This is a genomic window from Streptomyces sp. Ag109_O5-10 (genome assembly GCF_900105755.1).
In the GTDB taxonomy this organism is placed as follows: domain Bacteria; phylum Actinomycetota; class Actinomycetes; order Streptomycetales; family Streptomycetaceae; genus Streptomyces.
The window spans coordinates 1-112398 of record NZ_FNTQ01000001.1 but is presented as its reverse complement, the minus strand read 5'-3'; the positions used below and the strand labels follow the sequence as shown (position 1 = coordinate 112398).

The window sequence follows — 112398 nt, the reverse complement described above, 5'->3', positions numbered from 1 at the left end:
GGCGATGCCGTACAACGACACGCTCGGCGTGCACGAGCAGTCGGCCGGTTTCACCAGTCTCCAGCGCTGGGACTTCGAGGCGACCCCGCCGGAGAACTACCCGCTTCTGCTGCACTACCCCTACTTCGACCTGTACCGCAAGCAGGTCGTGAAGCAGGCCGATCTGGTGCTGGCGATGACGGAGTGCCCGGATGCCTTCTCCGACGACCAGAAGGCCCGGAACTTCGCCTACTACGAGGCGCTGACGGTCCGTGACTCCTCCCTGTCGGCGTGCTTCCAGGCGGTACTCGCCGCCGAGACCGGGCACCTGCGCCTGGCCTACGCCTATCTCGGCGAGGCAGCGCTGATGGACCTGGAGGATCTGGAGCACAACACCCGGGACGGGCTCCACATCGCCTCCCTCGCCGGTACGTGGATCGCGCTGGTCGCCGGTCTCGGAGGCTTGCGCCGGTACGGCGGGGACGATGGGCGGCAGGCCCCGCTGGCGTTCGCACCGCGCCTCCCGGAGGCGCTGTCCAAGGTGGCTTTCACCCTGTTGGTACGCGGACGCAGGCTGAAGGTGGACATCAGTCCGTCCCAGGTGCGGTATCGCCTGGTGGAGGGCGAACCCCTGGTTGTGCTGCATCACGGGGAGCCGATGTCCTTGACTGCCGACGCGCCGGTGGACCGCCCGATGCCGCCCGCGCCTGTGCTGCCCGAGCCGCAACAGCCCCCGGGCCGCCGCCCGGTGGGCCTGCCCATCGAGGAGGAGGACCTGGCGGCGACACCGGAGTAGCGCACAAGAGCCGCACCACTGCGACGCTGAGGCAGACCTCGTGGATGTCGTCGCGTATCTCCCGGCGGATCCGCAGACGGCAAAACCAGCGCAGGTGGGGGAACGCGGGCCCCGCGACCAGCGTCGGAGCCGACGGCGAGCCGCTCCACGAGGCCGGCGGGCAACGACGGGTCCTCGGCAAGGGCCGCCAGGTGCGTCCGCCGTGCTCCAGGTGGGGCCTTCGGGCATGCGATCCCGCCGCACCGCGCGGGATCCAGCCGACGGACGCAGCCGGTGGGACGGCAAGATGCCACCGAGGACGCTGTTGGTCGAACGGCACGAGGAAGCCGGCGCGCAGACCGGCTCCTGGATGGCAACCTGCCTGCCACCAGCCCCATCGCCGAGGTAGTGCGGTGGGCGAAGACGCGCGCGCTCGCGATCGAGCACGATGTCCACGAACTTCGGCCCCGAGCGCACCGCCGCGGGACAGATCAGCGGTCTGCGAGAGCCTGTAGACGCTCCGCTGTGCCGTCCCGCCGCGCACGCCACACCCCGTACTTGGCCAGCAGGCCGTTGGAGACCGTCAGGAGAGTGCGGTACGGAGGAGCCGCCAGACCCTTGGACGTATGGGGTGCGTAAACAGCGGTGCCGTCGTCGGTGACGTTCAGCCAGCCGGTCAGCGTGCGCATGCCCAGCCCGACACACTGCGGCTCGAAGGTGTGGGCGAGGAAACCTGCTCTGCGTCCGCCGGGTGGCAGCAGGCCGTCGGGGGCGTCGAGGTGCAGGCCCGTCGCGTCATGTCTGGTGATGTGCACCGGAACGATGACCGGAAAGGCGTCCTTGCCCCGATAGGCCAACAGCCGGTGGGGGAGCTTGTCGATCTGTCGTGCCAGGGCAGCCACGTCCACGCGGGGCCCCGTTCCGTTCCTCGGAGGCTCTTGCGCGTCCGGCATCGGCGGCCAGGCGGCCCCGGTGACATTGTGGGCTTCGCGGGCGGCCAGGTCCGCCCAGACGGTGACCCGCTCGAGCGCGACGTCGACGAAGACACGCTCCTGGTGGTACTCACGCAGCAGCCAGTCCCACACGGGTCCGCGTTTGGTCGCGCCCAGAAACGGCTCGGAGGCCCGCATCAGCTCTGCCAACCGCTGGGGGGAGGGGCTCAGTTCGACCGAGGCCCTGCCTTGGGCGAGCACGTATGCGTTGTCGGCGGCGAAGCCGTGCTCCCGTGTGTGGTAGGCGAGTGCCACGTGTGGGTCGCGCATGATGCGCTCGAGTTTCTTGGGGAATCCGAGCGAGGTGGTGAAGCCTACGGTGCCTGCCTCCCGGTCACCCAGGCCGACGGGCGAGACGCTGGTGACGACGGCGCCGCCGGCCGGTGTGACGTACGCGGCGGCAACTGTGAGGTCGCCCCTGATGGCGGCATCCGCCGCGTCCGGCCATCTGAGCGGCGCGGGCGTCATGACCCGTGCCGAAGGACACGAAGGTCCTCGGCGGCCTGGCTGCGCATGGCGGGGAGCAACGGGTGCACCGGCTCGGGCAGGCCCTTGAGGACCAGCTGGACCTCTGCAGGGGTGCCGACCTCGTCAAGGAATCCGATCATCAGGTGGCCGGCCACAGGAGGCGTGCTGGCGATGACTCGCTGGGCGAAGTCCGTCCAGGCCTCAGGGCTGATGTAGGCGCGCAGGGCTGGGAAGAGGATCGGCTCCTCGTGATCCAGGTGTTTGTGCACGACGTCCCGCACGGTGGCGGCCGCGGTGTGCAACTCGGCCCGGATCACCTCGTCCGTCCCGGGACCGTCGGCGACGGCGACGGCGACGGCGGCGAGGCGGTCAAGCGCCTCGTCCAGTTCATGGTGCTCGTCGGTGAGCGCGCCGAGCCCCTGGGCGGCGTCCGGGGCCGCGGCGAGAATCTGCGGCCACAAGTCGTGGTCCTCGGTCTCGTGGTGGTGGCGCAGGTTCACGACCAGGAAGTCGCGCAGCTGAGCGAGCGCTCGGAGCGGGACCGCGGGACGGTCGGCCGCCTCAGCCAGCAGGGTGGTGGCCGCCCGGTGCACATCGTGGGCCAGGCGGGTTTCGAGAACGGCTGCGGAGTCATTCATATCTATCGTCACGCGGGGCACTCTATTCATTAGATAGCCCTATAGTCAAAATATTGACTTATCGTAAGGATGTAGACTGTCTCCGTGACCGTTCGGAAATACACCTCACCCCGGCGTGCCGACGCGGCGGCCGCCACTCGGGAAGCCATCCTTGCCAGCGCTCACGACCTCTTCCTGAACCGCGGGTACGTGGGCGTCACCATCGGCGAGATCGCCGAGGCGGCCAAGGTCGCCGTGCCGACCGTGTACTCCAGCGTCGGGAACAAGCCGACCATCCTTGCCGCCCTGCTGGAGCCGGCTCTCACCGATCCGGCAGTCGCCGACACCCTGGCCGCGGTGGCGGCGTGCGACGACCCCCGCACCGTGATCGCACTGACAGCCAAGGGCACCCGCATCACGCATGAACGGCACTGGGACCTCGTGTACGGGCTCTTCTACCGCAACCCGCCCGGCGAGCCCGCCGTCAAGGCGGTCCTGGACAGAGGCGCCGACGACTACATCCAAGCCCTGACCCAGGTGGTCGATCGTCTGGTCGACCTCGACGCCCTCTGCGACGAGGTCACGCGCTCCGACGCCATCGACATGCTGTTCTTCCACCTCGGCCCGCACGCATGGATGACGCTGGTCGGTGAACGCAAGTGGTCTTTCGACCAGACCCAGACCTGGATCGCCCGCGCCGCCTGCCGCGCGTTGCTGAGGACGTGAAGGGACGGGCGTTCGGCGCACGGGTGTCCACGGCAGCCTGGGTACGGCAGGCGCGATCCAGGCCACCACGCGGGCATGAGTCGCCCGATGTCGGACGCAGCGGACTCTTTCCCACGGCCTCCGCGCTGAACGCGTGTGTTCGACTCAGAAACCGACCACACCGGCCTGCCCGCCACCATTCGATCGGCACGGCGCGGCGCGTCCGTTGACCGCCCTGTCAGCGAGACTGCGTCCGCGTTTCCGGGGCGACGCCACCCTGCAGACAGCACACACAATCCGCTCCGCTGTCGCGGCAGGCAGCACACGCAATTCGGTCCGCTGTCGCGCGGGCTTGCAGGAACACCAACTCCCGTGTACGAGCGCGCTGCGCGACCGGGAAGAAGGCCGTCGGGCGTCATCCGCTGCTGAGGCTCTCGACCACGCCCGACAGGCTCCGGCGAGGCGGTCGCTGGCAGGGCGACTCACGCCCGACTGCACAACGGCCTGCGGCAGCGACCAACGGGCCGTCGAGCGATCTTTGTGCCGACTACATGCTGTTGCGCACCGATTCGCCCCGAGCCACTCGGAAGAGTCCGAAGGAGGAGACACGGTCAGGGAAATCCACCCCCGATGCTGTCGTCCCCTTCACCGCCCCCTCAATTACCACATGATTTCGGGACGGCGGCACTGTGAAACCGGGGATGTCGCGCTCGATCTTCGAAATCCCCCTACCCAGCCCCTGCGCAAATGCTCCAGTCTGATCCTTACCGGCGGCCAATCCGGACTTCGGGAGGAACATCCGAGCATCACCGCTGAGTAGATCCAGAACTGCGGGATCGGCGGCGCCCATTAACCGAAGGTAGTGGGTGGCCACCTCTTCTCGCGTTTTCTTGGGATCGCTACTGTCGTTCATTTCTCCTCCCGGGATGTCGCTCGTGCAGCACTTTCCGTGGCGCGATATACGGGTGCTCGGGCACCGCACGAGTGATGGCGACTGCGGCGGCGAGCGCCACGGCTCAGGCCGGCCCATCACTGGATCGGTGGTGAGTCCGCTCGGAGACGCCTCCTCGACGAAGAGAGAGGGCAGGCGCTGGAGGGTTCGAGGGCATGGTGCTTCCCGGAGCGAAGCTGGGCACCCGGGTCGCCGGCGCGGCTTGCCGCGACGGCGAGGCTGCGTCATGCAGGGATGTCCGCCACCCCGTTGGGCAGCATCGCGCGTGCGGCTCGGACCAGATCCAAGGACTCGCGGAGGAGCTTGATCTTCCCGTTCTCCGCCACCAGGCGTCCGGCGTATGTCTGGCTGAAGAGGCGGCCGGCGGCCGTGGTTCTCTCCACCGTCCACTCACCGAAGACCTGATCCTCTGTCTCGATCATGATGTCCACCGTATCGAAACCGAGGTCAGGGATGACTTGCAGCAGTCCGGTGATGAACTCGCGGATTGCTTCCGGACCGACTGTTCGGGTTGGGAGGCCGATGGATTCGAGATATGGCAGTTCAATGGCGCCGTCCTCGGCGAAGAGGGACGCAATGAAATCGGGGTCCGAGATATTGGCGGTGTAGGCAAGGAGTAGGCTGCGGGCATTCACGTGAATTGCTCATTTCCTCTGGATGTAGCTACACAGGACTGTGACTGAAAGGAGACTGAGGGCTCACCGGAGAACCACCGTCGCGTCCATCTCCCACATGAGTACCTCCGCACCTTCAGCGCCTGCGGTGCTGCGCTGGCCCTCGGCAGCCGTGATGCGCGCCGCATCTCCTTCGGTCAGCGCGCCGGAGCCTTCCAATGAGAGCGCGTCCTTGGCGACGAGAAGCAGTTCCAGGACCGTAGGCCGGCGAGTACGGGCGAGGCTGCGGGAAGAGGCACGGCGTACGTCGATCGCAGGAGGCATCGCGGTTCCCTGGAGAGGTGTGCGCTCGGGGCCTCGGCGCGGCGGACGGGCGCTGAGTCAGCCGCCTGCCACCGGCGGCTGGGGCACAACGGCCCCTTCTCGGCCTCGGTGGAGGTGACGCGAAGGTGAGACCGTCACTCTGCGTATGCCTGAGCAACCTTCAGGGTGTCTTCGTAAAGGTACAGCTTGGTGATCTCGCCATCGGTGACCTGGAAGTGCAGGGCGACCGGCATCTGGTAGGAGCGGCCGGTACTCCTTGCCACCCGTGAGAACTCTCCGAGGAGGACGGCGCGGTCACCATCGACGACGAGCGCCTCGACATGGTCGACGTTCTTCTCCGGGACGATGTTCTCGCCCAGTACTCGGAGATAGTCGGCGACCTCGGCGGACGTCGTGCGGCGGCCGGTCCAGGGCAGTTGCGGGGACCCGGGCACGTACCAGTCGATCTCGTCTGCGAAGAGCTCAGCGACGGCGTCAGGGTCTCCGGCAGCAAGCAGCCCGAGGAACTTCTCGACGACCTCACGTGTGGTCATGGTCAGGGCACCTCTCATGGCGGGGGTTTTTGAAGGAAGCGCAGGCGGCGCGGAGCGCCAGTCGTGACGTCGACCGCCTCTGCACGGCGGGCGGACAACCCCCTGGGTACGACGCCCAGGGCCCCGCAGCATCGCTATCGAGTAGAACAGATTTGGACCGATCGGTCAAGAAGCCGCTCGAGCGCTGGTGACGCGCCATCGGCCGCCCGCTTGAGCAACTCGGCGTCGGCTACATGATCGCCGCGCCCGAGTTGCAACACATATGTCCTTGAGCGCAATCCGGCGGAGCGACCAGCGGGCATCGGTGAAGCACCGGGCGAAGCCTGGCAGCGGCTCTGCGAAGACGGAGAGCTCGTTCGCGCCATCCTGGCCGCGCTTTCCGCCCGGGCACCCCGTAACGCAGGGGTGCGGCAGAGACGGATCAGTCCTCGCTCCGATGACCGTGGCAGAGGCCAGGCGCTCCTCACGCCATGACGGACCTCTCCGCGCCCCAAAATGGTCCCCCGGCGCAGACGCCACCAAGCCGAAGCCCACCGCTACCGCCACTACCAAAGGAAAAGAGCTCAGCCCAGCAGTCTGGCTGGAGCATTAGATCTCATCTCCCCCTTCCCTGCGGCCGTTCACGCGTCGGGATGGCTGCTTCGACCAAAGCGACGAACCGCTGCAGAAGGTCCCGTGATGGGGCAAAGTGGACAGAAGGCCGAGGATCGAAGCAGCGCCGCGCCTCTTCGGGACAGGCGCTTCAAGGCGTGCATAGAAGAAATCACCAGCCACCGGACCGGCATGCGCTCCGGAAGGGCATCCGCTGCACCGAATGCCCATCAGACCAGTGGCCTGTTATCGCATGAGGAGCAGAAAGTGGAATTCGATAAGACCTACACGGCGGTTGTGTTCATCGATCCACAAAACGACGTGCTGAGCGAGGACGGAGCGAACTGGGAAGCTGTGGGGGCGAGCGTCACAGAAAACAGGACCGTCGAGAATATGGCGAGAATTTTCGAGGCGGCGAAGGGGGCCGGATATGAGGTCTTTATCTCGCCCCATTATTTCTACCCGACCGACAACGGTTGGCGAATGAACGGCCCGCTGGAGGCGAACGAACTGGAGACACATACCTTCGCACGCGCGGGACAGCTCGATCTGACGGGATTCCGGAACTCCGGGGCAGACTGGCTGGACCGCTTCAAACCCTACATCGAGGACGGGAGAACGGTGGTCGCCAGCCCACACAAAGTATTCGGGCCGGAAACCAACGACTTGGTACTGCAACTACGCAAGCGAAAAATTCAAGGAATTATCCTTGGCGGGATGCTGGCGAACATGTGTGTAGAGTCCCATATGCGCCACCTCATCGAGGAGGGATTTGAAGTCGCCATGGTCCGGGATGCAACAGCTGGCCCCCGGCACCCGGTCTGGGGCGACGGCTATCAGGCGGCGATCGTCAACTACCGATTCTTCGCCCATGCTGTGCTGTCGACAGACGAAGTAGTCGACCTGATGCACTGAGGGGCCGCAGCGGTAAAGCAGCCCTCATGTCCCCTCCGATAGGCACGCCTCAACCGGCACCCCTATTCAGCAACCAACTGCGCGAAAAGCGCTGTAGAAACACGCAACGTCCCTACGTGGTCGGCTCCCGGAACGAAGTGTCGGTGCCAACCATGGTTGCGAACTTACCGACCAGCGGGTTTAGGCCGGCACGGTTAGGGGATGTTGTGGAAATTCGAAATATCATGGAGCTCGCCGGTCGAGCCGTTGACGCCGCGGGCGTAGCCGTCATAGTCCCTGGAACGCTCTTGGTGACCGCCATCGCGGCTATTCGGATCAGTCGCCGACGCGCGGATGTGTACCACGACCATCGTCGTCGCGCCGGGCGGTCGATCTTGCTAGGACTGGAGTTCCTCGTAGCCGGCGACATCATCCGTACAGTCGCCGTCGCGCCGACGTACGCAAGCGCCGCAATGTTGGCCGTGATCGTGGGAATCCGTACGTTCCTCCGGGACGCCGGGCAGATGGGCAGCGGCGTCGACCACCTCGACTGGCCAGAGCGGGGCCCGGCTGGGCATGCACGCCCAGTATGAGCACTCGCCGCCGACCAGGCGGTCCTCCACGAGCACCGAGGACAGACCGTGTGAACTGGGTCGCGTACTGTGCGGCGTTCTCGCCCGCCGCGGCACCGCCGAGCACGATCACTTCCCACTCCGACCGATCCGGGTCCACCGCTGCTGTCCCGGGAACCGTGCGTTCATCCTTCCGCTGGGAAGGGCCGACCGCGCTGCAGCAGTTGTCAGAGATCCAGGACGACGTCCTGCGCGGGTCTGCTGCAGCAGATGAGGATGTTGCCCTCGCCCGGCGGCTCGACCGGGTCCGGGGAGTAGTCCACGGTCCCGGACATCATGGCGAGCTCACAGGTGTGGCAGACGCCGGTGCGGCACGACCACTGGACCGGGACGTCGCATGCTTCCGCGAGTTCCAGCAGGGAGTTCTGGTCGTCGTTCCACGGGACGGTCAGTCCGCTGCGGGCGAAGGAGACGGAGGGACCGGTGCCCGGGGCGCCTTCCGGCTGGTGCGGTGCCCTCGCCACGGGCGTGCCCTTGATCCCCGGAGTGAGGGAGGGGCCGCCGCTGAAGTTCTCGGTGTGCACGCGGGACGGCCACAGGCCGGCCCTGACCAGCGCGTCGGTCATGCCGTCCATGAAGGCCGCCGGCCCGCAGATGTAGGCGTCAGCATCAGTGGGCAGACCCAGAGAGAGGATCCGCTCGCCGGAGATGCGGCCCGCTTCCGCGTAGTCCTTGCCGCGCTCGTCGGCGGGGCCGGGCCTGCTGTAGTAGACGGCGGACCGTGCGTCGGCCAGGAGCGCCACCAGGTCACGCACCTCCTGGGCGAAGGGATGCTCACGACCGTTGCGGGCGGCATGGAGCCACCACACCTGCCTGCGGGAGGAGGTGTTCGCCAGTGAGTGCAGCATGGCCAGCACAGGAGTCGCCCCGATGCCGGCGGACACCAGCACGACCGGCGTGTCACCGCCGGTGAGGCAGAAGGTGCCGCGCGGTGCGGCGAACTCCAGGCTGTCACCCGCCCGTACGTGTGTACGCAAATAGGTGCTCGCCAGGCCGTGTGGTTCCACCTTCACACTGATCCGGTACGTACCCGTGCCGGGTACGCCCGACAGCGAGTAGCTGCGGATCAGGGAAGTGCCGTCCTCGGGGGTGCGCATCTTCACGGTCAGGAACTGTCCCGGCAGTGCGCCGGGCAGGGCGGAGCCGTCGGCCGCGGCCAGCCTCAGGGATATCACGTTGTCGCTCTCGGGGTGGACGTCCGTGACCGTCAGTGGACGGAAGCCGCGCCATGCCGGGGGCGGGACGCCTGCCGCGGCGGTGAGGCCGGCGCTGCCGGACGACGTGGTCGCGCCTTTGTCGGCCTGTTCGAGCAGGTCGCGCATCGAGGCCTGCCAGCCGGGACTGAGAGCGGGTATGCGCAGAGCTCGGCGCACCTGGTCAGGGGTGTGACCGGAGAGGTAGAGGACGGAGTCGATCTCCTCGACGGTCATGGCTTCCGGGCCGGTGGAGACCTTGACGATCTGCTGCCCGGCCTCCACCTCGCCCTCTTCGATGACACGCAGGTAGAAGCCGGGTCGATGGTGGGCCACCAGCAGCGCCGCCATGCGCGGTTCCGCAAGCCGGATGCCGACCCGGTAGCAGGTCACCCGTGGTTGCGAGACCTCCAGAAGGGCTTCGCCGACCCGGTACCGGTCGCCGATGCACACCTCGTCGTCGGGGAGCCCGTCGACCGTGAAGTTCTCCCCGAAGCTGCCCGGCGTCAGGTCGTCCCGGCCCAGTCTCTCGGACCAGAAGCGATAGGAATCGAGTTGGTAGACCAGTACGGCCCGCATTTCCCCGCCGTGTCCGCCCAGGTCACCCTGACCGTCACCGTCGATGTTCAGCCGCCGCACCATCCTCGGCCCCGACACGGGCTGCTTGTGCACCCCGGTGTACACGGTCCTGCCGTGCCAGGAAACGTCCTTCGGCATCCCCACGTTGACTGAGATCAAGGTGGCCACCGTTCGCCCTCCTCGTCCATCCTCAGCCGGCCACACGGCCGAGGAACCCATGGATGTAACCGCTTATGGCGTCCAGGTGCGTTTCCAGGGCGAAATGACCGGCCGGGAGCAGATGGACTTCGGCATCGGGCAGATCGTGGGAGAAGGCGAGAGCACCGGCCGGCCCGAAGATCTCGTCGCGCTCACCCCAGACGGCCAGCAATGGCACCTGGCTGCTACGGAAGTACTCGTGGAGCCGCGGGTACCCCTCGATGTTCGTCGGGTAGTCCCGGAAGAGCGCCAGCTGCACCTGATCGTTGCCCGGCCTGTCCAGCAGGGTCTGATCGTGCAGCCAGTTGTCCGGGCTGACCAGGCTCGGGTCCTCGGCCCCGTTCTCGTACTGCCAGCGCGTGGTCTCGGCGCTGAACTTCGCCCGCGCGCCCGGTTCGGTGTCGGGACCGGGTGATGTCGCGTACGAGAACAGATCGTCCCAGAAGGGTTTGACGAAGCCCTCCATGTAGGCGTTGCCGCTCTGGGAGATGATGGCGGTCACCTCGAACGCGGGATTCAGGGCGAGGCGCCAGCCGATGGGCGCGCCGTAGTCATGGACATAGACCGAGAAACGGCTGATCTCCAGTTTCTCCAGCAATCCCGCAGTGATGGCGGCCAGATGATCAAATGTGTAGGTGAACTCACCCGCCTGGGGCATGGACGACTGTCCGTATCCGACATGATCGGTGGCGATCACGTGATAGCGGTCGGCGAGGCTGGGAATGAGGTGCCGGAACATGTGCGAACTGCTGGGAAATCCATGCAGAAGCAGAACGGTCGCGGCTTCCTCGGGGCCCGCCTCACGATAGAACACCTGCTGGGCGCCGACGGTCGCGGTCCGGTGATGCGTAGGTAGCACGATGGCCTCCGGTGGTCACCCCGAGCGACGATGAGCTACTTGGTGGTAAATCTGGATGCGACGCCAGACAGAAATGCTGAATCCTGAATTCAACTACTCTGCTCCGTCGGCCGAATTTTCAGAGTAGACCCGGCCGCCGACGGGAGCCACCTCCGCACCGGCGGTCTTCCTGGACGGGGCGCAGCGTTCTTGGACCGTGTCCTACATGGTCATTTGGTCGTTGCTGAACTTGAATAGGTGATGCCGGGGACGCGGCCCGGTCAGCTGTTAGTGAGTGCCACGCCCCCGCCGGCCTGAGGTGGGCAGCTGGAAGACGGTGAGCCAGTCGGCGTTCGCGTCGATGAACTCGCGAAGCCGCTTGGTCAGGTGCAGGCGGACGTTGTCCCAGACCAGCACGATGGGACCGCCGAGCTGGATGCGGGCGCGGACGATCAGGGCTCCCGGAAGTGGCGCCAGCCGAAGCCCTTCGCCTGGTCAGCCGGGCAAGCTCCACGCCGACAAGGGATATGACGACGACCACCTGCGGCGATGGTGACTGCAGCGCGGGATCACCCACCGCATCGCCCGCAAGGGGAATCGAGTCCTCCGCAACGGCCGGGCCGCCACCGGTGGGCCGTCGAACGCACCATGTCCTGGCTCGCCGGCTGCCGCCGCCTGCATCGCCGGTAGGAACGCAAAGCCGAGCATGTCCCGGCCTTCACCAGCATCGCCTGCACCCTCAGCTGCTATCGCAGACTCACCAAATGAGATGACGTCTTAGACACCGTTTCCTTTGGTGCTGCTGGGTCGTTGGGTGATTTGTGACAGACCTGGTTGAGCGGCTGGTTCCGGATGACTTGTGGGTGCTGTTCCGGCGAGTGGTGCCACCCATGGAGATCAAGCGTCCGCAGGGCGGTGGACGGCGTCGGGCGGGTGACCGCGAAACGCTGGCCGCCATCATCTTCGTAGCCAATTCAGGCTGTACGTGGCGGCAACTGCCGCCGGTCTTCGGCCCTGCATGGCCTACCGTCTACCGTCGCTTTGCCCAATGGAGTCGGGGGCGCGTCTGGGCCCGACTGCATCGCGTCCTCCTCGACGAGCTCGGTGCCCGAGGCGACCTGGACTGGTCGCGGTGCGCGATCGACTCCGTCAGCCTGAGGGCGTCAAAAGGGGGCTACTGACTGGACCGAATCCGACCGACCGTGGCAAGAGCGGATCGAAAATCCACCTGATCACCGACCGCAACGGCCTGCCCCTGTCGCTGGGCATCTCCGCCGCCAACACCCACGACAGCCTTGGACTCAAGCCGCTCGTGTGTGGCATCCCGCCGATTCGCTCCCGGCGCGGACCACGTCGACGACGGCCGGCGAAACTGCATGCCGACAAGGGATACGACTACGACCACCTGCGCAAATGGCTCCGACAGCGGGGCATTCGTCACCGCATCGCCCGCAAAGGGATTGAGTCCTCACACAGGCTCGGTCGACACCGCTGGGTGGTCGAGCGCACGGTGTCCTGGCTGGCCGGATGCCGCCGCCTACACCGTCGCTACGAGCGCAAGGCCGAGCACTTCCTGGCCTTCGTAGGCATCGCCGCTGCCTTGATCAGCCACCGCAGGCTGGCACGCTCGCCGGCCGCCTAGGCGAGGGCTCTGGCCAGACGGCGATAGCCCAGCTCCTGCGCGCCCAGAACCTGACGAAGCCTATCAAGGCCGCCAGCCTCCAACTCTCGCTGAGCGTCGATCTGACAGGCCCGTTCGTAGGACATCAGGCTGCCGCCAGGGTCAATCTCAAGGCCGATCGAACCCGGCCACAGGGCTGCGGTGCTTCGAGCAAGGGAGTGGATCTCTGGCAAACCGTAATGCTCATCAGGTTGCTCAAGCGCCTGCAAGATTCGCCCCATCAGCATGAAGCCGGCCTGGGTGAATGGTGCGGCACGGTCCACCGAGTAGCTGCTCTGAGCAGCATCCAGGCCGGACCGAGCATGTTGCAGTACATCCTGATCGAGCGTCCGACCTGGTGCGCCCCGCAGACCGGCCCGTAGACCTGCATCGGCAAGGTAGTACGGGTCAGCGAGTCCAGCCCGCTCAGCGAGGATGTACAGGGCCCCTCCGATCCGCAGTCCAGTCGAGCATGCCAGCGCCCGCGCCGACGTGCTGTCCAAGTCTCCGTGCATGATCGGACCAACCTCGCAGACATAGTGGATCAGGGCGGCCCCACCGTACTGCCACCATGAACCCGCACCCTGGCGTGACTACGGCCAAAGGAAACGGTGTCTTAGGCCGCAGGAGCGGCCTATGGCGTACCCGCCTACACGTCGGTCGAGGAGCTCGCCGGCGACGACAACGGCGACCTGGTTGTTGCCGCCGTCAAAGTGCCCCGGCATCGCGAACTCGTGGTGCCCGCGCTGAAGGCCGCAGTGCCGGTGTTCTGCGAGTGGCCGCTCGCCGTCGACCTGCGCGAGGCCGAGGAGATGGAGCGTGCCGCCGGGACGACGCGCACCTTCGTCGGACTTCAGGGACGCTCCTCGCCCACCTTCCGCTGGCTGGCCGACCTCGTGTCCGAAGGATTCGTAGGGGAAGTGCTCTCCGCCACCGTCGTGGCGTCTTCGACCGAATGGGGCACCGCGGTGTCTGCGGACACGCTCTACACACTCGACCGCACACTCGGGGCCACGATGCTGACCATCGCGTTCGGACACGCGATCGACCTGGTGTCGATGGTCGTCGGCGAGCTTGAGGAAGTGGTCGCCACGACCGCGACCCGCCGCCGTCAGGTTCCCCTCGGGCATACCGGGCAGGTCGTTGCGATGACCGCCGAGGACCAGATCGCGATCTCGGGCACCGTGGCGGGCGGAGCGATCCTGTCCGTCCACCACCGCGGAGGAGCGGCATCGGGTGCAGGATTCTCGCTGATCATCGACGGCACGCAGGGGAGACTGGAGATCACCGCCCCCGAGTTCCCGCACATCGGTCCGGTCACGGTGCATGCCATACGCGGCGACGGCCGGCCCACGAAGGTCACGCTGCCCAGCGGCTACGACGACTATCCCGGCCTGGCCGGAACAGCGATCCACACGCTGGCGCACGCCTACGCCGCGATCCGGGACGACCTCAACCACGCAACGGCTGTCGCCCCGGACTTCACCCACGCCGTCAAGCGCCACCGACTCCTTGACGCGATCGTACGGTCCGCCGCCACAGGGCAACGACAAGCCCTCCACCCTTAGACGGTGGGGACCGTTGCGTTCAAGGCCGTCCAGGAAGGGCACACGCTCGTCGCTCTGCGCAACGTCGATGCGGCCGTCTTCTGGACACCCGACGGCACCGCGCCCGCGACCTACCGGATCGGGACCGGCTTCGGCGAAGTGAAAGCCAAGTTCGTCCAGGCCGGCGAGATCATCCCCGAGGGTGACGACTGATGGCCGGCCCCACCGGCCACGGCGACTCCCTGGGCGCCGCCCTCAACGACCTCCTGCGCTCCCAGGTCACCCCCCCGCCACCGGCTGTCGTCATATACCGCCAAGCACTGGCACGCCCAGCTCAGCCAGCTCACCGCGACCTACCGCGGGCAGCAGGCCCTGCAGCACGCCGGCTCCACGTAACGACCAAGACCCTCATCAGCCGGCTGTCCGACGCGGAGTACAACGTCCGCCGCAGTTACCGCGACCTCATCCACACCGCGTACGAGAACACGGCGATCGTCCCCGCCGACCCGATCCCCGACCACATCAAGCGGGGCCAGTACGAGATCAGCGGCGTCGTCAAAACCGGCGACGACGAGCGTACGCGCGGCACCGTGGACGCCGCGCCCCTGCGTATCGACGGCGGCCGAGGCCACTGGGACGAGATCGAGGGACTCTGGCTCACCGGCGAACTCACCGACGACGAGTTCGAGGACCACTTCATCGACGACGGCATCGTCGAGGACATCGGCGAAGGCACCGACGGATGGGAGTTCCCCGGCGCCTCGTACGCCGTCGAACTCCGGTAGCAGCGTGCGGAACGGCCCGCACACCCACAGCAGTAAGGGAATCCGGACATGGGCAACCCCACCCGGCGCCCCCTACCGCCACCGATCACCGTGCATCAGGAAGCGGCTGCGCAGGCCCAGCACCGCGTCGCCGGCCTGCTCGAAGCCGCGGGCGCCGCACCGGCAGAGACCCAGCGCCTCATCGCGGTCACCGGGGCCGGCGCCGTTGAGGCCGCCCACGCCGAGGGCATGGAACAGGAGGCGGATGTCCGGCCTGGCCGCAGTGATCCCTTTGACGGGGGCTGGCGTGGTGCCGTCGAGGCGGTGACCGGCTGGCCTGCGCACATCGCCGACCGCACCGTCCGCCGGGCCCAGGCGGTGGCGGAGCCCTCCGGATGCGCCTGTCCGCGCCAAGCCGCAGCCCGCGCCGGTCGATGACCATGGTCGACAACGTGGGGGAGGGGCAGGTACTGCGGGTTCTCGAAAGGGTCGAGCGGATCTTCGTGTCCCTGACCGGCCACACCCACTTCGACCGCGACCTGTCCGAGGAGATCCTGCCCCTCGTCCTCAAAGCGGTCAGCGCCGAGAGTGATCACCGATCAGACCAGCGAGGCCTGGTCGACGTTCCCATGGGGTGGGTGCCCCATCAGGCCGCCGGCCTGCCTGTACCCGGATGACCGCCGACTCCCCGCGCCCACGGGAAGCGGTGCCGTGCCCCAGACCAGGGGACACGGCACCGCTCCCGACGGCACTACGGTGAGGGATTCCCGCCGTGTCCTGCGATCCGGAAGTCCTCCCGGGTGACCTGGTCGTCGCGCGCCACCGCGGTGCGGGTGAGCGTCGTGTAACCGGACGCCGTGACCCGCAGGGTGTGGCGGCCGGAGTGGGGCAGGAACAGCGTGTACAGACCGTCGCCCACGGCCGGGTCATCTGGAGTGGCGGCGGTGACCGCGGCGTTGTCCGGGGAGCGGGTGTCGACGACGGTGGCGCCGACCACGCCCGCGCCGGTGGCCGTGTCTCTGACAGTGCCCACGGCGAGGCCGCCCGAGACCGGTTCGAGGCGACGGGTCTGGAGGGTCACGTCGTCCAGGGCCCAGTAGTATCCCCAGTCGGCCACGAAGTGGAAGCGCAGGCGCACGGACCGTTGCCCGGCGTACTGGCGCAGCGGAACGGCGACCGTCAGGTGATCGTCCGTGCCGCCCACCTTCGGTCCGCCCCAGACGTTCTCCCAGGTCTTTCCGCCGTCCGCGCTGGCGTCCACGGTCATGTGCTGCTGGGTGAGGTTGGCCGTATAGGCCGTCTTGAAGGTCAGCTCCGCGGACTGCGCGTCCGACAGATCGTAGGCCGACGAGGTCAGTTGGCTGTCCTGGTGCGGACCGAACGGCCCCTGGTCGCTCTCCACCACGGCGAAGGAACCGGTCCCCCCGGTGGCGTTGCCACGCTGGATGGGGTCGTCGAACTGCCACCCGTTGCCGGTGCCGGCGGCGTTCGTCACGGTCCATCCGGCGGGGGCCGAGGTGGTGGAGTCGAAGGTCTCGGTGGCGTCCGCGCGACGGGGGGTGTAGCCGATGGCGGTGGCCGCGTCCGGGTCGGCGGTCACGGCGATGTTCGCGGTCACCGACCTGGCGGCGACCGTCACGGCTCGAGTGACGGGTTCGTAGCCGGGCAGCGCGGAGCTGACGTCCAGCTTGTAACCGGCGTTCTCCGGCAGGGTGATGTCGTACGCGCCGGTCACCGGGTCGGTCCAGGCCGGGGCCTCGGGCGACCCGTCGACCGAGATGCGGGCGTAGAGCGGCCAGCCGTGTCCCGAGCCGTCCTTGACCGTGCCGCGGACGTGGACGCGCGGCAGCGGCGCCATCGCGAAGTCCTGGGTCACCGCCTGGCCGTCGGCGATGTCGAGGGCCATCGGTGCGGTGGTCCGGTAGCCGAACGCCGTCACGGTCAGGCCGTCGACCCGGCCGGCGGGGAGGTTCAGGGTGTAGGTGCCGTCCTGGAGGGTCGTGGCGACGTCGAGGCCGGTGCCCACCGTGGCTCCCGCGACGGGCCTACCGGTCTTCGCGTCCTTGACCACGCCGGACACGGTGCCGCTCGGGCCGCTGCGGAACGCCGCCAGCCCGGACGGTGTGCCGAGGCCGGTGGGACCGTCGTAACCGGCGCCCGCGGTGCACAGATACGCGGTGTCGCAGGTACCGTTCGAGCCGCCGGTGATGTCGGTCAGGCCCGTGCCGCCGGTCGCATAGGGGTAGGAGTTCGGGTACGTGCCGGGACGCGGGCTGCCCGCCAGGGCGTACACGGCCGCGATCACGGGCGTCGCGACACTCGTGCCGCCGTAGCGCTGCCAGCCCGCTCCGGTCGAGCCGAATGTGGAGTAGACGGCAACGTTGTCGGCGACGGCCGAGACATCGGCGACACTGCGGCCGGCGCAGCCGGTGTCCTTCTGGAAGGCGGGCTTCGGCTGGTGTGTGGCGCACCCGGAGCCCGGCGCGTAGGTGCCACGGTTCCAGACGGTCTCGGACCATCCGCGCGGACTGGTGGGGTCGGCAACCAGGTCCGTGCCGCCGACCGAGGTCACCGTGGACAGGGTCGCCGGGAAGGCGACCCCGTATCCGTCATCTCCGCTCGCCGCCACCACGGCGACACCGGGATGGTCGTAGGAGGCGCCGTAGGTCGCCTGGTCGGTGTCGGAGTCACCGCTTCGGCCGTAGGAGTTGGAGACGTACTTGGCGCCGAGGGCGACCGCTCTGTCGACCCCGGCCGCGAGGCTGTCGAGGCCGTCGTTGTCGGTCTCCACCAGGATGATGTGGGCCCGCGGAGCGGTGGCGGAGACCATGTCCAGGTCGAGGGCGATCTCGCCGGCCCATGAGTCGCTCGTCGTGGGGTAGTCGCTGCCGCCGCGCTGGTCCACCTTCTCGAAGCAGCCGTTCGCCGCGGTGCACGGCGGAAGCCCGTACTGGCTGCGGTAGACGGCGAGGTCGGCCTCGGCGTTCGGGTTGTCGTACGCATCGACGATCGCGATCGTCTGCCCTTCTCCGCCGTCGGCAGGCAGGTCGTAGGCGCCGCGGATGTCCTGCGGGCCGAGGCCGGCCGGAGTCTGCGCCGCACTCAGACGACCCGTCGTGCCTGGCGCGCGCAGGGCGTAGCAAGCTGCGTGCCCCTTGGCGGGGGAATCGCAGAGGGGCGTGAGATCGGTGCCGACGGTGTCGGCATCGGAGGCGGTCGTGTTCAGCCGTGTGGAGGAGGCCGTCGCGCCCGGCTCCGGGCCAGTTGTGGCACTGGCCGCGGGCTGGAAGCCCACCAGGGCCACAGCCGCGACGCCCACAACCGCGGCGCCACGCCGCAGGGCGTGAAGCGGGCGAAATCCGCTCTCCACGCGCATGGATCTCTTCATGTTCCACCTGTCATATTTGGCCCCCATAGGAGACCGGTGGCAGGAATATGCATACGCCGATGCGCAGCGCTTAATTAGCTGCCGCGCGCGGTCCGGCTGTCAATGCATGACTTGTTACGAGTTCATTTCCGCGTCACTGGAAGCCGAAAAATAGACAGCAACTGCACAATTGCTGTGGGTCGCCGTACTCCTGTGCGCGGACCGGATGGGGCGCGGAACGCCTGGACAGAGCAACTGCCCCATCGGCAACCCGGTTTGCGCGGATCAGGGCCATACGCACTCTTTGGGCGGTGGTGGCCTAACCAGGGCTTCTCATTTGCGCAGTCGCACAAATGCTCCTGGTTCCGTCATTGCCCCGACGGGCCGGTCGGTCGCAGAATGAGCAGCACGCATCTGGTGCCACGGAATTCTGACTTTCCCTTCGGAATTAGCTCCGGCTCTGCCGGGAAAGTGCGACATAATTCAGCGGGACCGTGAGCGCGCGCCTGCCGATGCTTTCCGGCCGGGCCTTTTCCACTGCCGCACGCCACCGGTCGGCGACGCCGGCAACCCAGGCGCCCGGCCCGGAGCGGCCCGTCGTGGCCGCAGGGGTGGTCGGACCGGCTGCTGATGAGCCCGTACGCGCGATATCGGACAGGGCGGACATCGCCCTCGTTCGGTCAGCAGCGGTGGACATAGCGTCGGCAGACGGGCGTGTGGATCACGACCAGGCTCCCGTGCCCTTTGCGCGGGGCCCGCTCATCAAGGGTTGTCCGATCCCCCCTACAACTACCGCCCCGTTCCCGAGGACGTGCTCAACGGGCCCTGCGGCTCAAGGAAATCTGCGGCCGCCACCAGGTGCCGCTACGGGCCGCGGCACTCCACTTCCCCCTCACCCACCCCGCCGTGGCCACGATCCTGGTCGGAGCGGCATCCCCCACCGAGATCACGGACAACATCACCTTGGCCCACCCGCACTCTGGTCGGGCTTCCGCGACGCGGGCCTCATCGACCCGGCGGTACCACTTCGATGACGAGCGGCCGCCGGAGCGCAACGTGACCCGGTCCTGCGCCGGGTGGCCTCAGCCTGGAGTTGCACGTGTGGTCGCCACCGACAACACGCTCCGACGGACGGAGGGCGCGCGGGCGGCCGGGGTCACTCCGGCTCGACGCTCGGGCGCAGGACGACATCGATCACGCCGTCGTCCTGGAAGAGCTCTGTGGTCAGGCCGTGGGTGTCGGTGCTTCCGTCGAGTTCGAGCAGGACATGGGCGGCGGGATCCGCGCCCCCCGGCAGCCGCTCGACCTTGACCTGGAGAATGCGGAATCCGCGCCGGGTGCAGGTCTGCATCAGCCGGGGCAGCAGGGCGGTCCCGGTGCGGTACGTCATGTGCAGTTCGACCGCGGACGGTGCCGGTCCGGCTTTCACCCTGCCGAGGAGCAGGGGATAGCCGCGGACGACGAGGAAGTGCAGGACGGTGACGGCCAGGGCCAGTACCGGCAGGCCGCCGCCGCAGGCCATGCCGACGGCACAGGTGAGCCACACCGTGGCGGCGGTGGTCAGCCCGCGGACGGCGTCGCGCCGCACGAATATGATGCCGCCGCCTATGAAGCCGATCCCGGAGACGATCTGGGACGCCACCCTCGAGGGGTCGAAGGAGACGTTGTCCAGGCCCAGCACATTGGAGAAACCGTGCTGGGAGACCTCCATCATCAGAGCACTCGCTATCCCGACCAGGGTGTGCGTGCGCAGGCCCGCGCTCTTCTGCTGAGCTGCTCTCTCCCATCCGATCAGACTCGACAGCAGCAGGGCGAGGCCGAGCTCTGCCAGCTGCCGCACACCCTGCCCGTTGCCCAGGTCCCACAAGGGAACCGCGAGTTCGCCCATGCCTGCCTCCCACCCGCCACCACGCCTGTTCACTCGCCAAGCCCCGCCGGTGACTCAATCGGGCCATATGCCGACACGTACGGTAACGGGAGGCGTGTCCCGGCGTGCAAGGCTGCAGGGCGGGGAGCAACCGCGCACACCACGGAGCAGACAGGCGCACGCTCCGGACGTGCTGCACGATCGAGGTCGCGGCTCTACTCGGTGCGCGGCGCAACGGTCAGGCCCGTGCTCCGATGGTGTCGTTGGTAGTGCCGTGCGGAGCGGGCCCGGTTGCCGCAGCTCGTGGAGCACCATTCCCGGCGGGGGTGATTCTTCAGGAAGTACAGGACGCAGCCCGGTGCCAGGCAGGCGCGGAGCTGGTGACGGGAGTTCTGGCTGAAGAAAATGACCCCCTCTTGGGCGATGGCGGACAGGGCTGCCCATGCCGCCTTTCCGCCGGTGTGCCCGTGGCGTGCGGGCTCGGCACCCGGGGCCCAGCGCAACACCGGCCAGTGAGGTGTCTCGCCGGCAGCCTCGTTGAGCACGTGAACGGCCGTGGACAGTTCAAGGATCTCGGACGAGGCTTCCGGCCGTGGCTCCTGGGTGACCTCCGCGGCCAGTCGGCGGAGGGCATCACGCAGGCTGATCAACCGGTCGCCCAGCCGGTGGAGGTCCGGTGCGGTGAGTCCGTCGATGTCGTCCGCCGTCATCAGGTCTGTTCGGGAGCAGACGGAGGACAGCCATGCTTCGACGCCCCCCGGGTCACGCAGCGCGTCGTACCGGCCGTGGCGATCGGCCCAGATGGTGTTCATCAGCTCCACGGGGAGCGGCTCGCCCATGAGGGGTGCCTTGGTGTCCATCTGCCCAGGCTACAGCACTTCTAACGGTTACATATGGCTCCAACCGTTTGACACGGGCGTCGGGCCGCGCCAAGATGTACCTAACGCTTCACTTGGCTTGCAAGCGTTAGATCGTGCGACGGGAAAGGGGTGGCGGCCGTTCCGGCGCATGGGGAAGGAAGACTGATGATCGACTCGATGCGCGACGTGCATGAGGGTTTTCACGAAGGCGAGCTGTCCGTACAGCGCCGTGCGGGGGTAGCCGGAGAGGCTGCCCGGCTCAGAGGCATGCTGGCTCCCGCGCAGCTGCGCAGCGGGGTCTCGCAGTTCTTGGCGGATCGCACCTTCGCGGCGATCACCGGCCGTGACGTTGACGGCCGACTGTGGATCACCCCGCTCGTCGGTCCTCCCGGATTCCTGCGCGCCGTCTCACCGGATGTCCTGCATGTGCAGGCGCTGCCCACGGAGGGTGCACCGCTGCGGCGTCTTCCCGAGCATCAGCCGGTCGGGCTGATCGTCGTCGAGTTCACCACGCGTCGGCGACTGCGCATCAACGGCACTCTCATCCGCGCCGACGCGAGCGGCCTGTACGTCGGTGTGGAGCAGCTGTACGGAAACTGCCCTCAGTACATCCAGGGCCGGCACCTGCACACCGCGCCCGATTCGGCTGTCAGCGCGGGGCCGGCACGGCGAGGAAGCGCTTTGACGCACGACGACATCGCCTTGGTCCGACGGTCCGACACCTTTCTGATCGGCACCACCCATCCCACCCGGGGCAACGACGCCTCGCACCGCGGCGGGTCGCCGGGATTCGTCCGGGCTGAGAACGGGCAGCTGTGGTGGCCCGACTACTCGGGCAACAACATGTTCAACACCCTCGGCAACCTCAGCACGGACCCCACCGCGACGCTCGTCTTCTTGGACTTCGCCACCGGACGCAGCCTCCACCTGTCCGGACACGCCGAGCTGGAATGGACGCGCCCGGGCGTCACCGGCGACGACGACGGCACCGGCCGACGAGTGCGCTTCTACCCCCAGCGCCTGGTGGCCGACCTCGAACTGCCCCTGAGAGCGGATGCCGTCGCCGCGGCTCCCGGCAACCCTCCGCTGACCGACTAGTTCCGCATGCTCGAGCGCCACGGTCAGGACGTCCGGCCCCTCTCCGTCATGCGCGGACGAGTGTCAGGACCTCGTCTCGTATGCGGTTCAGGGTCGACGACTCCGTCGCTTCCACGTTGAGCCGTAGGAGCGGTTCGGTGTTGGAGGGACGGAGGTTGAACCACCATGTGGGGGCGGAGACGGTGAGGCCGTCGAGGTCGTCGGTGGCGACGCCGGGACGCGCGGTGAAGTGCTCGCGGACTGCCGCGAGAGTGGACTGCGTGTCACGGACGGTGGAGTTGATCTCACCGGATGCGGGCATGCGCTGATAGCGGCGCACCAGGCCGGACAGCGCCTCCGGCTGTGAACCGAGAGCCGCGATCACATGGAGGGCGGCGAGCATGCCGGTGTCCGCGTTGTAGAAGTCCCGGAAGTAGTAGTGCGCGGAGTGTTCGCCGCCGAACACCGCGTTCGTCCGGTTCATCTCGGCCTTGATGAACGAGTGACCCACCCGGGTGCGGACGGGCGTGCCGCCGTGCTCGCGGACCACCTCGGGCACTGTCCTCGACGTGATCAGGTTGTGCAGCACCGTGCTCCCCGGATGCTCGGCGAGCAGCCGGACGGCGATCAGTGCGGTCACCGCCGACGGCGTCACCGCCTCGCCGCGCTCGTCGACGACGAAACAGCGGTCGGCGTCACCGTCGAAGGCGAGCCCCAGGTCGGCTGCGTTCTCCCGTACCGCGTTCTGCAGGTCGACGATATTGGCCGGGTTGAGCGGATTGGCCTCGTGGTGCGGAAACGTCCCGTCGAGCTCGAAGTAGAGGGGGACGACCTCGACCGGAACCTTGCCGAGGACGGCCGGCGCGGTGAGTCCGCTCATTCCGTTGCCGGCGTCCACCACGATTCTGAGCGGGCGGATGCCGGAGAGGTCGACGAGCGAGAGCAGGTGGGCCGCGTACTCCTCCAGCATGTCGCGGCGGACGACGGAACCCTCGGGCCGTCGCGGTTCGGGCAGGCCCTCACCCGCGGCCCAGCGTTCCACGAGGGCGCGGATCTCGCGCAGTCCGGTGTCCTGACCGATCGGAGCCGCGCCCGGACGGCACATCTTGATGCCGTTGTAGCGGGCGGGATTGTGGCTGGCCGTGAACATCGCGCCGGCCAGCCCCAGGGTGCCGCTGGCGTAGTACAGCTCGTCCGTGGAACACAGGCCGATCTCGGTGACGTCGGCTCCCTGCGCGGCGGCACCGCGCGCGAAGGCCGCGGCGAGACCGGGCGAACTGGACCGCATATCGTGGCCCGTCACGATGGCCTCGGCACCCGTCGTCTCGACGAAGGCCGCGCCGAACAACAGGGCAAGATCTTCGTTGAGTTGTTCGGGTACGACGCCTCGGACGTCGTAGGCCTTCACCACTGCGGACAGGTCGATGCCTGACAGGTCACTCACTGCGGGTACTCCTCGAGAACGATCCAGACGGTGGTGTCCTGCGGGACATCCCTGCCGTCGAGCGGTGCGCTGGACAGCAGCACCCGGGCACGGTCGTCCAGCCTGACGGGGCGCGCACCGAAGTTGACCAGGCACCGCAGGCCTGCCGACCGGTCGAAGGCGAACCATTCGCCGCTCGCGGGGCCCTGCAGGTGCAGTCCGGTGCGCATGGGCGGGTGGGCGCGCCGCAGGTGCAGCGCCGCGCGGTACAGCGTGAACATGGAGGAGGCGTCGTCCCGCTGAGCCGCCACGGTGAGAGCGGCCCAGCCCGGCGGCTGCGGAAGCCAGCAGCTGTCGGGGTCGGCGTCGCTGAAGCCGTACGGCGGGACACCGCCCGCCCAGGGCAGGGGCACCCGGCTGCCGTCACGTCCTCGGACGCGGTGCCCGGAACGTTCCCACAAGGGGTCTCGGATCCGGTCGTCCGGAACGTGGGCCTGCGGCAGGCCGAGTTCCTCGCCCTGGTACACGTAGGCCGCCCCGGGAAGGGCCAGCATCAGCAGCGCCGCCGCACGAGCGCGCCGCTCGCCCAGTGGGCCCCCTCCGTAGCGGGTGACCGGACGCACCGCATCGTGACTGGACAGCACCCAGGTCACGGGAGCGCCCACCGCGGACATGGCCTGCACGGACCGGTCGATCACGTCACGCATCGCCGGTCCGTCCCAAGCGCTCTCCAGAAAGGCGAAGTTGAAGATCTGCTGCATCTCGCCGGGCGCGACGTAGCGTGCCAGGCGTTCGCGGTCGAAGACGCCGGCCTCGGCGACCATCACCCGCTCGTGCGGCGGCACCGCTCCCGCTGGGGCGGGGTGGTTGTCCAGGAGGGCCCGCCACCTCCGGAACTGCGGGTGCAGCTCTTCCTGGTCGTAGTAGGGCATCAGATGGTTGCGGTGCACGTCCTGGTGCTGGCCGGGACCCGCGTCGGGCAGACCCTCCGCCTTGAACAGGGTGTGCGCGACGTCTACGCGGAACCCGTCGACGCCCTGGTCCAGCCAGTGCCGGAGTATCCGCTCGAACTCGGCGGGCACCTCGGTGTTGCGCCAGTTCAGGTCGGGTTGCTCCGGGGCGTGCAGGTGCAGGTACCACTGGCCGGGGAGGCCGTCCGCCTCGTCGATCCGGGTCCAGGCGGGACCGCCGAAGGCGGACTGCCAGTCGTTGGGCGGCAGTTCACCCTTCTCCCCGCGGCCGTCCCGGAAGAGGTAGCGCTCCCTGGCCGCAGACCGCGGACCGGCGGCGAGCGCCGCGCGGAACCAGGGGTGCCGGTGCGAGGTGTGGTTGGGGACCACGTCCACGAGGACCTTGAGGCCGAGCGTGTGCGCCTTCGTCACCAGGGCGGCGAAATCGGCGGCCGTTCCGAGGTCGGCCGCCACGCCGGTGTGATCGGCGATGTCGTAACCACCGTCCGCCAACGGCGAGGGGTAGAAGGGAGTGATCCACACCGCGTCCACGCCCAGTCCCGCCAGATGCTCCAGCCGGGCGGTGGCACCGGGGAGGTCGCCGACGCCGTCCGCGTTGCCGTCGGCGAAGGCCCTCGGGTGTATCTCGTAACAGACCGCCTCCCGCCACCAGCAGGAGGGCGGGACGGGTGCGGGCGTCACGGTCATCGTGCGGCTCCGTCGACGGCGGGCGCGGTGAGGGTGACGGTGCGGCCGCTCCGTGCGGAACGGGTGGCCGCGTCGGCCACGGCCACGGCGGCCAGGCCGGCCGCGGCGTCGGCCTGCGGGGTGCCACCGTGTTCCGCGCAGTGCAATAGGTCCGTCATGGCGGCCCGCACGCTCTCGGTGTACACGTACTGCTTGCGGTCCTCCCCGCCGAGGTCGACGACGCACTCCACCCGGTGCGGCACGCTGCGTGACACACCCCGGCCGCGGGCCGGTTCGGCCGACCCGGCGTCGCGCGTCACGGACACCGTCACCCGCTCCTGCCCGTGCGGCCGCAGACCGTCGACGGCGAGGAGTTCGGCGGCCCGTGCGGGCAGCGCCTCCCAACGGACCGCACCCGCCTCGTCGGTCCACGCGCTGATCGTCGCCCGAGTCGGGATCCAGCCGGTGACACGGGCCTCCGCGAAGCCGTAGTCGAGCCGCATCAACTGGCGCTCCGCACGGTGGGCGTGGGTGAAGGAGTGGGTGTGGGTGGCGACGGCGCCCCCGGGGTGGACGGCGGTGGCCACCACGATGTCCACGGGGCCCTCGGCGCGCCGCACCTCGGTGCCCTGCACCTGGAACGGGACGCTGCCCATCAGGGCGTTGGCCGCGTCGAAGAAGTGCACGCCGTGCTCGACCTGGATGCCTCCGCTGCGCGCCGGGTCCCAGAACCAGTGCCCGGGCCCGAGGTCCTCGTCGGAGGCGTCGTTCTCGAAGGCGAACCGCCGCAGCGGGTCCAGCAGTTGCTCCTCCCCGAGCCGCTTCAGCAGCCGCAGGAGAGGGTTGTAGCGCAGGACGTGGTCGATCACGAACACCCCGCGCGAGCCGCGGGTCTCCGCCTCGACCCGCGCCGCGTCCGCCACGCCGAGGGCCATCGGCTTCTCGCAGAAGACGTGCTTGCCCGCCCGTAGTGCGGTGACCGCGGCGTCCGCGTGCGCGGCCGGCGGGGTGGCCAGCACGACCACGTCGACGTCCGGCGCCGCGGCGACGTCCGCCACGCTCGTGTGGACGGCCGCGCCGTACCGGTCGGCGAGCACCTGGGCCCGCCGCCGGTCGGCGTCGGCGCACGCGACGATCCGCAGTGCCGGGATGTCGTGTATCGCGTCCAGCACGAACGTGCCGAAGGCCCCGCAGCCGACCAGAGCGACGCGGCGCCCGGTACGGCCGGAGGTCACGCGGACCGGTCCAGACGGGCGACGCCGATGTGCGCGTCGGCCATGCCGTAGAAGACGTACCGCACGCCGTCGATCTCCTCCACGGCGGTGGGGAAGACCACGTTGGGCACGGTGCCCGAGCGCTCCTCCTCGGTCTCCGGGGCCATGAGCGGCTCGGCGGTGCGGGCGATGACACGGGAGGGGTCCGCGGGGTCGAGGATCATCGCACCGGCCGCGTAGTTGACCGTCTGGACCTGCGCGAAGGGGTCCTCGATGGTGCCCGAGACACCGTGGTGGATGAGCAGCCAACCCTCGTCGACCCGGATCGGAGCCGGGCCGGCGCCGATCTTGAGCTCTTCCCAGGCGTACTCGGACAGCGCCACCAGGCGGTGGTGGCGCGGCCGGGTCAGGGCGCCGAGGTCCTGCTTGACCTCGTCGACCGGGACGTAGGAGATCCAGATTCCGGGGCGCTCGTCGGTCACCCCGGCCGGCAGGTGGACGCCCTCACCGGGCCGGAACCACCCGAGGTCCCACATCGGCCGGTGCAGCATGGCGTAGTACATCGCGCCGTCCGGGCCCGGCACGGGCTCGGGGAAGTGCACGACGTCCTTGTTCGGGAAGAGGTTGAGATCGGTGTCGAGATCGGGCTGGTAGGCGAACTGGATCGGGCCCAGACGCTCCCAGTGGACCAGGTCCTCGGAGACGGCGAGGGCCGGCTTGGGGCCGAGCGGACCGTAGGCCACGTACGACATGACGTAGCGGCCGAGGTCCTCGATCCAGGTGGTGCGGGGGTCCTCGACGCCGGCGTTGTTCTTGCCGCGCTCCCAGCCGGCGTCGGGTGCGAGGACCACACCGCGTCGCTCGACGCCGGTGGGTACGCCGTCGTCCAGGACGACCTCGGCGAGGCCGACACGGGAAACGTTGCCGTCGGCGACCAGCCGCGGCAGCAGGTGCAGCGTGCCGTCGGGGGTGCGGCCGGAGGCCGGGTTGAGCACGCCCTCGACCTCGTTGGCCTCGCCGGGCAGGGGGGACATCACGACGCCGACCCGGGTCAGGGTGTAGGGGACAGGGTTGGTGGTGCTGTGGGACACGGAAGGTCAGCCCTTCGTTGCTGAGTCGATGTCGGTGGAGTTGAACCGGCGCTGGAAGACGAGATAGAGCGCCACAGCGGGCGCGGCCAGGACGCAGGCTCCGGCGAGTATGGTGCCGAAGGGGTTGGCGGCCGCGGACGCGACGGTGCTGATGTAGTTGGCCAGGGAGACGGCCAGCGGCTGCATGTCCTGCCGCTTGGTGACGAGGAACGGCCAGAGGAACTCGTTCCAGGGGCCGGTGAAGCTGAGCAGTACGACCGAGAAGAGGGCCGGCTTGCACAGCGGAACCGCGATGCGGAACAGGATCTGCAGTTCGTTCGCGCCGTCGATGCGGGCGGCCTCGAACATGGCGGCCGGCAACTGGAGGAAGAACTGGCGGAAGATGAACACGGCGCTCGTGTTGATCGCGAAAGGCAGGATCATGCCGAGGTAGGAGTCGGCCAGTCCGTAGTCGCGGACGATCAGCACGTACAGCGGGATCAGCAGCAGCTGGAACGGTACGACCTGGACCAGCAGCACCAGGGCGAACGTCGAACCGCGGCCGCGGAACTGCAACCGGGCCAGGGCGTACCCGGCGAGCAGACCGAACACGGTGGTGCAGATGATCACACCGCCGGTGAAGATGCCGGAGTTGACCAGCGAACGGCCCAGGGAGATCGCCGAGTCGATCGCCGCGTAGTTGTGCAGGGTCAGGTTGGACGGACTGGGGAACGCCCCGGTGGGACTGGAGTCCGGCTCCTTCTGCAGCGATCCGATGATCATGTAGTAGAAGGGGAAGAGGAAGGCGAACGCGCCGATGAGCAGGGCGATCCGCGAGCCGATCGCCCGAGTGCGGGTGCGTGAGGGCCGCTCGTTTCCGGAGCGCTCGCCGGAGGGGCGGGCTGCGACGTCGGTGGTCATCTCAGTCCCTTTCCACGAGGCGTCGGTAGACGAGTGAGATGGCGGTGATCAGCACGACGAGGATCACGCCGATGGCCGCTGCCTCGTCCGGGTGTCCCTGCTGCAGACCCCGCTGGTACATCAGCAGCACGGGCGAGGTCGTCGCGCCGTCTGGTCCGCCGCCGCTGGTGAGCAGATAGGGCTCGGTGAAGAGGTTGGCGCCGGTGATCGTCGCGAGGATCAGGACCAGCAGGGTGGCGGGCCGCACCGCGGGCACCGTGACCGAGCGGAAGATGCGCAGCCGCCCGGCGCCGTCGATTTCCGCCGCCTCGTAGAGCTCGTTCGGCACGTTCTGCAGCGCCGACAGGTACAGCACCACGAAGAAGCCCAGTTGCTTCCACGCCACGAAGATCGCCACGACCGGCATCGCCAGGTGTGAGTTGACCAGCCAGGACGGGCTAGGGGCCAGCGGGCCCAGCGCCTGGTTGACCAGGCCGTCGCTGTTGAACAGGAACAGCCACACACCGACGACCGCGACGCTGGCGGTGATGTAGGGGATGTAGTAGGCCGTGCGGAAGAAGGACCGCAGGGGGAGTTTCTTGTTGAGCGCGTTGGCCAGGACCAGTGAACCGACCACGGTCAGCGGCACGTTGATGACCAGGAAGACGGCGATGTTGAGGAAGGAGCGCCAGACGTCCGGGTCGGTGAGCACCGTCGTGTAGTTGTCCAGGCCCACGAAGGGCCGGTCGACCTGCACGCCGGGAGCGGCGAAGTAGTAGTCGTGGAAGGACATCCACACGGCGAAGCCGAGCGGGTACACGAAGATCGCCGCGAGGTAGATCAGGTACGGGGAGACGAAGAGCATGCCGATGGGCTGGTGGCCGCCCAGCCGCAGCCGCCACGGCGAGCGTGGCGTCGGCGGCTTCGCCGTCCCCCCGCCGGCGCGTCGGCGCCGGCGGGCGTCAGAGGTGGTGGTGGACATGGGGCGTGCTCACTTGTCCTGTGCCAGTTCGTCCACCTTGGCCGCGGCGGCCTTGAGGGTCGCGGCGACGTCGCCCTTGCCGAAGATCACGGACTTGCTGTAGGCGTCACGGAAGGTCTGCCAGACCTCGACGGAGTTGGGGACGTTGGGCGCCTCGATGGTGTGATCCGCCTGCTGCGCGAAGGCCGTGTAGTCCTTGTGCGAGGCGAAGTAGTCCGGGTAGGCGCTGGTCAGGCCGGCGCGCATGGGCATCTGGCCGGTCGCCTCCAGCAGCTGACCGTCCTGGTCCTTGCTGGTGGCGAACTTCATGACGTCCCAGGCCGTCGCACGGTTCTTGCAGGCCGTGAACATGCCGATGGACTTCTCGTCACTGAAGGTGCCCTTGCCCGGGGTGCCGTCCGAGGTCGGCACCGGCACCGCACCCCACTTGACCTTGTCGCCGTAGACGGAGACCGCCCAGGGGCCCACGGTGGCCATGGCGGCCTTGCCGTCGGCGAAGGCGTCGCCGTTGTACGTCTCGTTCGGCGCCAGGTGCTCGGAGTACATGGTCTTCCACAGCTCGGCGGCCTTAATGCCGTCGGCCGAGGCGAACTGGGCCTTGCCGTTCTCGACCAGCTGCTTGCCGGTCTGGGCCGTGAACATGGGGTAGTAGTCGAACCACGACTGGTAGAACTCCGACGACGGAGTCGGCCAGATCGCGGCCTTGGCCGCCTTGGCGGCGACCAGCTTGCGGGAGGTGTCGAGGAAGTCCTGGTAGGTGGAGAGCTTGGGGTGCTCCGGGTCCAGTCCCGCCTTCTTGAACAGGTCCTTGTTGTAGAAGATCATCACGGGGTTGCTCTTCCACGGCATCTGGTAGTACTTGCCGTCCGGCGAGGCGTACTGCGACAGCTTGCCGCCGACGCGGTCCTGCAGGTACTTCTTGCCGTCGGGGAAGTCGTCCAGCGGGACGAGGCCGCCCTGCTTCTGGAAGCCGGGCACGGCAGCCGGAGCGGTGTTGAGGACCAGGCAGGGAGCGTTGCCGGCGGTGATCGCCGCGCCGATGACCTCTTCGGAGCTCTTGCCCGCCGGAATCTCCTGGGCGGTCACCTTCTCCTTGGGGTGCGTCGCGTTCCAGGACGCCACCATCTTCTTGCCCCACGCGACTTCCTGCGCGTTGTTGGAGTACCAGACGGTGATCGGTCCGTGCGCGTCGTCGGAGGCGCTCGAGTCGGAGCCGCCGCTGCCGCACGCGGAGAGCGTCAGCGCCGCCACGGGCAGCATGACGAGGAGAGCCTTCTTCATTGGAGGTTCCGTTTCTTGCTGGATGAATGTCTTGCGGTACGGCCCGCCTGCTGTGGGTCTCCCGCCCCGTCCCGGGGGCTCGGGCGCAACAGGCGTGCCGCGGGTCGATTTGCTCAGCGCACCGGCGCCGGGCCGGTGGAGCCGCGCACCACGAGAGTGGCCGGCTCGAGTTCCCGGTCGGCTGTGCTGCCGGTCTCGATCAGCTCCACCAGGGCCTGGGCGGATGCCCTGCCCCAGGAGACCGGATTGGATCGGCAGGTGGTCAGCGACGGGTTGGTGTAGGACGCGAGGGGTACGTCGTCGAAGCCGACGACGGACAGGTCCTCGGGCATCCGCAGTCCGGCGTCCTGGGCTACCGCCATCCCGGCCGTGGCCGAGAGGTCGTTGCCGTAGACGATCGCCGTCGGGGGAGACGGCTGCCGCAGCAGTTCGCGGGTGGCGCGTGCTCCGCCCTCGGCCGTGAAGCCGCCCTGCAGTAACGTTCCGGCAGGCAGGCCCGCGTCGGCGAGGGCGTCGCTCCAGGCCTGACCGCGGCGGCGGGCGTGGACGAACTCGTCGGGACCGGCGACGTAGGCGATGTCGCGATGTCCCAGCGCGATGAGATGGCGCACGGCCTCCCGTACGGCCGGACGGTCGTCCAGACCGACCGAGGGCAGGCCGGTCCCGGTGTCCGGAGTCCCCACGGCCACGGCCGGCAGCCCGAGCTCGGCGACCAGGGCCGGACGGGGGTCGTCGGTGCGCAGGTCGGTGAGGAACACGCCGTCCACCCGTCGGTCGGCCGCGAGCCTGCGGTAGGTGTCCACCTCGTTCTCGGGCCGGCTCATCTGCAGCATCAGACCGTCACCGGTCTCCGAGATCACTGTCTCGATCCCCGCCATGAACGCGGGGAAGAACGGGTCGGTGCCGATGAGCTCGGGTTCGCGCGCCAGGACCAGTCCGACGGCTCGGACGCGGCCCGTGGAAAGCGCGCGGGCGCTGGAGCTCGGGGTCCATCCGAGTTCTTCGGCCGCGGACCGTACCCGGCGCTGGGTGTCCGCCGCGACGCCCGGTCGGTTGTTGAGCACGAAGGAGACCGTCGCGCGGGAGACGCCGGCCAGTCTGGCCACGTCACCGATGGTGGGACGACGGGACATACGCACCGCTTTCGTTCGACGGCAGGCGCCTCACGGCACCCCAGGAAGGTGCCGTGACGGCTCGGCGGCGCGAGGCCGCCTCGGCGTTTAAACCGGTTTGAATGACAAGTCCGTAGCCTCCGCGCAAAGAACGCGAGAAGTCAAGGGGTGGAGAGAAACTCGTTGAATGTTTTACATATAGACCGTAATGTCCGCCGGGTGCCGAGCGCGAGGGTCGACTCTCGTGGGCTTCGACACGTGCCGCCTCGATCCTTGTGAATGTTTGCTGACGCGAAGATCGCTCTCTGTCTGATGGGTGGACGTGTCCCTCGCCGCAGACCGCCGAGCTGCGCCGAAGCACCTGATCGCGATCGCTCTGGGGCTCCGGGAAGGACATCGCCGGAGGAGGGCGCTGCCGTGGACGAGGGCCGACGGCGCGCGGACCGGCCACCGGTCCGCCGGCCGTGCGGACGGGGCCGGCGCAGGGGCGCGCCGCGGGAGACCTGAATCCGAGCCGCACCACATCCAGGGCTGCGGGCCCAGACACCGAGACTCCCGGGCGCCCGGCTCAACGGCATCGGCCACCCGGCCCACGACCACTGACCGTGCGCTCCGGTCGCGAACTGCGCCCTGTCGGTGTGACCGAGTGCCTCAACCGGCCGTTCCACGGATCAGGCGTCGTGCCGACTGTGCCGTCCAGCCAGGGCGATGGGCTCGGCGCATGACTGGCTCGATGCCGGAAGCGATTCCGGCCGTACTGTCGGCTTCCCGGCCCGAAACCCCCTCGGCCGGCGTGCTGCCCGAACGTACGTGGTCCCGGAGCGGCAGCCAACGACTGTCGGTTCGCCGGTGACCGCAGCGCATCGAGGACCAGGACGATGCCGGCACCGATCGCACCGCCTCCGCCGAGCAGCACCTGGCTCGGCGTCAGCGGCGGCCACGAGGCAGTGGCGGCCACGAGGCAGTGGAGATCCCGGACTGCTCGATCGGCAGCAATGGAAGGAAGTTCGGCATCCGGCGCTCCTGGAAAGTCCCTTCCGACTGCCCCGCAATGGCCCTGCAGGTCTTGCCTGTTGGTGCCGCCGCTGTCATGACGGGCCCATTCCGTTGCCTGGCGCGTGGGGCCGCGGGCGGGAGTGCCCACGGTGGTGCAACGGCAGCCCGGACCCGTCCGGCAGACGGCGTTTGCATCCGGCAACGCGCGCTGCTGCCTGCCCCGACGAGGTGCGGGGTGACACGAACGGCCGTGACCTCGGGCGGGCGTGGGTGCCCCGGGGCGCCAGGCGGAGACGACGGTGGGGAGCCAGTGATCTGGCACGTCGTTCTCCGGGGCGGCGAAGAAGCGGTGGGTGCCGCAGGTGAGATCGTCGAGGGCGAGGAACCCGTCGCTGTCACGGTCGAGGCGCGCCCCCTCGTCCACGGCGCCCGGGTCGGTGACGTTCTGAACTTTGAGGTACCTCTCGAACTCGCCCTCGCCGATCCTGCCGCTTCCGTCGGAGTCCATCAGCGCGAAGACTCCGGCCGTGGTCTCGCGGATGTAGCCGGGGAGGTCGGAGGCCGACGTCCCGACCATCGTCCTCTCCGCGCACGAGATCATTTCCATCTTGGTCACCCGGGTGTCCATGTTGGAGTCGGCGGCCTTGGCGACTCCCGTGATGAACGTCTTGAGGATGCGGGCCCTCTGGGCGTCCGTACTCCCCGGATCGTCGGCGGCGCGCGGCAGATCTTCGTAGTCGGCGTAACCGTTCTTGCTGGTGTCGATGAGGTCGAAAAGGCGGAGAGCCCTCGTCTGGCACGCGCCCACGGTGGTGTCGTCCTTCCGTGAGAAGCTGCTCTCCAGGTGATCATCAGGAAAGCTCGGCGGCGAGGAACGGACCGCTGCCGCGACGCCAGCGGTGATCACCCGAAGGTGTGCCGCCCGCGCGTTGTTCCTTTGTCGTCAGCCAGGGCTGTGCTGGCCCACCCGCGCAGCGAATCCGCTACCCCTGCGGCGGCACGGCAGACCGCGCCCCAGAGGCCCGGAGGATCCGCTCCGGCCGGGAGGGTCGTCATTCGGATGATCGGGGGCAGGGCGGTCCGCTGCCGATCCGGGGCAGGGCCGTCCGCTGCCGTCCTCCGAGTCGGACCGCGGACGCCGGCTGGGCTCTCCGTAGCGAAGACGCGTGCGAACAAAGCGGAGCCGTCCGGCCACGTTCCACCGCGGCCAGACCTGCGGGTCACCGTACGTCGGACGGCGCCGCGTCGGCGGGGGAGCACACTGCCATCGCGACACCCGGCCGGGCCGCCAACCCGCCTGTAGAGCACGGTGGCAACTCCCCGGCCGTTGATGGGGCAAAGCCGCAATAGGTCAGGCGCCCCGGTGCATTGCGGCTTGGCGGTCCAGGGTCGCAAGGGTTGTGTTGGCCACGGCCAGGACCGCGAAAGGGGTGGCCCAAGCGGCGTGGTCCATGGCATACAACGCGGCCGATGCCGCGCCGAAAACGAGTGCCTTGACAGCGAGAACTGCAGGCAGCGGTACGGGTATTCGAGCCTTCGGGGCGGCGAACATGCCCCACAGGACGGTTGCGGCGGCCGGAGCGGCGACGGCAACAAGGAAACCGAGTGCCCTGCTCTCCACGCTCTGCCACCCCCACCAGGCCAAGACGGCGAGGGCTGCGATCTCCAGAAGGAACGCCAGCCCCTCATTGACCACGTGCAGGCGAGGAGGAAGCGTCATCTGGCGTCGCCCTTCGACGTAACAGCGGGCCGGCAGAGAACGGAGCCCGCCGCTGCTCGCAGCCCCGCCAGACTTGAGCGTAAGACATCGAATCGCCGCACCAGGCTCTCCTTTTACAGGGGGCTGCGCGGTATTCCGTCTCGGTGTCTCGCCGCAGCCCTCCGATGCCCCGCAACCTCACGTGCAGCAACGGCCCGACCGAGCTGCACACGCGCCCGACAGCCAGGCCTGACATGGGCTGCCGAGATGTCTGGCTGCGTCAGGAGACCACGGCGTCCGGGTGGTTCCGGCGGCGTTGCCGCAGGACTCGGACGGGAAACGCCCACAGCCAGGCGATGCTGGCCAGCCCAGCAGCGATCACCCCGATGAGATCGTGCCACCAGGCATCGCCCCCGCCCGGCGGGTATACCTCGTCACCACCCGTGTCGACGGCGGGAACGGCTTGACCGATCGCAAGGTCCGGGCTTCCGAACATGCTGATCCGCGTACGCCTGTCGCTGCCGTCGGCAGACAGGAAGGTGCCGACCTCGCCGCATCCGCTGCGGCTGCACGGGATGTTGGTCGCCGTCCAGCGACCACGTTGCCCGTGACCGTCGTGCGCAGACAGGGCCGGAATCATCAGGGCAATCAGGGCCACGAAGACCACTACTGCGCCTGGCCCGGCGATGTAACGCCACCAGAAGCTCCGCCAGCCCGGAAAGTACACGCCGCGAACTGTACGCGTTGGCCTGGGACGTGTGCCGCCCCGTCACAGGTGCCCAAGGGCGTCGCGAGGGCGGCGGCAGCGGGCGGCGGGATCGCCTGGTGCGACGATCAGCAGCTGGGGGTGGTGCATGTGACCCGGACATCCATCTGCGAGGGCCAGGTTGTCGATATGAAGCTGATCGACACAGAAAGCGGGGAACTCATCGGTGAGGCCTTTCTGACTCAAGCAGCAGGTCGACACCAGAACACCGACGTCAGCTTCAGGGAAGACTTCTTCCCGCGTGTGCAGGGTGTCTCGGGAGCTCTGATCAGCAGCTTCAACGTTGCGGTCAAGGCCGAATGTGTTTCCGCGTGCCAGCGGGGCCCGGGCCCCTGGGCAGGCCCGGCACCCGTCTCTCTGCTCTCGGAGAAAGAGGGCACCTGGCAGCGGAACTGGACCAAGAACACGCTGCACGACAGCCTGATGCTCGCATACACGCTGACAACGACGTACGCCAACACGAAAGCCACCTATACCTGGGGCGTGAACCAGAGCGCGGGCTGGGAAGTGCGCTGTGGCAATGAGGTCGGTGCCCTCCCCGGCTGCGTGGTCCCCTCCTTCACGCCGACCCTGGAAATCCCCACCAAGTAGAGCGAGGCACTTCAGTTCATCGGCATGGCCCAGGCCAGCATCAACAGCCACCCTGGCTGGGAGGGCAAGGGGCAGCCTCTGCACCGGGAGGCGAACGAAACAGTCGCCCGTAAGAACCGTGACAAGGTCTGCGACAGCACCTTCACGGCCAACGAGAGCACGCCCAGGCCCGTCCAGTGCGACGGGTTCCCGTTCGCCAAGTCCAAGGAGAGCGGCGCCCAGCAAGGGGTCACTTCGGGCACGGTACGCCAGCAGTACTCGGTCGTCTCCATGACCATCGACGGCAAGCAGTACCTCTCGTTGACCTGGCCCGGCCTCAACCAGGGCAAGATGCCCCCCTGCGAACGCGCTGTGCGCCCGCGCCAGCATGCCGAAGGACCAGAACGAGGGCGTCGGCGGCGAACTCGGACGCAAGACCAAACAGTGGCGCCTCATTGGCGGAGACGCATACTGGGTCGACGCCGGGAACAAGAAGTAACCGCCACTGACCACCGCTGCCCGGCCCTTGGGGCCGGGCAGCCGGCAGACAGCTGACCGACCCCCTCGCCGAGGCCATGATGAGAACCGAGACCTTCCCGAACGTGCGCCTGTACCAGTTCGGGTACAGCACGATCTTCGCCAAGGACTTGTCCCCTGCCGAACTCCTGAGCCGAGCAGCCGGCATCCTCGTCCAGCCGGTCGCAGTGAGCCGGGCGGAAGCCGAGACCATTACGGTGCTCGGAGAAGGCATCACCGCTGACGACCTGCCCCACCTGGACCCTGACGCCCTCCACGAAGCAGGACTCCTCGGGGGAGACGTGACACTGCTCCGCGCCGGCACACACGCCGGCTGGTCCTTCGCGGTCGAGACCGAGGGCACCTACCTGGCCGCCGACGAGATCCTCGCCAGGGTCTCCCGCGGCACGGCCGCCCTGTCCCTGCGGGAGAGCGAGTCGGGATCGTCTTGGATCGCCTACGCCGAAGACGGCGACATCCTCTCCTCCTTCGACCCGCTCTACCCCAACAACGATTTCGGCAAAGGCCCCGCCCGGCTGGAACAACTCACCGGGCACCGGGAGGCCATCGCCAGCGGCGAACGTGCCGATGCCTTCGCCAACGCCACGCGAGCCGTCCAGCAAGAGCTGGGGTGCTCTGTTCCCGCCGAGGTAGACGCCGACCAGATGCTGGCGATCGGCATCTCCTACGGCGGTTGACCGCCGCAGCAGGAAACAGACGGGACTGAGGGAGCGGGCCAGGCGGTGAATGGGCTGCGGGCGATGGAGGCGGAGCCGCGCGGCACTGGGGAAGGGACGGCCAAGCTGATCGAGGCGGGTGACGCTCACCGTGCCGAGGTGGGTTACGACTACTGGGACGAGTCCTACGTCGCGGGTGCCTTCGAGGCCCCGGGTGAGAGAGGTGACTGGACCGTTGTCCTAGGCTTCGACGGTGGCCTTGGGATGCCGTGCGCGGAGACGCTGTCGGAGCGACACCCCCCTGCGCTCGCGGCCGGGGCTGAACTCCGACGACGCGATTACCGCCGCCGGGTCGCCCACTCCTTTCGGCCGCTTCGACACCGCCGAGGAAGCCGCCGCCTCGGCCTTTACAACGGAGCGTCCGTCTGCTGGCGTGCCGGGGTCGAGAAGGCGGCGAATGCAGCGTCCAGCAGTTTGCCGAGGTCCTCTTGGCCGTCGCTCGCACTCCATTGCCCAAGGACGATCCACAAGACTGCGAGCGCCGCCGCTACGAGAACGTTGGCGATGACCGATGACCCGTCGGTCGAGGAGGCTGTCTTCTGCAGTCGGGCGACGATCTCTGGTCGCCATGCAGCCTGCGAAGGCTGCGGTCGACGCGGTCGCGCAGCCGATTCCGCGTGCGGCACCCCACCGTTCCTGCACCGGTCGCGTGCACCACTGGTACAGCGGGGAGCCGCCACTTCCGTATCTGTGCGTCCTGCGCTGGCATCCGGCGCACAGGCCGACCCGGTCGCCGGGGCAGACCAGCGCGGAGTCAGGCTCCGAGATCGGGGGCGGGGGAGTGGTCATGGTGGCGTTCCTGTTCTGGGTGACGCCTTCCGGCCGCCCAAGCCGCAGGATATCGGCCACTATGACACGGATGTTCGATCCGTCCCGGAGCGGCTTTGCCTGGCGCTGCGAGATGTCAGGGCGGAGTTCCGGCAGGGGCATCGGGGCGCCGACGAAATGCGGCATTCGAAGTGACGGAATGCGAAGCGTGGGCGGGCCTTCTCAGTCGCCCGCCCGGCTGGGAATACGGGATCTTCTCAAAGGTCCCGGGCCGCATTTGCGGCGCGTCGGCTCTCGAGACCAGCAGGCTGACGCCGCGATGGACCTGTGAATGCGGTCCCCGCCGGATTGCTCGGCGGGGGCCACTGTGGGTGCGTCTACCGGCTGGTCACAGCACTGTCACCGGGCGGGTTTCGGGGTTGTCGCTATTGCCCTGGTAGACCGTGTCGCCGCTGTAGACGGCGGTGATGGTGTGGGTGCCTCTGGTGCGGAAGGTGGTGATGAGGCCTGCGGCGGCGCAGTGTCCGAGGGTGGGCAGCAGGCGGTGTGTGCCCAGGGCGGTGTGGGTGGTGGTGTCGGTGAACGTCACGGTGCCGGTGGGTCTGGTCGTGGAGCCGGCACCAGGGCAGACCTGGTCCCTGAGCACGACCGGCAGGCCGATCAGGGTGCGTTGCGGGATCGCGGTCAGGAGGGTGGTGACCGGCTTGCCCGGGGTGTAGGTGATGGTCACCTGCGCCGCCCCCGACGCAGGTCCGGAGGTACCGCCCGCCGGGACGAGGTTCGACCCGCCACCGCCACCGCCGGGGCCTCTGGTGCCGTCCCCGGCGAGAAAGTTGCAGCCTCCTCCTCCGCCCCCGCCGAACCAGCCGCCTCCACCGCCACCACCGCCGATGGTGCCGCCGGCCCGGCCGCCGGCACCGGCCTGGCCTGTGGTACCGGCTGTACCGGAGCTGTCGGGGCAGAGGGCTCCCCCGGCGCCGCCGGCTGTTTGGGTCCCGCCACCACCGCCCTGGCCGCCGTCCGGTCGCTCGCCGCCGGGCTGTCCGGTGTCTCCGGCTGCTCCGCCGGTGGCCTCGAGGACAGGGATCGTAGCGACTCCGGCACCTCCTCCTCCGCCGCCCCCGCCGACGATGAGGCGTGGGTCGGTGCCGGGGACGCCGGTCAGGACACAGCCGGCGTTGGCCGAACTGCACGTGCGGATGTCACTCGAACCGCCGCCGGCACCGCCTGGAATGAACGGGACCGGACCGTTGCTGATGCCGCCCCCAGTGCCGACGTTGACGTACAGGGTGCTGTTGGGCGTCACGTTGAGGGTGCCGCTGACGGTGGCGCCGCTTCCGCCCGCGCCGCCGCTGGGTCCGTTCTGGCCTGCGGCACCGGTGGCAGTGACGGACAGTTGGATGATACCGGCAGGGACGGTGAAGGACTGGTCGGCGCCGGCGTTGAAGGTGGTGGTGACGGGCGCCGCCGCGGCGGGCGTCGCCGTGGGCAGCACCAGCGCCGCGGCCGGAAGCACGGCAGTGGCGAGCAGGACAGCGCCGCGGTGGGTCACGCGCCCCGGCCGCCCGCCGCCGGTTGTGCCACCGCGCCGTCCGGACACCGCAGCCCTCGGGATCGATCTCATGAAGGGGACTCCTCGACAGGGGCACGGCATCACAGCGCGCCACGGACTTCGGTCGATGTACCGGCCCCGCATTCAGGGGACCGCCTGGTGATCTAGCCACATCCGTTCGCTGCGGCACCCCGAACACACCGTCGTACCGCGTTGCGATCAACCGACCAGCGCACATCGCAATCCGAACCAATGCCCGCGCCCGCTACTCCCCGCCGTCCTCCGGCCAGTGCACCCGGCAACCTGCACTTCTCATGGTGGGCTGGAGGGTTGGCCCCACCCTTGGACCGAGGGGTGCACCGAGGGTTGCAGCACTCCCGGCAAGCCTGGTCCGCTCTCGTAGCTCAACCCGCCGGGCAAGCCTGTCAAGCCCGGCGAGACCTCTTCTGCGGCAGCCAGGAGAGGTCCACAGAGGCACCGCCGGCCCGGCGCGACATCTCCTGCGCCTACTCCTGCGCCTACTCCTGCGTCATCTCTTGCGCGAGCCCGGACGATCACACCGGGCTCACGCAGGTCACCGCGCGTCCTGGGGCGTGGTCGGGGGTCTGACACCCCTCCACCGGCTTCGCTCTCCACCTGCTCCGAGACCTCGACGCTGTGACAGCCGGGCTCACTCTCAGCGGGAGCTCCGGCAACATCGAGGGTGCCGTCAACCGCCTCAAGAAGATCAAGCGGCAGCTCTACGGCCGAGCCGGATTCGAACTACTCCGCAAGGTGATCCTGCTCCAGTAGCACTCCAAGCCTCCGAACCCTGCGCCAAGGCCGAGGACTGACCGCACCCAGAGAGCTTGGCTGGGACGTGTCGGCACCGACGGACATAATGCGGCCGTGGACCTGAGACCGGAGCTGTTGCCCCCGCCCGTGAGCCAGCAGCGGCTGGACGAGCTGTGCGCGGAGGTTGAGCAGATCGCTGAGCTGCTGGTCGCCCGCCCAGAGGCGGCGGGCGAGGCCATCGAGGCGTTCAACGCGATGACCGGTCACGACTACGTGGCACTCGACTTCGCTGAGTACGACGGAAGCAGGAGCCTGGAGGAGTTCGCGAGGGAGGCGGCCCGGCCGGCTCGCCCCGTGGTTGCGGACATCACCCGGGACGAGCTCGTTGAGATCGTTCGCAGACTCCTGACTGCCTCTGCGGAGAGCGGCTACTATCTGCGGCTCCTGGAAGCGAACGTGTCGCATCCCCGGGTGAGTGACCTGGTCTTCCATCCCTCGGGCATCCTTCAGGACCCGTCTGCGGAGCAGACTGTCGACGAGGCTCTGAAATACCGGCCGATCGCGCTCTGAGCGAATCGAACGCCACCGCAACTCTCCGCGATCGCTCTCCAAGATCTGTGCCAGAACCGAGTTTCGGTTCTGACTCAACTTCTGTGCTGCGGACACTGGGAGTGACGGCTGAGCGTCCAAAGGTGGCTCCCGAAGTCGCCCGAAAATGAGCTGTGGTAGGCGCGGTTGGGTCGAAAGTCCCGGCCGTGAAAGAGGTTGTGCTCCGGCTGGAGGAGCTGTTGTTCCCGTCGGTCGCGGACGTCGCGGTGCTGTCGGTGGACGTGAATATCGAGATAGTGCGCGTTGACGCGCAATGCACCGCGGCTGGCGCCGCCTGCCCGGGATGCGGAGCCTGGTCGGCCCGGGTGCACAGCTCTTACCTGCGGTTTCCCGCCGATGTACCGAGTGCCGGACGAAGAGTCGTAGTCCACCTCCGGGTTCGGCGGTTCCGGTGCCGGAACACCGTGTGTCCGCGCCTGACCTTCGTGGAGCAGATACCCGGCCTGACACGCAGGCATGGCCAGCGTACCGAGCGGCTGCGCTCGACTCTGGCCGCAGTTGGACTCGCCCTGGCCGGTCGCGCCGGCGCCCGGCTGGCTACCGTCCTCGGCGCGTCCGTGAGCCGGAGCACCGTCTTGCGCCTGGTCGGCGCGCTGCCCGAGCCGGAAGTGCCCGCGCCGCGTGTGGTCGGTGTCGATGAGTACGCCACCCGCAAGGGCCGCCACTACGGCAGCGTCCTCGTGGACGTCGAAACCCGCCGCCCGATCGATCTGCTTCCAGACAGGGAGGCAACGAGTCTGGCTGCCTGGCTCGCCCAGCGGCCCAGCGGCCCGGCGTCGAGGTCGTCTGCCGGGACCGCGCTCCGTTCTTCGCCGAGGGCGCTGCAGCCGGAGCCCCACAGGCTGTCCAGGTCGCGGACCGGTGGCAGCTCTGGCACAACCTGAGCGAGGCCGCCGAGCGAAGCGTCTCCCAGCACAGCGGCTGCCTCCATGCCTTGGCGCCCGCAGCACCTCAACCCGAACTTGAGGCCGTCCCGGCCGCGGACTCGGCCGCTCCGCCTTGGCTGCGAGGACACCGGTTCGCCGACCGGACCCGGGCCCGGCACGCCGCCATTCATTCCCTGCTGGAGGCAGGACACAGCCGACGCTCGGTCCAGCGGCAACTCGGGATGACGTATCGCACCGTCAAGCAGTTCGCCGACGCCACGAGCCCGGAGGCACTGTTCACCGGGCAGTGGCAGAGCCGGCCCTCCGTCCTCGACGACTTCAAGCCCTACTTGGATGACCGCTGGAACGAGGGCTGCACCAACGCGTGGAAGCTGTGGGAGGAGATCGTGCCGCTCGGTTACTAGGGCAGCTACCAGCGCGTTCGAGCCTACCTGCACGATAAGCGCACCTCACCAAGACCGGTGACAGCCCGGCTGCCCTCGCCTCGGGCCGTCGCCGGATTGATCCTGCGGCACCCGGAAACCCTCACCGAGTCCGAGCAGCTCCAGCTCAAGACTGTCCGGACTCACTGCCCCGAACTCGACGCTCTGACCCGCCACGTCCGGTCTTTCGCGGTCATGCTCACCGAGCGTCGGGGCGAGCGCCTGCCTGAATGGCTCGACGCTGTCCGGCAGGACGACCTGCCCAGTCTTCACACCCTCGCCGCTGGCATCGACCGCGACCGGGATGACGTGATCGCCGGACTCACCCTGCCCTGGAGCTCCGGAGCCGTCGAAGGCCATGTCAACCGGATCAAGATGCTCAAACGCCAGATGGTCGGCCGCGCAGGCTTCGACCTCCTACGCAAACGAGTCCTGCTATCCCAGTAGTCGTGTTGTCGGTGCCTGATGGGAGGATCCCGGGGTGTTGGAAGCTACGCGAGGAGATCAGCATGGGAACCTGGGCTACCGGCCCTTTCGACAACGACACAGCTGCGGACTTCGCCAACGCTCTCGACGACGCCGAGCCCGAGGCACGCGAAGCCATGATCCGAGGCGTCCTCATCCGGACGATCGACGCCACGGGCTTCCTCGCGGAAGCGGACGAGGCGGTGGCCGCCGCCGCACTGATCGCGGCGCAATGCCCCGGGGGCGAACCAGTCGACACGCCCTACGGCCCGAAAACACCCATGCCCGCGTTTCCTGCAGACCTTCGGGCACTCGCTGACGAAGGCCTGGCCCGCATTGCCAGCGACGAGGCTGGGCCAGCCTCAAATTGGGTCGACCCGGAGGACCGGAAGCAATGGCGCACGATGCTCACACGCCTTCGCGCAGTGCTTGCCCCGGCGCCACCTTCCATCGCTCTCTTCGATGTCCGGCCATAACGGAGTGTCACTCGGCGCAGAAGTTGAGCCAGAATCCATTCTCCTGAACAAAGCCAGGTGCCAGTTGCCTGCATGCCCGGCGTTCCTCGAGGAGGTGCGGGGCGGCGCCTGTTTACCGCAGTTTCGGTTCTGGATCGTCCCGGCATACTCACAGGGATGAGTTCCTGAACGACGACGAGAGCCGGCCGGACCCGACCACCTCTCTTGCTGCGGCGCTGCCCCACCTGACCGAGTACGAGCAGGAGGGGGTGCGGGTGGTGGCCGTCCACGGCGCTTTCGGCTACGACTCCGCGCCCCTCCTGGCGGCAGCGCTGCAGGACGCGGCCATCACGCACAAGCCGGTCGTCGTGGACGCGGCCGGGATGACCTTTGCGGATTCCACGCTCTTGAACGTGCTGCTGAAGTACCACCGGGGCCACCAGCTGCGTATGGCCGGGCCCGCGTACCAGTTCCGGCGGGTGCTGGAGCTGACCGGCGCGGACCAGGTCCTGGACATCCGGCATCCCGTGGAGGACGCCGTCGCGCCGTGAAGCGGGGCCCGGCCGGGAGGCGCGACGACCACCGTCGTGGAGCTGGCCGTGCAGGTCAGGACGAGGCGGAGGTCGTGCCGTGCAGCGGGGAAGACCATAGGCTGAGAGAACTGTGGGATCTCAACGGCCGTGTCTCGTAGCGATGCTGTGACCTGCGGCTTCAGGCTGTGTCTTACTCCGTGTCCCAGCGGATCAGTCTCACGAACGTGGCCCTTCTCGGGCCTGGGGCTGCGCGCCAGAGTTCACCACTCAGGTGATCACGAGCTGGCGTCTTGTCGCGTGATGGCCCGCGCCGTACGGGCGGCCTTCTCCTCGGTGTCCGAGAGGGCCGCGTCTCCCGCACCGAACAGGCCCTGCCGCAGGAAAACCCCTAGGCCGTGCGCGGCAGCGGCGATCCTGAGCAGCAGGTCGAATGCGGCGTCCGGGGTGGAGGCGAGTTGTCGGGCCACCGGCAGCAGGAGGCGGGCCACCTCGTCGCCCGCCGTGGCCAGTTCGGCGAACCTGGACTTGTCGAGGCCAGCATTGAAGGTCACATCGAACAGAGCAGGTTCCTCGGCGGCGAATCTGACGTACGCCGCCGCGAAGGACGCCAGCTGTTCAGCAGGGTCCTCGATGCCGCTCACGGCCGTGGCGAAGCGATGACGTTGCTCGCGGTAGCCCTGTGTGGCGAGTTCCGCCAGCAGTGCGTCCCGGTCGGCGAAGTGCTTGTACGGCGCCGCGACGCTCACTCCGGCCCGGCGGCTCGCTTCGGCGAGGGTGAAGCCGTGCGGACCTCGCTCGCCGACCAGCTCCAATGATGCCCGCAGGAGGGAGTTGCGCAGATCGCCGTGATGGTGGCCGACGGGACGTCGAGAAGCGGGAGGGGCCATGCCGGGTAGGTTAACATCGCTTACCAGGTAAATGCCATTAACCATGGGAGTCGTCATGTCCGCTGCTCGCTTTCACCACGTCAGCCTCTCGGTCGCGGACCTTGCCGCGCAGGAAGCCTGGTACGCCGACGCGTTCGGGCTCACGCAGGTGGAAGAGCGTCTGGAGATGCCTGAGGCGGGAGTCCGTACCGTCGTTCTGAGTGATGCGGCGGGGCTGCGGGTGGAGTTCGTCGAGCGGTCCGGCTCGCGGCCCGTCTCGCACACCGACGCTTTTGCCGCCACCGCCGCGCAGACCTTCACCCACCTGGCGCTTCAAGTCCTGGATCTCGACGGCGCGTTCGCCCGCCTGACGCAGGACTGCGGCGCCGCTGCGGTGTCACGCCCTGCGCCCGGCGCCAGTGAAGGTATGCGCTACGCGTACATCGCCGATCCGGAGGGCAATCTGCTAGAGCTGATCGAGACGTCATGAGCAGTGCTGGTCCGGGCTGGCGCATCGCCGCACTCATGCGGAGGGATGGGGCACGTGGACGTCGAGGGCCATCGCGCGGAGGACGGCTGCCACACGTGTCACGGCTTGGGTCGGTGGGGCGGGCAGCCGGGCCAGGAGCAGGCGCCGCTGTTCTTGCGGGCCGCCCCGGACGGGGAGGACCCGCACTCCGGGAGGTACCGCGGAGAAGAGCGAGGCGGGAAGGGTGGTCAGTCCGCACCCTGCGGCGACGAGGTGGAGTTTGGCCAGCCAGTCGCGGGCGGTGTGGGCGATCGGCGGGCGCTCGTCCAGGCCGGGCCACACACCCATCAGGCGGTCCTCCCCGGAAGAGGACCCGGCGATCCAGTGCTGCCCCCGCAGATCGGCCACGTCCACGTATGTGCCACGGGCGAGAGGATGTGCGGCGGGCACCGCGAGACACAGAGGGCGTTCGGTGAGTGTCTGCAGGGCCAGCGGGGGCGACTCGGTGTCCGGCGCACGGAACGGTGGCGCCGAGGCGAGCAGGGCCAGATCCAGGCTGCCCGCCCGCAGCGCGCGGACCAGCGCCGGGGTGCCGCCCTCGCGGTCGACGACTTCAAGTCCAGGATCGCTCTCACGCAGTGCGGCAAGGGCTCGGGGCACCAGCACGGCACCGGCGCTGGGCACCCAGCCCAGACGCACCGTCCCGGTCTGCTCCGGCAGGCCCGACAGTTCCCTGGCGGTCGCGGCGATCTCGTCGAGCACGACCGTCGCGCGGCGCACGACGACGCGGCCGGCGGGCGTGAGCCGCGCCCCGTCGCGCCGCCGCTCCAGCAGTTCCGTGCCTGCGGCGCGCTCGATCGCGGCGATCTGCCGGGAGACCGCGGACTGCGTGTAGCCGAGCGACGCCGCGGCCGCAGTGAAGGTTCCCTGTTCGGCCACGGCCCGCAGGACGCGCAACGCAGTCAGTGACACATCCGTGAAGTCCATGATGTTTACGCATGCTGGCTGTTCCAAACTTTCGTTGGACTCATGGATGGCAGGTTCCTAGCGTGGACGCATGACCACTTCACGCATCGCCCTCGTCACGGGCGCCAACCAGGGACTCGGCCGGGCCTTCGCCGAGGGGCTGGCGGCCCGCATGGATCCGCAGGACCTGGTCCTGCTCACCGGTCGCAGTCAACAGCGCGTGGCGGACGCCGCCCGGGAAGTCGCCCAGCTGTCCGCCACCCGTGCCCGGATCGAGGGCCGGGTCCTGGACGTCACGGACTCCGACGCCATCGCCCGTATCGCCGAGGACTTGCGGGTCCACCACGGAGGGGTGGACGTCGTCATCTCCAACGCGGTCGCCCGACTGCTCCCCGAGGAGTCGCAGTCGGAGCGGGCCGATGAGTTCATCGACGTCTCCAACACCGCCACCCACGCGATGCTGCGCTCCTTCGGCCCGGTGCTGCGTCCCGGTGGGCGCCTGCTCGTCGTGGCCAGCAGCCTGGGGACGCTCGGTCACCTCGACGGTCGGCTGCACCACTTGTTCGACGGCGCGAGCCTGGACCAGGTCGAGTACGCCGTGGAGTCGTGGCGTAGCGCCATCCACCATAAGACCGCGCAGGAGGCCGGCTGGCCGCTGTGGCTGAACGTGCCCTCGAAGGTGGCCCAGGTCGCCGCCGTTCGTGCCGTCGCCGCCGAACGCCGCGCCCGGGACCTGGCCGATGGCACGCTCGTCGCCGCCGTCTGCCCCGGCATGGTCGACACAGCGACCTCGCGCCCGTGGTTCAGCGACTACAGCCAGGCACAGTCGCCCGCCCGGGCCGCTGAGGCTGTCCTCGATTTGGTCTTCGCCGAGCGCGTCGACCCCACGCTCTACGGCGAACTAGTGCGCTTCGGCAAGGTCCTGCCCTGGCACGACGGCACGCCCCCGGTCGAGCAGGACGCGATCCTCGTCCCCTGACCGCACCGGACCTCACCGGCCGCCGCCCGGCCGCAACACCCGTGGCCACTTCACCATCCAGCCTCTTTGCAAGGAGCCCCTCATGAGCACCCTCGCCACCCCGTTCGGCTTCGCCAGCACCGCAGGTGAGGTCGTGTCAGGAATCGATCTCTCCGGCCGCCACGCGGTCGTCACCGGCGCCTCCTCCGGCATCGGGGCGGAGACGGCCCGCGCTCTGGCGGCCACCGGCGCGGCCGTCACCCTCGCCGTGCGGGACGTGGCGGCGGGCGAACGCGTCGCCAAGGACATCACCGAATCGACCGGCAACCAGGACGTACGGGCCGCGCACCTCGACCTGACCGACCCCGCGTCCATCACGGCCTTCACCAACGCCTGGCAGGGCCCGCTGCACGTCCTGGTGAACAACGCGGGCGTCATGGCCTGCCCCGAGCAGTACACGGAACAGGGCTGGGAGTGGCAGTTCGCCACCAACCACCTCGGCCACTTTGCCCTCGTCACCGGCCTGCACAGCGCGCTGGCCGCCGACGGCAACGCCCGCATCGTCGTGGTGAGTTCCACCGGCCACCAGCAGTCACCGATCGTGTGGGACGACGTCAACTTCGCCTTCCGCCCCTATGACCCGTGGCTCGCCTACGGACAGTCCAAGACGGCCAACGTCCTGTTCGCGGTGGAGGTGACCCGCCGCTGGGCCGGCGACAACATCACCGCCAACGCCCTGATGCCGGGCGCCATCTACACGAATCTGCAGCGGCACACCGGCGGCCGGGGCAGCGGCCGCGTCCCCGCCGAGCTGATCAAGACCGTCGACCAGGGCGCCGCCACGTCAGTGCTCCTGGCCACCTCGCCGCTGCTCGAAGGCGTCGGCGGCCGCTACTTCGTCGACTGCAACGAGACCGAGATCGTCGACCGGCGCTCCGGCACGCTGCACGGCGTGGCCCGCTACGCCGTCGACCCGGCGGGCGCGCGGCGCCTGTGGGACCTGTCGCAGGACCTGATCACCCGCGCCGCGTGACCGGGACGCGTCTCGGCTAGACCAGCTGCACCTGCCGGTCCAGGACCGCCGAATGGATACCGGTGGACGCTTCCCGCATATAGGCCCCGCGCAGCTCGTGTGCCCGCTGGTACTCCGGTGTCGTGAGCGCCTCGCGCATCGCCGACTGCGAGTCGAAGCTGATCCGCACGATGGCGTCGATGGGCTCCTCCACGCCGTCGCTCACCGTGTCGGTGAGGTAGTACTGCACGTACTCCCGCACCTGGGGCAGTGCTGCGTAGGTCGGTCCGTATTCGTGCTCCATGAAGCGGCGGAAGTCCTCTGTGGAGACCCCGGGCCGTTTCCGGATCACTGTCATCAGCGTGAGCATTGCCGTACCATCTTCCTGAACACCTGTTCATTGAAGCCTACAATGAACAGGTGTTCAATGGAGTGGTGAGCAGATCCCGAGAAGCAGCCACCGCCACCGACCGCCGCGACCTGCGCGGCGAGCTCGTCGCCGCCGCGGTGGAGATGCTGGCGCAGCCGCAACCCGTCGCCGTGCCGTCCCTGCGCTCGATCGCGCGGGCCTGCCACGTCGCCCCGTCCGCGGTCTACTGGCACTTCCCCTCGGAGGCCGACCTGCGCTCCGCCGTGCTCGACGCCGAGTACACGTCCTTGATCAGTGCGGTCGAAGCGGCACTGGACGGTGCGCCCGACGGCGCCGACCGGCTCATCGTCGCGGGCGACGCGTACATCGCCTGGGCGCTGGAACACTCCGGCGCCTACCAGCTGCTCTTCGAGAGTGACGACGAACTCCCGGCCACCCGCGCCGAACACGGGCCCCGCCTGCAGCAGCGCATCGTGGAACTCTCCCGCCGCGTCGCCCCACAGGCCCCCTTCGCCGCGGCGCTCCTGCTGTGGTCAGCCTGGCACGGCGTCGTCTCCCTGCGCCTGCACAAGACCGAGTGGGACTGGGGCATGACACCCCAGGAGGCCAACCGGCAGCTGGTGTCCGCCCTGACGACTGTCCACTCCTCACAGGAAGCCTCTACCGAGAACGGTTCCCAGCACCATGAACCCTGACTCCCACCCCGCCGACCCGCCGGCCTCGGCGTGCTCCATCAGCCGTGTCGAGCACACCCTGGAGATCCTGCGCGGCCGATGGAAACTGCTGATCATCCATCACCTGCTGATCCGCCGGCCGCGCCGCTTCTCCGAACTCGAGCGGGCCATCCCGGAGGTGACGCAGAAGATGCTCGTCCAGCAGCTGCGCGCGCTGGAGAGCGACGGCGTAGTGCGCCGCATCGTCTACGACGAGGTGCCGCCCCATGTGGAGTACGAACTGACCCCGGCCGGCGCGGAGTTGGCGACGGCGCTCTACGCCCTGCACGACTGGGCGGAACGGTCGTGCAGCGCCGCCTCCGGGGCTGGAGAGGCGGCCTGACGCGCCCCGTCACACCGTGGCGAAGGTGTCCATCCAGATGATCTCCAAGGTGCGGTGGACGATGCGCCACCCCTCCGCACGCCGCTCCAGCCGGTCGACGAAGAAGCCCGTCTGGATGAGGTTCCAGCCCTGCCCGTCGGTGTCGCCCTTGTGGGTGTGCAGGTGCTGGGTACGGGCGACCGCGCGGTCGCCATCGATGTCGACAGTGGAAAACCCCTGGAAATGCTGCCACTTGAGCAGCCCGCTCATCGATCCGTCGGGCGCGCGCATCACCTCGACGAGGTCCTTGAAGGGGATGTCCTTCAGCTGCGGGCCGCCGGCCACCGAGTAGTCGACGCGGGCCTCGGGTGCGAACACCGAGTCCCACTGCTCCAGGACGTCGTTGTCGCCGTCTTCGTGCAGGTCCTGACCGAGGCCGTAGCGCACCATCAGGTCCTGGATCTCGATGCGGTCCTCCAGGTACTGAAGGCGCTGCTCAAGAGAGTGTCCGGTGTTCTGCCGCGTTGCGTTGGTCGTCATGACCGCACCGTACGGCGGCATGACTTGTCGCCGGAAGTACTGACAAAAAAGTGCGTATAGGGATGAGAGGCCCCTCGCGTGTCGGGTCACTGCCGATCCGGAGCGCCGGCCCGCAGCAGGGACAGCGTCGTGTCGAGAGCCGCTTCGAGGTGGGCGATGCCGCCGGTAGCCATCAGGATGGTCACCCCGCCCTGCACCGCGGCGACGAGTGCGGCCGCCGTCCGGTCGGCGTCCACCCGGCGGTCGATCTCGCCGGCCTCCTGCATGGCCAGGACGCCCTCGCGCAGGGCCGCCTGCCACGTGCTGATCAACTGGCCCGTCAGCTGTTGCGCGGCCGGAGTGGTGCGGCCCAGCTCGGTGATCAGCACCCCCAGCGGGCAGTTGACGCCCTGCTGCTCATAGCGCCGCAGCACCGCGTCGCGCCAGCCCCGCCAGGCCGACCACGTGCGCAAGTCGGAGAGGTGGGGCTCCTGGTCCTCCAGGACCCGGTCGGCCTCGCGGGCGGCCACCGCGAGCAGCAACTCCTCCTTCCCGCCGGGGAAGTAGTGAAAGATCTGGCTCTTGCTGGTCGCGGTGCGGGCACGGATGTCGTCGAGGGTCGCACCGGCGGCACCCCGCTCTCGGATCTCCTCGGCCGCGCCCTCGACGATGCGCCGCCGGGTCTCCCTGCCCTTGCGGGTCAACCGATCCGCTCCGTCTGTGCCGGTGGTCACGGATGCCTCCCGAGGCTCCAGAATTGGACTTGCCGGTCCATTTTATGCGAGGGACAGTGGACGGCATCCGAAAGAAGGAAGGGTGCCTGACATGCGCGCCATCGTTGTGGAAGAACTCGGCGGACCCGAACAGCTGCACGTCTCCGACCTCCCCACCCCCGAACCAGGACCGGGCGAGATCCGCGTGGACATCACCGCGGCCGGGGTGAACTTCATGGACACCGGGGCCCGCCGACTCGGCGCGGCCACCGGCGACCTCCCCTTCGTACCCGGAGTGGAGGGCGCCGGCCGCGTCAGCGCGCTGGGCCCGGACGTGACCGAGTTCGCCGTCGGCGACCGCGTCGCCTGGGTGTATGCCTACGGGTCCTACGCCGAGCAGATCGTGCTGCCCGCTGCCGACGCCGTGCCGGTGCCCGACGACATCCCCGACGACGTGGCTGCGAGCCTGATGATGCAGGGCATCACCGCTCACCACTTCGTCACCGAGGCCGCCGACATCCAGCCCGGCCAGATCGCCGTGGTGCACGCCGCGGCCGGCGGCCTCGGGCAGAAACTGACCCAACTCATCAAGGCCCGCAGCGGCACCGTCATCGGGATCGTGTCGGGCGCCCAGAAGGCCGACACCGCCCGCCAGGCCGGCGCCGACCACGTCGTGCTGTCCACCGGCGCCGCGTTCGTGGAGCCGGTGCTGGACCTGACCGGCGGCGAGGGCGTCCACGTCGTCTTCGACGGCGGCGGCGAAACCACCTTCCGCGCGTCCATGAGCGTGCTGCGCAGGCACGGACTGCTGCTGTACTACGGGGCCGTCCTGGGCGCGGCCCCGGTGGTCAACCTGCGGGAACTGCCCCGCAGCATCAAGATCTCCTATCCGGTCTTCCGGGACCACATCCCCACCCGCGAAGCACTCCTGCGCCACAGCGCCGACCTCTTCGACCTGGTACGGAACAAGAACCTCGACCCGGGAATCGGCCACCGCTACCCACTCCACGCCGCAGCCCAGGCCCACCGCGACATCGAGTCCCGTGCAACCACCGGCAAACTCCTGCTGCTTCCCTGAACCAGGAACAGCATCGAGGCGCCGGCCGGCGGGACACGCAAGGCGGCGGGACGCGCGCGCCGGTAGTCGCTTCTTTCCTCAACTGTGCTGACCTCACTTGCCGTTCGATACGGCGGTGTCTGCCCCTCGGCCACAGCCTCCACCAAGAAAGCCTGACCCAGCAGGGCTGTCCCGATGGGACTGTAAATCGTTCGGCCCTGTCTCGCATTCGGTGGTGGCGGAGCGTGCTGTTATCCGAGGAGGATGCGGTGCCGGAGCAGGGTGAAGCTTGCTCGTCCGTGCATCTGGCGCGCGATCCGTTTGGTCTTGGTGTTGACGCCCTCGGTGGGGCCGTTGCTGTAGGGAAGCGTGAGGGCGGCGATCACGGCGTCGATGTCCCGGTCCAGGCCCCGGGTGAAGGCGTGAAGGTGGGGCAGATCAGCTGTTCGGACCTGGGTGATCCAGCGCGTGAGCGCATCGGGGTTGTCGGTGTGTGGCGTAAGAAGCGGGGCGAAGCCCCTGATGCCCGCGCTCAGTTGGGTCATCTCGGCGCAGGCCGCGGTGAGTTTGGCCAGGAGATCGTGCTGCTCGGCTGTGAGGTTGTCGGGCCTGGTCAGCAGCATCCGGGCGAGCCGGCGCGGCGAGATGTGGCTGCGGTCGGCGTCCGCGCGGCCCTGGTTGATGTACTTGTGCAGGAGGTTCAGACAGCCCGTGAAGCCGAGAGCCTTGATCTCTTCGAAGAGGTGCTGGACCGGGACGCCGGGGTCTTCAGCTCGGCGTTTGCGCAGGTACTCGCGGTAGGGATCGACCAGGCTGGCACGGTACTTGGGGACGCGGAACATGCGCTCGGGCCGGTCTGCTCGGGCGTAGCGTTTGACGGTGTTCAGGGCCAGTTGCAGGCGGCGGGCGCATTCGAGCAGGCCCACGCCCTTCTCGAGCAGGCCATGAACCTGATGCCAGCGTTCGAGGGTGGTCTGGGCGCGGGGGCCGTCGTAGATCGGCGCGTCCAGTACGGTGGCCCAGCAAGCGCTGTGCGCCTTCACCTCACTCAGGGCGGCTTCGCACAGGTTCTTCCATAAATGCCAGCGATCACCGACTTGCACCGCGTCAGGCAGGGCACGGCGGATGGCCTCGGCATAGGTCGCCGAGCCGTCACGGCACACGGCCGCGACGCCCGGATGTGCGTGTAGCCACGCTTCCAGGGTGTCGGCCGTGCGGTCGCGCAACACGTCGATGCGCTCATGGGTCTCGGCATCGATGATCACGGTGGCGTAGCGGTGGCGCCGGCGCAGAGCGAAGTCGTCGACGCCGATCACACGGGGCACCCGCCCGGTGGGCAACGGGATGCGCAGCAGAGTGCGCAGGGCTGTGTGGCGAGACAGACCCACCGCGAGTAGCGCCAGCAGACGTGATCCCGCTCGGCCCGCTAACTCCTTGACCACGGCCTTGACCTGCATGGTCAGGCGGGCCGTGCGTCGCTGGTATCGCTCCAGGACACCGGGCACCTGTTCCCGGAAGGTATGGCAGCAACCGCGCGTGGGACACACCAGACGCCGCACCCGCACAAGGACCACCACCCGCCGGTCATCGATCGGCACGTCGGCCACCGTGCGCCAGTGATAGCCGTGCACCCGCCCTGATAACGCCCCGCACACCGGACAGACCGCAGCGTTCTGCGGAGTACGTGCCCGCACCACGACCCGCTCGCCCTCATCGACCACATCACCGATGACCAGCGGGGACAGCCCCGAAAACACCGTCTGCACAGTCTCGTTGACGTCCTTCACACGGATACCAACGATGCATCAGGACTCTCCGTCACCACCGAATGTGAGACAGGGCCGTTCGTTTGACAGACCCACCCAACGCCTCACTGACCGCGGTGCAACTCCCAGTTCAGCTGCCTTCGCCGCACACCTGGCCTCCAACGAGGTGCCGGGTGCGTACGTGGGGCACGGCTCGCCCTCGCGTGGCAGCTCCGGGCTCCCGGAGCGGTATCCGGTGAGCACTTCGCGGACGTGCTCGGCCCGTTCCAAGATCCGTCGGCGTTCGTCCGGATGCAGCTGGCTCAGGACCACGGAAGCGATCTGCTCGACGTCGGTGGCCGTCGGCCCTGCTTGCTCTAGGATCAGCTGCGCTCGGTCGGAGAACAGCAGTTCCTTCAACGCCAGGCGCCGAACCTGCCCCCGATCGTTCCGGAGGATCACCTCGTTGCCCGCTGCCGTAGCCGTCATCTCGACGACCTCGACAACATCTCCGTCGTACTGGAAACGCGAGCCCGCCCCGACCCGGCCGTGAGCACTGCTCATCCCGTCCTCCTCAACACCGAAGAGGGACGCAGAGGATCAGCAAGGTCCGTTGCCAACTCGTGCCTCCACAGCAGGTGATGGATTGCGGCACGTACGTACGGCTGTGGGCGTCCGGGGAGGTGAACCGGCGCCTGACTGATCGGGACCCCCTCAAGATCGGTGTCGCGGAGCTCGTCCAGAAGGTCAGATGCAAATAGCCGTTCGCGTCGGAACCCCGCAAGGAAGCGGATGTTATCCAGCTCGATCGCGGGAGGCTCGCTCCATACCTCGTAGTGCCACTGCCGTTCTGCCATCGCTTGCCGAGTCCACGCCATGGTCGACGCGACCTCCGGGTTCGCCAACCGGCGCCGCGGCTTGACGTCCACAACCACAGGACCGTGCTCAGTGATCAAGAAGTAGTCCGGGATGTGCTTACGGATCCTCCCGTCGATCACGGCCTTCAGCAGAAACGGCTGCGCCACCATGCCGTGCACGGAGGAGTCGAAGTCGGCGAAGAGCAGGCAGGCAAGTTCGAGCCGAGATTCGTAGAGCACGTGGCTCTGCGTCGTTGCCGACCAGTACGTGCCCGAGTAGTGCCCCTGCCCCCTGTACCAGCGGAACGTCCGCCACGGGGCGGCCGAGCGCATCAGATCGAGCGACGCTGACGACCGGTCCCGGATCTCGTCGACGGCACCGTCCTCACGGCGAATACTGAGAGTGATCTCGGCACTGTCCATGGCGTCCCCCAGGGCGGGCCGGATGCCGACCGGCCTTCCTGACAGGAGACTGTCCAAAGAAGGTCTCAGTCACGTCTGACCCACTCCAAAGAGTGAACAGGCTGACCAGGCCGTCTCACGTCCGAGGCCGTTCGGCCACGGATTGTCCATTTCCCCTGAGATTCGGCCATGGGATCTGAGATCCCACAAGAACTCGGGGCCCGCTGTGACGGAGGTCTGCGATGCCCCGGAGTATCTGGTCCGGCGCGATCAGCTTCGGTCTGGTCACGGTGCCGGTACACGTGGTCAGCGCGACCGAGGATCACTCGGTGCGCTTTCACCAGTACCACGTGGACGACATGGGTTCTCTGGGGCAGCACCCGTAGCGCGAGGCAGACTCGTCCGGTCTTGCGCAGCTCAGCGTCTGTTTCGTGGACGCTAGCAGGTGCAACACATGTAGTGGTAACACCAGGACCCTGCCGGGCCGCCCGTGTCTGCGGGCGGCCCGGCAGGATCCTCGGTCGAACACGTTATGCCGTGTGCCCACCAGGATCGGCGGCGGCCGGGCTCGGGGAACGGTCCGGTGCGGGTACGGCCGGGGCGCCGTCGCCGTGTGCCGTGGCTGTCCGGGGCTGCGGTCGTACCAGGATCAGGACGATCAGTCCGCCGACCGTCGCCGCCGTCGCCGACAGCAGGAACACCCGGTCCAGGCCTGCCGCGAAGGCCTGGTGCACCAGGTGGCGTGCCGCGTCGCGGTGTGCGGGCGGTGCCGCCTGGATCAGGTGCAGCTTGGCGCCGGCGTCCGGCGCGCGATCCACGTACGCCTGCTGAGCTTGCGGGGCCACGTTCTGCTGCGGCCCCGCAAGCGAACGGGCACGGGATCTTGTGTACCGGCCGGGTCACTCGATGAAACGCAGGACTTCGCCGCCGAAGTCCTCGGGGTGCTGGAAGAGGAAGGCGTGACCGGCGTCTCCGTAGATGACGGTCTTGGAGTTGGGGACGGCCTGGGCCATGGCGTACGTCTGGTACACGTGTTCCATCGCGTCGTGGGCGCCGTTGGCGAACAGGGCCGGCACCGCGAGGTCGTCGAGGCGGCTCCAGGCGGAGTCGATGCCGCTGTTCCACCGGACGATGGCGTTCATCTGGGCCTCGCGCACAGGCGCCGGCACGTCCTGCCCGGAGCGGGCTAGGCGCCGGTCGATGCGGCGCAGGGAGTCCAGTCCCGCGCTCCGGCCGGTCTCGGTCTCGGGGTAGAAGAGGAAGAGGAAGTCTTCGTAGTCGTTCTTCTCACGCAGGGCGTGCTCGGGGACCCTCGGGTCCGGGCCCGGGTTGCCGGGCACGCCGCCGGGGCCGCTGCCCGCGACGACGAGTCGGCGTACCCGCTCAGGGCGTTCAAGGGCCAGGTCGAGTGCGACGAAACCGCCCATGGACCAGCCCAGCAGGTCCACCTTCTGCAGTCCGAGGGCGTCCAGGAAGGCCACTGCGACCTCGGTCATGCCGCGAACGGTGTCGGTCGGCTCTCCGCCGGAGTATCCGACACCGGCGCTGTCGAAGACGATCACGCGACGGTGGGCCGCGAGCACATCGAGCAGGGCGGGGTCCCAGTGGTCGAGTGTGCCGCGAAAGCGGTTCAGGAGCAGCAGGGGCGCTGCGGTGGCCGGCCCGACCTCGCGGTAGGCGAGCGCTCCGTGCGGGGCGTCGACGTGCCGCGTCTCGGCCGAGTCGAACAGGTGGCTTGGCATGGATTTTTCCTTCAGGTACAGGGGAGTTGCCCGTCCAGGGGGTGGCAGAGTCGAAAGGTGGCGTTCTAGTCGTGGTCGGTGGCGAGGGCGACGTGCCGCCAGGCGTCCATGTCCTTGCGGAAGGCGTCCAGCTTGGCGTCGAAGGCTTGCAGGGTGTCGCCTCCGAGCGGGAGGCGTTGGGGCGGCTCGGGGGTGTCGGCCATCTCGACGATGGCGCGCGCGGCCTTGGCCGGGTCGCCGGGCTGGGTGTGGTTGAGGCTCGCGGCGGCTGTGCGCATGGCGCCGACGGTGGGCGCGTAGTCGTTGATGGTGTCGGGGCCGGTGTGCAGGTTGGCGGGGTCGAGGAAGTCGGTGCGGAAGAAGCCGGGTTCCACGAGGGTGACGTGGATGCCGAGGGGGGCCAGTTCGGTGTGGAGGGTCTCGGTGAAGCCTTCGACGGCGAACTTCGTGGAGGCGTAGATGCCCCAGCCCGGCGCGGTGGCGAAGCCGGCGATGGAGCTGATGTTGATCACGTGGCCGGAGCGCTGACGCCGCAGTACCGGCAGTACGGCGCGTTGGACGGCGAGCGGGCCGAACACGTTGGTCTCGTACACCGCGCGGACGGCGGCGTCGTCGGACTCTTCGACGGCGGCGAGCAGTCCGGTGCCGGCGTTGTTGACCAGGACGTCGATCCGGCCGAACTTCTCGACCGCCGCGTCGACGGCCGCTTCGATGCTCTGTGGGTCGGTCACGTCCAGCGCCACGGTGAGCAGCGTGTCGCCGGCGTCGGGGAACTGCTCGCGGACGGTGTCGGGCTTCCGCGCGGTGGCGACCACCTGGTGGCCGGCCGCGAGGGCGGCACGGGTGATCTCCAGGCCGAAGCCCCGGGACGATCCGGTGACGAACCAGATACTCATTGTCTTCTCCAGCGTTCAGATGGTGGTGGGCAGGTCGAAGGCCGCGCGGTTCTGCGCGATGAAGCCCTCGACGTCGAGGGGGGCGCTGCCGCCGATCGTCTTCACGAGGTCGTTGGTGCCGGCGAAGACGCCGTTGCGGTAGTCGACGGCCACGGCGAGCAGGTGCTGGATCAGGTGGTCGGGCGCGCCACGGCCGTGCAGGATGGCGGCGAACTCGTCGAGTTCGATGGGCACGTAGGTGACCTCGCGGTCCAGCGCCCGTGACATCTTCTCGGCGATCTCGTAGTGGTTGAGCTCCTCGGCTCCGTACAGCGGGTAGATCTGGCCGGCGTGCGGGGCGGGGTCTTCCAGGATGGCCGCGATCACCTTGGCCTGGTCGCTCTCGGCGATGGGGGCGTGGCGTCCGTCGGCGAACGGCAGGCGCAGTTCACCGGTTCCGTCGGCCCAGGTGTCGATCAGCCACTGGGCGAAGAAGGTCGGGCGGATGTGGGTGACGGGGACCGGGGAGCGGTCCAGGACGCGTTCGGCGACCCAGTGCTGGCGTGCTGCGTTGCTGGCGGTGTCGCGGCGGGCGGAGATCTGCGACATGTTCACGATGGCCTGGACCCCGTTCTCCTCCGCCGCCTGGGCCACGTTCGCGGTGGCGTCCATCAGGCCGGGGCGGATCGGATAGGTGAAGTACAGGGCGTCGATCCCCTTGGTCGCGCGGGCCAGGGAGTCCAGGTCGAGGACGTCGCCTTCCGCGATGTCCGCTCCGAGGGCGGCGAGCCGCTCGGCGCGCGAGTCGAGGCCGCGGACGAGTGCGCGGACGTGGTGCCCGCGCTGGAGCAGGAGTTCGGTGGTGTGGCCGCCGGTCTTGCCGGTGGCCCCGATCACGAGGAGGTTGCGTTCCATGATGATGATCTCCGTTTCTTGAGAGGGGAGCTGGCGGGAACTCCAGCGTCAGACCTTCGAGCGGGTGTCGCAGAAGATGAGTGAGTCCGTGCGATGCCCGCGCAGGAGGCTGTGATTGCGGCCCCGATCCGGGTGGCCGCGGTCCTGTGGTCAGGGGGTGTGGCGGGGCCGGAGGGCGAGCAGCGCGGTGGCCGCGGCGAGTCCGGCGCCGGCCTGGACCCACCAGGCGTGGTCGAAGGCGGTGGTCGTGGCCTGGGGGGTGAGGGCGACGAGCAGGGCCACCCCCACGGCGCTGCCGATCTGCCGGCTCATGTTGAGTACGGCGCTGCCGGTGGTGGCGCGTTCGGGTGCGAGGGTGCCGGCGGCGGCGAACAGCGGTGCCTGGGCCAGACCGCCGGCGAGGCCGACCAGGATCAGGCCCGGGAACATGCCGCCCCAGTAGTCGGGGGCGGTGTGCACGGCCGCGAGCCAGTAGCCGGCGGCGAGTGCCATGGCCAGCGTGCCGGTCACGGCGGGGACGGTGCGTCCGAAGCGGTGCTGGATGGGTCCGGCGTTCATCGCGAAGGCGATCGAGGCCAGGGGCGCCGGGGCGATCGAGACGCCTGCGCGCAGCGGGCTGAAGTGCCAGACCTCCTGCATGAACAGCGCGGTGCTGAGCAGGACGATCGCGAAGCCGGCGGAGAACAGGAACAGGGCCACGGTGGCCGTGGTGAACGGCCGGACGGCGAACAGCTGCCTCTCGATCACGGGCGCCTTGGCGCGCAGCGTGCGTTCGACGGTCGCGGCCCCGGCCAGGGCGGCTGCGACGAACAAGGCCAGGGTGCGGATGTCCGTCCAGCCCCACCCCGGTCCCTGGACGGTGGCGAGCACCAGCAGACTCACGGCCAGCAGCAGTGCGAGGGCGGAGACCGCATCCGGCAGGGCAGCACCCCTGGGCTGGCGCACCTCGGGCAGCAGCAGCGCACCGGCGACGAGGGTGGCGATGCCGACGGGAACGTTGATCAGGAAGATCCACCGCCAGTCGAGGGTGACAAGCAGACCGCCGACGGGCGGGCCCGCCGAGGCCGCGATCGCGCCCACGCCCGCCCACAGGCCGACCACCAGAGTGTGCTGGCGCCTGGGAAAGCTCGGGTAGAGCAGACCCAGCGAGGTCGGCACGATCATCGCCGCGCCGACAGCCTGGAAGGCGCGGGCGGCCACCAGCACGCCGAGACTCGGTGCGGCGGCCGCGACGGCGGAGGTGAGGGTGAACAGCGCCACTCCGGACAACAGCATCTTCTTGCGCCCCCACTGGTCCGCGATGCGGCCCGCGGGCACGAGCACGGCGGCGAAGACGATCGCGTAGGCCGACAGCACCCACGACACGCTCGCGACGCCCGCGCCCGGGAACGACCGGTCGATCCCGTCGAGGGCGACGTTGACGACGAAGAAGTCGAGCTGCGCCATGAAGGCGACGGCACCCAGCACCGCCATGATGCTCCAGCGGCGCGGGTGACCCGCCTCGGTACCGGCCGTAGCCGTGGCCGAGGCCGGAGCCGGGCCCGTGTGCGGCGTCGTCGCGGGCGCCTGCGGTGCAGCCTGTGTGGACATCCCGTCCGCCTCCCCATTAAATGGGCTTGTCAGCCCTTTTTTGTCTGCAGCCAGAAAACACCTCAGAGAATGGGCTGTCAAGCCCTTTCTTGCGGTATGATGGTCGCCATGACCACCACCAGCGAAGCGCCGGGTCGCAAGCTGACCGCCAAGGGCCTGGCCACGCGCGAACGCATCGTCAGGGCGGCCGCGGAGCTGATCTACGAACACGGTGCGCAGAACACCAACAACGAGCAGATTCGCGAGGCCGCCGGAGTCAGCGGCTCGCAGCTGACGCGCCACTTCCCCACCAAGGAGTCCCTGGTGCGCGCGGTGCTCGCCTGGCAGGCCGACACCATCGTCGCCCGCCACCAGGCGCCCGAGCTGGGCGAACTGGACAGCTTCGCGGCCCTGTACCGGTGGGCCGATTCCTACATCGCCTCGCAGGCCATGGTGCGCGGCGGCTGCACGTTCGGCTCCCTGGCCGCCGAGGTCGTCAAGGCCGAGCCCTCCCACCGGGACGCGGTGGCCGACGGCTTCGAGCGGTGGCAGGAGCTGTTCGCGCGCGGCCTGAGCAAGATGCGTGAGCGCGGCGAGCTGCGGCCGGAGGCCGACCCGGCCGCGCTCGCCCACCTGCTCGCCGCCGCGTTCCAGGGCGGCGCCCTGCTGGACCAGGCGGCCGGCGACTCCACGCCTCTGCGTGACGCCCTGTACGGAGCGCTGGCCTACATCGAGTCGTTCGCCGTGCAGCGCGGACCGGACGACGGCCCAGCCGGTGGCCGGTGACTCCTGGCAGGTCCGGGCCGGTCTGCGATGGCGCCGTCTCGGGGCGGTGCTCATCCACGACGGCTGCTCGTCCCGGGATCCTGAGCGGCCGGACCTGCCATCGAGAGCCGGGCGTCGGGCCGGCTCAGCCTGGGTGTCCCGGTCAGTCACAACGGCCGGTGAAGAGGCGGGAGTTCGGCGCCGTCCCTGGTCAGTTCCTGTACGTTTCCGGCGGGAGGGTCGAAAGGTCGGCGTGATGCCCGTCATTCTGAACACCGATGAGGTCGAAGAGCGTGATCGTGCCGAGTTCGTCCACGAGGCGCTCGGCGCGACGATGGTGCCGATCGAACTGCACTGGCCCGGGCACCGACGGTCGGTGGCCGCGCATGGCGTCGTCACGGACCTGGGCGACCTGACCGTCTGCGCGGGACGTACCACCGCCCTGCGGGTGGAACGCACTACCGCCTTGGCCCGTGACTCGATGGAACCGAGCATTTTCATCAACGTGCAGCTCTCCGGGTCGAGCATGGTCCTCCAACACGACCGGGAAGCGGTGCTCCGGCCCGGCGAACTGGTCATGTACGACTCCACGTCCCCCTACACACTGCTGAACGACACCGGCATGACCGGCAACTTCTTCCGAATACCGCATTCGGCGCTGGCGATGCCGCACGACATGATCCGCGCGGCGTGCGCGGTCAAGCTGGGCCCGGGGCACCCGGTGACCTCGCTGACCCACGACTATCTGCGCCGACTGGCCGCCGATCCCGCCCTGACCACCGCGGTCAACGCCGACCTCGTCGGTCACCCGAGCATCGAACTCATCCGCGCCGTGATCGCGACCCATCTGCGGGCCGACGAGTTAGCGGCCGAGCCCATGGCCGCCACCCTGCAGATGCGCATCCTTGAATACGCCCGCCGGCACCTCCACGACCCTGGCCTGTCCGCCGAGCAGATCGCAGCCGCGCACCACATCTCGGTGCGCTATCTGTACAAGGTGCTTGCCGCAAGCGGCATCAGTCTCGCCGACTGGATCCGCACCCGCCGCCTCGAAGCGTGCAGGCAGGCCCTCGCCGCCGACGCCGCCGTGGCCGTCGGTGCTGTCGCACGACGCCACGGCTTCTCCGACCTGTCCAGCTTCAGCCGCGCATTCCGAGCCGAATACGGCATGTCCCCCAGCGAATGGCGAAAGCACTGAACGGACCGTCAGCGGACCCAGGGGCCGTCGTGCGCGACACCGCAAAGCCGGAGCCCAGGCGTCAGATCAGGTTCAGCTCGTCGAGGAAAGCGGCGGCGACAGCGGTATCCCCGGTCACCTCGGTCCCCTCACGCCAGGGGATACGGGTGGTCGACCAGGCGAGGAAATCGAACGTGGACGACGTCACCTGAGCCGCCGGGGCCGGTGCGGTGGCGGGGTCCTCGACGAGGATCATGTCCCCGACGCGGTGAAGGACGACACGGGTCGACGCCGGGCCCGTCAGATCGAGTGCCAACGGCGCGAGGAGCGAGCGGTGCAGGTTGCGCTGCATCTTCGGGATGCCGCCCAGCAGCCAGTGGACGGAGGGCTCCATCCGGTCCTCGTCCATGGGCGGCACATCGGCGTCCAGCGGCCCGCGGGGACCGAGCAGGTCGAAGCGCAGGTGGGTCGCGAAGTCGAAACAGAACATGTCCGGGATGGCGTGCAGCTCGTATACGCCGAGGTCGAGCAACTGCGCGGTGGACGATGCCGCCGGCTCGTCCTGGAGACTGTCGAACACGGGGAAGGCGAGCTCCGACTGGACTCGGAGGAAGTCGACGGTTGCGGCGGGCGACTGCTCCCTGACGGCGTCGACCAGCACCTCGTTGAGCCGCTCGATCCCGAGCGGCGGATCCGGATACCGCAACGTCCCCTGCACGGCAGACACCAGCAGCGAGATGAGCTGTCCGGCGTGCGTGAACACGTCCTTGACCCGCCAGCCCGCGGCACCGCTGGGCAGGTTCCAGCTGGCGTCGTCGAGAGTGCTGGCGACGAGGAGCAGATCCTGCGTCGCCAGGTGAAAGCCTTTCATTCCCGCAACAGTCATGAGGGGCATCACTCCTTGGTGGGGGCGGAGCGCAGCGCGCACCGGCAGGGAATCCCGATCTGCGGCGGTTCGTCGACATGGGAGGTGCCGTCTCGTACACCCCGCACTCCTCGTGGCGTGGACGGCTGCCACGTCGGCACATCCCGATGGGGCACAACACCGTGTGCCCGGCCGGGTCTTCGAGGCCGACGGTCACTGCGGTGTCCCATGCGGATCACATGGTAGGTGCCGGCCGGCGCAGCGCAGTGTGCGAGAAGTGAACCCTGTTGTGCGTGCCGTGCACAGCGGGGGGCGCTGGTTCCCTCCGAGCCGTACGGGACTGACAAGGTGTTCGAAAGCGCTTGTCGCGGTGAACCGCAATGCGGCGAACCGCGCGAGCGCACTCAATGACAGAGCGGATCGACGGCGTCTGTCATGTCATCGCTGCGAACGGACAGGGAGAAGCGGGCATGCCCTCCATCACCACCTCCGACGGCCTCGACATCCACTACAAGGACTGGGGCTCGGGCCGGCCCATCGTCTTCTGCCACGGTTGGCCGCTCTCGTCGGACGACTGGGACCCTCAGCTGCTGTTCTTCCTCAACCAGGGATTCCGCGTGGTCGCCGCCGACCGCCGCGGCCACGGCCGCTCCACCCAGACCGACAGCGGGCACGACATGGACCACTACGCCGACGACCTGGCCGCGGTGGTCGACCATCTCGACCTGCGCGACGCCGTGTTCGTCGGCCACTCCACCGGCGGTGGTGAGGTCGCACACTACTTGGCCCGACACGGCCAGGACCGGGCGGCCAAGGCCGCGCTGATCGCAGCCGTTCCGCCGCTGATGGTCCAGACCGACGCCAACCCCGGCGGACTGCCCAAGGCGGTCTTCGACGACCTGCAGGCGCAGCTGGCGGCGAACCGCTCGGTGTTCTACCGCGCGCTGGCGGCCGGCCCGTTCTACGGGTTCAACCGTCCGGGACGCGAATTCGACGAGGCGATCGTCGACAACTGGTGGCGACAGGGCATGACGGGCAGCGCCAAGGCCCACTATGACGGCATCGTGGCGTTCTCCCAGACCGACTTCACCGACGACCTCACGAAGATCACGGTGCCGGTCCTGGTCATGCACGGCGACGACGACCAGATCGTGCCCATCGACGACTCGGCGCTGCTCTCGTCCAAGCTGCTGCCCAACGGCGAGCTGAAGGTCTACCCGGGCTTCCCGCACGGCATGCCGACGACCGAGGCGTCAACGATCAACGCGGATCTGCTGGAATTCATCCGCTCCTGACCTTCGTGGTCGGACCCAGCGAGTGCGCGGTGGCACACGTCTGCTCGGCCCGCAGGGCCGCGTTGTTCGGTTGTTCGGGGGACGTGTCCCGGTTGATCACAAGATGCCGAGGGTGATCAGTGGACGGCTGGCGTCGCGGGTGTGGTGGCGGAGTCGAGCGGCGCGATGTTCGTCTGGTCGGAGAGTACCGATGGCCAGGTTGCGCAGGGATGCCATGGCACGTGGAGCGGTGCCGGTGCGTACGCGAGCGGTGTCCTCGGCATACGCGATGTCCCTGACGTGGTGAACCATACGGCCCACGGTGGCCTCGGCCGGGGCGACGGGGCCGCGCTCCGGCTTCCGGCATGGGCCACCGATCGGGACAGTACGTGTGGCGGGGCGTCGGCAGCCCGCTCCGCGATCGCGGCCAAGGACTTCGCTCCGGCCAGCACCGCGCACGCTGCCAGGGACAAGACGAAGGCGAGCGGATGGCTTCGGCCCTGGTCCCGCCGGTCATTAGGCACCTGAGCCAGGCAGTTCAACAGGCCGGAGAAGTCGTCTGGGATGGGCAGCGCGGCGTCGGTGAGTTGGCCCACAGGCCCGGGATGAGCACGGATGAACGGGCAGGCACGCTCTTCCGTCGTGGTGATCAGGGACTCGACACCTCATGATCACCCAAAGCCCTGCCTGCCTCCGCGTCAGCCACCGGCGACGATCTCGTGTTCTGCCCCAACTCCTGAAGCCCCATCAACCCGGACACACCGACTGAACGACGCCGCCTTGGGTCCAGGGACGGGACGGACTGTCCAGGGTGGGCGAAGCCCAGCGCAGCGCCGCCGCAGGCACCTTTGACCGGCCGGCATGGCCCGCACACTCCGCGAGCGGTCGGCTCCAGTCGGCAACGTGCGCGACGCTCGCTGCAACTCCCCACTCCGTTGAACGCCGGAGCGAGTGGGGCAACGAATGCCCCGGCCGAATTCAGAGATCCTCATCAGCGGCCGGAGGACATCACCGTCTTCGACAGAGCAGCGCTGACGGGTCAGGTTCCGAGAACGGCGGCGGAGGCGCGGCAGTGGTCATCGCAGATCCTTCCGGGGTGGCACATTTCGGGCACACCACCCACATGATATCGGCACTTATGGCACGAACGTTCGAGCGGCGCCCGCCCAGACCGCTCCTTCATGGTGACGCCGCGGTGTCACGCCGCACCCCAGGGGCCACGTCCGGTCCCGGGGCACCTCACGCCCTCCGGCGAGGTAAAGAACAACGCGCGCTGAGGGGCTGGAACGATCGGTCTGCCAAGTGCCCATTGCAACCAGTGGAAGGCCGAAGCAGTCCTGACGTGCATGAGCCGCCGTTTGTCTCGTCCTCGGTATCGGGGTCCCCGGAACGGACTACGCATGTGGCCGGTCGGGACCGCTCTCGCCGTCATCTTCGCCGCCGCGATCGTGGTCGCTGTCGGCGCCTTCCTCACCGGCTGGAACTTGCTTGGCGCCCACGGCCTCAAGCCCGAGCATCAGCTGACCACCTCGACCTTGTTCGACCTGGTCAAACTGTCCTTCGGGGTGGTCGCTGGATCCGGCGCGCTGGTAGCCCTGGTCGTGGCCTACCGGCGTCAGCGCGTCGATGAAGACGGCGCCTTACGCGAGGCGACCCGACTGCACACGGAGGGGTTCACCACCGCCGTCTCCCAACTCGGTGAGGACTCCCCAGCCGTCCGGCTCGGTGGGGTGCACGCCCTGTTCGGCCTCGCCAACGACGCACCCACACAAGACCTGCGCCAGACCTGCATTGACGTACTGTGCGCCTACTTGCGGCTGCCCTCCCCCTCCGATCCGGGCAACCTGCCCGACGGAACCTCGCCCAGCGAGGAGCAGCGCGCTGCCCACCGGGACAAAAAAGACCTCTACCTCGGAATGCGCGAGGTCAGGCATACGATCCTGCGCCTGATCGGAGATCACTACCGCATACCCGAAGGCATGCACCGCTCCTGGCAGGGCTGCAATCTCGACCTCACCGGCGTCACCATCGACGGTGTCATGGACTTTCACGGCGCCGTGTTTTCCAAAGGCACCGTCTCCTTCGAAGGCGCGTCAATCTCCGGCCGCGTGTTGTTCTTCATCTGCGCGGGGTTTTTCGGCGGCGAGGTGTCCTTCCGCGACGCAACGTTCGACAGCGACATGGTGGCCTTCGACGGTGCCATCTTCTCCGGCGGCGTGGTGGCCTTCGACCGTGCGACGTTCGACGGCGGCTCGGTGAGCTTCGCCGGAGCGACGTTCTCCGGCAGCGAGGTGTCCTTCCGCAACGTGAAGTTTTCCGGCGGCCAGGTTCCCTTCGATAACGCGACGGGTCCAGTTCCTATCGGGCTTCTCGACGCCGTCAGCGCCACCAGCGCTACTGAGACGGTCACCCTTCCACCTTCTTGGCAAAACCCAAATCCATAGCACGAAGGGGCCGGAAAGGGTCGTTTTCCCCTCCTCTAGCCTCGATCTTTCGTGACGGCCCGACGGTTTCTTCGGTGGTCCGTTTCGGTCGTTCGGGCTGGTGGCGGCCAGGCTGATGGTCCGGCCTTCGCGTCGGATGGGCGCCGGGTTCCACGGCTCCGGTCGGGTGGTGCTGCTCGCAGGGACGGGAATGTACTGGTCAGCCGGGGTTCGGGATGGCTTCGAGCCGTGCCAGGGCGTCGGTGATCACGCCGGTCCAGGGCCAGTGGCGTGCGAACCGTAGACGCCGGCGGCGGGCGGTGGTGACGATCTGGGCGGCGGCGGAGAAGAGGCGGAGCCGGAGGTGGAGGGGCTCCCACCTGAGGGTTTCGCTGGTCAGTGCAAGCATGGGCATCCATGCGAGGAGGTCGAGGGCGATCTGGACGATCTCCAGCCAGATCTGGTTCTGCGCGGTGTCGTGCAGGGGCAGGTTGCGCAGGCCGGTGGCGCGGGCCTCGCGCGTCGGCGGTGCCGCAGTTCGAGCGCGGCGATCGGAACGTCCACCGAGTTGGTGGCGAAGCAGGTGAGCCGTAGGCCGTCGGCGTCGGTGATTCGCAACTGGGCACCGGGGTGGGGCCGTTCCTTCCGCACGATCAGTTGCATCCCTTCAGGTCAGCCGGTCAGCACGTCACCGGCGATCTCGGCGATGCAGGCGCCGTCATGGATGTCTCCGCTGGGTTTAACGGCAGGCGTCCAGGCCGATACCGGTGCATCGAGTACGGCTTGGTGGATGGCGTCGGTGATGGTCATGCCGACGGAGTACGACAGCCACCGCCCGCGCTGGGCCAGCCAGCCCACGAACTCATGAGTGCCCCGCCGTAATCGGTGCGGATCAGCGTCCGCCTGCCGCGCCGGTAAGCCTTCGGCAGTTGAGCCAGGGCCAGTTGGGCGGTGATGATGTGGTCGGCGGCTGTGTTGCTGCCTGCGTTTCCAGCTCGCAGCACCCCGGCTCACCGGACCCACCGGTGCCGTGGTCGACGAATTCCATCAGCGGGTGATGCCCGAAGGTCTTCTTCCAGGTGGCGGCCGCGTCCTGCTTGTCGGAGTGGGAGATCACCAGGACACTGCCCAGGTCCACGGTCACCTGCCCGCTGGCGTCCGGAGCCGTGTCGCCGGCCAGTTTCCGGACGTGTTCGCGGGCCTGGCGAATCGCGGTCAGCACACGGTTCCCGCCAGCGGCGAGGGTGTCGACGAGCCGGGAGACCGTCGGGTCGGAGGCCACCGGCCCGAACATGCCGGGCTCGGCCCGCAACATGGCGACATCGGCGAGACAGTCACCGCCGAGCGCGACCGCGAGCGCCACGTCCAACAGGACTTTGCCCGGATCGTGTACCGCGCGGGACTTCCGCCAGGGTGCCAGTGCCGTCGATATCGCCTGATCCAGGCCGGACTTGCGGACCGTCTCCACCAGCAGCACGGCCCCGGCCTGCGAGACCAACCCACGACCGCCGCCCTCAGCGCGGACACGCTGGTACGACCCGATACGCTTCTTCACCTGGAGTGCCTCCGACAGGATCGGGAAAAAGGGCCTGGACAATCCTATTCTCGCTGGTCAGAGGAACTTTCTGCTGTCTTGGTCACCTACTGGACAGCCCGCGTCGTGAAGGCGCGAGGCTAGTGCTAAGCCGCTGACATCGACATGACGGCTCTCCACTGACACTCCTGTGCGGACCATCACACCGCCACCGGTGAACCAGGGCACCTGTGGGACTGGGCTCGCTGCTGCAGGTACCCGACCTGTGGTGTTGTCCCCTTTGCTGTGGCTCGGGGCCAGTAGCGTTCAGAGAACTGGTCGGCGCTGCGTTGGGTGTGGGGCAGCAGGAGGTTTCCTGCTGCCCCACGCGCCGACGCTGCGTCGACGTATTGCTTGCTCAGTTGGCGGTGAAGGCGGGGTAGTCGGTGTAGCCCTCGGCGTGACCGGCGTAGTAGGTGGCACGGTCGCCGTCGGCCAGCGGGTGGCCCTGCGCGAAGCGCTCGACCAGGTCAGGGTTGGCGATGAAAGGTTCAGCGAAGGAGACCGCGTTGACGATCTTGTGGTCGAGGATTTCGTTGCCGAGGGCCTGGGTGAAGCCGAGGTTGGCGATGATGTTGCCCTGGTAGTGGGCGCGGTAGCGGGAGAAGAGGGCGATTCGCTCCTCGATGGTGCCGGGGGTGCCCAGGAGGTGCAGGTAGGCCAGGTTGCTGTCGTTGAGCTTCTTGAACAGCTGGTCGTAGTCGGCGAGTGCTTCCTCGTCCGCGGTGAACGTGGTCCCGTTGTTCCAGCCCGGGGACATCTTCACGCTGACGCGGTCGCTGCCGAACACGTCACTGACGGCGTCGAGGATGTCGAGGAGGAGCCGGGCCCGCTTCTCGCTGCTGCCTCCGTAGGCGTCGGTGCGCTGGTTGAGACGCGGGTTGAGGAACTGCGGGATCAAGTGGGACTGCTGGGCGTGGATTTCCACGCCGTCGAAGCCGGCGCGGCGGGCGTTCTCGGCCGCGTGGCGGTAGTCGGCGATGGTGGCGGCGATCTCAGCGCTGGTGTAGGCGCGCGGGGTGACGGTGTCCTTGGGGCCGGAGGGGGTGAAGGACTTTTCGCCGGGGTTGATGGCCGAGGGTCCGGCGGGCAGGCGGCCGCCGAGGTGGTCGGGGTGGGAGGCCGCGCCGAGGTGGCCGAGCTGGGAGACGATCCGGCCGCCGGCCTCGTGGACGGCTTCGGTGACCTTCACCCAGCCGGCGGTCTGCGTCTCGGTGTAGATGCCGGGCGCGTGGATGAAACCGATCGCGTCGGCGTTTACCCAGGTTCCCTCAGTGACGATCAGGCCGGCGCCGGCACGCTGCGCGTAGTAGGTCGCGTGGAGGTCGGTGGGGGCCAGCTCGGCGTTCTGAGCACGGGCGCGGGTCATGGGGGCCATGACGACGCTGTTGGGGAGTTCCAGGGCGCCGAGGCGGACGGGCTGGAGCAGGGGCTGGGTGGTCATGAGCAACTTCCTTGTGGGGGGTTGATAGGGGGAGAGCGAGGAATGGGCGGGGCGCCTCAGTCCTGTTTGAGGGCGTGGAGGCCGGAGAGCGGGCCGCCGAGCTGCATGAGGCGTCCGCCCTCGCGCAAGGAGCCGAGGTCGACGGGGGCGAAGCCGAAGGCGGCGGTGAGGTCCTTGACGGTGGTCTTGGCGTCGGCGTCGTCACCGGCGAGGAACAGCACCTGGCGTCCGGACCGGTGGCGCGGGTCGGCGGCGATGTACTGGCCGTAGAGGGTGTTGAACGCCTTGACGACGCGGGCTCCGGGAAGCAGGGAGGCGACGTGTTCGCTGCCGGTCAGCTCGCCCAGGTCGGCGATCTTCATGGGCGGGGGCGGGGAGGCGAACTGGTTGGTGGCGTCGATGACGATGCGCCCGTCGAAGGGAGGCAGGCCGGCTACCGCGTCCGGGATCTGGGGCCAGCCGACTGCGAGCACGACGAGTTCCGCCGCGGCGGCTTCCTGCGGGGTGCCGGCCTGGGCGAGCGGTCCGATTTCGTCGGCGAGGCGGGCCAGGGAGGCGGGGCCGCGGCTGTTGCTCAGGACGACCTGGTGGCCGTGGGCCACGGCGTGGCGGGCGATGGCCTGGGCGACGGTTCCGGCGCCGAGGGTTCCGATCTTCATGGCGGTGCCCTTCGTGGGGTTCAGGGTGCGGGGCTGGTGAGCAGGACGGTTCCGTTCCTGCCGGGGCGGCGGACGTGGTCGATGGCCTTCGCGAAGTCGGCGAGGTCGTAGCGGGCGGCGACCTCGAAGAGTTCCGGGGCGGTCGCGGCCAGCCGGGCGGCGAAGGCGACGTCCTCGGCCCGCTCCTCGGGCGTGCGGGCGGCCATCCACTGGAAGACGGACGTCCCCCGCACGGTCAGGGCCCGCGGGGTCAGCGCGAGCGACTCCAGCGACGTGCTGCCGGAACCGAGCCCTCCGTAGGTGATCAGCGTGCCGCCGTCGGCGAGCAGCCCGGCCAGCTCACCGGTCAGGGATCCGCCCACCGCGTCCAGTACGACCTGGACGCCCCGGCCGCCGGTCGCGTCCTGGACCTGAGTGCGCCAGTCGGCGTCGGCCGTCGAGATGACCGGCAGTGCGGGGAAGCGCTGCCGCAATGTCTGCGCCCCCGTGGCGCTGCGCACCAGGTTGACCAGCGGGATGCCGTGCTTGAGGGCTGCGGCGCTGACCAGCTTTCCCACCGACGAACCGGCGGCCGTCTGCACCACCGGACCGGCCCGGCCGCGCTGGGCGTGCTGGACCGCCCGCAGCAAGGAGAGCAGGGTCAGCGGGTTGGCCAGCATCAACGCCGCGGTGTCGTCGCCGAGGTCCTCGGGCACCGACACCACAAGATCGGCCGGCGCCGTGACGACTTCGCTCCACGCGCCCGGCACCGGGAAGAACGCCACCCGCTGGCCGGGCCGCAGATCCTGCACACCCTCGCCGACGGCCTCGATGACGCCCATTGCCTCCACGCCGGGAATCCGGGGCGTGGCGAACCGCTGCCGCGGCCAACCCGGAAGGCCCTCCACTCCCGCCAGGTCGCCGGGGTGGATCGGCCTGGACAGCACCCGCACCTGAACCTGCCCGGTTGCGGGCGCAGCAGGGGCCGGCCGCTTGCTCAGGCGTAGTACCTGCCCGGCTTCACCGTGCTGGTCGTAGGCGATGGCGCGCATGGTGCTCTCCTTCCACGAACTATTAATGATGACCCTCATCATTGCAACTCCTGCTATGATGAGGGTCATCATTAAAGATGTCAAACAGAGAGCGACGCGAGGGGACGGCCATGCCGCGGATCACCAAGGAAGACAAGGCCCGCAACCGGCAGAACATCCTCGAAGCGGCGAGCCGCATGTTCCGCTCGCAGGGCATCGACGCGGTCGGCATCGCCGAGCTGATGAAGGAAGCCGGACTCACCCACGGCGGCTTCTACAACCACTTCGCCTCCAAGAACGAGCTGGCCGTGGAGGTGTGCGGCGCCTCCTACGCCGCCTCGCTCGCGGTCCTGGCCCAGGCGATCGAGGACGGCCCGGACCAGGCCGGCTCACCGCTGGAGCGGGTCGTGGCCGACTATCTGTCCACCGCACACCGTGACGCCCCGGACGGCGGCTGCCCCTCCGCCTCCATGGCCACCGACGCCGGACGGCACAGCGAAACCGTGCAGAGCGCGTACGCCGAAGGCGTCGAGGGATACCTCACCGGCTTCACCGCCGAGTTCCTGCGCGAAGCCGAGGAGAAAAACCACGGGCTCGACCCGGCCGAAGCCCGCCACAGGGCCATCCGCCTGCTCAGCGAAATGGTCGGCGCACTGATGCTCGCCCGCGCCGTATGCCACGTCGAGCCCGGACTTTCCGACGAGATCCTGCAGACCGGCCGCAGCCACGCCCTCAACTGATGCGACTCGGAGCCGCTGCGGGACCTGGAGCCGAGGCGTTCGCGACAGACGGCCCGGCCCCGACGGGCGCAGGAATGGACACGCCCCCTGAAAGGCTGACCGGCCTGACCTGGCTGGGGGCTCTACTCCTGCGCGCCGTCTTCGTCACGCTCGATCGCACGCCGCGTCGGCTGCTGCCAGGACCGGACAGAGCACCTCAGTAGTTGCCACACGCCCTCCATGGTGTCCGAGACGTGGAACAGCCGACCGATCATCGTCTTCGCCCGTGCCGGCACCAAAAGTTGCCGGTGGCGCCGCGGCCTCGCCGCGTGGTCCGCTGGATCATGACCGACCCGGACCGCCTCCCCGCCGACGACGCCCACGAGCTCAAGGAGATCCGGGCAGCCTGCCCGCACCTCGACGCCACGGCTCGGTACGTTCGCGACCTCGCCGCCATACTCCACGAACGTCGCGGCGACCTGCTGCCCGACTGGATGGAGCGCGTCCTCGCTGAGTACCTACCCGCACTGCCCTCGCTGGTCACCGGCCTGCGCCGGGACCAGGACGCCGTCGTCGCCGGCCTATCGAGCTCCTGGAGCTCGGGCCAGGTCGAAGGCCACGTCACGCGGATCAAGCTCCTCAAGCGGAAAGGTTATGGCCGTGACTGCGTCCGGGCTCGGGTGTTCGGCCTGCTCCTCAGCTGCCGCGACTCAGGCCACGGACGCTCGCTGGGGATCGACTGGGTCGATCCCCAGCTCCTGGAATCGGTTCTCCAAGGCTTCCAGCCCGGCGTCAGCTGAACAAGGAGTAGGTGGATGTCACCAACACGAGCCGTCGTGCGGTGGACCTGGACGGCTGGACGCTCTCCGACGAGGACGGCCACACCTACACCTTCCGCCTGGAGGGACGCTCCACGGTCCGCATCCACACCGGTGAGGGCCGCGACCGCTACGCCGGCGTCTACCAGGACCGCCGCAATTACGTGTGGACCAACGGCTCCGACACGGCGACTCCGCGCAACACCACCGCCGCATCATCGACGAGGTCTCCTGGGGCCGCCACCGCGGCGATGACCGCGACCACGGCGATGACCACCGCGAGCCGCGAGCACGGTGACCGCCGTCGCTGACCCACCCGCTGGTGCCGAAGGCCGGTGACCGTCCCCGGCCTCGGCGCACCACCTCCGCCTGGCGACATCCCTTGGAGCCCGGCCGGGGGTGCGCGGTTCAAGGAGACCGCGAACGATACCTCACCGCCCGTACGCGAAAATCTATCTTAGTCAGAGTAGACATTGGGTGGTGTCGTAGTTATGGTTTCTCTCGTAGCCCGTAGAGATAGCAGGGCCTGGCGGACACGAACTGCCGGGCAGTAGCACATAGTTGCAGTGCGCAGGACGGTGCGGTGGTGGAGTTCCGGAGCCAGGGTTGTAGGACGGTGACGGGACTGACGACCGGACCGGGTGGCCCGCAGTGATCAGGGGCCGCCGTGAGCAGTACCGCAATGGCAGTACCCAGCAGTGAAGTCAGTGAGCGGTACCTCGGTGAAGGCGTCGGCTGCGGGCGCGCGCACCGGGAGGTTCGGCAGTGGGGTTCTAAAGCCAGAGCAGATGCAGGACGGGCGACGGGGCTGGCTGTCGAAGAGTGGCGCTGTGACAGGCCACGGAGCAGGTCGCATCACCAGCAGTACGCAGTAGAGCTGTACCAGCGTTGAGGGAATGAACGGAGGAATTGGGCGCCATCAGGATCGCCCGGGCGGCTTGTTGAGTCCGGGTACCGCAGGACATCGATAGTGAGGTGGTCTCCGGTCGAGCAACCGCGATCCCAGTATCCCCGGCAGCAGTGCGGTCGGGTGTGCGCAGACAGAAGGCCGGCGCAGTAACAGGGCCGGCGGATGGTGTAGCAGTTTCTCCGGGCCCTGGCGCCGCACGGCGCCAGGGCCCTCCGTGCGTTCAACAGAAGGTCAGATGACAGCAGACGACACCTTCAGCCGTCTCGACGACGTCTACCGCGCCTGCACCATGGGTCGGGCCGCCGAGATGCTCGGCACCACCCAGGGCTTCCTGCGCGCCGTCGGCGGCGCCCGCCTCATCGCCCCGCTGCGCTCCCGGGGCGGACACCGCCGCTATTCCCGCTACCAGCTGCGCATCGCCGCCCGCGCCCGGGAACTCGTCGACGAGGGAACCCCTGTCGAGGCCGTGTGCCGCATCATCGCCCTCGAGGACCAGCTCGAGGAAGCCCAGCGCATCAATGCCGAACACCGCCGCAGTGCAGCCCTGCACACAGCCGCCACCTGATACGCGGTCCGCGGTGCCCCGCCCGACCGCACCCTTCCGCCCTTTCAAGAATATGAGCGCATGATCGCCGAAGACACTGAGCCGCCGTCCCACGGACGGGAGCCCCGGCCCCGGCCCGCCGGCCCGGGCAACCCGCCCGACACCTTGCGTATCCGGGCGATGGATGCGTCTGCCGTCGCAACAGGCCGGCTGACTGCCGCCACCGGCCCGGAGTGCGGGGTGGAGCGGGCGGCGGCTGCGTTGAAGCCGAGGATGCGCGGTTGGCTGCACGCCGGTGTGTTCCCCCTGGCGCTCGTCGGGGGCGTCGTCCTGATCGCCGTCTCGCGCACGGGCGCGGCAGTGGCGGCCTGCTCGGTGTACGCACTGTCGGCGTGCTTGTTGTTCGGTACCAGCGCCGTCTACCACCGCGGAACGTGGGGGCCGCGCGGGGAGGCGGTCCTGCGGCGGCTGGACCACGCGAACATCTTTCTGATCATCGCCGGCACCTACACCCCGCTGGCGGTACTGCTGCTGCCCGAAGGACGGCAGCAGGTGCTGCTGGCGGTGGTGTGGGCTGGCGCGCTGGCCGGCATCGCCTTCCGCATCCTGTGGATCGCAGCTCCCCGCTGGCTGTACACCCCGTGCTACATCGCGCTGGGCTGGGTGGCCGTCTTCAATCTGCCCGACTTCGCGCGCACCGGCGGTGCCGCGGTCGTCGTGCTCGTCATCGCCGGCGGTCTGCTCTACACCGCGGGAGCCATCGTCTACGGGCTCAAGCGCCCCGACCCCTCACCGGCCTGGTTCGGCTTCCACGAGGTCTTCCACACCCTGACCATCGCCGCCTTCACCGCGCACTACACCGCCATCCTCCTCGCAGCCACATGACGGTGTTGCGCAGCGGGCACAAGCCGGGCCCGGTGGTGAAGTGTGACCTGTCCGGGTACCGGGCCCGCAACAGGTCTTCCGTGTCCTTCGGGGCGATGTCCTGAGCGTCATCGAGTAGTGAGGAGCCGACGTGACCGCAGCAGGGCCGGACGGCGGGCGGGCCGCCCATCTTTCCCGGGACGCGAGTGGCCGGGGCAGGGCGATGACGTTGGAGGCGGCTGAGGCTGCTGCGCCCGTGGAGTCGCTCGACTGGTCGCGCGCACGCTCCAGGAACACCTCGGGGCGGCGTCGGTGTCGTTCCTGATCACCGATTTCACCGGCAGTTCGGTCGTGCGGCTGGGGGGCGGGCAGCGTCGACACCGATGAACCCGCCCGGCGCAACCCGCTGAGGGGCACCCTGTACGACGATGTGATCCGCACCCAGCGGCTTGGCGCGGAGGACAAGGGGCGGAGGACAAGGGTGAGGGCGCGCCGGTGCGGATCGTCGCCCCGGTGACCAACCGCCGGGACGCCCTCGGACTCCTCGAACCGTTCCTGCCCACGGCGCCGGATGCGGCGGCAATGCGGGAGATCAGTGAGCCCGCGCACGCGCTGGCGTACCTCGTCGCCGCGAACCGGTCTTTCGGACGCCGGACCAAGCCGCTGAGTCTGGCCGCGGAGATCCAGCACCGGCTGCTGCCGGCGTCGCTGGCGTGCGAGGCGGCGCAGTTTGTGGTGGCCGGGGCGCTGGAGCCGGCCGACCACGTCGGCGGTGACACCTTCGACTACACGATCGGCCGGGACACCGTGCAGCTCTCCGTCATCGATGCCATGGGGCACGATGTCGAGGCCGCACTGCTGGCCACCCTCGCGGTCGGCGTCCTGCGCCGGGCCCGACGGACCGGTGCCGATCTCGCCGAGCAGGCCCGTCAGGCGGACCAGGCGATGCGCGAGCACAGTCACAAGGGTTACGTCACCGGCCGGCTCCTGCGTATCAGCCTGCTCGACGGCAGGACGGAGTTCGTCAACCCCGGGCACCCCTGGCCGCTGCGGATGCGGGACGGCCGGGTGCGGGAGATCACTCCGGAGGTCGATATGCCGTTGGCTTCAACGCCCCTCTTACCTACCGGGTCCAGTCGCTGGACCTGCGTCCGGACGACCGGCTGGTGATGCTGACCGACGGCATGCTGGAGCACCACGCAGGCAGCCCCAACCTGTCCGACCTGATCGTGCGGCCCCGCGATCTGCACCCCCGTGAGGCCGCCCGCACCCTCATCGCGGCCGTCGTCGACGCCAACGACGGCCACTTGCAGGACGACGCGACCGTCAGTGCCTGGACTGGCACGGCACCGACCACTTCCAGCGGGACGCCACCACCGGCGCCGACCTCACCGACGCCTCACAACCGTCGGGGACGAGACGGACCACTTCCGGGCGATGACTCTGTGCGAAAGGATGATCTTGACGTTGGACTGGACCGACGACGAATGGCGCCTGGCGGAGTTCACTCAGAAGGAGGGGCCGGAGCCCACCGACGCCGGCGTCGACTTCGGCGCCGCACCTCAGATGTGGCCCGACCCGTTCGCGCCGAGGACATCGCCGAGCCCATCACTACAGTGGCGGGCCTCTTCGTGCCCCCCAAAGCGAACCGGCTTGGTCGTCGTCGACGTTGCGGCCGCCGACGAGGAGACCGCGCTCGCCTTCCAGCAGCTGCTCGCCGACCGGGACCACGGCGACCGCGCAGAGGACGACACGGGACGCGGGCGAGCCTGACGTACGGCTGCTCTGCACTACCTGGACCTGTGCCCGCCGAACAGCCCGGCCGCGCTGGACAAACCCCTAGAGCCCGTAACGCGATCATGATCGGGTCTTCTTGAAACGTTCCGTGACGAGGCTCCGGCCCCCAGACCTGTCGACGCCGATAACTCCCTGCCCGTGCGGGAGTCTGTCTTTCGACAGCGATTTCGCGGGTCACCGTGCAGCCGCTGCCGGAGTTCCTGACGGAGCGGGTCTTCGGGCCGCTGGGCATGGTGGACACCGGTTTCGAGGTGCCGGTTGCCAAGCGGGGCAGTTCACCAGCTTCTACCGGCCGGGCGACGACGGCAGTCTGGAGCTCGCCGACGTCCCGGACGGCGAGTGGAGTAGCCTGCCCCCGCTACCGCTCGGCAATGGCGGGCTGGCCTCGACCGCCGACGACCGGCTGGCCTTTTGCCGGATGTTGCTGGCTGGCGCCGGGGGGTGCCTCTATGTCTTTCGTCAAGCGGTCCGTGGGGTTCTGGGTTTGTAGAAGGTTCCGTCGCGGAGCATCGCGAACAGCACGTTGATCCGTTGGCGGGCCAGGCGAAGGAGAGCCTGGGTGTGGGTCTTCCCGCGGGCTCGGCAGCGGTCGTAGTAGGTGCGGGAGGCGGGATCGTGCAGTGCGGCGAACGCGGACAGGAACATCGCGCGTTTGAGCTGCCGGTTCCCGCCTCGCGGAGCATGTTCGCCGTGGATCGAGGATCCCGACTGCCTGGTGGCGGGGGCGAGGCCGGCGTAGGAGGCGAGGTGGGCGGCGCTCGGAAACGAGCTGCCGTCGCCGACGGTGGTCAGAAGGACTGCGGCGGTCCTGACGCCGATGCCGGGCATCGAGGTCAGGACCTGGGAAAGAGGGTGGGCCTCCAGCAGGGCCTCGATCTGGGTTTGCAGTGCCCGGCGTTGTTCGTGGACGGCGGTCAGCGACTTGGCCAGTGACGGCACGATCACGTCCAGGGTGTTGGTCCCGGGAACGACGACGGTCTGTTCGTCGAGGGCGTCGAAGACGTCGTCGACGAGCCGGGTGGCCATGCGCGGGGCCTTCGGCCGTATGACCTCGACGAGTTTGCGGCGGCCTGCCTTGCGCAGTGCGGCCGGGGATCCGTAGCGCTCCAGCAGCCAGGTGATGGCGGGGTGGTCCAGGCGCGGGCCGAGGACGCGTTCGAGGCTGGGGTGGAACTGGGTGAGCAGGCCGCGGATGCGGTTGGAGGTGCGGTTGGCCTCGCCGGCCAGGTCCTGGTCGAAGCCGACCAGCATGGTCAGTTCGGCGGTGATCTCGTCGGCCAGTTCGAGGGAGCGCAGGGTGTGAGGCATGGTGCGGGCGGCGTCGGCGATGACAGCGGCGTCGCGGGCGTCGGTCTTGGCCTCCCCCGGGTAGAGGTCGGCGATCCGGCGCATCGCCAAGCCGGGCAGGTAGGCGACCTGGCAGCCGGCGTCGCGGGCGACGGTCAACGGCAGGGCGCCGATGGAGGCGGGCTGGTCCACGATCACCAGGACGGTGCCGAACTTGGCCTTGAGCTTGTCGAAGACGGCCCGCAGCTGGGGTTCGCCGTTCGGCAGGCCTTTGTCGAAGACCTTCTTCCCGGCCGGGGTGAGTCCGTGGCCGTGATGGTTGCTTTTGCCGACGTCCAGGCCGAGGAAGACGCCCGTTGCGTCGATGTCGATCACCGTGCCCCCACATGTGTCGATGCTGTGCCGGCCTCGGCGGCGGGGCCGTTCGCGCGCATCCACGTTATGCAGACCTGCCGCCCGCGAGCTGCCCGGCATTGCGCCGGGCCGGGCGGGGGCCGGACCTCTGATCAGCGTCTCCGACGGCACCCCTCGGGCCCGGTGACACCACCCCCCAGGTCATCCGATCGACAGGGGGCAACAGTCATGCCGGGCCCGGAGGCCAGCGGCCCTCTTGCAGGACCGCGAAGAAGATAACGGGGCGGCCGACGGCCGCCGGGTACTGTCGGCCGACCCCGTGCGCATGATGACCACCGACCATACGAATCCGGCGCAGTGCGACATCGGCCAGCTGTTCCTGGAGGGCCGGGGCTGGGGCTTCGGCGGCTCGGTTGACATCGAACCGACCAACCCGTGGAATGCGGCCGGCCGTTATGGCTGGGTCGGCGGCACGCGGACAGCGGCGTACGTCATCCCGGCCACGGGTGCGGTCACCATCCTGCTGACTCAGGTGGCAGCGATGGGCCCCGTGCCGGCACCGGTGATCAGGGAGTTCTGGTGGTACGCGGCGGACGCCTGACACACGCTGCTCACGCCCGTAGCCTCACGGTGGGCCCAGCTGACGGGGTGGCGAAATCGGACCACGTGGACTTGAGGACTGCATCCTGCCCGGGGGTCGACATGCCGCACATGGCGTAATCCGCCGCTCCCGGCGGCTGCCCAGGTCACCGTGTGCGCAGACGCCGATCGGCGTGCGGAGGGAAAGGGGGGTGGCGGAGCAGGTCATGGGCGAGGAGAGCATGGACCGGTCGGAGGGTTTCGGGGAAAGGCTGCTCGGCCTGCTGCTGGACCGGGCGCGGGTGATGCCGCCCCAGCTGATCGCCCCGCTGGTCGCGGAGGAGGTGGCAAGGATCGGCGGTCGTGACGTGTCCATCCTCCTCCAGGACTACGCGCAGGAGGTGCTCGTGCCGCTTCCGGGCAGGAAGCTGCACGTGGGCCAGCCGCAGCCGGTTGCCGGCTCTCCCGCCGGCCGGGCCTTCCTGAGTGCGGACGTCGTCGAGGTGGTGCAGGCCGACGGCCGCGTGCGGATGTATCTGCCGTTGCTGGACGGCAGCGACCAGGTAGGGGTGATGTCCCTGACCCTGGACACGGTAGGTGAAGACGACCGGCGCCTGCTGCGCCGGCTCGCGGGCCTGGTCGCCGACATGCTGGTCACCAAGAATGCCTACACCGACCTGTTCTTCCAGGCCCGTCGCCGGGAGCCTATGAGCGTGTCCGCTGAGATCCAGTGGAGCCTGCTGCCACCACTGACGATGACTGTGCCGCAGGTCGAGGTGGCCGGCATCCTGGAGCCTGCCTACCGCGTCGCCGGCGACAGTTTCGACTACGCCCTCAACGACAGCATCCTGCACGCAGCCGTGATCGATGCCATAGGCCACGGCCTGGACGCCGCCGCGATGGCGACCATCGCCATCGGTGCCTACCGGCACGCCCGGCGCGTGTTCGTCAGCCTGGCCGAGAAGTACGCGTACATGGACGAGGCCATCTCCCAGCAGTTCGGACCCGACCACTTCGCCACCGCGCAGCTCATGCACCTCAATATCGCCACCGGAGAGCTGGAACTGGTCAACGCCGGCCACCCCGCGCCCCTGCTGATCCGTGACGGCCGGGTCGTGCGGCAGCTGGAGAGCGCGACGACACTGCCCGTCGGCTTCGGCGGCGAGGAGCCCCGCATCAGGCGGCACATGCTCCAGCCAGGCGACCGGGTGCTGTGCTACACCGACGGCATCATTGAGGAGCACCTCACCGGCGGGGAGCTGTTCGGCGAGGAACGCCTCATCCGTTGCGTCAACCGCCTGGGACAGGAGCCGTCACAGGGGGTGCGGGCGGATCTGCGCAAGCTCTCCCACACGCTGAAAGAGGAACGGGGCGGGTGTACCAGCGACGACGCCACGCTCTTCATGATCGAGTGGCACGGTGGCGCCGCCGACCACCTCGCGGCCCTTGACTGAGCACCTCGATGGCTCAGCTGTGAGGACTGCTGGTGTGTCCAGGGCGGGCTGTGGCGTTGCCGGGGGAAGGGCGTGGCCGAGGACGCGATGTGTCGGTGTCGGTGTGGGCGTCGGTGTTGCCCGGTCGCGGCAAGCCGGGCCGGTCGGCACCGGTGCTGTCCAGGCAATCAGGCATCAGTCGCGCCGTGAGGGCGGCCTTGTGGTCCGGGTCGTCGGGGCAGCCGGATCGTGCTCGGTGTCGTTGTCCTGGCTGGCGGCCCAGGAGGCGAGCAGGGTCAGGTTGTCGTGGGAGACCGTTCCCGGCTCGGCGGTGTAGGTGATCATGGTGAGGCCGGGTTCGGCGTTCGGTTGGAGGAGGTCGTAGCGCAGGTCGAGCATGCCCACGACCGGGTGCTGGAACCTTTTCGTGCCTCTGACGCAGGCACGCACGTCGTGTCGGGCCCACAGCTGGCGGAAGGCGTCGCTGCGGGTGGACAGCTCGCCCACGAGATGGGTGAGCGGCTGTTCATGCGGAGTGGGGCCGGCGGCGGCGCGCAAGTGGGCGATGAAGTCGTCGGCGACCTCGTCCCAGTCGCGCCAGAACTGGCGGGCCTGAGGGTTGAGGAACGTGAACCGGGCGATGTTCGGCGCCTGGCGCGCGTCGGTGTGGAGCACGCTGTACAGAGCCCGGCCGAGGGGGTTGGTGGCGATCACATCGAGGGTGGGACTGCGCACCAGCGCTGCGACGCCGACGAGGGAGTCGAGGACGGTCTGCAGCTGCGGGGCGATCGCTGCAGGCGTGGTGCGACGGGAACGGGGTGCGGGGGACGGCCGGCCGGCGCGTGCCAGGTCGATGAGATGGGCCTGCTCGGCGGCATCCAGACGCAGCGCGCGGGCGATGGCCTGTAGGACGCTGTCGGAGGCACGGGTGAGCGCGCCGCGCTCCAGGCGGATGTAGTAGTCGATGCTGAGCCCGGCCAAGGCGGCGACCTCCTCGCGGCGCAGCCCGGGTACCCGCCGCTTCCTTCCGGTGACGGGCAGGCCGACTGACCTGGGGCTGATCCGTGCCCGGCGGGAGACCAGGAACTCCTGAATGTCACGGCGATGGTCCATGCACTCGACAATAGGTACGAGTAATGCGGATAGGGAGGGTTTGTCAGTACCCCCTATGGCAGGTCCTCCCGCAACGGCGTCGGCGGCGGCAACCTCGAAGCAGTGATCGGCAGACCACCGCAGCCCCTGACGACATCGAGCTCCTGGGCACCGATTTCGCAGCTAACTCGCGCGACGCGTCAAAGAGAGTCGACGCCCAGGACCGCTGAGTGCGGTGGCAGGCCTCCGACCCCACCTAGGAAAGGATTGTCATGACCCTCGGAACCGCAGTGATCGTCGGCGTAGGTCCAGGCATCGGCCTTGAGCTGACCCGGGCATTCGCCAATGCCGGACACCCGGTCGCCATGCTCGCCCGCAACAAGACGAAGATGGACACCTACGCTGCCGAGCTTGCCTCCACCGGCCAGGACGTTCGCGGCTACGCCACGGATGTCGCGGACGCCGGCAACCTGCGCTCCGCGATCCACTCCGCGATCACGGACTTGGGTGCGCCCGACGTGCTCATCTACAGCGTGGCGGTGCTCGACAGCGACTCGCCCCTCGGCGGTGACGACCAGAAGTGGGTCGCCAATATGGCCATCGATGTCCTGGGCGCCAGGGTCGCGGCCGACGCCGTGCTGCCGGAACTGCGCGACGGCCGCGGCACCCTGCTGTTCGCGGGCGGCGGGTACGCTCTGCATCCCTCGAAGAAGTATTCGTCCTTGTCCGTTGGTAAGGCCGCGCTGCGCGCGTACGTGCAGTTGCTCCATGAGGAGCTGGCCGGGACGGGCGTGCACGCAACCAGTATCACGATCACGAAGACGATCGGCAGCGAACCGCGCTTTGAGCCGGCGACGCTGGCACAGGCCTATCTCGCGCTGACCAAGCAGCCCGAGAGCGAATGGCAGCACGAACTGGTCTACTGAGCCGTCCCAAGCCCCGCGACGGCGAGGTCGAGTTGTCCGGTCAGGATGATGTCGCACCCGAACGCCGGCGAGACCGGGAACGGCGTACCTGGCTCCAACCCGACCTTGCGCAACGACTCCGGGTGTCCGTCCGTGGCCACGCGCCCGGCGGCGCGATCGGCGATCTCCAGAGTGGTGTCGGAGACCAGGCGCACCCGCCGGTACCAGGCCCTGATGCGTCCCGTTTCTTCGCCGGAGCGGAAGTGGGGAGCGCCAGTGGCCTCACCGGCTGATCCGGGCCAGGCGGACAGGCCACGACGTGTGGGCATGCGCTCCTCCAGGCTGAGCTGGGAAAGGTGGGAGATCACCTTATGGCCTACAACTCTCGTAACACGCAGGCCGGTTGGCCGGACAAGAGCTGGTGAATCCGGAGCAGCCAAGGCGAAAGCGAAGAAGCGCCGCAGCGGGACCGCGAACACTCCGCCGCACCGGCCCGGCGACCGGCCGCGCCGCTAACCCGGCGAGCCGGGGTTCGCGAGCTTGCTGACAGCCTTCGGGACCGTCAGGAGTCTTCGTATGGGCTGAGTAGGTCCATATAGGAGTTGTCGGCGTTCGCCACCCTCCTTGCCGAGCCGACTCCGCCGCAGGTCAGGCGACGGGTGCGCGCCCGTCGACGAAGGTGCTGAGGCAACCTCAGAGGCAACCCCAGGGACAACCCGAGAAGCAACCCCAGAAGCAACCTCTGGCGAGGCTATGCCGCGCTGCGCAGCGGCCGGTCCGGCCGCACACCTGGCACGCCGCGGCCTCGGCGCGCTCGGGGACGGCGCGGGCTTGTTCGGTGGTGACAGGTCGGGTGTGGTCGCGGTTGGCGTGGCAGTGGACGCGGTGCACGAAGCGGGCGGCGCCGACGTCGTCGGTGAAGTAGACCCATTCCTCGATCTTCCATGCCGGGGCGACGCCGACGCGCTCGGTGGGCACTTGGTCGTACGCCTCGCCCTCGATCGCGGTGCGCGGAAGTCGAGGGGTGCGGGCTCGTCTCGCAGCGTGCCCCAGGTCGGCTGTTCCGGGTGACGGCCTGGCGCCGACTTCGGGAGTTGATGTCCTTATTGCCCAGTCAGTTGGGATGGGTGGGCTGGTCGGGGTCCGCGGGGCGGCTGCGGCCGTGGTTGGGTGAACAATCCCTGCACGGTCTCGACCGGGATGCCGCGCTCGGCCAGCCGCCTGAGTTGCAGGCGGGTGTCGTTGATGTCGTTGGGCGCGATTTGCATGTCTATCGCCTCGCACGGCGCAGCACAGCGTCTGTGTGCTGTACGTCAGGACAGGGGGGGCACGAACATCCGTGCCGCTGCCGCTGAGGTGTGCCTGTCGGTGCTTATGCGCACACCTCTGCGTTACTCCAATGGGCTTAAAGCGGCGAGCCATCCGTGTACAGCTGCCCGCGAATCTTCCATGGAGGGCGAGCCGGTGAAATTTCCGGCGACTTCGAAGGGGGAACCTACCGTCAAATGCAGTTCATCAACGGAGCATGAGACTGACAAGTGGAGGCACCAGATGGCCGATCTCCCGCCACCGCCAGAGGGAATTGTCCTGGCCCATTTCATCGTCTCGGACGATGTCGAACGTTCTCGACGCTTCTACACCGAAGTGCTCGGCGGCCGGCTGGCCTACTCCGGCCCTGGAGGCCTGACCTATGTCGCACTGGCCAACAGCTGGATCATCATCAACGGCGGCGGAGGCCCGACGGACGACAAGCCCTCGGTCACCCTGGAGGCGCCGCGCGATTCCAGCCGGGTCAGCAGTTTCCTCAATATCCGCGTCAAGGACATCTACCCCTTGTACGAGGAGTGGAGCGCCCGAGGTGCCCAGTTCCTGACGCCGCCAAAACAACACGAGTACGAGATCCGCTGCTACATCCGCGACCCTGACGGCCATCTGATCGAAGTCGGCCAGACCACCGACCCGGAGGGAGACTGGACACCGGCTCACTGGCCCCCGAGTTCCCGCACCGGTGATTCCGAGTGAGCCTGGCTCGGCGCACGAGAGCACTACTGGACAACAGACCCTTGCGCCTGGCGCAGAGCGGGCGGTGAACTCTGCGCCGTCTCGATCGGCCGGAGCGGGCCGGTCCTCCTAGGTGATCAATCTGGAGGACGCGGGGAAACGGCAGGCTGGCGACACGGCTGGGTGGCACGCTGCTGTTCATGGGCGACGCCGAGCGGCGCGTCGTCCCGGGCCTCGGCATCGCTTCTGCCGCCAGCGCCCCGTTACGTCGGTTCGCCGTGGCGCTCGCGCTCGAGATCGCGCCCGTTCGCGCTGCGCGGCCCCGCACATAGCCCACCCGCTCGGGCTCTCAGCTCCCGCGAGCGCCTCACCCACGCACGCGCGTCACGGAAGCATTCCCCCGTCGATCCACGCGCGAAGCAGGGCGACCTGCTCCTCGGACCACGTCGCGTTCTCATCCGGCGGCGGCATACGCTTCGTCGCAACTGTGTTGTAGACGCGCTCGGCGTTCTCCCGGACCGACATGTACACATACTGGTCCAGCTGGACACCGCCCTTCGCCATGTGCTCGATGTCGATAGACCGGAACAGGGGGAGGATGTCGTGCGCGAATCCGGGTGCCGCGGTTGATTCCGCCATGAGTCGTCCTCTTGATTAGTGGTCTCTGGGCCAGGTGACGGGCAAAACCATATTTAGCTCATGCCCTGGAGATATTCCTGCCAGGCATCGGCCGCGCGAGTGCCATCCGCCATTCAGGCCCGCCGAAGGCGCGCGGAGTGCCGGTCGGGCCCATCGACTCAAGGGTCGAGTCTTTCCAAAACTGCGGCGGTCACCACCCCGTAAGCCAGATGGGGCACGATGTCGGCAATCCGGTCCTTGGCGGACCACGTGCGCGGGTCGGTCACTTTGAGCACGGTCATGGGGGCGTCGGTGCCCAGACGGGCGCCGAATCCAGTGGTCGCGTAAGCGATCAACCTGGTCGGACGCCAGCCCTTGGCCCGCGCCAGGCCCAGAAGGGCACCCAGACCGATCCCCGCAGCGATGCCGGTCAGTGGCGCGAGGCCCGCGATTCGATTTTCCTTCTCAGCGCCGTCACCGGGAATGGTCAGGTGCATCGCCTGCGACAGCTTCTCGACGGTGGCTCGCGGAGTGCCACTCGCGGGCCGCGCCCGCCATGCCATGTCCAGATAGCCGACGGTGTTGAGAGCAGTGGTACCGGCGGCACCGGCAGCGGCGCCGTACAGCAGTCCGGTGACGGGTCTGGTCATCGTGTATCCCTCGGTCCTCTGGCGTGCAGTGCGCCTCGGGCCAGTCAACGCCAGAGCCAGTTCGCCCGCCACCGTAAGTTGCGTTGTGTCACCGGCGAACACGTTCCGATGGGCTGGTCATTCAACCTTGCCTCTGCCGGAATGATCATCCACCCAGGTCACGCACCACTGGTGCTCCTGGAGGATGCCGCCGAGTCGTTGGCGTCGTCGTAGGTGCAGGCGGCGGGACATGGACGGTCGTCCATCCCTGCACCGACGCCACGTTCTTCCGCCCGGGTAACCGGGTCTCGCCGATCTCCAGGGTGGCTTCCGTCGGCTGGGGCAGTTCAGTCATGAACTCAGCGTCGCTTCGGTTCGTGTCCGGGGGGAGGTGCCGGCCGGGTGTCTCGAGCGGGTGTGAGCGTGGTGGTCAGGAGGCGGGCCGGTAGGTGGCGGCCGGGCCGATCGCGCCGGGCCCGAACTTCTCCCGGATTCGGTCGGCCGCCTGCTCGGCGGTGAGGCGGGCCTGGCGGGCGGCATCGAGGCTGAGCTGCTCGGCGGCCTGGTCGGCGTCGGCGAGGTCCTCGGCGCGCAGCGCGAGTGCGGTCAGACGGCCGCGCTGGAGGCCTGCGGAGTCCATGAGCTGGTAGGTGAGCCGGCGCAGGTCGTCCTCGTGCCCGGACGGTTCGGGCAGGCGGCGGGTCTTCTCCCATGCCGGTCCGCCGGCGAACGTCAGCGTGAGCGTGAGAGCGTGCGCGGCCTGCCCGCGGCGGCGCAGCTCCGCACCGAGTTGCACGACCAGGCCCAGGAGGGCCGAACGTACGGCGGCGCCGTCAAGCACGTCGTGGGGGAGGCGGTGCCGGACGCCGACGGAAGTCGGCAGGCGGCGCGGGGTGACGGTGCGGGGGTCGATGCCGCGGGCCCGGTCGACGGCCGTCCGGCCCGCTTTGCCGAGCAGGCGCTGCACGGTCGCGGCCGGCAGCGTGGCGAGCAGGCCGACCCGGTCGACGCCGTAGCGCTTCAGGACGGCGGCCTGGCGGGGACCGATGCCGTGCAGATCCTCCACGGGGAGCAGGGCGAGCCAGTCGGCAGCGTCGGCGGCCTCGACGGCCAGCACACCGCCCGGCCGCTCTACCTGCGCCGAGGCGGTCGCGGCAACGGTGACGGTCGGGCCGATACCGACACGGATGTCGACGCCGTACCGGGAGACCGTCCGCAACCGCAGGACCTCCCCGAGATGCGCGGCGGCAGCCCCGTGGTAGCGCAGCGCGCCCCGCAGATCGACCAGAGCCGCCGTGGGCGGCCGGGCCTCCACCACCGGCGACAGCTCATGCAGCTGCTCCAGGACCTGCCGGTAGGTCTCCTCCGGCAGCCGGTCCGGGCAGCGCACATGCATCACCACACCCGGCCGACGCTCCATCGACTCCGCACCCACCCGGCGCTCACCTCCCCCACCACGCTATCGAACAAATAATCGAACACGCGAGGTGAAGGTGTGCTGGCGTGCCTAGAATGAAAAATGTGTTCGATAACTCGCGGGATCTTCCGGACGACCTGGACCGGCTCCAGACGCTCACCGACGTCCGGGCGGGCGAGTGCCCTGGGTAAGGGGGCGGCCGGTGACCGGACTGCTGCTGTCTCCTTGGCCGCGGTTCCCCAGTGGATATTATCTGGAATGAAGAGTCAATAAAGATGCAGTCGGGGCCGAGTGGGTGGCTGATCGCCTGATGTGCGAGGCGGTGGTAGGCGGTTCGCAGTATTAATTGACTGATCATTCCTGATTGGGATATCATGGTCAACATGGCCAGGATCAGAGAGTTCGACACCGACTTGGCGGTGGAGGCGGCGATGGACGCCTTTCGCGCCAGGGGCTACGAGGGCACGTCCGTGCAGGACCTGGTGGCGGCCACCGGAGTGGGGCGGGGGTCGCTCTATGCCGCCTTCGGCAGCAAGGAGGGGCTGTATCTCGCCGCCATGGATCGCTACCGCGAGATGTACGCCGTGCCCCTGGTCGACGTCCTGCGCGCCGGTGCCCCGGCGCGCGAGCTGATCCGTGAGGTCCTGCTCGGCACCGTCGACACGATCGTGGAGGACGGCAACCGCAGGGCCTGCCTCATCGTGGGTGCCGCGATGGAGCGCATCGCCCATGATCCCAGGGTCGCCGCCCATGTGCGCGTCACGACCACCTCAATCGAGGACGCGCTGTACGAGGTCATCGTGGAGGCCCGGTCGAAGGGCGAACTGCCCGCTGGTCGCAGCCCCCGCGACCTCGCGCGGTATCTCGTCGCGACGCTCCATGGGCTGCGGGTGCTGGGTGCCATCAACCCCGACCGGGCCGCGCTTGCCGCGGTCGCCGAGGTCGCCCTCGACGCTCTCGGCTGACATTGCCCGTACCGGACAGGCGTGGCACCCCGCGGCTCAGCCGCGGGGTGCCACGCCTGTCCGGTGTCTGGTGGGCGGGGCGCAGGCCAAGCGCGGCGGGGTCGTCGGCCGCCACTGCTTTCTGAGTGGAGGGTTTGCCTGCGTTGACCGCGAAGAAGGCGATGAACGCGGCTGCGGCGACCGGTGCAGCCTGGTCCACGGAACCGTCGCTGTGGCGGGTGGCGAGGTAGTCGGCCGTCGCTCGGGCGGCGATGGTGTTGCGCAGCGCGGTGCTCATGGAGCCGTCGGTCTGCTGGGCCGCCGGTCACGGCGGAGGCGACGCCGGCGTCGCGGGTTTCGACGCCGTGGACGCCCAAGCCGAAGGCAGGCCAACGGCACCATCATCGAGACCGGCACCGACTCCTACCGGCTCGCGTCGCCCCGAGCCCAAGCGGAGCGAGCAGCCGGCTGAGAGACCGCGGAGCCGCGTCATGAGACGCTGACGGGGTTCCAGCTTCGATCTCCCGCAGCAGTTTTCCGTCATCGTCATAGAGCTCAAGACCGAACCGCAGACCGAACCGGGTCAGCAGCGCAGCCAGATCCTCGAACCGTTGAGGATCGACAACACCGTTCAGGAGCGTGTTCCCGTCGGTCGGGTCGACCTCGATGCGGCACCAGCTGGTCTCGACCTCATACGACTCCCACGACGAGCCTGATCTGGAACTCCAGCCGGCTCCGATGAACCGCTCGGCCACCCACGATGCACCCGGGGCTCCTGCCAGGCCACCACACACGTTGTTGTTGATCTTAAGCCAGACGGGATCGAGCGACTGTCCCTCATCGGATATGTCCACAGCTGGATTATGAAGCAGACCACGCAGCCTGTGATCGCACACGCTATCGCCATCAAAACTTGTCGAATGTCGATCACTGCAGCCCGGGTCACACGCCTCCCGAACTCCTCGACAAACGACTCCCAAAGAAGTCGTCATAGCCACCGTGGCGATGGCTCCGCAGATGCCGAGCGCCTTGGCCCGTTCCTTCGCGTCGGTGAATCCCAGTGAGATCAGCGCGAGTGCGGCGGGGCGAGCAGCGCGCCGAAAACGCCCCGGAGCGCGTGTGCCGTCAGCAGCGTGGGGAGGTTGGGCGACAGCCCGCTGGCGGCCGAGGCCGCCGCGGACCCGACAAGGCCGACGACGGAGATCTTCTTGTGCCCCGCAGGTCCGCCGGTTGTCCGCCGAGGACGAGCAGGTTGCCGAGGGCGAGGCCGTGGGCGAGGCCGTAGGCGGTGATGACCCTCTGCCGGCCGCCGTCAGAGAAGCCCAGGTCGTAGGGCGCGGACGGCAGGGCGATGTTCATGATCGCCGCGTCCAGGAAGACCATCACCTGCGCGACGCCGTGAAGATCGGCGCTCTCCGGAACGTCGGAAGTTATGGAATGAGAGTCCCAGAAAATGAGGATGCGGTCCGATGTCCCGGTCTGCGTCGAGGCCCACTTCTGTGTCGAAGGACGCGCCATTCCGCTGGTGAGGGCGTCGTCGCTGTCGCGGTGACGTGTGACGGCCGATCGGTGATCGCCACTCCATTTAAGTTGACCGAACGTTCCAGTATCTGTAGAGTCTGTTCAACCGGGCACGTTGTGAACCTGCCGACCTGGCCCCCTGTCCAGGGACGGAGTCAGCGGCGAACGCCGGGACCTCTACATCGCATTGACCTTGGGGGCCGCCGAACGGGCGCTACCCGAACGCGGCACTTGCAAGCCGCACCAGAAAGGGACAGCAATGACTTCCGACCGCAGCAAGACTCCCTCCGGCCGACGGTTCTCCAAGCGGGCGGGCATGGTGACGGCCGCCGCCCTTCTCCTGGCCGGAGGAGTGGCGACCGGTACCGCGACGGCCAGTTCGCACCACTCGCACGACGACAAGGCCAGCAGCGCTTCCACCGCCTCGACCGTCCGCACCCTCGCGGACATCCAGGACATCGAGAAGCTGAAGGCCCGCTACTTCCAGGACATCGACACCAAGCAGTGGGCCGATCTCCAGGCGCTGTTCACGCCCGACGCGCACATCAACACCGGCCAGGAATTCAACAGCCCGGCGGAACTGGTCAAGGCCACCAAGACCCTGATCGCCGACGCCCCCACCGCACACCAGGGCCTCCTTCCGAACATCACGGTCAAGGGGGACACGGCAACCGGCACCTGGGTCATGGAGGACTACGTCAACCTGAAGGCAGGCGGCGGGTTCCACGGCTACGGCCAGTACCACGACACCTACCAGCGCATCGACGGACGTTGGTACATCACTGGATCGGTGCTGGAGCGGTACCGCATGGACACCCTCCCCGACACGGGCCCCTACCAGGCCCCGCAGAAGACCGACTGACCCGCTGCCAGACCTCTGGGGCGCTGCCGCACCCCGGGAAGGAGAACCATGAAAGCCGTCGGAGTGTCCCGCTTCGGAGGACCGGAAGCCTTGGAGATCTTCGAGATTCCCGAGCCGCACGCCGGTCCCGGCCAGGTCCGCATTCGGGTCCACGCCGCGACCGTCAACCCGGGGGACCGCTACCTGCGCAACGGAGCGGTCGCCCACCTGGCGCCGGGACCGCCTTACATCCCCGGCATGGAGACGGCCGGCGTACTGGACGAGATCGGTCCAGAGTCGGTGACCGGCCTGCGCGTCGGTGACCGGGTGACGGTCATGACCATGCCGCTCATGGAACACGCCGGCGGCTACGCCGAATACGTGGTCCTCCCCGCCAGCTGGGTCGTCCGTGCACCGGCCGGCGTCACATACGCCCAGGCCGCGACCCTCCCCATGAACGGCCTCACCGCCAGGCAGGCCCTCGACCTGCTCGCCCTGACCCCGGGACAGACCCTCGCCGTCATCGGCGCGGCCGGCGTCGTCGGTGGATACGCCGTCCAGCTTGCCAAGGCCGACGGCCTCACCGTCATCGCCGACGCCTCACCCGCCGACCGGGAGCTCGTGCACGCGCTCGGCGCCGACACCGTGATACCCCGCGGCGATGCCGTCACCGACCACATCCTGCGGGAGGCCCCCGGCGGCGTGCACGGCCTCCTGGACGCAGCCGTCCTCGGCTCGGCCACCCTCGCACCCGCGGTCCGGCCCGGCGGAGGGATCGCCGTACTGCTCGGCGAAGGCGCCAAAGCCATGCCGCCCGGCGAACTCGGCCGCCGTTCCGTCCGCCTGCACCCGGTCAACGTCCCCGACTCTCTCGGCGACCACGTCCGGCTCGACCGCCTGCGCGCCCAGGCGGAGGACGGCGTCCTCACCTTGCGGGTCGCCGGGACCTTTCCTCCGGAACAGGCTTCCGACGCCCATCGCCTCCTCGAGGCCGGGGGCGTTCGCGGCCGCCTCGTCCTGCGGTTCCGGGAGGAGGACGCGGACGGGTGATCGCGCCAGAGACCGGGCGGCCGGCCGGGAGCGGTCACCAAGAACTGGCAGCTCGACCTGTCGGCTCGACGGTGTCAGAGCCATGGTGCAGCTCAGGTGCCTCGCCGACGGCCTTGTTCACGGCCTCGGGCTCTGGTCCAACATTTGTGGAGTGGTGACGCTCGGTGTTGCTGAAGGCTGCTGTGCATGGTGATGTGCCACCACGGCCGACAGGGTGTCGGTGGGACGGTCGATAATGCCGGTCATGGCAGATCGCAGTCCGGTCGTCCGCTGAAACCGGCACGGCCACACCACCGTGGGTCGCGTGTGGGCAGCAGCGGACATCCTCCACAAAGCCCCCACGGCCGCTACGGCAGAAGGAAAAGCTGAAACCGAACGCGCGAGCTCAAGGGTGTGATCGCTCACCTAGAACAAAAATACGTTCGATCCACTCGCGGGATCTTCCGGACGACCGGGACCGGCTCCAGACCCGAGTGCTCGGCGAGTGCGTTGTGCTGGGCGGTCGCGGCCGGCAGGTCTCGAGGTGTCGGGCTGATTCGTTCAGTGCTCTCCGTGCTTGGAGTGCTTCCAGAGGCAGGCCGTCGCGTCGGACCAGTCGAGTTGCCAGTCGGGACGGATTCCGGTGGCCGTCCAGCCGCTCGGTCGGCGGGTTCTCCGGGGAGGCCCGGCCTGTCGGGCGGTGGCTGCCGCGTCGTACGCCTTGTGGGCGGCGTGGACCGCGTCGGCGGGACAGTCGGCGTGGCCGGTGAATACATGCACTCCCTGGCGGCCGTTGCTGAGCCGCGCAGGAACGCTGACCTGGTAGACCTGCGAAGGCATCGTGGTTTCCTTTGGCCTCGTACACAGAAGGATGATCGGTGAGGGCAGGCGGGCGGTCGGTTCACGTCGTCGTCCTGCCTGTCGTGTCGTCATGTCCGCCGTCGGTGAGGTGATCGACAGCTTGTGGACTGTTCTCCTGTCGCCGCTGAAGGGCTCCGGTAGGTCCAACAACGGAGAAGCCCGATGACTTCCACTATGCGGATAAATCTTTCCTAAATGTGGAATCGGTAAGGACGTGCCGATCGGTCCGCGCCGCCCGTTCGGACGGACCTCGGTGACGGGCCGGACCGCCGTTTCAGTGGGCGTAGGCGACGGTGACGGGCTGGTCGGGGCAGGCGGCGAGGCGCTCGGCGAGCGCGTTGTGCTCGGCGGGGTCGACGCTCAGCTGGTAACGGGTCTTGTCGGCGACCCAGTTGGTGACGTACTCGCACCGGTAGGGGGCGTACGGGGGCGGCCACCCGGTGGGGTCCTTGTCGGCCTTGGACCGGTTGGAGGCTGCGGAGACCGCGATCAGCGCGCGGGGGGTCGTCGAGGTCGTTGGCGTAGGCCTCGCGTTTCCTTGGCTGCCCAGGCGGAGGCGCCGGAGTCCCTGGCCTCGGCGAGCGGGACCAGGTGGTCGGCGTCCGGCTTGCTCGCGCTGTGGAGGTGGCGGTCGTCGTACGGCGAGTACCGGCTGCCGTCGGCCAGGGCGCACTTCGGGCCGACCTCGGGGGCGGTGACGGCTTCCTCCGGGAGGACCTCGGCCGGCCGGACATAGTCGAGGGCTGCCTCGCCGGCACTGGCCTTGCCACCCACGAGTAACGAATCCAGCGAACGTCAGCCGGCTCGTGGCCCTACGATCGCGGCACCTGGCCGAACACGTGTGCCCGACGAATTGAGTGACCCGTGAGCGACGACGTCCTGTCGATCATTCCGACCGGTCCCCAGTGGCAGCCCGACCGGGCGGCGGCCGAGCGGACTGCCTCGCTCGCCGCGGACCTGGCTCCCGGCCTGCGTGACGGCGTGGAAGTCGAGATCGACGTCACCTGGCACGACACCCTCACCCCCGTCGACTGCGGCGGCAACCTGCAACGGATCATCTGCCCGCACTGCGGCGCCTCGATCGACACCGAGTGGTACGCCGGCCTGCTGGAAAGCCACTGCGGGGACGGCTTCGCCACCTTGGCCGTGGAAGTGCCCTGCTGCGGCGCCACCACGTCGCTTGCCGTGTTGGACTACGACTGGCCGTGCGGCTTCGCCCGCTTCGAGATCGCCATCTGGAACCCCGAACGTGACTGGTTCGGCGACGAGGAACTGGCCACTATCGGCGACACACTCGGGCACCCCGTGAAGCAGATCAGAGCCCACATCTGACTCGGGTCTCAGCAGGAGCCAAGTGCGGCCGTCCAGCCCGACATCACCCATTCAAGTTAGGTGGTCGGGCCTTGCCCCCTGATCTTGGACACACGAGACACTGGATCCTGAGGATCTGAGGACGGACATCTCGTGGTCATGAAGAACTATCCGCCGCAGTTCAAGGCGGACGCGGTCGCGCTGTACCAGTCGCGGCCCCAGGCGACGATCCGGCAGGTTGCCGCCGATCTGGGGATCAACCCCGAGACCTTGCGGAACTGGGTGCGGGCAGCCGGCGCGAGCCGGCCGCGGGGACGCCGGGCAGAGGTACCCGCCGAGCCGCCCACTCCGCTGGAGGCGGAGAACGCCGCTCTGCGCCAGAAGGTCCGCGAGCTGGAGGAAGAACGCGAGATCCTGCGCAAGGCGGCGAAGTATTTCGCCGGGGAGACGCGCTGGTGAACCGCTTCCAGTTCGTTGCCGACCACCACCGCCGCTACGGCGTGAAGCGGCTGTGCACCATCCTCGGCATCGCCCGCTCCAGCTTCTACTACTGGCGCCGGACGGCCGCTGACCGGGCCGCCCGGCAGGCGGCCGACGCCCACCTCGCCACCCGGATACGAGCCGTGCACCACGAATCGGGCGGCACCTACGGCGTTCCCAGGATCACCGCCGAACTCCGCGACCGCGGCGAGCGAGTCAACCACAAGCGCATCGCTCGGGTAATGCGCGGCATCGGCCTGGCAGGACTGCGGCTGCGGCGCAGGCACCGCACCACGATCGCCGACCCGGCCGCGGCGAAGGCCCCGGACCTGATCGGCCGCGACTTCACCGCGAGCGAGCCGAACACGAAGTACGTCGGCGACATCACCTATCTCCCGCTGGACGGCGGGAAGTTCCTGTATCTGGCCACCGTCATCGACCTCGCCTCACGTCGCCTGGCCGGCTGGGCCATCGCAGACCACATGCGCACCGGCCTCGTCACCGACGCCCTGGCCGCCGCCGAACACACCCGCGGCAACCTCGCTGGAGCGGTCATACACACCGACCACGGAGCCCAGGGCGGATTCAACTGGTCGTCGCAACACCTCTGTGAGCTGGAGGTTTGCGAATGGGTGTGGGGAATCGGCAGCGGGCGGCGCGGGAGTATCGCGGGCAGATGCCTTCGCCGGGTCGTCCGAGTGTCGCCTGGCGTGAGGACCGGGTCAGGTTCTGGCAGGCGATCGCGCGGGGGTTGAGCTCGGTGGACGCGGCGGCCGCGATCGAGGTCTCCCCGGCAGTGGGATCACGGTGGTTTCGGCATGCTGGCGGGGTGAATCCGTGTCTTGCCCCGACAGTCTCGGGCCGATACCTGTCGTTCGCCGAGCGGGAGGAGATCGCTCTGCTACGTGCACGAGACGTCGGCGTCCGTGCGATCGCGCGGCGTCTGGGGCGTTCGCCCTCGACGATCTCGCGGGAGCTGCGGCGCAACGCCTCGACTCGGACCTACCACCTGGAGTACCGGGCCTCGCTGGCGCAGTGGCATGCCGAGCGGCGTGCGCAGCGGCCGAAGACCGCGAAGCTGGTGGCCAACCAGCGCCTGCACGACTACGTCCAGGACCGGCTGGCCGGAACCCTCGTCCATGCCGTGGGCGGGAGGACCATTGCGGGTCCGCAGGTGGCGCCGTGGAAAGGCCGGAACAAGCCGAGGCGGCAGGACCGCCTCTGGGCCACAGCGTGGAGCCCGGAGCAGATATCGCAGCGGCTGAAGGCGGACTTCCCCGATGATGAGTCCATGCGCATCTCCCCGGAGGCGATCTACCAGGCTCTTTACGTCCAGGGGCGCGGGGCGCTCAAGCGAGAGCTGGTCGCCTGCCTGCGTACTGGACGGTCACTACGCGTCCCGCGGGAACGCTCCAGGCAGAGCATCCGCGGGCATGTGACCGCCGACGTGCTGATCAGCGAGCGGCCCGCTGAGGCCGAGGACCGGGCCGTCCCGGGCCACTGGGAAGGCGATCTCATCATCGGCACTGGCCGGTCCGCGATCGGCACGCTCGTGGAGCGCAGCACCAGGTTCACGATGCTGCTGCACCTGCCCCGGATGGAAGGCTTCGGCACCGAACCGCGCACCAAGAACGGGCCCGCATTGGCCGGCCGGGGCGCCGAGGCCGTGAAGGACGCGATCACCGCCACGATCACCACGCTGCCCGAACAGCTGCGCAGGTCACTGACCTGGGATCGCGGCACGGAACTGGCCCAGCATGCCCAACTCCGCATCGACAGCGGGCTGCAGGTCTACTTCGCCGACCCCCACAGCCCCTGGCAGCGCGGCACCAATGAGAATACGAATGGCCTGTTGCGCCAGTATTTTCCCAAGGGCACGGACCTGTCCCGCTGGGACGCCGACGAGCTCCAGGCCGTCGCCTTCACCGTCAACAACAGACCCCGCAAAACTCTCGGATGGAAGACACCCGCCGAGGCCCTCAATGAGCACCTACTATCTCTTCAGGTAGCTGGTGTTGCGACGACCGATTGAGTCCAACCAGTACACCAGCCGGGCCTTCGCCGACGCCTGCCGTCAGGCCGGCGTCCGCCAGTCCATGAGCGCGATCGGCTCCAGCGCGGACAATGCACTCGCCGAGTCCTTCAACGCGACCTTCAAACGCGAGACGCTCCAGGGCCGCAAGACCTGGCCCAGCGAACGCGAGGCCCGACTCGACGCGTTCGGCTGGCTCAACCGCTACAACACCCGACGCCGTCACTCCCGCCTCGGACAACGCAGTCCCATCGCCTACGAGACGGCACTCGCCACGACAGCAACTACCCTGGCCCAAGCCGCATAGCCCGTGTCCAAGAATCCGGGTTAAGGCCCAAGGCCGGGTAGTTAGCCTGTTTGTGCTGGTGGCAAGGGGGTTGAGGTCCAGGCTGTGGCTGCGTAGAGGCCCGGTCCGAGCTTGTGTATGAGTCCGGTGTTGGCCCATCGGGACAGCTGCCGATACATGGTGTGCAGGGTGATGTCGCCGAAGTGGGCGGCGATCTCCGCGGGTCTCCATAGGCGAGTCGGGTCGTCCTGCAGCAGGGCGAGGACGCGATGACGTCGGCGCTGAACTGGGGCGATGTAGCGGTCGTCTCGGGAGGCCGTGGGCAGAGGTGGCTGTTCGGGGCCGGGTTCGAGGACGGTGACGGCGAGGTCGGTGATGGCGCGGCTGCGATCTGGGCGGCCGTCGTCGCGTCGCTCGCTGTAGCGGGACATCGGCGACTTGACCTTGCGGGTGCTGGTCCGGTGGCGGCGGGGCGCAAGGAGGCGGGCCAGTACCCGGCGGCCGATCAGTCCGAGGCATCCGCGCTCGTCGGGAACGATCCCGACGGCTTGGACGACCTGGTCGCGGGCGGTCTGGAGTGCCACGGTGAAGCAGCAGCGATCGGGGTCGGTGCCGGGGACGGACTCGGCGGCCTCGACCATCACGGCCCGTAGGGCCTGGTAGAGCGTGAGCAGAGCCCACATCTCCTGCTCGAGGCCGGCGGGGTCGCCCGAGCGGAGGTTCCGGCCTGCCATGATCGTGTGGCGGAGCGCGTAGTACGCGCTCTCCTGTTCCCAGCGCTCGTGGTAGAGGTTGATCAGCACTGTCGCGGGGTGTCGGCGGGCGTTGGTCAAGGTGGTGACCAGCCGGTAGGAGCCGGCGAAGACGGTGCCGTCGGCACAGGTCACCGTGACCTCGGCATCAATGACCCGGACGTTGACGGTGCCGATCACCGACAGATAGGAGCCGTCGTCGAGACGGGCCAGGACCGGGGTGCGCCGGTTGCTGCGGAGTCGGCCCAGTACCTTCGCGCCGGTCGCGGTCGCCTGGGCGAGGAAGGCGTTGGCGTCGAAGCCCTTGTCCCACAGCACCAGCATGTCCGGCCTCAGCAGGTGCAGCAGTCGGCAGGCGTAGGCGGTCTCGCCCTCGTCGGTAGGGCCGAACACCGCGCCGATCAGGGACCTCGTCCCGGTCTCGACCAGCGTCATCAGCTCCAGCGTGGGATAACCGTGATGGGCCGTCCGCCCCAGCCAGGCCCGGTTGCGGGGTGAATCGGGCACTCGCAGCGAGCTGCAGCCGTCGAAGGACACGGTCCGGTAGGCGCCGAGACGCACACCCGGCGTGGTCGGGCGGGCCAGCGGCCCGGCAAGCACCTCGAACAGCGACCGCACCGGCGCGGCCCCCAGCCGCCGGCGAAGGTCCCGCAGGGCCTTCGAACTCGGTGAGGCCACCGGTATCCCGGCCAGGCCGCTGGTGAGCTTGTCCCAGACCAGCCGGTAGCCGACCTCGGGGAACAGACACATTGCAAGCAGGAAGTACATCCCGACCCGGGACGGCAGATCACGCAGCCGCCGCTGCACCGTCCGCGTCTCCGTCAGCACCGAGTCCACGAGCTCGAACGGCACCAAGGCGGTCAGCTCTCCCAAGTGCCCCGGAGCGAACCGGCCCGCGGCCACGGTCACCGTACGAGTGATGGCCGTCACCGCGGACGGCAGGGCAGAATGAACCCGCAACGGAGCTCCTCACGTACAAGCTGTCTTGGTCGACTGCCTGTACCAACGAGCTCCGTTGTGTTTTCGCCTCGAACCCTCAACGTGGTTGCAGGACCTGCGGAAACGCTAACTACCCGGCCTTGGGTTAAGGCCCGGTGGCGGCCGGTGCCGGCTTTGCCTGCCTCCGGGGAATGGGCGGGCGCCTGCCCGCGTTACAGAGAGCGTGGTTGTGGAGGGGACAGTGTCCCCGGGCCTCACCTATTGCCCATGAGGACGATCGTTCGGCTGAAGCCTCATGGAGCCTTTCGCCGCGTAGGCGACCGCCCTTCACGACCACGCACACGTCGGTGGCCCGCCCTGGATCTTTCGGGGCGGGCCGCTGTCATGTCCGGTCGTGCCGGCTACCAGCGCATGCCGAGCGCGTCCAGCGCCGTACGCCGCTGGGGGCTGAGCTTGGCGGCTCTGCGGCGGGTGTTGTCGAGCCATGCCCCGAGCTTGTACTCCTCGCCGTCCACGATCTCTACCGCCTTGCGGGGTACCTGGAGATGTCCCTCCCGGGCGTGGAACTGGCGGGCGGCGGTGAGGTTGGCGTTCCATCGGGCGTCCTGCGGCCGGGGCGCCCCGCCCTCGGCGGCGGGCTCGATGCCGACCGATTCCAGGAGCCACTGCTGCGCGGGCATGAGCCGTTCCCACCCGGCCCGCTGCCCGGTCACCCACACCCCCAGGTCCTCGCCCTGGACGATGAGTTCACCGGGTCCGCCCGGGAGCGTGCCGCCGGCCTTCACGTGAGCGAGCACGAGCCGGTAGCTGCGCTGCCATCCGATCTCCCATGCCGGGCACCATCCGGGGTCCAGGTCGGCCAGAGCCGCCGTACGAGCCTGTGGCAGCTCTCCGGCGTAGGAGACGCCTGTTTCCCCGGCGGCGCGTCGTTCGGTGTTCTCGGCCGCCTTGCGGGCCGCTGCGCGCTGGTTCTTCAGCCAGACACCGACGGGGAAGTTGTCGCCGCCCCACACCGCCCCGGTGGGCGGGAGGAGATGCCCGTGCACTGCGGCGTACGACCGGGCGACGGCGAGGCCGGCGTCCCACGCGGACGCCTGCACCGACCACACCATCCCCAGTGCCTCCAGCTCGGCGACGCGGGCCGCCTCCAGGGTCCCGGCCGCGTAGTAGCGGCGTTGGTCGGCCACCCACACCCCGAGCGGATGCCCGCCGATCGCCGGCCAGTCCTGCGGCGTGACGTACGTGTACGGCACCCGCAGTTCGGTGTTGCCGGTCTCCCGCCGCCACCGGGTGGCGGCCTCGATGCCGCGCCGCCAGTACGCGGCCTCGGGGTCGATGACCCGGAGCCGGACGAACTGGGCGAGGGCGGCCGGGTCGCGTTCCTCGCTGAACCTGAGGACCCCGGCCGCCGCGGCACCGACCCGGACGACGTCCTGCTCCTGGCCGCCGTCCTCGCCGTCCTCGTCGTCGTGGTCGTCGCCCTGGTCCTGGCCGCCGCCGTCCTCACTCGTCGCCGGACGGGCGTTGCGGACCCGGGGATCGGCGAGCGCCTCGATCGTCTCCGTGTCGTGCGCGCGGAGCGCCCCGAGGATCTTCGCGAGGGTCCCGTACGCATCCGAGGTGAGCAGTTCGTCCGCGTCCTCATCCTCGCCGAGGAATACCGGAACGATCAGAGTGGCGAGTTTCCCGACCCCAGGACGCATCCGCAGAGCACGCCCGACCATCTGCACGATATCCACCATCGAGCCGCGCGCATCCGCGAAAAGCACCGCGTCACACTCGGCCGTGTCGACGCCTTCACCCAGAACACGCACCGACGAAAGGACACGCAGTTCCGCGCGCACATTCCGGCCCTCAAAACCGGCACCCCCGAGGAAGTCGGACGCGAATTCCTCCAGGACGCGGTGGCGGTGGGCGGGGGCGTGCTCGCCGTACAGCCACTGCGCCCACACCTGCTCGGCCGGCGGGAACGTCTGCGGGTCGTCCTCGGCGAGGCGGCCTGCGGTCACCGGCACGGCGGCCGCCATCGCCTCCGCCTCGCCGACCCGGCTGTGGAAGGACAGCACCCGCCTGAACCGCTCCTCAACGGCCGCCCGCATCAGCCCGGTCTGCACGGCCGCCAGCCGGGCCCCGCGGACCGCGTCGGAGCCGGTCGCCTCGGTCGTCATCGCGGCGTAGAGGTGGGGGTCGCGGATGTCCAGGCACAGCACCTGATAGGGCGCCACCAAACCGAGCCGGATCGCCTCGGACAGCTTCAGCTTGTAGGCGACCGGCCCGAACACCTCGGAGTCCTCATCCATCGAGGCGACCAGCCGCGGCCGCTCCCCGCCGCCACCTGCTTCCCACACGCGTGCCGTGGCGGTCATGTACAGCCGCCGCACAGCGGGGACTTGGGCCTGGTCGTGCACGGCCGCCCACGGCTTCCCGGCGTCACCGCTGACCCGGTGGGCCTCGTCCACGACCATCAGGTCCCACACCGGCAGACCCGCAGCATGAGCCTGCTGAAGCGTCCCCACACCCACTGACGCGTACGTCGCGAACACGGTCACGGCCTCATCGCCAGCGGTCCACGCGATCAGTTCGTCCGGGTCCGTCGTGCATGGCACGCCCTGACTGTCGGCACCCCGCAGCGAGCACACCCCGATCATCGCCCCGCGTCGCCCGCCCGCCTGCCAGACGGCGGCCGTCTGCAGCAGCAGGTCCAGGGTCGGGACCAGGACCAGGACCCGGCGTGCGGACAGGCGGCCGGCTGCCGTCACGCCGATCAGGGTCTTGCCGGAACCGGTGGCGGCGATGACCTGGGTGCGCAAGCCCTCGGGCGGGATGCCCCGGCCGGGCTGTTCGCAGAGGTGCCGCAGGGCCGCGTCGACGGCCTCGGCCTGATGCGGGCGCAGCGTGACGGTCACGAGAGGGGGTCCTCCAGGTCTGATCTGCTCCGGTGAGTGGGTGGGCGGCCGTGCGACGGCCGCCCTTGTGCGTGTCGGGGGGCGGTGGGGTTGTAGGGGCGCTGCCGAACCAGCCCCTCGGAATGCCGCGGCAGGCCGTCCGCCGGCCCCGGCACGGCCGTGGCCGGTCGCGCAGTTCCCCGCGCTCCTGAAGGGGCGCTGTCCGGCTCAGGCGGACTCCGCGCGGGAGCCGCCCGTCCCGCCGAAGCCGCCTTGGCCGTCGGCCTCCCCGGCCCCGCCCTGCGCCGCCGCGAGCGGTCCCAGATGCTGTGCGGCGCTGTCCAGGAGTCCGAGGTCGGCCTTGGTGTGGGCGATGGCGGCGTCGATCAGGACGGCGACCAGCGGCTCGTCGGCGTGGGCCCGGCGCCGGCGGGCCAGGCCCGCCAGTTCGGACAGGTACGTCTGCCGTTGCGCCTCGATCAGCGTGGTCAGGGCCTGCGGGCCCAGGGCGGAGGCGCCGAGGAGCTTCAGGAACAGTTCGTCGCGGAAGCCGCCGACGCGCACCCAGGCGGTGGTCGCCCAGGAGCGCAGTTCGGCCTCGCCCGCCTCGGTGAGCGTGTAGAGGTTCTTGTCGGGCCGGTCGGTCTGCGCGACCTGCGAGCGCGAGACATAGCCGTCCCGGACCAGCCGTTCGAGGATCTGGTAGAGGTGACCGATGTTCAGGCCACCCCACTGCGGGCCGATGGCCTCCTCGAAGCGGGCCTTGAGTTCGTATCCGTGATTCGGCCGCCGGGTCAGCAGCGCGAGCACGGCGTGGTGGAGCGGCATATACGTCCCTTCTACATTGTGACAACATACCCCTGAATTGCCGCAATGTATGTGCGGTGGTGGTACGTGCCGCGATGTGCGAGGGCGAGGCTGCATCTATGGCTGTGAGCGTGGCGTTGCGCGGGGTGAGCCGCCGGTATCCCGGGCTGACCGCGCTGGACGGGGTCGACCTGGAGGTTGCGGCCGGCGAGGCGGTGATGCTGACCGGCCCTTCCGGGGCCGGCAAGTCCACCGTGCTGCACGTGACGGGTGGCATGGACCGGCCCGACGAGGGGCACGTCGAGATCGACGGCACGGAGCTGGTGCGCCGGGACCTGGACCGGCACCGCCGGCGGATCGGCTTCGTCTTCCAGCGCTTCCACCTGCTGCCCGCGCTGACCGCGCTGGACAACGTGCTCGCCCCGGTCCTGCCGCGCAGGGTGGACTTCGACCGGCGTGCGCGCGGCATGGAACTGCTCGAAGCGGTCGGCCTGGACCACCGCGCCGACGCCCTGCCCGCGCAGTTGTCGGGCGGTCAGCAGCAACGCGTCGCCGTCGCCCGCGCGTTGGTCAACCGGCCGGGACTGCTGCTGGCCGACGAGCCCACCGGCAACCTGGACAGCGTCATCGGGCGGGAGATCATCGACCTGCTGATGTCGCTGCGCGAGCGGTACGGGATGACGATGCTGATCGCCACCCATGACGCGGAGGTCGCCGCCAACGGGGACCGGGTGGTGCGGCTGCAGGACGGCAGGATCACCTCGGACCAGCGGGTCACGCCGGCCGGCGACGTGCTGCACCGGCTGGGGGGGCTGCGTCCGTGATGGCGATGATCCTCGATCAGCTCCGGCGGCGGCGCGGGCGCGCGCTGGCCCTGGCCGCCGGAATCCTGGTGGCGGCGACCAGCTTCACCCTGCTGACCGCGACGGTGAGCACGAGCCGGGCGACCACCGTGGGCACCGTACGGAAGAACGCCCGGTCCGCGTACGACGTGCTGGTGCGCCCGCCCGACTCGCAGACGGCCGTGGAGCGGCAGAGCGCTCTGGTCACGCCGAACTTCCTGTCCGGCACGTTCGGCGGCATCACCATGGACCAGTACCGGCGCATCGGCGGGATGGCCGGGGTCGACGTGGCCGCGCCGGTCGCCAACATCGGCTACCTCATGGTGTCGAGCACCGTCACCGTGGACGTGTCCCGCTTCCTGGACGGCAGGGCGTCCCGGCAGATCCTGCGCATCAGCCCGACGCTCACCTCCGGACTGGGCACCTACCGCACCTCCGACGAGTACGTCTACCTCACCCGCACCCCCCTGACGACGGCGTCGGAGTCGGACGGCCTCTTCGAGTCCGACACGCTGGAAGCGGGCACGGCCGACAAGAGCACCCGGCGGTACCGGATCAAGGGGAAGTACGACGTCTGCTTCTACTTCAACTGGGACAAGACCGAGCAGACCGAGTTCAACCTTCGACTGCCGTTGAAGCCGAACATCATCGCCGAGGACCTCAGGGACAAGTCACCGTTCGACCCGGACCTGAGTTCGCGGATGAACTGCCAGTCCGGCCGGGACAGGGCCACCATCGACGTCCCGGTCAGCTACCCCGTGCTGCTGTCCGCCGTCGACCCGGCGGCCGAGGACAAGCTGGTGGGCCTCGGCTCCACCGTCACCTCGGGCCGGATGCTCACCGAGCGGGACAGGCCGTGGACGGTGTCGTCCGCCAAGAGCGTCCACGGGCAGCACGACTCCTACATCCCGGCGCTGCTCAGCGACAGCCCGCTGACCACCGGCACACTCGACGCCACCGTCCAGCGACTCGACACCGGCGACCCGGCCGAACTGCCCTCGAAACTGGGCAACCCGACCGCCGACAGCTTCGTCCGAGGCCTGCACGGCACCACGGTGGGCACGACCCGGGTCGATGTGAGCAAGGGCTACCGGAAGGCGCTGACCGAGGACTCCTTCGACACCGGGGACTACTGGACGGTCGGCCCGGTCGCCTACCGCCGGACGGGCGACGGCGACCTCGCCGCACAGACCCAGCCGCCGCAGCAGCGCAGCCTGTGGATCACCAACTCGAACGAGCAGCCGTTCGCCGGCGTCCCCGAGGAGAACCACCAGGGCACCCAGTACCGGAAGGTGACCAGCCACGCCGCCACGGACTGCATCGGGCTGGGTTCCTGTGACGGCGTCGACTCCGGGCGCCTGCCCAACCCCTTCGTCCGTCTGGTCGGCCGTTACGACACCGCCCGGCTGCGCGGCTTCTCGGCACTGTCCGACACCCCGCTGGAGACCTACCAGACCCCGCAGGTCACCGGCGCGGACGGCGCGACCCGGGCGAAGCTCCACGGCAAACCGCTGCAGCCCGACCGCAACCTGGGCGGCTACGTCAGCCCGCTGCCCACCATGCTGACGACGATGGACTCCATCACCGCGCTCACCGGGAGCCGCCGCGTCCCGGGCCTGCAGGACAAGGCGCCGGTGAGCGCGATCAGGATCCGGGTGGCCGGGGTGACCGGCGTCGACACCGCCTCCCGGGCGCGGGTGAACGCCGTGGCCGGGGCGATCCGGGCCGCCTACCCCCGGCTCCAGGCCGACGTCACCGTCGGCAGCTCGCCCGCCCCGCAGACGGTCGCGCTGAGCGGCTCGGCGCGGGTGACGGAGCGCTGGGTCGCCAAGGGCGTGGCGCTGCGCATCCTGCGGGCGGTGGACACCAAGAGCGCGGTGCTCTTCGCGCTGGTCCTCGTGGTGTGCGCGCTCTTCCTGGGCCAGGCGGCGCTGGCCTCGGTGCGCTCCCGCCGCACCGAGATCGGCACGCTGCGCTGCCTGGGCTGGAGCGGCGGCGAGGTGCTGCGCCTGGTCCTCGGCGAACTGGCGGTGATCGGCCTCGCCGCCGGAGCCGCGGGCGCGGTGCTCGCCTACGTGCTGGGCCGGGTGCTGGGACAGCCCGAAGCCGGCGTCAAGTCACTCCTCGTGCTCCCGGTGGCGCTCCTCCTCGCCACGGCGGCGGGCCTGGTCCCCGCCTGGCTGGCCACCCGGCTGGGGCCGATGGAAGCCGTCCGGCCCCCGGTGACGGCGGCCCGCCGCGCCCGCCCGGTGCGTTCGGTGGCCGGGCTGGCCGTGCTCAACCTGCTGCGGGTGCGGGGCCGCACGCTGCTGGGCGCGGCGGGGCTGGCACTGGGCGTGGCCGCCTTCACGGTGCTGCTGGCGCTGACGCTGGCCTTCCGGGGCGAGGTGGCCGGGTCGCTGCTCGGCAGCGCCGTGGTGGCGCAGGCACGCGAGGCCGACTACCTGAGCGTCGCCCTGTCCCTGCTGCTGGGCGCCGCAGGCGCCGTCGACGTCCTGGTCATCTCGCAGCGCGAGCGCGCCGCCGACCTCGCGGTGCTGCGGGCGACCGGCTGGACCAACCGCGAGCTGGCGAGGCTGACCCTCTACGAGGGGATCGGGCTGGCTCTGCTGGGCGGCCTGTCCGGCGCGGCCGCCGGCCTGGCCGGGGTGCTGGCCCTCGGCCGGGGCGTGCTGCACGGACACCTGTTCACGGTCGCCGGCGCCGCGCTGCTGGCCACGCTCGCGGCGACCGCGCTGGTGGGTGCGGCGCTGACGGTGCCGATCCGGGGACTGTCCCGGATCGCCCCCGCCCACCTGCTCGCCGCCGAGTGAGCCGGCCCCGGCCCCGGGGGCTGTCCGGCGGACCGTGCTGCAGACACGGGGTCTGGCACGCCCACCTCCGGCGCTGTCGTCACTCGCCGACGTCCCCCAGCCGCCGGCCGGGAGATGCCCCCACCGCGTCGACTCCCGCCTCCGCCCTGCAGCCGGACGCACCAGACCCCGCTCACCTCGGCTGATCAGTCACCGCGGCTTTCCTGCGACGTGACCGGCCGGACAGCCCCTACGTGTCCGAGGACGTCGTGAAGCGCCCGCCCTCGTTCCTGCGGGCCCCGTGCCGACCGCGCCCGGGGCGCGCCAGGTGCGCCGCACGGACCTGCGCCGCCCGATACAGCGACTGACCGCTGCGCCCAGGCTCCCGTCCCACCGCGGCGATGCCCCACCGCGACAGCTGCCTGCGGGCGGAACCGGTCGCCGATGCCCCTGTGAACCCCAGGTATTCGGCCACCGTGGAGACGGTCCACAGCTCCTGCGCCGCGGGCGCGGAGAGAGCGGGGGGAGGGTCCGTGGTCATCGGTAGGCGCCCTTCGGCGAGCTGGAGAAGACGTCTGGCAGACACCATAATGCCTCACGGTAAGTTATTGTGGCGATGCTCCCGGAAGAGCCACCGGGCTTTCCCCCTCCGTCTGCTGCCGGACAGGATGCACAGCGGCCCGCACAGCACCACACAGACGACCAAGGAAGGAAGTCCCGATGGACCGGGACACGAACGACACCGCCGGCTTCACGGCCATCGACGCACTCCTGGCCGGCGCCGGGCAGCAGGTCCCGCTGCCGAGCCCGGACGTCCGCCGCCAGGTGCGCGAAGGCGTGGGCCTGTCGAAGGCCCAGGTGGCCCGCGCAGTCGGCGTGAGCGCGTCGACGCTCAGCGGCTGGGAAGCCGGCCGTGAGCCCGGCGGCAAGCCCCGCGAGCGCTACGCGTACTTCCTGCAACAGGCACAGGCCAAGCTCGACAGCCCAACGGCCACCGGCCCCGCGGCCACCGGCCCCGCGGCCGCCGGTAGCGCCGGCCCTGCCGAGACGGCACCGGCCACCGCCGACGACGGCCAGGAACACGACGACAGCGGCGAGGACCTGCTTGCCGTACCACGGCCGTGTGTGCTGTGCGGGCAGCCGGCCCGCCACCAGGTCGCCGGGTTCCCCCAGCACCTGGACCCAGCCGAATGCACCACCATGGCCATGCAGCCGGCCCCGGCACCCGAAGCGGCCCCCGCACCCTCGCCTCCGCCTGCTCCGGCCCCCGTGCAGAGCCGTACTGGCCGGCCGGGGCAGGGTTCGCGCTGGGTGAAGGTTGTGGCGGCCGGCCGCCGGGTGCAGCCCGCCGACGCTCCGGACCCGCTCACGGGCCGGATCTCCTCGGCGGTCGCGGCCGCCCTCGCCGAGCACGGCGGCGACGTCACGGCCGCCACCGAGGCCCTGGTCAAGCGGGCGATCCCGGACGCGATGGCCCTGCTCGACCAGGCCCGCCTCGGCGGCCGCTACGACATCGTCGCGCACCCGTGGCTGCCCGACGTCCTGCGCAAGCAGACCGCGCGCGGCGCCGACCAGATCTGGGAAGCCCGCCCGAAGTGGACCCGCCCCGAACTCCCCACCGGCGCCCACGAGGTGACCGCCCTGGACATCAACGGCGCCTACCTGTCGGCGCTGAAGACGCACCTGCCGCTGGGGCAGCTGGAGCACTCCACCGGCGGCCGGCACGACCGCCGCCGGGCCGGTATCCACCTGATCACCCCACCCGACTGGGACCACGACGCGGTACTGCCCAACCCCATCGGCAGCCGCGACGAACCGGGCCCGCTGTGGGTGACCGAGCCGACCCTGCGCCTGCTCCTGCGGATCTCCGGCCCGAAGTACGCCCTGTGCGACCCGCCCGTCATCCACGAGTCGTGGACGTCCGGGGCCACCGAGGGCCTCCTGGAGAAGTTCCGCATCACCCTCAAGGACGCCCGCGACACCGCGATCGCCGACGGCGACGACGTGACACTGGAGTACGTCAAGGCCATGTACTCCAAGTTCGTCTCCACCATGGGCGAGTCGAACTACAACCGCGAGCTCTACCGCACCGACTGGATGCACCTCATCCGCTCCCAGGCCTTCGCCAACCTCTGGTGGAAAGCCCACCGCGCCTGGGACGAAGGCCTCATGGTCGTCCGCGCCATGGGCACCGACGAACTCCACGTCACCGGCGACTGGCAAGCTGTCTTCCCCGAAGGGCGCGGCGTGACCGAGGTCAAGGTCAAGGACGTCTACACCGTCGGCGACGCCACCCCTACGACCCCGGAAGAGGCCTGACATGCCCGAACGCAACATCGACTTCGGCAAGTACGGCGCCCGCGGCATCAAGGGCCATGAGGCTGTGGCCCGGCAGCTGGACGCCCTCGCCGGGTACATCGCCACCCCGGTTACCGCCCGGCGAGGCCTGCTCGCCCGCCTGCACTACCTCACCCGCAGCGACCACGCCCGCACCGCCGCCCGCGCGGCCGGCCTCACCGTCACACCCCGCACCATCCGGGCCTGGCTCGCCGGCACCCGCCGGCCCTCCCGCGCCAGCCTCGCCGCGATCGAGCAGGCCTACCGCACGGTCAGGCGTGAGAACGTCGCCCGCTACCTCCTCGCCCGCCTCAACCGCGACGGCCGCGGCACCCGCGTGGAGATCCACCCCCTCGACCAGTCCCGCGTCTCCCCACCCCACCAGCGCGTGGTCGCCCTCCGGACCATGAACGTCCGCCGCTGGGACCGGATCGTCGCGGCATGGGCCGCCGACGACGACTCCGCGCTCGACGAGGCCTGGGTGGACCAGGTCGTCGACCTCGGCTCCCAGTGGGGCCAGTACGAGTACGTCACCAACATCGGATTCGCCGCCTGACCGTTGAACCGCAAAATCCGCGCTCGAAAACGTCGCCCTGCGACCGGAAATGAAAAATGCCGCTGCCGAGGACGCCTCCACCGTCCACACCGGCACCGCCCCCCGCGCCATGGCCGCCTTCCGCAATCTCGCCATCGGCGCGCTGAAGATCCTCGGAGCCGACAACATCGCCAAGATCACCCGAGCCATCTACCACAAACCCGAACACGGACTCCGAAACCTGAACATCACAGCCGACTCGGACGCTCCAGGAACTTGATCAAGCCCTGGGGCTGCCTGTCGACCACCGGCCTGGACCTCAACGGCCTGATCAACAAGCCGCACGTCGCGGATTCAACCTGAGTAAGCGGTTTCCTCGTTTGGGGATTTCCGATTTCGCTACACGAGGGGGCAGGGGGCGTGGATAGCCTGCCGGAGTGAGTGAAGATCAACAGGCCCGATCAGCTAGCGGCGACGCGGCTGCGCAAGGGCAGCCCTCCGACCCCGCAACACAGCCGGACGGTGGCGACGCGGCTGCGCAAGGGCAGCCCTCCGACCCCGCAACACAGCCGGAGCCCTCCGGCCCCGCAACACAGCAGCGGCGCATTGACTGGATGCAGATCAGCACAGTGGTTGCGGCGCTTGCAGCAGCCGGAGGTCTGATCTTCTCTGGCTGGACCAGCTACTACAGCGTGCGGACAGCTCAGGATCAGCTCGCTCAATCACGTGAGGATGCCGACCGCGAAATCCGTCAACAGGCTGTGCTGGTTTCTACCTGGACTCAGATGGGGGAGAAGGCGCAGACCACCGGTTTCATAACGAATCGCTCACTGGATCCGGTCCATCACGTCGTGGTCGGCTTCTCCACGAAACTCGAAGGGCAAACTTCCGTGCCGATGGATTACAAGGAATCCATGGCGCTGGTGTACGTGGGATCGATTCCCCCGTGCTCCCGGGTGACCATCCCGCCGACTGCTGCGGAGCACCAACTCGGCCCAGGGACCACCCCGGACGTTATCTACACGATTCCCGGTGTGTCCTTCATCGACATCTATGGCAAGCAATGGGCTCGGCCCTCGACCGGTCCTCTACAACCGTTGAAAGGCTCGTGGGCGGTCAGCGAAAGGAACCTCTCCTCAATCTCAAAGGCGCTGTTTGGGAAAGTAATTCGCCCATTGGGAATGATGAACCAGCCCTCCGGGGCGCCCTACTCTGAAATACCTGCACCGGAGCCGCTCAAAGACTGTGGAGCGGACAAGTAGGTCCCCCCCGGCGCTCTGGCTGCCCAGCAGAGCGCCGGAGACCATGCCGCGGGGTGTACTGAGCCCGGATCCAGCCTGCTGTACGCGGTACGGAAAAGACTCCGTAAATGGCGTGAGGACGATCCGACCGTTTCCCGGTACTGGGACGACGCCGATGACGCCGTACTCACCGCGGCCTGGCGGGACGGCCTGCCCGCCAGGCCGCTGCGCAGTAGCTGTTCCCATCCGGGCGCAGACAGCAGCACAGTGCCGGCGGCACACTGAGGGAAGCCGCTCGACCTGGAGGAGGTGGAGTCGATGAGCGTTGCTACCGACCACACCGGGCCCTGGACCGTCCCTGACGTCCTGGCGCTGCCCGAGGACCGTACGACCCGATACGAGCTGCTCGGAGAGTCCCTGGTGATGTCGCCCGCGCCTGGAGTCCGTCACCAGCGGGCATCCTTCCGGCTGCACGTAATCCTCGACGCCGCCGCCCGCGCGGCCGGCGCCCCGGTAGAGGTCCTGGAAGCCGTCAACGTCGTGCTGCCGTCCGGTCTGGTCGTACCCGACCTGGTGGTCACCGACGCGGGCGCCACCGCCGAAGACACCGTCAGCGTGGACGCCGACGCCGTCCAGCTCGTCGTCGAACTCGTCTCCCCAGGCAACAAGACCATGGACCGCAAGTTCAAGCCCCTCCTCTACGCCGAAGCCGCGATCCCGCACTTCTGGCGCCTGGAGTTCGAACCGGCCCCACGCCTGATCGTCAGCGAACTCCACGGCGGCCGGTACGTCGAAACGATCACCGCACTCGCCGGTACCACCACACAGATCCACACCCCGTTCGCCTTGGACATCGACCCGGCCGGACTCGCCCGCCAGTAGCCAGGCGAGCACGAGACTCCACCAGACGCACGAGGATCCCTGTCCTCGCAGAGCTCCGAGGGCGGCCTCGCCGCCCCAGCGACGGGTGGATGTGCGTCGATGAGCAGCCGAACCAACTCGCAAGCACGTTGCTCAGGTGTCTCCGCGTTTATTTCCAGGGCAACACTCTGTCGAGTGGCGAGACAATTCGACTGGCGGTGTCCTGCCCTGCCACGAAAGTCAACACACCCGTGACAATTAAAGTAAGCCTGAGGCTATCAGCAAGAACTGGCTGTTCGGCAATTGAAGGTATGAACGGCAGTGCAACTCCGGCAAGTATGAAAAGAGTTGAAGGCCACAGACGAGTCAAGATGCGCTGGAATAGCTTGCGCTCCGCAACGCTTTCTGGCGCATTAACGAGCAAGCCTGAAAAGTCTTTCGCGGCTAGCGCGGCGCACGCATTCATCAGTGAGGCAACGATCAAGTCCGCTTCCGCGCGCGTGTCAGCCCGGACAACGGACAAACGGTGTGACCGATATACCGCAGCGGTACGCAGTGCGTCCTGCCGTAACTCGACTCTTACCCGGCGAGGTCCACGGCCTGACCACATGAGGTCTTTTTCAGCGAGAAGAGCCAGCCCGTCAAGCTGCCGACATGCCTTGTACCGGACATCGTTTCTCATACGCCGTCGACTATGTGTGTGGATAAAGGCAGCCACACCAGCCGTGGCCAGCAGCAACCTGTCACCCGGATTGGCTGCATCCCCTCCGCGCCCGTCAAGGCTGAAGATGAAATACCAGAAAAACGTGCTGGCCGCGACCCATCCTCCCAGATAGGCGTACACAAGTACAGATTGAGAGCCGTCAGTGTATTTAACCAGGGGAGACGTCGCGAAAAACATTGCAGGTAGCGAAATTCTCCAGGACAGAACTCGCCAGGGCGTTAATGTGTAGCGCGACCTGCGACATACTATATAAATGACGATATTCAACAGGGCGACCAGGGTGAAGCTAGCTATAAAACTTGAGGACGGGTCGAAATGTTCGCCCACCCACCTGCCGTCGTCGAGATAGTGCCCATCATAGAAAGAGCGCCTCTCCTCGTATGCTTTATATCCTTGATGTGCCCCTGCGAGAAACATAATAAATCCGGTAACACCAGCCGTCAATGCCGCGAAAATTTGCCCCCCTCTCCTCTTGGCGTCGTAATGACTAATGCGCAGGGAAGCGAAAACAACCCCCATACGAACAGGGAGAGCGACACCGGGAAGCCCGGCCAATTGGGCAAGATCTTTATACAGGCTCTCGCGCAAATACGCCGACGGAGGGCTGACCGCCCAATGTTCAACCGACCGGATACCCCTGTCGAGAACACGCGCCCACTCATCAAGCCTGCCTGTGACCGTCATGGATCAAGCCTGTCGCAACCTCGGCCCGCAAGATGCCGCCTTGAAAGAAAAAACCTTGAGCCTACCCGCTCTGCGAGCACGCCAGCGACGCCCAGATGGTTGCAAGAGCCGCCACCGCGCCAGGTGCTTCTCTCGTAGCTCCGAGACAGGACTACCTACCCGGTAGCCAGGTAGCCCCGCGCCGCTACGTTCAAGACACACGTCCGTCCCGCCCAGAGGCCCCGATGACCGACCAGCCGGCCCCCGCTGACCAAGCCGTCCGCCAGCAGCAGGAGCCCGCGGCCGCCCTGCGCATTGCGGTCGTCATCGCCTACAACAAGATCTGCCCCCCAACCACCTTTCAGGATGGGGGTCCTGGCGCGGCCCCACGGTGCTACACGCCGCCCCGGGACCACCCTCCGGGCGCCGGACCCCACTCCTCCGGCGCGGCCCCCGGTCGGGCCGCCTCCGGCGTCCCAGAGCCCTGAGCTACTGCGCGGCCTCGCGTGCCTCACCAGGACACCTCACCCTGAAAGGGGCACCCCCATGCACACACTCACCTGCGCTGATTGCTCCACCGGTCCCGGAACCGAGTTCCGCGCCCTGGCCGACGGCCTGTTCGAGCTCCCCACCGGTCACCGCCTTGCCACGCAGATGCCCTCGCCTACCCTCGTTGCGTTCCGCGCGCCGTCCAGTCGCCTCCGCGTCGGCCGGGTCCCGGTCCGGTCTCGGTAGGGGGGATGAGCCGACGGACTTCCTGATTCCGGGGGACGCTGCCGCGGTGAACGATAGAGGCAGGCAGTACGCGAAGTGGGCTGGAGATGTGTTAGCGGCTGTGGGCCTGGTCGTGTTCGAAGCAGTCGCGCTGCTCGGGGTGGTCCTTGGGGCGCTGCCCTTCGCGCTGGGGGGAGTGGTGGACGCGTGGATCGTGCCCGCGGGCTTGGCAGCCCTCACCGTGTGCGCTGGGATTTTCACAGCGGTGGCGTGGAGCGTGAGCATGCGTGTTACGGCGACGGTGCAAGGCCTGCTCGCCGGCTGCTGTCTGGTCATGCTACTGATCGGCCTCGGCGGCGGGTTCACATGACGTCGGCTCC

At 68.9% G+C, this 112398-nt stretch carries 109 protein-coding genes and 10 pseudogenes (1 of these 119 only partly in view); 61 read left to right on the top strand and 58 right to left on the bottom strand.

The features are described from left to right. On the top strand, positions 1-775 hold the 3' portion of the coding sequence (locus BLW82_RS00580; RefSeq protein ID WP_093496949.1) for a glycoside hydrolase family 65 protein. The gene continues 1622 nt to the left of window position 1, outside the view; only the last 775 of its 2397 coding nucleotides appear in the window; the start codon falls outside the window, past its left edge; its stop codon occupies positions 773-775. Positions 776-1245: 470 nt separating this feature from the next. On the opposite strand, the gene BLW82_RS00575 is transcribed toward BLW82_RS00580, so the two are convergent. Next, entirely contained in the window at positions 1246-2214 is a 969-nt protein-coding gene (locus BLW82_RS00575) for a hypothetical protein (RefSeq protein ID WP_093496948.1), read from the bottom strand. Next, positions 2211-2864, bottom strand: a complete 654-nt coding sequence (locus BLW82_RS00570) for a hemerythrin domain-containing protein (RefSeq protein WP_256215565.1) — start codon at positions 2862-2864, stop codon at positions 2211-2213. The genes BLW82_RS00575 and BLW82_RS00570 overlap by 4 nt, the downstream gene beginning before the upstream one ends. Positions 2865-2936: 72 nt before the next feature. On the opposite strand from BLW82_RS00570, the gene BLW82_RS00565 reads away from it, so the two are divergent. Further along, the gene (locus BLW82_RS00565) at positions 2937-3557 is read left to right on the top strand and encodes a TetR/AcrR family transcriptional regulator (protein WP_093496947.1); all 621 of its coding nucleotides are present in this window, start codon (positions 2937-2939) and stop codon (positions 3555-3557) included. A gap of 526 nt (positions 3558-4083) precedes the next feature. Here the strand turns inward: BLW82_RS00565 and BLW82_RS43785 are convergent. The 4 genes from BLW82_RS43785 to BLW82_RS00550 all read right to left on the bottom strand — a co-directional run bounded on the left by BLW82_RS43785 (position 4084) and on the right by BLW82_RS00550 (position 5959). After that, positions 4084-4449 carry a hypothetical protein gene (locus BLW82_RS43785; RefSeq protein WP_143063621.1) on the bottom strand — a complete coding sequence of 122 codons (366 nt, stop codon included), beginning with the start codon at positions 4447-4449 and terminating at the stop codon, positions 4084-4086. A 263-nt stretch (positions 4450-4712) separates the two neighbouring features. After that, entirely contained in the window at positions 4713-5123 is a 411-nt protein-coding gene (locus BLW82_RS00560; RefSeq protein ID WP_093496946.1) for a nuclear transport factor 2 family protein, read from the bottom strand. A 63-nt stretch (positions 5124-5186) separates the two neighbouring features. Continuing rightward, a complete protein-coding gene (locus BLW82_RS00555) occupies positions 5187-5426 on the bottom strand; it encodes a hypothetical protein (protein WP_177232786.1) in 240 nt (79 codons plus the stop codon). A 134-nt stretch (positions 5427-5560) separates the two neighbouring features. Then, the gene (locus tag BLW82_RS00550; RefSeq protein ID WP_093496945.1) at positions 5561-5959 is read right to left on the bottom strand and encodes a nuclear transport factor 2 family protein; all 399 of its coding nucleotides are present in this window, start codon (positions 5957-5959) and stop codon (positions 5561-5563) included. Between the two features lie 678 nt (positions 5960-6637). Between BLW82_RS00550 and BLW82_RS00545 the strand changes: the two genes are divergently transcribed. Further along, positions 6638-7465, top strand: coding sequence for a cysteine hydrolase family protein (locus BLW82_RS00545; RefSeq protein WP_256216166.1), 828 nt, complete (start codon positions 6638-6640; stop codon positions 7463-7465). A 224-nt stretch (positions 7466-7689) separates the two neighbouring features. After that, the gene (locus BLW82_RS00540) at positions 7690-8037 is read left to right on the top strand and encodes a DUF1622 domain-containing protein (RefSeq protein ID WP_218162336.1); all 348 of its coding nucleotides are present in this window, start codon (positions 7690-7692) and stop codon (positions 8035-8037) included. A gap of 206 nt (positions 8038-8243) precedes the next feature. Here the strand turns inward: BLW82_RS00540 and BLW82_RS00535 are convergent, their stop codons facing one another. From BLW82_RS00535 to BLW82_RS44820, 3 genes are all read right to left on the bottom strand, one after another. Continuing rightward, on the bottom strand, positions 8244-10016 hold the full coding sequence (locus BLW82_RS00535; protein ID WP_177232785.1) for an MOSC and FAD-binding oxidoreductase domain-containing protein: 1773 nt from the start codon (positions 10014-10016) through the stop codon (positions 8244-8246). 22 nt (positions 10017-10038) lie between these two features. Further along, the gene (locus tag BLW82_RS00530) at positions 10039-10905 is read right to left on the bottom strand and encodes an alpha/beta fold hydrolase (protein WP_218162335.1); all 867 of its coding nucleotides are present in this window, start codon (positions 10903-10905) and stop codon (positions 10039-10041) included. A 267-nt stretch (positions 10906-11172) separates the two neighbouring features. Further along, on the bottom strand, positions 11173-11301 hold the full coding sequence (locus BLW82_RS44820) for a transposase (RefSeq protein ID WP_218162334.1): 129 nt from the start codon (positions 11299-11301) through the stop codon (positions 11173-11175). 79 nt (positions 11302-11380) lie between these two features. Between BLW82_RS44820 and BLW82_RS44955 the strand changes: the two are divergent. Next, positions 11381-11562: pseudogene (locus tag BLW82_RS44955) on the top strand (IS5/IS1182 family transposase); the annotation flags it as partial. 212 nt (positions 11563-11774) lie between these two features. Continuing rightward, positions 11775-12526 (top strand): IS5 family transposase gene (locus BLW82_RS00515; RefSeq protein WP_371131269.1). Its coding sequence is split into 2 segments (ribosomal slippage): positions 11775-12063 and positions 12063-12526, totalling 753 coding nucleotides; the frame shifts between segments, so codons are not numbered across the junction. On the opposite strand, the gene BLW82_RS43780 is transcribed toward BLW82_RS00515, so the two are convergent. Beyond that, a complete protein-coding gene (locus tag BLW82_RS43780; protein ID WP_143063620.1) occupies positions 12523-13047 on the bottom strand; it encodes a hypothetical protein in 525 nt (174 codons plus the stop codon). The two genes, BLW82_RS00515 and BLW82_RS43780, sit on opposite strands and share 4 nt — an antisense overlap. A 138-nt stretch (positions 13048-13185) precedes the next feature. Between BLW82_RS43780 and BLW82_RS46010 the strand changes: the two are divergent. The 6 genes and pseudogenes from BLW82_RS46010 to BLW82_RS00490 form a co-directional block, all read left to right on the top strand. After that, positions 13186-13365, top strand: a pseudogene (locus BLW82_RS46010) (Gfo/Idh/MocA family oxidoreductase); the annotation flags it as partial. Then, positions 13357-14112 carry a Gfo/Idh/MocA family protein gene (locus BLW82_RS00505; protein WP_256216165.1) on the top strand — a complete coding sequence of 252 codons (756 nt, stop codon included), beginning with the start codon at positions 13357-13359 and terminating at the stop codon, positions 14110-14112. The pseudogene BLW82_RS46010 and the gene BLW82_RS00505, both read left to right, overlap by 9 nt. A gap of 3 nt (positions 14113-14115) precedes the next feature. After that, positions 14116-14304, top strand: a complete 189-nt coding sequence (locus BLW82_RS00500; protein WP_256215564.1) for a hypothetical protein — start codon at positions 14116-14118, stop codon at positions 14302-14304. Further along, on the top strand, positions 14304-14876 hold the full coding sequence (locus BLW82_RS00495) for a hypothetical protein (RefSeq protein WP_256215563.1): 573 nt from the start codon (positions 14304-14306) through the stop codon (positions 14874-14876). The genes BLW82_RS00500 and BLW82_RS00495 overlap by 1 nt, the downstream gene beginning before the upstream one ends. A 48-nt stretch (positions 14877-14924) precedes the next feature. Continuing rightward, positions 14925-15293: a hypothetical protein gene (locus BLW82_RS43775; protein ID WP_143063619.1), complete on the top strand. Its 369-nt coding sequence runs from the start codon at positions 14925-14927 to the stop codon at positions 15291-15293. Continuing rightward, positions 15290-15532, top strand: coding sequence for a hypothetical protein (locus tag BLW82_RS00490; RefSeq protein WP_218162333.1), 243 nt, complete (start codon positions 15290-15292; stop codon positions 15530-15532). Before BLW82_RS43775 ends, BLW82_RS00490 begins: the two co-directional genes overlap by 4 nt. Before the next feature lie 74 nt (positions 15533-15606). Here BLW82_RS00490 and BLW82_RS00485 read toward each other — a convergent pair whose 3' ends face one another. The 3 genes from BLW82_RS00485 to BLW82_RS00475 form a co-directional block, all read right to left on the bottom strand. Next, a complete protein-coding gene (locus BLW82_RS00485; protein ID WP_256215562.1) occupies positions 15607-18243 on the bottom strand; it encodes a carboxypeptidase regulatory-like domain-containing protein in 2637 nt (878 codons plus the stop codon). 1135 nt (positions 18244-19378) lie between these two features. After that, the gene (locus BLW82_RS00480) at positions 19379-20110 is read right to left on the bottom strand and encodes an MgtC/SapB family protein (protein WP_093496938.1); all 732 of its coding nucleotides are present in this window, start codon (positions 20108-20110) and stop codon (positions 19379-19381) included. A gap of 194 nt (positions 20111-20304) precedes the next feature. Then, complete coding sequence (locus BLW82_RS00475; RefSeq protein ID WP_093496937.1) at positions 20305-20949, bottom strand: CGNR zinc finger domain-containing protein; 645 nt, start codon at positions 20947-20949, stop codon at positions 20305-20307. 267 nt (positions 20950-21216) lie between these two features. Between BLW82_RS00475 and BLW82_RS00470 the strand changes: the two genes are divergently transcribed. Further along, the gene (locus tag BLW82_RS00470; RefSeq protein ID WP_256215561.1) at positions 21217-22047 is read left to right on the top strand and encodes a pyridoxamine 5'-phosphate oxidase family protein; all 831 of its coding nucleotides are present in this window, start codon (positions 21217-21219) and stop codon (positions 22045-22047) included. A 46-nt stretch (positions 22048-22093) separates the two neighbouring features. Here BLW82_RS00470 and BLW82_RS00465 read toward each other — a convergent pair whose 3' ends face one another. From BLW82_RS00465 to BLW82_RS00415, 11 genes are all read right to left on the bottom strand, one after another. Continuing rightward, positions 22094-23470 carry a phosphomannomutase/phosphoglucomutase gene (locus BLW82_RS00465; RefSeq protein ID WP_093496936.1) on the bottom strand — a complete coding sequence of 459 codons (1377 nt, stop codon included), beginning with the start codon at positions 23468-23470 and terminating at the stop codon, positions 22094-22096. Beyond that, positions 23467-25107 carry a glycoside hydrolase family 13 protein gene (locus tag BLW82_RS00460; protein ID WP_093496935.1) on the bottom strand — a complete coding sequence of 547 codons (1641 nt, stop codon included), beginning with the start codon at positions 25105-25107 and terminating at the stop codon, positions 23467-23469. Before BLW82_RS00460 ends, BLW82_RS00465 begins: the two co-directional genes overlap by 4 nt. Beyond that, the gene (locus BLW82_RS00455; protein ID WP_093496934.1) at positions 25104-26321 is read right to left on the bottom strand and encodes a Gfo/Idh/MocA family protein; all 1218 of its coding nucleotides are present in this window, start codon (positions 26319-26321) and stop codon (positions 25104-25106) included. The genes BLW82_RS00460 and BLW82_RS00455 overlap by 4 nt, the downstream gene beginning before the upstream one ends. Then, positions 26318-27334, bottom strand: coding sequence for a glycoside hydrolase family 130 protein (locus BLW82_RS00450; RefSeq protein ID WP_371131468.1), 1017 nt, complete (start codon positions 27332-27334; stop codon positions 26318-26320). Before BLW82_RS00450 ends, BLW82_RS00455 begins: the two co-directional genes overlap by 4 nt. Before the next feature lie 63 nt (positions 27335-27397). Then, positions 27398-28291, bottom strand: a complete 894-nt coding sequence (locus BLW82_RS00445) for a carbohydrate ABC transporter permease (RefSeq protein ID WP_218162332.1) — start codon at positions 28289-28291, stop codon at positions 27398-27400. A gap of 1 nt (position 28292) precedes the next feature. Further along, the gene (locus BLW82_RS00440; protein WP_093496932.1) at positions 28293-29252 is read right to left on the bottom strand and encodes a carbohydrate ABC transporter permease; all 960 of its coding nucleotides are present in this window, start codon (positions 29250-29252) and stop codon (positions 28293-28295) included. A 9-nt stretch (positions 29253-29261) separates the two neighbouring features. After that, a complete protein-coding gene (locus BLW82_RS00435; protein ID WP_093496931.1) occupies positions 29262-30533 on the bottom strand; it encodes an extracellular solute-binding protein in 1272 nt (423 codons plus the stop codon). Between the two features lie 113 nt (positions 30534-30646). Then, positions 30647-31639 carry a LacI family DNA-binding transcriptional regulator gene (locus BLW82_RS00430; protein ID WP_256215560.1) on the bottom strand — a complete coding sequence of 331 codons (993 nt, stop codon included), beginning with the start codon at positions 31637-31639 and terminating at the stop codon, positions 30647-30649. Between the two features lie 574 nt (positions 31640-32213). Next, positions 32214-33548: an EF-hand domain-containing protein gene (locus tag BLW82_RS00425; RefSeq protein WP_093496929.1), complete on the bottom strand. Its 1335-nt coding sequence runs from the start codon at positions 33546-33548 to the stop codon at positions 32214-32216. A gap of 444 nt (positions 33549-33992) precedes the next feature. After that, on the bottom strand, positions 33993-34361 hold the full coding sequence (locus BLW82_RS00420; protein ID WP_093496928.1) for a YrdB family protein: 369 nt from the start codon (positions 34359-34361) through the stop codon (positions 33993-33995). Between the two features lie 259 nt (positions 34362-34620). Next, positions 34621-35067, bottom strand: coding sequence for a hypothetical protein (locus tag BLW82_RS00415; protein ID WP_143063618.1), 447 nt, complete (start codon positions 35065-35067; stop codon positions 34621-34623). Positions 35068-35115: 48 nt separating this feature from the next. Between BLW82_RS00415 and BLW82_RS00410 the strand changes: the two genes are divergently transcribed. The 3 genes from BLW82_RS00410 to BLW82_RS44940 all read left to right on the top strand — a co-directional run bounded on the left by BLW82_RS00410 (position 35116) and on the right by BLW82_RS44940 (position 37892). Continuing rightward, a complete protein-coding gene (locus BLW82_RS00410) occupies positions 35116-35697 on the top strand; it encodes a hypothetical protein (RefSeq protein WP_093496926.1) in 582 nt (193 codons plus the stop codon). Between the two features lie 554 nt (positions 35698-36251). Further along, positions 36252-36890, top strand: a complete 639-nt coding sequence (locus BLW82_RS00400; protein ID WP_218162331.1) for a DUF6461 domain-containing protein — start codon at positions 36252-36254, stop codon at positions 36888-36890. A 63-nt stretch (positions 36891-36953) separates the two neighbouring features. Further along, the gene (locus BLW82_RS44940; RefSeq protein WP_256215559.1) at positions 36954-37892 is read left to right on the top strand and encodes a DUF6461 domain-containing protein; all 939 of its coding nucleotides are present in this window, start codon (positions 36954-36956) and stop codon (positions 37890-37892) included. A 193-nt stretch (positions 37893-38085) separates the two neighbouring features. Here the strand turns inward: BLW82_RS44940 and BLW82_RS46005 are convergent, their stop codons facing one another. Next, positions 38086-39321, bottom strand: a complete 1236-nt coding sequence (locus BLW82_RS46005) for an Ig-like domain repeat protein (RefSeq protein WP_143063616.1) — start codon at positions 39319-39321, stop codon at positions 38086-38088. 585 nt (positions 39322-39906) lie between these two features. Here BLW82_RS46005 and BLW82_RS42980 point away from each other — a divergent pair. From BLW82_RS42980 to BLW82_RS00360, 7 genes are all read left to right on the top strand, one after another. Beyond that, the gene (locus tag BLW82_RS42980; RefSeq protein ID WP_256216268.1) at positions 39907-40041 is read left to right on the top strand and encodes a hypothetical protein; all 135 of its coding nucleotides are present in this window, start codon (positions 39907-39909) and stop codon (positions 40039-40041) included. Between the two features lie 96 nt (positions 40042-40137). Then, on the top strand, positions 40138-40593 hold the full coding sequence (locus BLW82_RS00380; protein ID WP_093496922.1) for a hypothetical protein: 456 nt from the start codon (positions 40138-40140) through the stop codon (positions 40591-40593). Between the two features lie 185 nt (positions 40594-40778). Next, on the top strand, positions 40779-41516 hold the full coding sequence (locus BLW82_RS44930; protein WP_256215558.1) for a transposase family protein: 738 nt from the start codon (positions 40779-40781) through the stop codon (positions 41514-41516). Positions 41517-41740: 224 nt separating this feature from the next. Beyond that, complete coding sequence (locus tag BLW82_RS44925; RefSeq protein WP_256215556.1) at positions 41741-41923, top strand: hypothetical protein; 183 nt, start codon at positions 41741-41743, stop codon at positions 41921-41923. A gap of 57 nt (positions 41924-41980) precedes the next feature. Next, positions 41981-42388, top strand: coding sequence for a transposase (locus tag BLW82_RS44920; protein WP_256215554.1), 408 nt, complete (start codon positions 41981-41983; stop codon positions 42386-42388). 62 nt (positions 42389-42450) lie between these two features. Then, on the top strand, positions 42451-42882 hold the full coding sequence (locus BLW82_RS00365) for a DUF4259 domain-containing protein (protein WP_093507758.1): 432 nt from the start codon (positions 42451-42453) through the stop codon (positions 42880-42882). 164 nt (positions 42883-43046) lie between these two features. Further along, positions 43047-43412, top strand: coding sequence for an STAS domain-containing protein (locus BLW82_RS00360; RefSeq protein ID WP_093496921.1), 366 nt, complete (start codon positions 43047-43049; stop codon positions 43410-43412). 257 nt (positions 43413-43669) lie between these two features. Here BLW82_RS00360 and BLW82_RS00355 read toward each other — a convergent pair whose 3' ends face one another. Continuing rightward, positions 43670-44281: a TetR/AcrR family transcriptional regulator gene (locus tag BLW82_RS00355; RefSeq protein WP_093507757.1), complete on the bottom strand. Its 612-nt coding sequence runs from the start codon at positions 44279-44281 to the stop codon at positions 43670-43672. 55 nt (positions 44282-44336) lie between these two features. Between BLW82_RS00355 and BLW82_RS00350 the strand changes: the two genes are divergently transcribed. Beyond that, positions 44337-44750 (top strand): VOC family protein, encoded by a 414-nt coding sequence (locus BLW82_RS00350; protein WP_256215552.1) that lies wholly within the window; start codon positions 44337-44339, stop codon positions 44748-44750. Positions 44751-44783: 33 nt separating this feature from the next. Here BLW82_RS00350 and BLW82_RS00345 read toward each other — a convergent pair whose 3' ends face one another. Further along, positions 44784-45716: a LysR family transcriptional regulator gene (locus BLW82_RS00345; protein ID WP_093496919.1), complete on the bottom strand. Its 933-nt coding sequence runs from the start codon at positions 45714-45716 to the stop codon at positions 44784-44786. Positions 45717-45786: 70 nt separating this feature from the next. Between BLW82_RS00345 and BLW82_RS00340 the strand changes: the two genes are divergently transcribed. Together BLW82_RS00340 and BLW82_RS00335 are read left to right on the top strand one after the other, a co-directional pair. Continuing rightward, the gene (locus BLW82_RS00340; RefSeq protein ID WP_093496918.1) at positions 45787-46674 is read left to right on the top strand and encodes an SDR family NAD(P)-dependent oxidoreductase; all 888 of its coding nucleotides are present in this window, start codon (positions 45787-45789) and stop codon (positions 46672-46674) included. Positions 46675-46756: 82 nt separating this feature from the next. Next, a complete protein-coding gene (locus BLW82_RS00335; RefSeq protein WP_093496917.1) occupies positions 46757-47686 on the top strand; it encodes an SDR family NAD(P)-dependent oxidoreductase in 930 nt (309 codons plus the stop codon). 16 nt (positions 47687-47702) lie between these two features. Here BLW82_RS00335 and BLW82_RS00330 read toward each other — a convergent pair whose 3' ends face one another. Next, entirely contained in the window at positions 47703-48023 is a 321-nt protein-coding gene (locus tag BLW82_RS00330; protein ID WP_256215551.1) for an EthD domain-containing protein, read from the bottom strand. Positions 48024-48100: 77 nt separating this feature from the next. Between BLW82_RS00330 and BLW82_RS00325 the strand changes: the two genes are divergently transcribed. After that, positions 48101-48730, top strand: a complete 630-nt coding sequence (locus BLW82_RS00325; RefSeq protein ID WP_143063615.1) for a TetR/AcrR family transcriptional regulator — start codon at positions 48101-48103, stop codon at positions 48728-48730. Further along, positions 48720-49091, top strand: a complete 372-nt coding sequence (locus BLW82_RS00320) for a winged helix-turn-helix transcriptional regulator (protein WP_093496914.1) — start codon at positions 48720-48722, stop codon at positions 49089-49091. The genes BLW82_RS00325 and BLW82_RS00320 overlap by 11 nt, the downstream gene beginning before the upstream one ends. 9 nt (positions 49092-49100) lie before the next feature. On the opposite strand, the gene BLW82_RS00315 is transcribed toward BLW82_RS00320, so the two are convergent. Together BLW82_RS00315 and BLW82_RS00310 are read right to left on the bottom strand one after the other, a co-directional pair. Beyond that, positions 49101-49610 carry a nuclear transport factor 2 family protein gene (locus BLW82_RS00315; protein ID WP_093507756.1) on the bottom strand — a complete coding sequence of 170 codons (510 nt, stop codon included), beginning with the start codon at positions 49608-49610 and terminating at the stop codon, positions 49101-49103. Between the two features lie 86 nt (positions 49611-49696). Further along, positions 49697-50323, bottom strand: coding sequence for a TetR/AcrR family transcriptional regulator (locus BLW82_RS00310; RefSeq protein ID WP_256215549.1), 627 nt, complete (start codon positions 50321-50323; stop codon positions 49697-49699). Positions 50324-50414: 91 nt separating this feature from the next. On the opposite strand from BLW82_RS00310, the gene BLW82_RS00305 reads away from it, so the two are divergent. After that, positions 50415-51380 carry a quinone oxidoreductase family protein gene (locus BLW82_RS00305; protein ID WP_093496912.1) on the top strand — a complete coding sequence of 322 codons (966 nt, stop codon included), beginning with the start codon at positions 50415-50417 and terminating at the stop codon, positions 51378-51380. A 230-nt stretch (positions 51381-51610) separates the two neighbouring features. Here the strand turns inward: BLW82_RS00305 and BLW82_RS00300 are convergent, their stop codons facing one another. From BLW82_RS00300 to BLW82_RS00290, 3 genes are read right to left on the bottom strand one after another with little or no spacing between them, the layout of a single operon-like run. After that, entirely contained in the window at positions 51611-53116 is a 1506-nt protein-coding gene (locus BLW82_RS00300; protein WP_371131467.1) for an ISL3 family transposase, read from the bottom strand. 48 nt (positions 53117-53164) lie between these two features. Further along, the gene (locus tag BLW82_RS00295; protein ID WP_093496910.1) at positions 53165-53668 is read right to left on the bottom strand and encodes a hypothetical protein; all 504 of its coding nucleotides are present in this window, start codon (positions 53666-53668) and stop codon (positions 53165-53167) included. Then, entirely contained in the window at positions 53665-54384 is a 720-nt protein-coding gene (locus tag BLW82_RS00290) for a TnsA-like heteromeric transposase endonuclease subunit (RefSeq protein WP_256215548.1), read from the bottom strand. Before BLW82_RS00290 ends, BLW82_RS00295 begins: the two co-directional genes overlap by 4 nt. 221 nt (positions 54385-54605) lie before the next feature. On the opposite strand from BLW82_RS00290, the pseudogene BLW82_RS42975 reads away from it, so the two are divergent. Then, positions 54606-54728: pseudogene (locus BLW82_RS42975) on the top strand (Ku protein); the annotation flags it as partial. 165 nt (positions 54729-54893) lie between these two features. Here BLW82_RS42975 and BLW82_RS00285 read toward each other — a convergent pair. From BLW82_RS00285 to BLW82_RS00265, 5 genes are all read right to left on the bottom strand, one after another. Next, a complete protein-coding gene (locus BLW82_RS00285) occupies positions 54894-55181 on the bottom strand; it encodes a hypothetical protein (RefSeq protein WP_093496909.1) in 288 nt (95 codons plus the stop codon). A gap of 81 nt (positions 55182-55262) precedes the next feature. Continuing rightward, complete coding sequence (locus BLW82_RS00280; RefSeq protein ID WP_093496908.1) at positions 55263-56105, bottom strand: alpha/beta fold hydrolase; 843 nt, start codon at positions 56103-56105, stop codon at positions 55263-55265. Positions 56106-56170: 65 nt separating this feature from the next. Continuing rightward, a complete protein-coding gene (locus BLW82_RS00275; RefSeq protein WP_093496907.1) occupies positions 56171-57001 on the bottom strand; it encodes an oxidoreductase in 831 nt (276 codons plus the stop codon). Between the two features lie 15 nt (positions 57002-57016). Continuing rightward, a complete protein-coding gene (locus BLW82_RS00270; RefSeq protein WP_093496906.1) occupies positions 57017-57895 on the bottom strand; it encodes an NmrA family NAD(P)-binding protein in 879 nt (292 codons plus the stop codon). Positions 57896-58045: 150 nt separating this feature from the next. Next, the gene (locus tag BLW82_RS00265; protein ID WP_093496905.1) at positions 58046-59485 is read right to left on the bottom strand and encodes an MFS transporter; all 1440 of its coding nucleotides are present in this window, start codon (positions 59483-59485) and stop codon (positions 58046-58048) included. Between the two features lie 108 nt (positions 59486-59593). Here BLW82_RS00265 and BLW82_RS00260 point away from each other — a divergent pair, with 108 nt between their 5' ends. Together BLW82_RS00260 and BLW82_RS00255 are read left to right on the top strand one after the other, a co-directional pair. Continuing rightward, a complete protein-coding gene (locus BLW82_RS00260; protein WP_093507754.1) occupies positions 59594-60250 on the top strand; it encodes a TetR/AcrR family transcriptional regulator in 657 nt (218 codons plus the stop codon). Positions 60251-60383: 133 nt separating this feature from the next. Next, entirely contained in the window at positions 60384-61427 is a 1044-nt protein-coding gene (locus BLW82_RS00255) for a helix-turn-helix domain-containing protein (RefSeq protein ID WP_143063614.1), read from the top strand. Positions 61428-61488: 61 nt separating this feature from the next. Here BLW82_RS00255 and BLW82_RS00250 read toward each other — a convergent pair whose 3' ends face one another. Beyond that, positions 61489-62277, bottom strand: coding sequence for a maleylpyruvate isomerase N-terminal domain-containing protein (locus tag BLW82_RS00250; protein ID WP_177232783.1), 789 nt, complete (start codon positions 62275-62277; stop codon positions 61489-61491). Positions 62278-62741: 464 nt separating this feature from the next. Between BLW82_RS00250 and BLW82_RS00245 the strand changes: the two genes are divergently transcribed. Further along, entirely contained in the window at positions 62742-63566 is an 825-nt protein-coding gene (locus BLW82_RS00245) for an alpha/beta fold hydrolase (protein ID WP_093496902.1), read from the top strand. A 116-nt stretch (positions 63567-63682) separates the two neighbouring features. Here the strand turns inward: BLW82_RS00245 and BLW82_RS46130 are convergent, their stop codons facing one another. Beyond that, positions 63683-64069 (bottom strand): transposase family protein, encoded by a 387-nt coding sequence (locus BLW82_RS46130; RefSeq protein ID WP_371131466.1) that lies wholly within the window; start codon positions 64067-64069, stop codon positions 63683-63685. Positions 64070-64945: 876 nt separating this feature from the next. Here BLW82_RS46130 and BLW82_RS00235 point away from each other — a divergent pair. Further along, a complete protein-coding gene (locus BLW82_RS00235) occupies positions 64946-65989 on the top strand; it encodes a pentapeptide repeat-containing protein (protein ID WP_256215547.1) in 1044 nt (347 codons plus the stop codon). A gap of 199 nt (positions 65990-66188) precedes the next feature. Here the strand turns inward: BLW82_RS00235 and BLW82_RS00230 are convergent. The 4 genes and pseudogenes from BLW82_RS00230 to BLW82_RS00215 all read right to left on the bottom strand — a co-directional run bounded on the left by BLW82_RS00230 (position 66189) and on the right by BLW82_RS00215 (position 70717). Beyond that, positions 66189-67523 (bottom strand): annotated as a pseudogene (locus BLW82_RS00230) (IS1380 family transposase). A 376-nt stretch (positions 67524-67899) separates the two neighbouring features. Beyond that, complete coding sequence (locus BLW82_RS00225) at positions 67900-68985, bottom strand: alkene reductase (RefSeq protein ID WP_093496899.1); 1086 nt, start codon at positions 68983-68985, stop codon at positions 67900-67902. A gap of 56 nt (positions 68986-69041) precedes the next feature. Then, positions 69042-69644, bottom strand: a complete 603-nt coding sequence (locus BLW82_RS00220) for an NADPH-dependent F420 reductase (RefSeq protein WP_093496898.1) — start codon at positions 69642-69644, stop codon at positions 69042-69044. A gap of 20 nt (positions 69645-69664) precedes the next feature. Beyond that, positions 69665-70717 carry a zinc-binding dehydrogenase gene (locus tag BLW82_RS00215; RefSeq protein WP_256215546.1) on the bottom strand — a complete coding sequence of 351 codons (1053 nt, stop codon included), beginning with the start codon at positions 70715-70717 and terminating at the stop codon, positions 69665-69667. Between the two features lie 68 nt (positions 70718-70785). Here BLW82_RS00215 and BLW82_RS00210 point away from each other — a divergent pair, with 68 nt between their 5' ends. The 7 genes and pseudogenes from BLW82_RS00210 (at position 70786) to BLW82_RS44900 (ending at position 76282) form a co-directional block, all read left to right on the top strand. Beyond that, on the top strand, positions 70786-71394 hold the full coding sequence (locus BLW82_RS00210; RefSeq protein ID WP_093496896.1) for a TetR/AcrR family transcriptional regulator: 609 nt from the start codon (positions 70786-70788) through the stop codon (positions 71392-71394). Between the two features lie 233 nt (positions 71395-71627). Next, positions 71628-72173: a transposase gene (locus BLW82_RS46125; RefSeq protein ID WP_177232781.1), complete on the top strand. Its 546-nt coding sequence runs from the start codon at positions 71628-71630 to the stop codon at positions 72171-72173. Positions 72174-72184: 11 nt separating this feature from the next. Next, positions 72185-72489 (top strand): annotated as a pseudogene (locus BLW82_RS00195) (lamin tail domain-containing protein); the annotation flags it as partial. 847 nt (positions 72490-73336) lie between these two features. Next, positions 73337-73666 (top strand): MerR family transcriptional regulator, encoded by a 330-nt coding sequence (locus tag BLW82_RS00190; protein WP_093496894.1) that lies wholly within the window; start codon positions 73337-73339, stop codon positions 73664-73666. A gap of 60 nt (positions 73667-73726) precedes the next feature. Beyond that, positions 73727-74530 (top strand): PAQR family membrane homeostasis protein TrhA, encoded by an 804-nt coding sequence (locus tag BLW82_RS00185; protein WP_177232780.1) that lies wholly within the window; start codon positions 73727-73729, stop codon positions 74528-74530. 561 nt (positions 74531-75091) lie between these two features. Next, positions 75092-75777: pseudogene (locus BLW82_RS44910) on the top strand (PP2C family protein-serine/threonine phosphatase); the annotation flags it as partial. Between the two features lie 199 nt (positions 75778-75976). Beyond that, positions 75977-76282: a DUF6207 family protein gene (locus BLW82_RS44900; protein ID WP_256215544.1), complete on the top strand. Its 306-nt coding sequence runs from the start codon at positions 75977-75979 to the stop codon at positions 76280-76282. 483 nt (positions 76283-76765) lie between these two features. Here BLW82_RS44900 and BLW82_RS00170 read toward each other — a convergent pair whose 3' ends face one another. Continuing rightward, positions 76766-77968, bottom strand: coding sequence for an IS110 family RNA-guided transposase (locus BLW82_RS00170; RefSeq protein WP_093496891.1), 1203 nt, complete (start codon positions 77966-77968; stop codon positions 76766-76768). A 304-nt stretch (positions 77969-78272) separates the two neighbouring features. Between BLW82_RS00170 and BLW82_RS00165 the strand changes: the two genes are divergently transcribed. Next, complete coding sequence (locus BLW82_RS00165) at positions 78273-78548, top strand: hypothetical protein (protein WP_177232779.1); 276 nt, start codon at positions 78273-78275, stop codon at positions 78546-78548. 205 nt (positions 78549-78753) lie between these two features. Continuing rightward, on the top strand, positions 78754-79980 hold the full coding sequence (locus BLW82_RS00160) for a PP2C family protein-serine/threonine phosphatase (RefSeq protein WP_093507753.1): 1227 nt from the start codon (positions 78754-78756) through the stop codon (positions 79978-79980). A gap of 174 nt (positions 79981-80154) precedes the next feature. Here BLW82_RS00160 and BLW82_RS00155 read toward each other — a convergent pair whose 3' ends face one another. Then, positions 80155-81072, bottom strand: coding sequence for a helix-turn-helix domain-containing protein (locus BLW82_RS00155; protein ID WP_093496889.1), 918 nt, complete (start codon positions 81070-81072; stop codon positions 80155-80157). A gap of 251 nt (positions 81073-81323) precedes the next feature. Between BLW82_RS00155 and BLW82_RS00150 the strand changes: the two genes are divergently transcribed. Next, positions 81324-81977 carry an SDR family NAD(P)-dependent oxidoreductase gene (locus BLW82_RS00150; protein WP_093496888.1) on the top strand — a complete coding sequence of 218 codons (654 nt, stop codon included), beginning with the start codon at positions 81324-81326 and terminating at the stop codon, positions 81975-81977. Here the strand turns inward: BLW82_RS00150 and BLW82_RS43770 are convergent. Together BLW82_RS43770 and BLW82_RS43765 are read right to left on the bottom strand one after the other, a co-directional pair. After that, positions 81971-82285 (bottom strand): hypothetical protein, encoded by a 315-nt coding sequence (locus tag BLW82_RS43770; RefSeq protein ID WP_143063612.1) that lies wholly within the window; start codon positions 82283-82285, stop codon positions 81971-81973. The two genes, BLW82_RS00150 and BLW82_RS43770, sit on opposite strands and share 7 nt — an antisense overlap. A 364-nt stretch (positions 82286-82649) precedes the next feature. Beyond that, positions 82650-82934 carry a DUF6233 domain-containing protein gene (locus BLW82_RS43765; protein WP_143063611.1) on the bottom strand — a complete coding sequence of 95 codons (285 nt, stop codon included), beginning with the start codon at positions 82932-82934 and terminating at the stop codon, positions 82650-82652. 573 nt (positions 82935-83507) lie between these two features. On the opposite strand from BLW82_RS43765, the gene BLW82_RS00140 reads away from it, so the two are divergent. Then, the gene (locus BLW82_RS00140) at positions 83508-83978 is read left to right on the top strand and encodes a VOC family protein (protein ID WP_093496886.1); all 471 of its coding nucleotides are present in this window, start codon (positions 83508-83510) and stop codon (positions 83976-83978) included. Positions 83979-84341: 363 nt separating this feature from the next. Here the strand turns inward: BLW82_RS00140 and BLW82_RS00130 are convergent, their stop codons facing one another. From BLW82_RS00130 to BLW82_RS00120, 3 genes are all read right to left on the bottom strand, one after another. Next, the gene (locus BLW82_RS00130) at positions 84342-84596 is read right to left on the bottom strand and encodes a hypothetical protein (protein ID WP_093496885.1); all 255 of its coding nucleotides are present in this window, start codon (positions 84594-84596) and stop codon (positions 84342-84344) included. Positions 84597-84754: 158 nt separating this feature from the next. After that, positions 84755-85225, bottom strand: a complete 471-nt coding sequence (locus BLW82_RS00125) for a hypothetical protein (protein ID WP_093507752.1) — start codon at positions 85223-85225, stop codon at positions 84755-84757. A 409-nt stretch (positions 85226-85634) separates the two neighbouring features. Continuing rightward, the gene (locus tag BLW82_RS00120; RefSeq protein ID WP_093507751.1) at positions 85635-86624 is read right to left on the bottom strand and encodes a DNA polymerase Y family protein; all 990 of its coding nucleotides are present in this window, start codon (positions 86622-86624) and stop codon (positions 85635-85637) included. Between the two features lie 380 nt (positions 86625-87004). On the opposite strand from BLW82_RS00120, the gene BLW82_RS00115 reads away from it, so the two are divergent. Further along, positions 87005-87586 (top strand): TetR/AcrR family transcriptional regulator, encoded by a 582-nt coding sequence (locus BLW82_RS00115; protein ID WP_093507750.1) that lies wholly within the window; start codon positions 87005-87007, stop codon positions 87584-87586. Between the two features lie 370 nt (positions 87587-87956). Continuing rightward, positions 87957-88037: pseudogene (locus BLW82_RS46120) on the top strand (ATPase); the annotation flags it as partial. Between the two features lie 529 nt (positions 88038-88566). Here the strand turns inward: BLW82_RS46120 and BLW82_RS00110 are convergent. After that, positions 88567-88948: pseudogene (locus BLW82_RS00110) on the bottom strand (MFS transporter); the annotation flags it as partial. A 397-nt stretch (positions 88949-89345) separates the two neighbouring features. On the opposite strand from BLW82_RS00110, the gene BLW82_RS00105 reads away from it, so the two are divergent. Together BLW82_RS00105 and BLW82_RS00100 are read left to right on the top strand one after the other, a co-directional pair. Next, a complete protein-coding gene (locus tag BLW82_RS00105; protein WP_093496884.1) occupies positions 89346-89948 on the top strand; it encodes a nuclear transport factor 2 family protein in 603 nt (200 codons plus the stop codon). 48 nt (positions 89949-89996) lie between these two features. Beyond that, the gene (locus BLW82_RS00100; protein WP_093496883.1) at positions 89997-90977 is read left to right on the top strand and encodes an NADP-dependent oxidoreductase; all 981 of its coding nucleotides are present in this window, start codon (positions 89997-89999) and stop codon (positions 90975-90977) included. A gap of 540 nt (positions 90978-91517) precedes the next feature. On the opposite strand, the gene BLW82_RS00095 is transcribed toward BLW82_RS00100, so the two are convergent. Next, positions 91518-91796 (bottom strand): hypothetical protein, encoded by a 279-nt coding sequence (locus BLW82_RS00095; RefSeq protein WP_093496882.1) that lies wholly within the window; start codon positions 91794-91796, stop codon positions 91518-91520. Between the two features lie 510 nt (positions 91797-92306). Continuing rightward, positions 92307-92591, bottom strand: a complete 285-nt coding sequence (locus BLW82_RS44895; RefSeq protein ID WP_256215543.1) for a hypothetical protein — start codon at positions 92589-92591, stop codon at positions 92307-92309. 90 nt (positions 92592-92681) lie between these two features. On the opposite strand from BLW82_RS44895, the gene BLW82_RS00085 reads away from it, so the two are divergent. The 4 genes and pseudogenes from BLW82_RS00085 to BLW82_RS00065 form a co-directional block, all read left to right on the top strand. Further along, the gene (locus tag BLW82_RS00085) at positions 92682-93149 is read left to right on the top strand and encodes a hypothetical protein (protein WP_093496881.1); all 468 of its coding nucleotides are present in this window, start codon (positions 92682-92684) and stop codon (positions 93147-93149) included. Positions 93150-93281: 132 nt separating this feature from the next. After that, positions 93282-94186, top strand: a pseudogene (locus BLW82_RS44890) (IS3 family transposase); the annotation flags it as partial. A 50-nt stretch (positions 94187-94236) separates the two neighbouring features. Further along, entirely contained in the window at positions 94237-95640 is a 1404-nt protein-coding gene (locus tag BLW82_RS00070; protein ID WP_093496878.1) for an IS30 family transposase, read from the top strand. Positions 95641-95647: 7 nt separating this feature from the next. Next, positions 95648-95947 (top strand): annotated as a pseudogene (locus BLW82_RS00065) (integrase core domain-containing protein); the annotation flags it as partial. 41 nt (positions 95948-95988) lie between these two features. Here BLW82_RS00065 and BLW82_RS00060 read toward each other — a convergent pair. From BLW82_RS00060 to BLW82_RS00050, 3 genes are all read right to left on the bottom strand, one after another. After that, positions 95989-97638: an IS4 family transposase gene (locus BLW82_RS00060; RefSeq protein WP_093496876.1), complete on the bottom strand. Its 1650-nt coding sequence runs from the start codon at positions 97636-97638 to the stop codon at positions 95989-95991. Positions 97639-98018: 380 nt separating this feature from the next. After that, complete coding sequence (locus BLW82_RS00055) at positions 98019-100523, bottom strand: DEAD/DEAH box helicase (RefSeq protein WP_256215542.1); 2505 nt, start codon at positions 100521-100523, stop codon at positions 98019-98021. Between the two features lie 207 nt (positions 100524-100730). Then, entirely contained in the window at positions 100731-101330 is a 600-nt protein-coding gene (locus tag BLW82_RS00050; protein ID WP_093496875.1) for a helix-turn-helix transcriptional regulator, read from the bottom strand. Between the two features lie 98 nt (positions 101331-101428). Between BLW82_RS00050 and BLW82_RS00045 the strand changes: the two genes are divergently transcribed. The 7 genes from BLW82_RS00045 to BLW82_RS00015 all read left to right on the top strand — a co-directional run bounded on the left by BLW82_RS00045 (position 101429) and on the right by BLW82_RS00015 (position 109938). Further along, on the top strand, positions 101429-102133 hold the full coding sequence (locus BLW82_RS00045; RefSeq protein WP_218162330.1) for an ABC transporter ATP-binding protein: 705 nt from the start codon (positions 101429-101431) through the stop codon (positions 102131-102133). A 5-nt stretch (positions 102134-102138) separates the two neighbouring features. Next, positions 102139-104964 (top strand): FtsX-like permease family protein, encoded by a 2826-nt coding sequence (locus tag BLW82_RS00040; protein WP_093507748.1) that lies wholly within the window; start codon positions 102139-102141, stop codon positions 104962-104964. Positions 104965-105663: 699 nt separating this feature from the next. After that, positions 105664-107262: a helix-turn-helix domain-containing protein gene (locus BLW82_RS00030; RefSeq protein ID WP_093496873.1), complete on the top strand. Its 1599-nt coding sequence runs from the start codon at positions 105664-105666 to the stop codon at positions 107260-107262. A 1-nt stretch (position 107263) separates the two neighbouring features. After that, the gene (locus BLW82_RS00025; RefSeq protein WP_093496872.1) at positions 107264-107836 is read left to right on the top strand and encodes a transcriptional regulator; all 573 of its coding nucleotides are present in this window, start codon (positions 107264-107266) and stop codon (positions 107834-107836) included. 49 nt (positions 107837-107885) lie between these two features. Next, positions 107886-108095, top strand: coding sequence for a hypothetical protein (locus BLW82_RS00020; RefSeq protein WP_371131261.1), 210 nt, complete (start codon positions 107886-107888; stop codon positions 108093-108095). Positions 108096-108252: 157 nt separating this feature from the next. Further along, on the top strand, positions 108253-109077 hold the full coding sequence (locus BLW82_RS43755) for a hypothetical protein (RefSeq protein ID WP_143063608.1): 825 nt from the start codon (positions 108253-108255) through the stop codon (positions 109075-109077). Positions 109078-109374: 297 nt separating this feature from the next. After that, entirely contained in the window at positions 109375-109938 is a 564-nt protein-coding gene (locus BLW82_RS00015; RefSeq protein WP_093496871.1) for a Uma2 family endonuclease, read from the top strand. 148 nt (positions 109939-110086) lie between these two features. On the opposite strand, the gene BLW82_RS43750 is transcribed toward BLW82_RS00015, so the two are convergent. Beyond that, the gene (locus tag BLW82_RS43750; protein ID WP_143063607.1) at positions 110087-111325 is read right to left on the bottom strand and encodes a hypothetical protein; all 1239 of its coding nucleotides are present in this window, start codon (positions 111323-111325) and stop codon (positions 110087-110089) included. A gap of 814 nt (positions 111326-112139) precedes the next feature. Here BLW82_RS43750 and BLW82_RS00005 point away from each other — a divergent pair. Further along, positions 112140-112388, top strand: coding sequence for a hypothetical protein (locus tag BLW82_RS00005; RefSeq protein WP_093496869.1), 249 nt, complete (start codon positions 112140-112142; stop codon positions 112386-112388). The last annotated feature ends 10 nt before the right edge of the window (positions 112389-112398 follow it).

Bases quoted from the DNA above. Each gene is read 5' to 3' on its own strand.
- BLW82_RS00015 (WP_093496871.1), top strand. From the start codon at position 109,375: ATGAGCGTTGCTACCGACCACACCGGGCCCTGGACCGTCCCTGACGTC.
- BLW82_RS00030 (WP_093496873.1), top strand. From the start codon at position 105,664: ATGGACCGGGACACGAACGACACCGCCGGCTTCACGGCCATCGACGCA.
- BLW82_RS00100 (WP_093496883.1), top strand. From the start codon at position 89,997: ATGAAAGCCGTCGGAGTGTCCCGCTTCGGAGGACCGGAAGCCTTGGAG.
- BLW82_RS00470 (WP_256215561.1), top strand. From the start codon at position 21,217: ATGCTGGCTCCCGCGCAGCTGCGCAGCGGGGTCTCGCAGTTCTTGGCG.
- BLW82_RS00435 (WP_093496931.1), bottom strand. From the start codon at position 30,533: ATGAAGAAGGCTCTCCTCGTCATGCTGCCCGTGGCGGCGCTGACGCTC.
- BLW82_RS00275 (WP_093496907.1), bottom strand. From the start codon at position 57,001: ATGAGTATCTGGTTCGTCACCGGATCGTCCCGGGGCTTCGGCCTGGAG.
- BLW82_RS00215 (WP_256215546.1), bottom strand. From the start codon at position 70,717: ATGATGAGGGTCATCATTAATAGTTCGTGGAAGGAGAGCACCATGCGC.
- BLW82_RS00335 (WP_093496917.1), top strand. From the start codon at position 46,757: ATGAGCACCCTCGCCACCCCGTTCGGCTTCGCCAGCACCGCAGGTGAG.
- BLW82_RS00185 (WP_177232780.1), top strand. From the start codon at position 73,727: ATGATCGCCGAAGACACTGAGCCGCCGTCCCACGGACGGGAGCCCCGG.
- BLW82_RS00280 (WP_093496908.1), bottom strand. From the start codon at position 56,105: ATGCCAAGCCACCTGTTCGACTCGGCCGAGACGCGGCACGTCGACGCC.
- BLW82_RS00260 (WP_093507754.1), top strand. From the start codon at position 59,594: ATGACCACCACCAGCGAAGCGCCGGGTCGCAAGCTGACCGCCAAGGGC.
- BLW82_RS00575 (WP_093496948.1), bottom strand. From the start codon at position 2,214: ATGACGCCCGCGCCGCTCAGATGGCCGGACGCGGCGGATGCCGCCATC.
- BLW82_RS00355 (WP_093507757.1), bottom strand. From the start codon at position 44,281: ATGGCCCCTCCCGCTTCTCGACGTCCCGTCGGCCACCATCACGGCGAT.
- BLW82_RS00125 (WP_093507752.1), bottom strand. From the start codon at position 85,225: ATGACCAGACCCGTCACCGGACTGCTGTACGGCGCCGCTGCCGGTGCC.
- BLW82_RS00420 (WP_093496928.1), bottom strand. From the start codon at position 34,361: ATGACGCTTCCTCCTCGCCTGCACGTGGTCAATGAGGGGCTGGCGTTC.
- BLW82_RS00225 (WP_093496899.1), bottom strand. From the start codon at position 68,985: ATGACCACCCAGCCCCTGCTCCAGCCCGTCCGCCTCGGCGCCCTGGAA.
- BLW82_RS00040 (WP_093507748.1), top strand. From the start codon at position 102,139: ATGATCCTCGATCAGCTCCGGCGGCGGCGCGGGCGCGCGCTGGCCCTG.
- BLW82_RS00020 (WP_371131261.1), top strand. From the start codon at position 107,886: ATGAAAAATGCCGCTGCCGAGGACGCCTCCACCGTCCACACCGGCACC.
- BLW82_RS00490 (WP_218162333.1), top strand. From the start codon at position 15,290: ATGACCATGGTCGACAACGTGGGGGAGGGGCAGGTACTGCGGGTTCTC.
- BLW82_RS00305 (WP_093496912.1), top strand. From the start codon at position 50,415: ATGCGCGCCATCGTTGTGGAAGAACTCGGCGGACCCGAACAGCTGCAC.
- BLW82_RS00320 (WP_093496914.1), top strand. From the start codon at position 48,720: ATGAACCCTGACTCCCACCCCGCCGACCCGCCGGCCTCGGCGTGCTCC.
- BLW82_RS00480 (WP_093496938.1), bottom strand. From the start codon at position 20,110: ATGGGCGAACTCGCGGTTCCCTTGTGGGACCTGGGCAACGGGCAGGGT.
- BLW82_RS00210 (WP_093496896.1), top strand. From the start codon at position 70,786: ATGCCGCGGATCACCAAGGAAGACAAGGCCCGCAACCGGCAGAACATC.
- BLW82_RS00505 (WP_256216165.1), top strand. From the start codon at position 13,357: ATGGAGCGTGCCGCCGGGACGACGCGCACCTTCGTCGGACTTCAGGGA.
- BLW82_RS00340 (WP_093496918.1), top strand. From the start codon at position 45,787: ATGACCACTTCACGCATCGCCCTCGTCACGGGCGCCAACCAGGGACTC.
- BLW82_RS00290 (WP_256215548.1), bottom strand. From the start codon at position 54,384: ATGGACAGTGCCGAGATCACTCTCAGTATTCGCCGTGAGGACGGTGCC.
- BLW82_RS43750 (WP_143063607.1), bottom strand. From the start codon at position 111,325: ATGACGGTCACAGGCAGGCTTGATGAGTGGGCGCGTGTTCTCGACAGG.
- BLW82_RS00450 (WP_371131468.1), bottom strand. From the start codon at position 27,334: ATGTCCCCCCTGCCCGGCGAGGCCAACGAGGTCGAGGGCGTGCTCAAC.
- BLW82_RS00245 (WP_093496902.1), top strand. From the start codon at position 62,742: ATGCCCTCCATCACCACCTCCGACGGCCTCGACATCCACTACAAGGAC.
- BLW82_RS00350 (WP_256215552.1), top strand. From the start codon at position 44,337: ATGTCCGCTGCTCGCTTTCACCACGTCAGCCTCTCGGTCGCGGACCTT.
- BLW82_RS00475 (WP_093496937.1), bottom strand. From the start codon at position 20,949: ATGGACACCAAGGCACCCCTCATGGGCGAGCCGCTCCCCGTGGAGCTG.
- BLW82_RS44925 (WP_256215556.1), top strand. From the start codon at position 41,741: ATGACGTATCGCACCGTCAAGCAGTTCGCCGACGCCACGAGCCCGGAG.
- BLW82_RS46005 (WP_143063616.1), bottom strand. From the start codon at position 39,321: ATGAGATCGATCCCGAGGGCTGCGGTGTCCGGACGGCGCGGTGGCACA.
- BLW82_RS00345 (WP_093496919.1), bottom strand. From the start codon at position 45,716: ATGGACTTCACGGATGTGTCACTGACTGCGTTGCGCGTCCTGCGGGCC.
- BLW82_RS00270 (WP_093496906.1), bottom strand. From the start codon at position 57,895: ATGGAACGCAACCTCCTCGTGATCGGGGCCACCGGCAAGACCGGCGGC.
- BLW82_RS00160 (WP_093507753.1), top strand. From the start codon at position 78,754: ATGGGCGAGGAGAGCATGGACCGGTCGGAGGGTTTCGGGGAAAGGCTG.
- BLW82_RS00555 (WP_177232786.1), bottom strand. From the start codon at position 5,426: ATGCCTCCTGCGATCGACGTACGCCGTGCCTCTTCCCGCAGCCTCGCC.
- BLW82_RS00070 (WP_093496878.1), top strand. From the start codon at position 94,237: ATGGGTGTGGGGAATCGGCAGCGGGCGGCGCGGGAGTATCGCGGGCAG.
- BLW82_RS00150 (WP_093496888.1), top strand. From the start codon at position 81,324: ATGACCCTCGGAACCGCAGTGATCGTCGGCGTAGGTCCAGGCATCGGC.
- BLW82_RS00485 (WP_256215562.1), bottom strand. From the start codon at position 18,243: ATGAAGAGATCCATGCGCGTGGAGAGCGGATTTCGCCCGCTTCACGCC.
- BLW82_RS00545 (WP_256216166.1), top strand. From the start codon at position 6,638: ATGGGGCAAAGTGGACAGAAGGCCGAGGATCGAAGCAGCGCCGCGCCT.
- BLW82_RS00365 (WP_093507758.1), top strand. From the start codon at position 42,451: ATGGGAACCTGGGCTACCGGCCCTTTCGACAACGACACAGCTGCGGAC.
- BLW82_RS00095 (WP_093496882.1), bottom strand. From the start codon at position 91,796: ATGCCTTCGCAGGTCTACCAGGTCAGCGTTCCTGCGCGGCTCAGCAAC.
- BLW82_RS00050 (WP_093496875.1), bottom strand. From the start codon at position 101,330: ATGCCGCTCCACCACGCCGTGCTCGCGCTGCTGACCCGGCGGCCGAAT.
- BLW82_RS00155 (WP_093496889.1), bottom strand. From the start codon at position 81,072: ATGGACCATCGCCGTGACATTCAGGAGTTCCTGGTCTCCCGCCGGGCA.
- BLW82_RS00440 (WP_093496932.1), bottom strand. From the start codon at position 29,252: ATGTCCACCACCACCTCTGACGCCCGCCGGCGCCGACGCGCCGGCGGG.
- BLW82_RS00250 (WP_177232783.1), bottom strand. From the start codon at position 62,277: ATGAAAGGCTTTCACCTGGCGACGCAGGATCTGCTCCTCGTCGCCAGC.
- BLW82_RS00115 (WP_093507750.1), top strand. From the start codon at position 87,005: ATGGCCAGGATCAGAGAGTTCGACACCGACTTGGCGGTGGAGGCGGCG.
- BLW82_RS00220 (WP_093496898.1), bottom strand. From the start codon at position 69,644: ATGAAGATCGGAACCCTCGGCGCCGGAACCGTCGCCCAGGCCATCGCC.
- BLW82_RS00495 (WP_256215563.1), top strand. From the start codon at position 14,304: ATGGCCGGCCCCACCGGCCACGGCGACTCCCTGGGCGCCGCCCTCAAC.
- BLW82_RS00105 (WP_093496884.1), top strand. From the start codon at position 89,346: ATGACTTCCGACCGCAGCAAGACTCCCTCCGGCCGACGGTTCTCCAAG.
- BLW82_RS00460 (WP_093496935.1), bottom strand. From the start codon at position 25,107: ATGACCGTGACGCCCGCACCCGTCCCGCCCTCCTGCTGGTGGCGGGAG.
- BLW82_RS00265 (WP_093496905.1), bottom strand. From the start codon at position 59,485: ATGTCCACACAGGCTGCACCGCAGGCGCCCGCGACGACGCCGCACACG.
- BLW82_RS00400 (WP_218162331.1), top strand. From the start codon at position 36,252: ATGATGAGAACCGAGACCTTCCCGAACGTGCGCCTGTACCAGTTCGGG.
- BLW82_RS43785 (WP_143063621.1), bottom strand. From the start codon at position 4,449: ATGAACGACAGTAGCGATCCCAAGAAAACGCGAGAAGAGGTGGCCACC.
- BLW82_RS00550 (WP_093496945.1), bottom strand. From the start codon at position 5,959: ATGACCACACGTGAGGTCGTCGAGAAGTTCCTCGGGCTGCTTGCTGCC.
- BLW82_RS00140 (WP_093496886.1), top strand. From the start codon at position 83,508: ATGGCCGATCTCCCGCCACCGCCAGAGGGAATTGTCCTGGCCCATTTC.
- BLW82_RS43770 (WP_143063612.1), bottom strand. From the start codon at position 82,285: ATGCCCACACGTCGTGGCCTGTCCGCCTGGCCCGGATCAGCCGGTGAG.
- BLW82_RS00330 (WP_256215551.1), bottom strand. From the start codon at position 48,023: ATGACAGTGATCCGGAAACGGCCCGGGGTCTCCACAGAGGACTTCCGC.
- BLW82_RS43775 (WP_143063619.1), top strand. From the start codon at position 14,925: ATGGGCAACCCCACCCGGCGCCCCCTACCGCCACCGATCACCGTGCAT.
- BLW82_RS00045 (WP_218162330.1), top strand. From the start codon at position 101,429: ATGGCTGTGAGCGTGGCGTTGCGCGGGGTGAGCCGCCGGTATCCCGGG.
- BLW82_RS00190 (WP_093496894.1), top strand. From the start codon at position 73,337: ATGACAGCAGACGACACCTTCAGCCGTCTCGACGACGTCTACCGCGCC.
- BLW82_RS44940 (WP_256215559.1), top strand. From the start codon at position 36,954: ATGGAGGCGGAGCCGCGCGGCACTGGGGAAGGGACGGCCAAGCTGATC.
- BLW82_RS00025 (WP_093496872.1), top strand. From the start codon at position 107,264: ATGCCCGAACGCAACATCGACTTCGGCAAGTACGGCGCCCGCGGCATC.
- BLW82_RS00295 (WP_093496910.1), bottom strand. From the start codon at position 53,668: ATGAGCAGTGCTCACGGCCGGGTCGGGGCGGGCTCGCGTTTCCAGTAC.
- BLW82_RS00235 (WP_256215547.1), top strand. From the start codon at position 64,946: ATGTGGCCGGTCGGGACCGCTCTCGCCGTCATCTTCGCCGCCGCGATC.
- BLW82_RS00120 (WP_093507751.1), bottom strand. From the start codon at position 86,624: ATGGAGCGTCGGCCGGGTGTGGTGATGCATGTGCGCTGCCCGGACCGG.
- BLW82_RS00165 (WP_177232779.1), top strand. From the start codon at position 78,273: ATGATGACCACCGACCATACGAATCCGGCGCAGTGCGACATCGGCCAG.
- BLW82_RS00540 (WP_218162336.1), top strand. From the start codon at position 7,690: ATGGAGCTCGCCGGTCGAGCCGTTGACGCCGCGGGCGTAGCCGTCATA.
- BLW82_RS00130 (WP_093496885.1), bottom strand. From the start codon at position 84,596: ATGGCGGAATCAACCGCGGCACCCGGATTCGCGCACGACATCCTCCCC.
- BLW82_RS00315 (WP_093507756.1), bottom strand. From the start codon at position 49,610: ATGACGACCAACGCAACGCGGCAGAACACCGGACACTCTCTTGAGCAG.
- BLW82_RS00445 (WP_218162332.1), bottom strand. From the start codon at position 28,291: ATGACCACCGACGTCGCAGCCCGCCCCTCCGGCGAGCGCTCCGGAAAC.